96 protein-coding genes and 1 pseudogene (1 of these 97 running past the window's edge) are annotated in these 115,343 nt (G+C 65.5%); 51 read left to right on the forward strand and 46 right to left on the reverse strand.

Features of this window, described 5'->3' with window-relative positions; translation table 11 throughout:
* Window positions 1-259: 259 nt before the first annotated feature.
* Both BDW41_RS17965 and BDW41_RS17970 read right to left on the reverse strand, forming a co-directional pair.
* A complete protein-coding gene (locus tag BDW41_RS17965) occupies window positions 260-1,159 on the reverse strand; it encodes a DUF4435 domain-containing protein (RefSeq protein ID WP_158537012.1) in 900 nt (299 codons plus the stop codon).
* Entirely contained in the window at window positions 1,152-2,690 is a 1,539-nt protein-coding gene (locus tag BDW41_RS17970; protein ID WP_074550671.1) for an AAA family ATPase, read from the reverse strand. Before BDW41_RS17970 ends, BDW41_RS17965 begins: the two co-directional genes overlap by 8 nt.
* 146 nt (window positions 2,691-2,836) lie before the next feature.
* Here BDW41_RS17970 and BDW41_RS17975 point away from each other — a divergent pair, with 146 nt between their 5' ends.
* Complete coding sequence (locus tag BDW41_RS17975; RefSeq protein ID WP_074550670.1) at window positions 2,837-3,400, forward strand: recombinase family protein; 564 nt, start codon at window positions 2,837-2,839, stop codon at window positions 3,398-3,400.
* Window positions 3,401-3,404: 4 nt separating this feature from the next.
* Here the strand turns inward: BDW41_RS17975 and BDW41_RS17980 are convergent, their stop codons facing one another.
* The 4 genes from BDW41_RS17980 to BDW41_RS17995 form a co-directional block, all read right to left on the reverse strand.
* Window positions 3,405-3,767, reverse strand: coding sequence for a metalloregulator ArsR/SmtB family transcription factor (locus BDW41_RS17980; protein ID WP_074550668.1), 363 nt, complete (start codon window positions 3,765-3,767; stop codon window positions 3,405-3,407).
* 72 nt (window positions 3,768-3,839) lie between these two features.
* Window positions 3,840-4,352, reverse strand: a complete 513-nt coding sequence (locus BDW41_RS17985; RefSeq protein ID WP_074550667.1) for an arsenate reductase ArsC — start codon at window positions 4,350-4,352, stop codon at window positions 3,840-3,842.
* A gap of 12 nt (window positions 4,353-4,364) precedes the next feature.
* Window positions 4,365-5,447, reverse strand: coding sequence for an ACR3 family arsenite efflux transporter (gene arsB, locus BDW41_RS17990; protein WP_074550665.1), 1,083 nt, complete (start codon window positions 5,445-5,447; stop codon window positions 4,365-4,367).
* Window positions 5,444-5,962, reverse strand: a complete 519-nt coding sequence (locus BDW41_RS17995; RefSeq protein WP_074550664.1) for an arsenate reductase ArsC — start codon at window positions 5,960-5,962, stop codon at window positions 5,444-5,446. The genes arsB and BDW41_RS17995 overlap by 4 nt, the downstream gene beginning before the upstream one ends.
* Before the next feature lie 93 nt (window positions 5,963-6,055).
* Here BDW41_RS17995 and arsH point away from each other — a divergent pair.
* Both arsH and arsC read left to right on the forward strand, forming a co-directional pair.
* Window positions 6,056-6,859 (forward strand): annotated as a pseudogene (arsH, locus tag BDW41_RS18000) (arsenical resistance protein ArsH).
* A gap of 2 nt (window positions 6,860-6,861) precedes the next feature.
* A complete protein-coding gene (gene arsC / locus BDW41_RS18005; protein ID WP_199535369.1) occupies window positions 6,862-7,266 on the forward strand; it encodes an arsenate reductase (glutaredoxin) in 405 nt (134 codons plus the stop codon).
* Window positions 7,267-7,325: 59 nt separating this feature from the next.
* Here arsC and BDW41_RS18010 read toward each other — a convergent pair whose 3' ends face one another.
* Window positions 7,326-8,675 (reverse strand): tyrosine-type recombinase/integrase, encoded by a 1,350-nt coding sequence (locus BDW41_RS18010; RefSeq protein WP_083337733.1) that lies wholly within the window; start codon window positions 8,673-8,675, stop codon window positions 7,326-7,328.
* 867 nt (window positions 8,676-9,542) lie between these two features.
* Between BDW41_RS18010 and BDW41_RS18015 the strand changes: the two genes are divergently transcribed.
* On the forward strand, window positions 9,543-10,007 hold the full coding sequence (locus tag BDW41_RS18015) for a hypothetical protein (protein WP_233496926.1): 465 nt from the start codon (window positions 9,543-9,545) through the stop codon (window positions 10,005-10,007).
* A gap of 27 nt (window positions 10,008-10,034) precedes the next feature.
* Here BDW41_RS18015 and BDW41_RS18020 read toward each other — a convergent pair whose 3' ends face one another.
* The 3 genes from BDW41_RS18020 to BDW41_RS18030 all read right to left on the reverse strand — a co-directional run bounded on the left by BDW41_RS18020 (window position 10,035) and on the right by BDW41_RS18030 (window position 13,683).
* Complete coding sequence (locus BDW41_RS18020; protein WP_074550658.1) at window positions 10,035-11,636, reverse strand: MASE1 domain-containing protein; 1,602 nt, start codon at window positions 11,634-11,636, stop codon at window positions 10,035-10,037.
* A gap of 440 nt (window positions 11,637-12,076) precedes the next feature.
* Window positions 12,077-12,787 carry a DUF1045 domain-containing protein gene (locus BDW41_RS18025; protein ID WP_083337732.1) on the reverse strand — a complete coding sequence of 237 codons (711 nt, stop codon included), beginning with the start codon at window positions 12,785-12,787 and terminating at the stop codon, window positions 12,077-12,079.
* A 467-nt stretch (window positions 12,788-13,254) separates the two neighbouring features.
* Window positions 13,255-13,683 (reverse strand): phasin family protein, encoded by a 429-nt coding sequence (locus BDW41_RS18030; RefSeq protein WP_074550656.1) that lies wholly within the window; start codon window positions 13,681-13,683, stop codon window positions 13,255-13,257.
* A gap of 247 nt (window positions 13,684-13,930) precedes the next feature.
* Here BDW41_RS18030 and BDW41_RS18035 point away from each other — a divergent pair, with 247 nt between their 5' ends.
* Window positions 13,931-14,353 carry a PepSY domain-containing protein gene (locus BDW41_RS18035; RefSeq protein ID WP_074550654.1) on the forward strand — a complete coding sequence of 141 codons (423 nt, stop codon included), beginning with the start codon at window positions 13,931-13,933 and terminating at the stop codon, window positions 14,351-14,353.
* A 106-nt stretch (window positions 14,354-14,459) separates the two neighbouring features.
* Here BDW41_RS18035 and BDW41_RS18040 read toward each other — a convergent pair whose 3' ends face one another.
* Window positions 14,460-14,852: an HU family DNA-binding protein gene (locus BDW41_RS18040; RefSeq protein ID WP_074550653.1), complete on the reverse strand. Its 393-nt coding sequence runs from the start codon at window positions 14,850-14,852 to the stop codon at window positions 14,460-14,462.
* 292 nt (window positions 14,853-15,144) lie between these two features.
* On the opposite strand from BDW41_RS18040, the gene BDW41_RS18045 reads away from it, so the two are divergent.
* The 3 genes from BDW41_RS18045 (at window position 15,145) to BDW41_RS18055 (ending at window position 19,481) form a co-directional block, all read left to right on the forward strand.
* Complete coding sequence (locus BDW41_RS18045) at window positions 15,145-16,806, forward strand: M28 family metallopeptidase (RefSeq protein WP_074550651.1); 1,662 nt, start codon at window positions 15,145-15,147, stop codon at window positions 16,804-16,806.
* Window positions 16,807-16,890: 84 nt separating this feature from the next.
* A complete protein-coding gene (locus BDW41_RS18050) occupies window positions 16,891-19,041 on the forward strand; it encodes a hypothetical protein (protein WP_074550650.1) in 2,151 nt (716 codons plus the stop codon).
* 182 nt (window positions 19,042-19,223) lie between these two features.
* Window positions 19,224-19,481 carry a hypothetical protein gene (locus tag BDW41_RS18055; protein WP_074550648.1) on the forward strand — a complete coding sequence of 86 codons (258 nt, stop codon included), beginning with the start codon at window positions 19,224-19,226 and terminating at the stop codon, window positions 19,479-19,481.
* A 36-nt stretch (window positions 19,482-19,517) separates the two neighbouring features.
* Here the strand turns inward: BDW41_RS18055 and recQ are convergent, their stop codons facing one another.
* Complete coding sequence (gene recQ / locus BDW41_RS18060) at window positions 19,518-21,332, reverse strand: DNA helicase RecQ (protein ID WP_074550646.1); 1,815 nt, start codon at window positions 21,330-21,332, stop codon at window positions 19,518-19,520.
* A 321-nt stretch (window positions 21,333-21,653) separates the two neighbouring features.
* Between recQ and BDW41_RS18065 the strand changes: the two genes are divergently transcribed.
* Window positions 21,654-24,629: a TonB-dependent receptor gene (locus BDW41_RS18065; RefSeq protein WP_083337731.1), complete on the forward strand. Its 2,976-nt coding sequence runs from the start codon at window positions 21,654-21,656 to the stop codon at window positions 24,627-24,629.
* A gap of 72 nt (window positions 24,630-24,701) precedes the next feature.
* Here the strand turns inward: BDW41_RS18065 and BDW41_RS18070 are convergent, their stop codons facing one another.
* Window positions 24,702-25,040, reverse strand: a complete 339-nt coding sequence (locus tag BDW41_RS18070) for an MGMT family protein (RefSeq protein WP_074550645.1) — start codon at window positions 25,038-25,040, stop codon at window positions 24,702-24,704.
* A gap of 87 nt (window positions 25,041-25,127) precedes the next feature.
* Here BDW41_RS18070 and BDW41_RS18075 point away from each other — a divergent pair, with 87 nt between their 5' ends.
* Window positions 25,128-25,532 carry a hypothetical protein gene (locus tag BDW41_RS18075; RefSeq protein WP_074550643.1) on the forward strand — a complete coding sequence of 135 codons (405 nt, stop codon included), beginning with the start codon at window positions 25,128-25,130 and terminating at the stop codon, window positions 25,530-25,532.
* A 51-nt stretch (window positions 25,533-25,583) separates the two neighbouring features.
* Here the strand turns inward: BDW41_RS18075 and BDW41_RS18080 are convergent, their stop codons facing one another.
* A complete protein-coding gene (locus BDW41_RS18080; protein ID WP_199535370.1) occupies window positions 25,584-26,705 on the reverse strand; it encodes an inorganic phosphate transporter in 1,122 nt (373 codons plus the stop codon).
* 69 nt (window positions 26,706-26,774) lie between these two features.
* Window positions 26,775-27,404, reverse strand: a complete 630-nt coding sequence (locus BDW41_RS18085; protein WP_074550642.1) for a pit accessory protein — start codon at window positions 27,402-27,404, stop codon at window positions 26,775-26,777.
* A gap of 188 nt (window positions 27,405-27,592) precedes the next feature.
* Between BDW41_RS18085 and BDW41_RS18090 the strand changes: the two genes are divergently transcribed.
* Window positions 27,593-28,915: a hemolysin family protein gene (locus tag BDW41_RS18090; RefSeq protein ID WP_074550640.1), complete on the forward strand. Its 1,323-nt coding sequence runs from the start codon at window positions 27,593-27,595 to the stop codon at window positions 28,913-28,915.
* An 83-nt stretch (window positions 28,916-28,998) separates the two neighbouring features.
* On the opposite strand, the gene BDW41_RS18095 is transcribed toward BDW41_RS18090, so the two are convergent.
* Window positions 28,999-29,769 carry an RNA methyltransferase gene (locus BDW41_RS18095; RefSeq protein ID WP_074550638.1) on the reverse strand — a complete coding sequence of 257 codons (771 nt, stop codon included), beginning with the start codon at window positions 29,767-29,769 and terminating at the stop codon, window positions 28,999-29,001.
* A gap of 157 nt (window positions 29,770-29,926) precedes the next feature.
* On the opposite strand from BDW41_RS18095, the gene BDW41_RS18100 reads away from it, so the two are divergent.
* Window positions 29,927-30,730, forward strand: a complete 804-nt coding sequence (locus BDW41_RS18100; RefSeq protein WP_074550637.1) for an inositol monophosphatase family protein — start codon at window positions 29,927-29,929, stop codon at window positions 30,728-30,730.
* 67 nt (window positions 30,731-30,797) lie between these two features.
* Here the strand turns inward: BDW41_RS18100 and hda are convergent, their stop codons facing one another.
* From hda to BDW41_RS18115, 3 genes are all read right to left on the reverse strand, one after another.
* Window positions 30,798-31,502, reverse strand: a complete 705-nt coding sequence (hda, locus tag BDW41_RS18105; protein ID WP_074550636.1) for a DnaA regulatory inactivator Hda — start codon at window positions 31,500-31,502, stop codon at window positions 30,798-30,800.
* Window positions 31,499-32,680: an AI-2E family transporter gene (locus tag BDW41_RS18110; protein WP_110301658.1), complete on the reverse strand. Its 1,182-nt coding sequence runs from the start codon at window positions 32,678-32,680 to the stop codon at window positions 31,499-31,501. The genes hda and BDW41_RS18110 overlap by 4 nt, the downstream gene beginning before the upstream one ends.
* 87 nt (window positions 32,681-32,767) lie before the next feature.
* Entirely contained in the window at window positions 32,768-33,748 is a 981-nt protein-coding gene (locus BDW41_RS18115) for a DUF2066 domain-containing protein (protein WP_074550633.1), read from the reverse strand.
* A 148-nt stretch (window positions 33,749-33,896) separates the two neighbouring features.
* Here BDW41_RS18115 and purM point away from each other — a divergent pair, with 148 nt between their 5' ends.
* Genes purM through BDW41_RS18130 form a run of 3 tightly spaced genes read left to right on the forward strand, consistent with a single transcriptional unit; the run spans window position 33,897 to window position 36,376 of the window.
* Window positions 33,897-34,925, forward strand: a complete 1,029-nt coding sequence (gene purM, locus BDW41_RS18120; RefSeq protein ID WP_074550631.1) for a phosphoribosylformylglycinamidine cyclo-ligase — start codon at window positions 33,897-33,899, stop codon at window positions 34,923-34,925.
* 4 nt (window positions 34,926-34,929) lie between these two features.
* On the forward strand, window positions 34,930-35,598 hold the full coding sequence (purN, locus tag BDW41_RS18125; RefSeq protein ID WP_074550629.1) for a phosphoribosylglycinamide formyltransferase: 669 nt from the start codon (window positions 34,930-34,932) through the stop codon (window positions 35,596-35,598).
* Window positions 35,599-35,653: 55 nt separating this feature from the next.
* Window positions 35,654-36,376 carry a DUF3108 domain-containing protein gene (locus tag BDW41_RS18130; RefSeq protein WP_083337730.1) on the forward strand — a complete coding sequence of 241 codons (723 nt, stop codon included), beginning with the start codon at window positions 35,654-35,656 and terminating at the stop codon, window positions 36,374-36,376.
* 84 nt (window positions 36,377-36,460) lie between these two features.
* Here BDW41_RS18130 and murA read toward each other — a convergent pair whose 3' ends face one another.
* Both murA and BDW41_RS18140 read right to left on the reverse strand, forming a co-directional pair.
* Window positions 36,461-37,720 carry a UDP-N-acetylglucosamine 1-carboxyvinyltransferase gene (gene murA / locus BDW41_RS18135; protein ID WP_074550627.1) on the reverse strand — a complete coding sequence of 420 codons (1,260 nt, stop codon included), beginning with the start codon at window positions 37,718-37,720 and terminating at the stop codon, window positions 36,461-36,463.
* A gap of 42 nt (window positions 37,721-37,762) precedes the next feature.
* Window positions 37,763-38,002, reverse strand: coding sequence for a BolA/IbaG family iron-sulfur metabolism protein (locus BDW41_RS18140; RefSeq protein ID WP_074550626.1), 240 nt, complete (start codon window positions 38,000-38,002; stop codon window positions 37,763-37,765).
* A gap of 254 nt (window positions 38,003-38,256) precedes the next feature.
* Between BDW41_RS18140 and BDW41_RS18145 the strand changes: the two genes are divergently transcribed.
* From BDW41_RS18145 to ptsP, 12 genes are all read left to right on the forward strand, one after another.
* Entirely contained in the window at window positions 38,257-39,267 is a 1,011-nt protein-coding gene (locus BDW41_RS18145) for a KpsF/GutQ family sugar-phosphate isomerase (protein WP_074550624.1), read from the forward strand.
* 104 nt (window positions 39,268-39,371) lie between these two features.
* A complete protein-coding gene (locus BDW41_RS18150) occupies window positions 39,372-39,911 on the forward strand; it encodes an HAD-IIIA family hydrolase (RefSeq protein WP_199535371.1) in 540 nt (179 codons plus the stop codon).
* Entirely contained in the window at window positions 39,908-40,567 is a 660-nt protein-coding gene (lptC, locus tag BDW41_RS18155) for an LPS export ABC transporter periplasmic protein LptC (protein ID WP_083337729.1), read from the forward strand. The genes BDW41_RS18150 and lptC overlap by 4 nt, the downstream gene beginning before the upstream one ends.
* A complete protein-coding gene (gene lptA, locus BDW41_RS18160; RefSeq protein ID WP_074550620.1) occupies window positions 40,467-41,072 on the forward strand; it encodes a lipopolysaccharide transport periplasmic protein LptA in 606 nt (201 codons plus the stop codon). Before lptC ends, lptA begins: the two co-directional genes overlap by 101 nt.
* Window positions 41,073-41,075: 3 nt before the next feature.
* Window positions 41,076-41,795, forward strand: a complete 720-nt coding sequence (lptB, locus tag BDW41_RS18165) for an LPS export ABC transporter ATP-binding protein (RefSeq protein ID WP_074550618.1) — start codon at window positions 41,076-41,078, stop codon at window positions 41,793-41,795.
* Between the two features lie 136 nt (window positions 41,796-41,931).
* Window positions 41,932-43,398 carry an RNA polymerase factor sigma-54 gene (locus BDW41_RS18170; RefSeq protein ID WP_074550616.1) on the forward strand — a complete coding sequence of 489 codons (1,467 nt, stop codon included), beginning with the start codon at window positions 41,932-41,934 and terminating at the stop codon, window positions 43,396-43,398.
* 287 nt (window positions 43,399-43,685) lie between these two features.
* Window positions 43,686-44,009: a ribosome-associated translation inhibitor RaiA gene (raiA, locus tag BDW41_RS18175; RefSeq protein ID WP_074550614.1), complete on the forward strand. Its 324-nt coding sequence runs from the start codon at window positions 43,686-43,688 to the stop codon at window positions 44,007-44,009.
* A gap of 133 nt (window positions 44,010-44,142) precedes the next feature.
* Window positions 44,143-45,093, forward strand: coding sequence for an HPr(Ser) kinase/phosphatase (gene hprK, locus BDW41_RS18180; protein WP_074550612.1), 951 nt, complete (start codon window positions 44,143-44,145; stop codon window positions 45,091-45,093).
* A gap of 3 nt (window positions 45,094-45,096) precedes the next feature.
* Window positions 45,097-45,984, forward strand: coding sequence for an RNase adapter RapZ (rapZ, locus tag BDW41_RS18185; protein ID WP_074550610.1), 888 nt, complete (start codon window positions 45,097-45,099; stop codon window positions 45,982-45,984).
* Between the two features lie 43 nt (window positions 45,985-46,027).
* On the forward strand, window positions 46,028-46,420 hold the full coding sequence (locus BDW41_RS18190) for a PTS fructose IIA subunit family protein (RefSeq protein WP_074550608.1): 393 nt from the start codon (window positions 46,028-46,030) through the stop codon (window positions 46,418-46,420).
* Window positions 46,413-46,682 carry an HPr family phosphocarrier protein gene (locus BDW41_RS18195; protein ID WP_074550606.1) on the forward strand — a complete coding sequence of 90 codons (270 nt, stop codon included), beginning with the start codon at window positions 46,413-46,415 and terminating at the stop codon, window positions 46,680-46,682. The genes BDW41_RS18190 and BDW41_RS18195 overlap by 8 nt, the downstream gene beginning before the upstream one ends.
* Window positions 46,683-46,840: 158 nt before the next feature.
* A complete protein-coding gene (ptsP, locus tag BDW41_RS18200) occupies window positions 46,841-48,571 on the forward strand; it encodes a phosphoenolpyruvate--protein phosphotransferase (protein WP_074550604.1) in 1,731 nt (576 codons plus the stop codon).
* 12 nt (window positions 48,572-48,583) lie between these two features.
* Here ptsP and BDW41_RS18205 read toward each other — a convergent pair whose 3' ends face one another.
* Both BDW41_RS18205 and BDW41_RS18210 read right to left on the reverse strand, forming a co-directional pair.
* Window positions 48,584-48,763, reverse strand: coding sequence for a hypothetical protein (locus BDW41_RS18205; protein ID WP_074550602.1), 180 nt, complete (start codon window positions 48,761-48,763; stop codon window positions 48,584-48,586).
* A gap of 140 nt (window positions 48,764-48,903) precedes the next feature.
* The gene (locus BDW41_RS18210) at window positions 48,904-49,782 is read right to left on the reverse strand and encodes a LysR family transcriptional regulator (RefSeq protein ID WP_074550600.1); all 879 of its coding nucleotides are present in this window, start codon (window positions 49,780-49,782) and stop codon (window positions 48,904-48,906) included.
* A gap of 86 nt (window positions 49,783-49,868) precedes the next feature.
* Between BDW41_RS18210 and BDW41_RS18215 the strand changes: the two genes are divergently transcribed.
* Window positions 49,869-50,894, forward strand: a complete 1,026-nt coding sequence (locus BDW41_RS18215; RefSeq protein WP_074550598.1) for a YeiH family protein — start codon at window positions 49,869-49,871, stop codon at window positions 50,892-50,894.
* Window positions 50,895-50,949: 55 nt separating this feature from the next.
* Window positions 50,950-51,381, forward strand: coding sequence for a hypothetical protein (locus BDW41_RS18220; protein ID WP_074550596.1), 432 nt, complete (start codon window positions 50,950-50,952; stop codon window positions 51,379-51,381).
* Here BDW41_RS18220 and BDW41_RS18225 read toward each other — a convergent pair whose 3' ends face one another.
* Together BDW41_RS18225 and BDW41_RS18230 are read right to left on the reverse strand one after the other, a co-directional pair.
* Window positions 51,382-51,789 carry a DUF302 domain-containing protein gene (locus BDW41_RS18225; protein WP_074550594.1) on the reverse strand — a complete coding sequence of 136 codons (408 nt, stop codon included), beginning with the start codon at window positions 51,787-51,789 and terminating at the stop codon, window positions 51,382-51,384. It lies immediately after the preceding gene.
* Between the two features lie 122 nt (window positions 51,790-51,911).
* On the reverse strand, window positions 51,912-52,658 hold the full coding sequence (locus BDW41_RS18230; RefSeq protein WP_074550592.1) for a glucose 1-dehydrogenase: 747 nt from the start codon (window positions 52,656-52,658) through the stop codon (window positions 51,912-51,914).
* Between the two features lie 112 nt (window positions 52,659-52,770).
* Here BDW41_RS18230 and BDW41_RS18235 point away from each other — a divergent pair, with 112 nt between their 5' ends.
* Window positions 52,771-53,157, forward strand: coding sequence for a helix-turn-helix domain-containing protein (locus tag BDW41_RS18235; RefSeq protein ID WP_074550590.1), 387 nt, complete (start codon window positions 52,771-52,773; stop codon window positions 53,155-53,157).
* Between the two features lie 24 nt (window positions 53,158-53,181).
* On the opposite strand, the gene BDW41_RS18240 is transcribed toward BDW41_RS18235, so the two are convergent.
* The 3 genes from BDW41_RS18240 to creD all read right to left on the reverse strand — a co-directional run bounded on the left by BDW41_RS18240 (window position 53,182) and on the right by creD (window position 56,521).
* A complete protein-coding gene (locus tag BDW41_RS18240) occupies window positions 53,182-54,342 on the reverse strand; it encodes a membrane dipeptidase (RefSeq protein WP_233496927.1) in 1,161 nt (386 codons plus the stop codon).
* Between the two features lie 149 nt (window positions 54,343-54,491).
* Window positions 54,492-55,181: a tRNA (adenosine(37)-N6)-threonylcarbamoyltransferase complex dimerization subunit type 1 TsaB gene (gene tsaB / locus BDW41_RS18245; protein WP_074550588.1), complete on the reverse strand. Its 690-nt coding sequence runs from the start codon at window positions 55,179-55,181 to the stop codon at window positions 54,492-54,494.
* A complete protein-coding gene (gene creD, locus BDW41_RS18250; protein ID WP_074550586.1) occupies window positions 55,178-56,521 on the reverse strand; it encodes a cell envelope integrity protein CreD in 1,344 nt (447 codons plus the stop codon). The genes tsaB and creD overlap by 4 nt, the downstream gene beginning before the upstream one ends.
* 185 nt (window positions 56,522-56,706) lie before the next feature.
* Here creD and BDW41_RS18255 point away from each other — a divergent pair, with 185 nt between their 5' ends.
* Window positions 56,707-57,078: a nuclear transport factor 2 family protein gene (locus tag BDW41_RS18255; protein WP_074550584.1), complete on the forward strand. Its 372-nt coding sequence runs from the start codon at window positions 56,707-56,709 to the stop codon at window positions 57,076-57,078.
* 78 nt (window positions 57,079-57,156) lie between these two features.
* Window positions 57,157-57,966 carry a helix-turn-helix transcriptional regulator gene (locus BDW41_RS18260; RefSeq protein ID WP_074550582.1) on the forward strand — a complete coding sequence of 270 codons (810 nt, stop codon included), beginning with the start codon at window positions 57,157-57,159 and terminating at the stop codon, window positions 57,964-57,966.
* A gap of 3 nt (window positions 57,967-57,969) precedes the next feature.
* On the opposite strand, the gene BDW41_RS18265 is transcribed toward BDW41_RS18260, so the two are convergent.
* Window positions 57,970-58,338, reverse strand: coding sequence for a VOC family protein (locus BDW41_RS18265; protein ID WP_074550580.1), 369 nt, complete (start codon window positions 58,336-58,338; stop codon window positions 57,970-57,972).
* Window positions 58,339-58,409: 71 nt separating this feature from the next.
* Window positions 58,410-60,344 (reverse strand): ATP-dependent DNA helicase, encoded by a 1,935-nt coding sequence (locus tag BDW41_RS18270; RefSeq protein WP_074550578.1) that lies wholly within the window; start codon window positions 60,342-60,344, stop codon window positions 58,410-58,412.
* 75 nt (window positions 60,345-60,419) lie between these two features.
* On the opposite strand from BDW41_RS18270, the gene BDW41_RS18275 reads away from it, so the two are divergent.
* Window positions 60,420-60,797: a VOC family protein gene (locus BDW41_RS18275; protein WP_074550576.1), complete on the forward strand. Its 378-nt coding sequence runs from the start codon at window positions 60,420-60,422 to the stop codon at window positions 60,795-60,797.
* Window positions 60,798-60,848: 51 nt separating this feature from the next.
* Here the strand turns inward: BDW41_RS18275 and BDW41_RS18280 are convergent, their stop codons facing one another.
* From BDW41_RS18280 to BDW41_RS18300, 5 genes are all read right to left on the reverse strand, one after another.
* The gene (locus BDW41_RS18280; protein ID WP_110301654.1) at window positions 60,849-61,385 is read right to left on the reverse strand and encodes a tetratricopeptide repeat protein; all 537 of its coding nucleotides are present in this window, start codon (window positions 61,383-61,385) and stop codon (window positions 60,849-60,851) included.
* Window positions 61,382-63,700, reverse strand: coding sequence for a penicillin-binding protein 1B (gene mrcB, locus BDW41_RS18285; protein WP_110301659.1), 2,319 nt, complete (start codon window positions 63,698-63,700; stop codon window positions 61,382-61,384). The genes BDW41_RS18280 and mrcB overlap by 4 nt, the downstream gene beginning before the upstream one ends.
* Window positions 63,701-63,841: 141 nt before the next feature.
* Window positions 63,842-64,687: an NAD-dependent epimerase/dehydratase family protein gene (locus tag BDW41_RS18290; RefSeq protein WP_074550568.1), complete on the reverse strand. Its 846-nt coding sequence runs from the start codon at window positions 64,685-64,687 to the stop codon at window positions 63,842-63,844.
* A gap of 10 nt (window positions 64,688-64,697) precedes the next feature.
* A complete protein-coding gene (locus tag BDW41_RS18295; protein ID WP_074550565.1) occupies window positions 64,698-66,422 on the reverse strand; it encodes a hypothetical protein in 1,725 nt (574 codons plus the stop codon).
* 77 nt (window positions 66,423-66,499) lie between these two features.
* On the reverse strand, window positions 66,500-68,638 hold the full coding sequence (locus BDW41_RS18300) for a bifunctional (p)ppGpp synthetase/guanosine-3',5'-bis(diphosphate) 3'-pyrophosphohydrolase (RefSeq protein WP_074550562.1): 2,139 nt from the start codon (window positions 68,636-68,638) through the stop codon (window positions 66,500-66,502).
* A 119-nt stretch (window positions 68,639-68,757) separates the two neighbouring features.
* Here BDW41_RS18300 and BDW41_RS18305 point away from each other — a divergent pair, with 119 nt between their 5' ends.
* On the forward strand, window positions 68,758-69,234 hold the full coding sequence (locus BDW41_RS18305; protein ID WP_074550560.1) for a hypothetical protein: 477 nt from the start codon (window positions 68,758-68,760) through the stop codon (window positions 69,232-69,234).
* A gap of 48 nt (window positions 69,235-69,282) precedes the next feature.
* Here BDW41_RS18305 and hrpA read toward each other — a convergent pair whose 3' ends face one another.
* Window positions 69,283-73,344: an ATP-dependent RNA helicase HrpA gene (gene hrpA, locus BDW41_RS18310; protein WP_110301660.1), complete on the reverse strand. Its 4,062-nt coding sequence runs from the start codon at window positions 73,342-73,344 to the stop codon at window positions 69,283-69,285.
* 194 nt (window positions 73,345-73,538) lie between these two features.
* Between hrpA and BDW41_RS18315 the strand changes: the two genes are divergently transcribed.
* The 4 genes from BDW41_RS18315 (at window position 73,539) to BDW41_RS18330 (ending at window position 82,657) form a co-directional block, all read left to right on the forward strand.
* The gene (locus tag BDW41_RS18315) at window positions 73,539-74,006 is read left to right on the forward strand and encodes a Dps family protein (RefSeq protein ID WP_074550556.1); all 468 of its coding nucleotides are present in this window, start codon (window positions 73,539-73,541) and stop codon (window positions 74,004-74,006) included.
* 239 nt (window positions 74,007-74,245) lie between these two features.
* The gene (locus BDW41_RS18320) at window positions 74,246-76,867 is read left to right on the forward strand and encodes a glycosyltransferase (protein WP_074550554.1); all 2,622 of its coding nucleotides are present in this window, start codon (window positions 74,246-74,248) and stop codon (window positions 76,865-76,867) included.
* A gap of 223 nt (window positions 76,868-77,090) precedes the next feature.
* Window positions 77,091-78,851, forward strand: coding sequence for an outer membrane protein assembly factor (locus BDW41_RS18325; RefSeq protein ID WP_074550552.1), 1,761 nt, complete (start codon window positions 77,091-77,093; stop codon window positions 78,849-78,851).
* Between the two features lie 8 nt (window positions 78,852-78,859).
* On the forward strand, window positions 78,860-82,657 hold the full coding sequence (locus BDW41_RS18330) for a translocation/assembly module TamB domain-containing protein (protein ID WP_074550699.1): 3,798 nt from the start codon (window positions 78,860-78,862) through the stop codon (window positions 82,655-82,657).
* A gap of 38 nt (window positions 82,658-82,695) precedes the next feature.
* Here BDW41_RS18330 and BDW41_RS18335 read toward each other — a convergent pair whose 3' ends face one another.
* Window positions 82,696-83,616: a 2OG-Fe(II) oxygenase gene (locus BDW41_RS18335; protein WP_074550550.1), complete on the reverse strand. Its 921-nt coding sequence runs from the start codon at window positions 83,614-83,616 to the stop codon at window positions 82,696-82,698.
* A gap of 174 nt (window positions 83,617-83,790) precedes the next feature.
* Between BDW41_RS18335 and BDW41_RS18340 the strand changes: the two genes are divergently transcribed.
* Window positions 83,791-85,869: a M13 family metallopeptidase gene (locus tag BDW41_RS18340; protein WP_074550548.1), complete on the forward strand. Its 2,079-nt coding sequence runs from the start codon at window positions 83,791-83,793 to the stop codon at window positions 85,867-85,869.
* Between the two features lie 233 nt (window positions 85,870-86,102).
* Here the strand turns inward: BDW41_RS18340 and BDW41_RS18345 are convergent, their stop codons facing one another.
* The 6 genes from BDW41_RS18345 to BDW41_RS18370 form a co-directional block, all read right to left on the reverse strand.
* Window positions 86,103-86,567: a GNAT family N-acetyltransferase gene (locus BDW41_RS18345; protein WP_074550697.1), complete on the reverse strand. Its 465-nt coding sequence runs from the start codon at window positions 86,565-86,567 to the stop codon at window positions 86,103-86,105.
* Between the two features lie 57 nt (window positions 86,568-86,624).
* The gene (gene murD, locus BDW41_RS18350; RefSeq protein WP_074550546.1) at window positions 86,625-87,989 is read right to left on the reverse strand and encodes a UDP-N-acetylmuramoyl-L-alanine--D-glutamate ligase; all 1,365 of its coding nucleotides are present in this window, start codon (window positions 87,987-87,989) and stop codon (window positions 86,625-86,627) included.
* A gap of 2 nt (window positions 87,990-87,991) precedes the next feature.
* Complete coding sequence (murL, locus tag BDW41_RS18355) at window positions 87,992-89,335, reverse strand: UDP-N-acetyl-alpha-D-muramoyl-L-alanyl-L-glutamate epimerase (RefSeq protein WP_074550544.1); 1,344 nt, start codon at window positions 89,333-89,335, stop codon at window positions 87,992-87,994.
* Window positions 89,336-89,338: 3 nt separating this feature from the next.
* Entirely contained in the window at window positions 89,339-89,734 is a 396-nt protein-coding gene (locus BDW41_RS18360; RefSeq protein WP_083337727.1) for an endonuclease domain-containing protein, read from the reverse strand.
* A gap of 93 nt (window positions 89,735-89,827) precedes the next feature.
* On the reverse strand, window positions 89,828-92,446 hold the full coding sequence (locus BDW41_RS18365) for a bifunctional aspartate kinase/diaminopimelate decarboxylase (protein ID WP_255412982.1): 2,619 nt from the start codon (window positions 92,444-92,446) through the stop codon (window positions 89,828-89,830).
* A gap of 299 nt (window positions 92,447-92,745) precedes the next feature.
* Window positions 92,746-94,260 carry a fumarate hydratase gene (locus tag BDW41_RS18370; RefSeq protein WP_074550540.1) on the reverse strand — a complete coding sequence of 505 codons (1,515 nt, stop codon included), beginning with the start codon at window positions 94,258-94,260 and terminating at the stop codon, window positions 92,746-92,748.
* 417 nt (window positions 94,261-94,677) lie between these two features.
* On the opposite strand from BDW41_RS18370, the gene BDW41_RS18375 reads away from it, so the two are divergent.
* The 12 genes from BDW41_RS18375 (at window position 94,678) to BDW41_RS18430 (ending at window position 110,507) form a co-directional block, all read left to right on the forward strand.
* The gene (locus BDW41_RS18375) at window positions 94,678-96,603 is read left to right on the forward strand and encodes a S53 family peptidase (RefSeq protein ID WP_074550538.1); all 1,926 of its coding nucleotides are present in this window, start codon (window positions 94,678-94,680) and stop codon (window positions 96,601-96,603) included.
* 167 nt (window positions 96,604-96,770) lie between these two features.
* A complete protein-coding gene (locus BDW41_RS18380) occupies window positions 96,771-97,061 on the forward strand; it encodes a hypothetical protein (RefSeq protein ID WP_074550536.1) in 291 nt (96 codons plus the stop codon).
* 51 nt (window positions 97,062-97,112) lie between these two features.
* Window positions 97,113-97,610 (forward strand): spore coat U domain-containing protein, encoded by a 498-nt coding sequence (locus tag BDW41_RS18385; RefSeq protein ID WP_074550534.1) that lies wholly within the window; start codon window positions 97,113-97,115, stop codon window positions 97,608-97,610.
* Between the two features lie 83 nt (window positions 97,611-97,693).
* Complete coding sequence (locus BDW41_RS18390) at window positions 97,694-98,407, forward strand: fimbria/pilus periplasmic chaperone (RefSeq protein WP_074550532.1); 714 nt, start codon at window positions 97,694-97,696, stop codon at window positions 98,405-98,407.
* Between the two features lie 173 nt (window positions 98,408-98,580).
* Entirely contained in the window at window positions 98,581-100,974 is a 2,394-nt protein-coding gene (locus BDW41_RS18395) for a fimbria/pilus outer membrane usher protein (protein WP_074550530.1), read from the forward strand.
* Complete coding sequence (locus tag BDW41_RS18400) at window positions 100,971-101,915, forward strand: spore coat U domain-containing protein (protein WP_074550528.1); 945 nt, start codon at window positions 100,971-100,973, stop codon at window positions 101,913-101,915. The genes BDW41_RS18395 and BDW41_RS18400 overlap by 4 nt, the downstream gene beginning before the upstream one ends.
* Before the next feature lie 225 nt (window positions 101,916-102,140).
* Window positions 102,141-103,103: a spore coat protein U domain-containing protein gene (locus BDW41_RS18405; protein ID WP_083337724.1), complete on the forward strand. Its 963-nt coding sequence runs from the start codon at window positions 102,141-102,143 to the stop codon at window positions 103,101-103,103.
* A 73-nt stretch (window positions 103,104-103,176) separates the two neighbouring features.
* Window positions 103,177-104,502 carry an amino acid permease gene (locus BDW41_RS18410; protein ID WP_110301655.1) on the forward strand — a complete coding sequence of 442 codons (1,326 nt, stop codon included), beginning with the start codon at window positions 103,177-103,179 and terminating at the stop codon, window positions 104,500-104,502.
* Between the two features lie 51 nt (window positions 104,503-104,553).
* Window positions 104,554-105,087 carry a (2Fe-2S)-binding protein gene (locus BDW41_RS18415; RefSeq protein WP_074550523.1) on the forward strand — a complete coding sequence of 178 codons (534 nt, stop codon included), beginning with the start codon at window positions 104,554-104,556 and terminating at the stop codon, window positions 105,085-105,087.
* Window positions 105,084-107,348 carry a molybdopterin cofactor-binding domain-containing protein gene (locus BDW41_RS18420; RefSeq protein WP_083337723.1) on the forward strand — a complete coding sequence of 755 codons (2,265 nt, stop codon included), beginning with the start codon at window positions 105,084-105,086 and terminating at the stop codon, window positions 107,346-107,348. The genes BDW41_RS18415 and BDW41_RS18420 overlap by 4 nt, the downstream gene beginning before the upstream one ends.
* Window positions 107,349-107,586: 238 nt before the next feature.
* Window positions 107,587-109,827 carry a patatin-like phospholipase family protein gene (locus BDW41_RS18425; protein WP_074550521.1) on the forward strand — a complete coding sequence of 747 codons (2,241 nt, stop codon included), beginning with the start codon at window positions 107,587-107,589 and terminating at the stop codon, window positions 109,825-109,827.
* Between the two features lie 98 nt (window positions 109,828-109,925).
* Window positions 109,926-110,507, forward strand: a complete 582-nt coding sequence (locus BDW41_RS18430; protein ID WP_074550519.1) for a hypothetical protein — start codon at window positions 109,926-109,928, stop codon at window positions 110,505-110,507.
* 28 nt (window positions 110,508-110,535) lie between these two features.
* Here BDW41_RS18430 and BDW41_RS18435 read toward each other — a convergent pair whose 3' ends face one another.
* The 3 genes from BDW41_RS18435 to BDW41_RS18445 all read right to left on the reverse strand — a co-directional run.
* Window positions 110,536-113,082, reverse strand: coding sequence for a hypothetical protein (locus BDW41_RS18435; RefSeq protein ID WP_074550517.1), 2,547 nt, complete (start codon window positions 113,080-113,082; stop codon window positions 110,536-110,538).
* 128 nt (window positions 113,083-113,210) lie between these two features.
* The gene (locus BDW41_RS18440; RefSeq protein WP_074550515.1) at window positions 113,211-113,645 is read right to left on the reverse strand and encodes a hypothetical protein; all 435 of its coding nucleotides are present in this window, start codon (window positions 113,643-113,645) and stop codon (window positions 113,211-113,213) included.
* A gap of 112 nt (window positions 113,646-113,757) precedes the next feature.
* Window positions 113,758-115,343: the 3' portion of a hypothetical protein gene (locus BDW41_RS18445; RefSeq protein ID WP_233496928.1), read on the reverse strand. The gene runs 304 nt beyond the window's last position; 1,586 of the gene's 1,890 nt are visible here — the last part of the coding sequence; its start codon lies beyond the right edge, outside the window — the gene reads right to left on this strand; the stop codon is at window positions 113,758-113,760.

A 115,343-nucleotide genomic window follows, 5' to 3' on the forward strand; every position in this document is an offset into this window, starting at 1 on the left:
TCTGTTCGTCGGTAAAACGCTTCTTCATGTCCGTCCTCGTCGTTATGACGGACTCTACTTAGATCAGATTGGCACGGAAACCTGGGGGCAGGTCACGTACAGCACACCTTTCAGAGCGCCGCAAAATGATGGCTGCGTGGGCGGACTATCTCGATAAACTCAAACTGGGGGTTTCTCTGGGTAGCGGCAAGGACTGCCTATAAAAAAAGGGCCCGGAGGCCCTTCTCTATTTATCCACCCCCCTCGCCGTCGATGCCATCTAGACCAGGCGCTGGACGAACTCCCGCATTCCCTCAGGGATGGGGGAATGCAATGCAAACGTGCCAATCGACAGCACATTGCTGTCTACGTTCGGCCGGACTGGCTGCCTAAAAAGCTGCCCACTATTGGCCGAGCTGTCTTCAGCAAGCAAACGCAACCACTTCTTGAAGAACTCCATGAGAAATTTGCCTCGGTAGCGAAGTTGAGGCTGAAACGCCGCGAACTCTTCCGCGAGGCCGGCGATCTCTTCGGGCAGGGGCTCTCGTACTAGTGGAAGGATCTCTTTGCAGGTCTTTCCCGTCGCTGCGGTGCACGCTGAAAGCTGGACCCGGATGTGCGGTGACATTTCGGGAACGCCGGAAACCAAACGGATTCCCAGGCGCCTCGCATAAAACAGCCGCTCATTGACGTCTTTGCAAAGATTGTTGAAGTCCTGCAGCGAGCTTACAAAACCTGCAACGATCAACCTTCGCTGTTCGCGGTCACCATGACAATGAAAGTTATCGCACAAAATGTTGTCAACGACGCCTTGCTCGACCAAGTAGTTCTCAATGGCGTAACGATCGGTGCAAAACAGGCTCTCGCTAGGCTCCTCACCTTGCAAGTCATCGAAGTCCCGATCAACTACGAAATACACCTTCTCGAACATGCCAGTTAGATCCCGAACAAGCATCTGTCGGACTTCCAGCACGTTTCTCTTGCCTTCCGCCACTACCGGCTCATAGGACACAGTACCGCCGCACCTCTGGATCCACGCGCGATACGCAATTTTATCGTCCTTACCCTCAAATACGATGACCAACTGATCTGGTCGTTCGGCCCTAAGTTTAGATATCTCCAACTTTATGCGTGATGGCGAATTCCGACGCCGGCGAAGCTCCGTTGCAAGATCACTCATGGTCGACGTATACATCCTGTTCATCGTAGTCGGCAAACTGGCTTGCCTTCGCAATCAGAGGCCCAGCAAAGGGATCAAGCTCGTTTTCGAACACAAACGGCGAATGCGTGATGGCCACCATTTGAATGCACTTCGGGGCCGCCATAATGTCAGGCAGAATTTTTTGCTGCCACTCAAGTGACAAGGACAACTCGGGTTCGTCGATGAGGACAATCATCTCGCGCTCGTACAGATATAGGCGAGCGAACAGAGAGAGAATTTGCTTCTCACCGGAGGACAAGGCATCAAGCGGGACCTGATGGCCGTTGGCGCTACGAATCACATGAACCGCTAGATTTTGACGATCTAAGATCAAGCTCTTTGCATCGAATCCCGCGTCCTGCTGAGCGTCGTAATGGGAGAACAACCCACCATCCTCATCTGGGAGTCGCCCAGATAAATACGCATTACAGTGCTCTACAAAGTTCTCCACCATCACCTCGACGTCCCGAGTAGTTTCGATTACGGACGCCAACTTCGATAGGAAATAATCCAGGAACACTCGACCCGTTTCGGTGTTCGCTCCTTCGCCATAGACCTTATCCAAGTCTGGGACAACGATGTCCACGGGAGACCCAATTTGCCTTAGAAAACGCGGGGTTTGAAGTCGGTCGAAAAACAACTTCAGCGAAGCCTTATCCGGGAGGGCACCAGGGCTGTACTGCGCTCGTTCAAAGCTGCCATCAAGTAGCTCTTTGATGATGTTCGCGCTGATCGCCCGGTAGCCGTTATTGGAGGTTGATTGGATCTGAAGGTTTAGCGCTGCAAGGCGCTCCGAAATGTCAGAAAGGCCAAAATAGATATCCGGACTGTGCAAGCCGCCCTGATAGAACTCAAGTCGTTTGACAGGATTTCTTCGCTTGACGCCAATTGATTCCGTACTTTTTCGTTCCGCAAGGGGCAACTCAATGCGGCGATAGGTCGGCAGGTACACAATTTCAGCATCGCCCAGGCGCTCCTGCAGAAGACCCCTTAGGCCCATCAGCGACGGGGCTACAGAATCGAGTTCTTTAAAAACTCGGGTCAGCGAATTCTTCGCAACGTTCATATCCCAACGAAATGCCTGAAAAAGCTGCTCGTACAGCTCAGACGCTTGGACTGAGCGTATAGCATCACTGGGATCGTATTCGCTGAGGACGAAATCAAGCAGCTCTGGAACAGGTACCTTCGTGGACTCGATGAGCTGGGTAAATGCGGGCCCTGCAATCAGCTGCTTTATCGGGTCCAGCTCTTCTTTTCGCAGAACGATGGACGCATCCGCTATCTCGCATTCGATGCGCTGGAATTCCAGGTCGACCAAACGGTGAAACTGACGCTTGAGAAATACGTTGAGCGCAGCCAGCAACGTCGTTTTTCCCATGCCGTTTCTTGCGATCAGGATGGACGCGCAGTGTGGCGAATTCAGGTGAAGGTCTCGGTATCCATACAACCCATAGATCGAGAACTTCTTGATCAGGCCCTGGCGAGCTGCCTTATTGAAGGTGTCTGACATACCACTCCCTGTTGAAAACAGTCCACGTCTGCTGAGCGTACTGTAACGGCGGTATTCCCAAAAACTATACCTTCCGATAGCCTCCCAGCGGGCTATCAAAACTCCTATCAGAATGATACTCTCATATCCTCTTAGGAGATTTGGTAATGAGCGAAGTTGTGGGTTACGCACGTGTCAGCAGCTCTGGGCAGAGCTTGGATATCCAGCAGGACAAGCTGATAGCGTTCGGTTGCACAAGGGTCTTTGCCGAGAAGCGGTCCGGAACGCAGGCTGATAGTCGGCCAGAGCTTCAGGCTTGCCTCCAGTTCCTTCGGGACGGGGACACCTTAGTGATCACCAAGCTAGACCGTATGGCGCGATCTGTGCTCGATCTGGCGAAGATCGCCGAAACACTAAAGAAAAAGGGTGTGGCCCTGAAGGTGTTGGATCAGGCCATCGATACCAGCACCTCAGAAGGCCGACTCATGTTCAGTCTGCTGGGGGCTTTCGCCGCTTTTGAGAATGACATTCGCGCCGAGCGTCAGGCCGACGGGATTCGAAATGCTAGACAGAAAGGCGTGGCTTTCGGACGAAAGCGGGCCTTGACACCGGAGCAGTGCAATCGGATCAGGACGCTGCGGGAAGAGGAGAAATTTTCCGTCGCCCAGTTGGCAGAACGATTCAATGTAGGGCCTGCAACGATCTATCGGGCGCTTCAGCAGGCTGGCTGAGTCGTCATCCCGCCGTACGCTTCTGGGTGCGTGCTGGACGAACGGTGGCCGTGGTTACGGTAGAAGGTGCGCAAGACTTGCCCGTCGCAGCGCAGCAATTCTCCGTGAGATATCCGACCAACTCAGTCATGACCGCAAGAAGCGGTGAGTAGTAAATGAATCGCCCGTCCTGTCTGCTTGTGATTAAGCCAGCGTGGACGAGCTCCTTTAAATGGAATGACAACGTGGCGTTGGCCAGCCCCAACTGTTCGGCAATGGCGCTTGCAGCCAAGCCATCAGGTGCGTGCTCGACAAGCAAACGATACACGGCCAACCGCGATTCTTGCGCAAGCGCGGAGAGAACAGTGATGGCTTGTTTGGTCTGCATGAAAAAATAGGTACGCCGCTCGGGTCGTGCTCAGTGTAAAGGAATGCCAAAAAACAGATAGGTCTGGGCAATCTATCCGGGATTTGACGGTGCTGCGACCTGCCCAGTCGCTGCCAGCTGACTGGTCAGCGCCAGACGATCCAGCGCTTCCATTCGGAGATTCATCAGCAAGCTGATGCATTGCTGCAGCAGGTTGCGAGCAAGTAGAAAAGCCTTATAGATCACATCCGGCTCTCCCGTGGCCTTGGCAGGATCGGGAATGCTCCAGTGTGCAGTGATAGGGTCTCCCGGCCACGCTGGACAGACTTCGCCGGCAACTTGATCGCAAACGGTGATAACGAAATCCATCACCGGAGCTCCGGGGCGAGTAAATTCTTCCCAGCCCTTGCTGCGTAGCGTCTCCGTTGGCAGATCGACCGCGCGAAGAACCTCTAACGTTTGCGGATAGATGAAGCCCTTAGGCTGGCTTCCAGCACTGTATCCGTGGAACCGGCCTTGTCCAAAATGGTTCGTGACCGCCTCAGCGAGCAGGCTGCGCGCCGAATTGCCATTACAAACAAACAGAACGTTGTAGTGACCTTGCATGGCAGTCTCCGATCAGGCCGTATGGGCTTCGTACCAGCGCTTGCTCACGGTGACGATACGAACCACTGACAGCATCACCGGCACTTCAATCAGAACACCTACCACGGTGGCTAATGCGGCTCCCGAGTGCACGCCAAACAGGCCGACAGCCGTAGCCACGGCGAGTTCGAAGAAGTTGCTCGCGCCAATCAGAGCCGAGGGGGCGGCAACGCAATGAGGCACGCCGAGCTTCCGGTTCAGGAGATAAGCCAAGCCGGAGTTGAAATACACTTGGATCAGAATCGGCACTGCAAGCATCGCGATGATAAGCGGCTGAGCAAGGATCTGCTGACCCTGAAAGCCGAACAGCAACACCAAGGTCAACAGTAATGCGCCGAGCGATATCGGGCCGAGCCGAGCTAGCAAGCGCTGGAGTGCAGAATGACCGCCATGGGCCAAAACGAAGCGACGGACGACGGCGCTGATCAATACCGGTACGACGATATAGAGCAAGACCGAGAGGATCAGCGTGTTCCATGGAACCGTAATTGCTGAGATCCCAAGTAGCAGCCCCACGATCGGTGCGAAAGCCACCACCATGATGGCGTCATTTACGGCAACCTGACTCAGCGTGAAATTGGGTTCTCCACCGCACAGGTTGCTCCAGACGAAGACCATTGCCGTGCAGGGTGCGGCAGCAAGAAGGATAAGGCCGGCCACATAGGAATCGAGCTGATCGTACGGCAACCATGCCGCAAACACATGGCGAATGAAGATCCAGCCGAGAAAAGCCATGGAGAACGGCTTGACCGCCCAGTTGATGAAAAGCGTGACGCCGATACCTTTCCATTGACGGCGGACACCTGCCATAGCTCCGAAGTCGATCTTCAGCAGCATAGGGATGATCATCAGCCAGATCAGCACCGCCACCGGTAGGTTGACCTTGGCTACTTCCATTCGCCCCAGTGTTTCGAACGTGCTTGGCATTGCATGCCCTAGCAAGGTGCCGGCCACTATGCATAGCGCAACCCACAACGTCAGGTAGCGCTCAAAGAACCCGATACGAGTTACCTTTGGAGCCGATGCGCTGTCGGTGGCAATTATTGCGTTGTTCATGCCACATCCTCGTTATCATCTTCGCCAGTCAGTGCACCGATACCATCAAGTGCCCATTTGAGCTCTTCTGGGCTCATCGTCTCGACCGGAAGATTCAGTAGCGACATCAGGCGATAGGTAATCAGCATGTGCGCCTTGCGGAAGGCGTCATGGATGGCCGTGGGGCTACCCTTCACCGCAGCCGGATCTGGCAGGCCCCAGTGCGAGCGCACGAAGTCGCCAAAGAGCACCGGACAAGGTTCATTGGCTGCGCTGTCGCAGACCGTGATCACGATGTCCAGCGGCGGGGCCTCCTCCCCCACGAAACGATCCCACGACTTGCTACTAAGCCCATCGATGGCGATACCCGCTGTCGCCAGCTCTTCCAGAGCATAGGGATTTACTTGTCCAGTCGGTTTGCTGCCGGCACTGTAGGCCTCGAACCGCCCCTTACCCAAGTGATTGAGCGTGGCTTCCGACAAGATGCTGCGTGCGGAATTGCCCGTACAGATAAAGAGAACGCGACAAGGATGCATGACGTCGATAGTTTCGGGTGGCTGCCAAGTTGTAATTCTATATTTCCATAATGATAGAATCGTTACATCAACGCAACTGCTTGGAAACCCACCATGACGCTGCAAGACTTACCCCACGTCGCTGCCGATGTTCTCGACAAACCCAGTCTGGAGAAATTGGCACTGCCATAGGGTTCCGGGCATCCACCGCGGATATTGATCCTGTACGGCTCGCTGCGACCGCAGTCGTTTAGTCGGAAGCTGGCTCTGGAGGCGGAGCGGATTCTTCGCCAGTTTGGAGCAGAAACCCGCGTGTTCGATCCTCATGATTTGCCCATGTTGGACAGCGTGCCGGCGAGTCATCCCAAGGTGCAGGAACTGCGGCAGCTGTCCTTGTGGTCCGAGGGGCAAGTATGGGTCAGTCCTGAGCGCCATGGCTCCGTGACGGGGGCCTTCAAGAACCAGATTGATTGGCTTCCGTTGGAAGAAGGAAGCGTTCGACCCACGCAAGGCCGCACCTTGGCTGTCATGCAGGTCTGTGGTGGCTCGCAGTCGTTCAATGTCGTCAATGCGCTGCGCGTGCTCGGCCGCTGGATGCGCATGGTCACCATTCCAAACCAGTCATCCGTCGCCAAGGCATGGCAAGAGTTCGATGAGAACGGCAGGATGAAACCATCACCCTTCTATGATCGCGTTGTCGACGTGATGGAAGAGCTGTTTAAGTTCACGCTGATGGTACGTGACCGGAGCGACTATTTAGTTGACCGCTATAGCGAACGCAAGGGTGCCGCCGAAGCACGCGCACTCGCTGCCGCAGCACAGGTCGTCGAAGTGGCCGCCGAGCCAACACCCGCTCTTCAATCGGCTGACCAGTTGCCCAGAAAAACGCGCAGTTGCTGCGCCAGTGGAGCGCGCTGAATATGGATGTCACGATCTACCACAATTCCGACTGTGGCACGTCGCGGAACACGCTGGCATTGATCCGTCATGCTGGTATTGAACCCACGATCATCGAATATCTGAAGACCCCGCCAACACGAGAACAGCTGATCAAGCTCATTGATGAGGCGATGCTCAAGCCACGTGAAGCCTTGCGCGAAAAGGGAACACCTTTTGTTGCACTGGGCCTCGGTGGAGCAGGTGTTACCGATGATGCGATTATCGATGCCATGCTCCGGTACCCCATCCTCATCAATCGGCCATTTGTGGTAGCGCCGCTTGGGACTCGGCTGTGCCGTCCTTCGGAAGTCGTGCTGGATATTCTTCCCGCAGTTACCGCACCTTTTGCTAAAGAAGATGGTGAGGGGGATCGCCAGTGCCGCTGAGCAACTCGAATCACTCAAGCTGAATGCTTTTGAAACAGGCCGCTCGAAAGGTGCGCCGGCTAGGCCAGAATTTCTGCCTGCTTCTCATTGAATTCATCAGACCTCCTTTCAGTCGGGGGATTCAGAAGTCCGTATAAGGACTCAAGCAGTTTTCTCTTCTCCTGAAGGTAGTCATGCTTGTTGTAGTGACGCGCCTGCACGCCGCCCAAACCATGCGATTGAAGCTGAGCTAACTCAAAGGGCTGGTGCCCAGCTGCGGACAGCCGTGTTTCCACTGTGCGCCGAAGATCACCAACCGCGAAGTCACCCTTTTCTAGCTCCCGTGCCTCTTTCATCAGCTCTACGACCGACTGAAGTCGGTGCTGGACTGAATAGTACGAAGCACCACTCTCGCCAGCCGTAACAGTGAAGAGATAAGGCCCGAGCCCCTTGTTCATCGCTTCCATGGCTTCGATCGCAGCGGGAACTAGTGGAACATCATGGTTCCGGGGGACCTTCCTTCTCCCCTTGGTGTCACGAAGCCGAATCGTCTTGGTGTCGGCATCGAAATCATCGAGCGTCAGGCGGGCCAGTTGCTCCACGCGCTGGCCTCCAGTCAGAAGATGGAATCGAAGCAACGCTCCCGATTCGTCATCCATTTTTTGGATCCGTCGCCAGTATGCCCGCAACTCGTTCAATGACAGCGCTCGTTCCCGGGCCCGCGTGGCACCATCAATCGATATCAAGTTGGCCGCCGGGTTGCTAGTGATTTTGAGCTCTCGTAGTGCCTGAAGTCCCCGAGCGTCCTGACGAGCCCGCATCGCCGCGTTATACGCTGCAATCAAATAGCTCCTCAGCTTTGCTGCTTCTCGTATCTTTCCCGCGTTCACGACTAAAGCCACGACACCCAATAAATCGTCTTGGCTGACGCCCATAGCCGGACATTTCCATAGTTCAGGCCACGGCTTGCGAACGTGATTCTCAAACGTACGCTCGACTGCTCGGGCACTCGGCTTGCGATCGCGCTCGAGTTGCTGGACATACCCGATAAGCAGGGCCCCCAACGAAGCGGAAGCGAGTGCCGCTGCCGACTCCGCATCACGCTTTCTCTGCTCTTCCAGTCGTTGCCGTTCTCTTTCCTCTTGCTCCTGCAAGACATGAAGGTCCCGCGTGACGTTCCGATACTTGGTTGACCATTGATCCGCCAAGATCCGGGCATCATCCAGTGAGAACCCTTTCCCGCTGGAATCCCACTCACCCAGCGAGAGGACCGACCGGGTCCCGTCACTACCGGTGTACCTGAAGTAAAAAATGACCGGTCCGCTTTTTAGTTTGCGGGCGACCAAGACCCCTCCCCCTCTCGGCCCACCGTCGCTTACCCACTTCCCTGCCTTCAATGCAGCCAACTTTCTGTAGGTCAACGATGCCATCCGAGCTCCAAACGAGAACTTGAGTCTCTGTAATGGTAGCCGCTCGGTTGCCGTTTGTGATCGGCTCACACTGCACTACTGGAGACCTTGGTGAGCAATATGACCATTTAAATTCAAGCACTTAAGTTATATTGCAAGACATCGATGCACGACACTGGACTTCTGCTAGAGGGATTGAAAATCCCCGTGTCGGCGGTTCGATTCCGTCCCCGGCCACCACGTTTTCAAGAGCCCGCTTCGCAAGAAGCGGGCTTTTTTGTTTGGCGCGAATGAAAGGCGCAAAGCCTCGTGCCTGGATCGTCCGTAGCCCACGCTCGCGCCATGTCTATCGTTTGCGACGCGATTGTCGTTGCAATGCGCCCTTCTTATTACTGCAGCGGTCGAGATAATCGCCCGAAGTAAGCGACCCATTCGTGCGGCCAGACAAGTTCACACGGAAAAGGATGCGCGCTGCCATTCATGCATGATCGGCGCACGATAAAAATCGATCCAAAAGACGGGTTATTAATAATGAGCGCACGGCCCTGCGGTCGATATGGATATTCGGACGAATGGCACATGCACGCCCGAAAGTGCATAGTGGCGCGCCTGCGCTGCCACCACACCCGGGCACTTTCTTAATTGACCCCGAAGCGAATCCGTCCCTCCATAACCCCGATTGCCGAGAACAAATCGATAACCCAAACATTTTTTTCATTAGCAGCTTTTGTCAAAGCCAGTGCCTGGCATAAATGGCGGCTTTTGGTTACTCAATAACGGCAAATATGGCGATTTTTCGGCCGCCAGTCACAAGGTTTGTGACGGAGTTGGTGTTACATTCGGGCCGTTGCTCAATACCTGAGCACATCACCAGCAAAGGGGTCCGTTATGTTGAAAGCCCTCTCTTCCCGCGCATGCCTTTTTGGCGTGCTGGCTCTCGCTTTGTCGGGGGCCGCCTTCGCCGACCAGCCGCCCGCTTCCGGCCTTGGCCAATCCTGGCCCAATGCATCGGACGTCAGCAGCAGTCCCAACTTCCACGCCTATGTCTTTACGCTTGGCGGCATCCAGTTCGTCCAGATCAATGATCTGAACGGCAACGTGCTGGGCGCCGTAGGCTCGGCCAATGGGCAATTCATCACGCTGCCGGTGGGTCGTTTCTCGCAGCTGGTCGCCACCCCGCAGCAGGCTCCGGCGGTGTCGACCACGGCGACACCGACCAGCGCACCGACCACGGTCTATCAGGATAGTGCGACCACGCTGACGGCCACGCCGTTGAGTGATGGCACGATGCAGCTCAATGCGATGTCAGCCTGCTCGGGCGACCCCGCGCAGTGCAGCACGCACAACCGGTAAGCAGGGGAAACACCGGTCAGCGGCGTGTCAAACGCCGCTGATCGTGATGGGATCGAGTAGGAGCAGGCTCACGCGACGGCCATTGGCAAGCGCATGCTCGCGGGCGTCACCTTCAAAGGTCATTGCACGGTCGCGGATACCGGACCAACCCATGCCGCTGGTGGACCGCATGACGCGCGGGAGAAGTTCATCCCAGCGTACATGGGAGGCCGCTTCGGCCTGACCGCGCAGAATGATGCTGACCAGCGCCCAGCGCCGACCGCCTTTTTCGCCACAACGAATGCGCACGACGATCTCGCTGACGTTTCGCTTGGCGCAGGCGTCGGCCACCACTTCAACCACCAGGCGATAAATCGCCAGGTGCAGCGTTTGCGACAACCGGCTCAACGGACCGCGAAGATCGCACCAATAACCCACGCCGGTTTCATCGAGCGCACGAGGGATGGCGCCTTCGCGTAGCGCCGCGGGCAGGCCGCGTTCACGCCAGGACACGGGATAAAGGCTATCCGCCAGACGGAACAACTGATCCTGCGCGACAAGGGCTTGGCGGTGGTAGCTGCGATCCTCGATCGTCGGCTGCAGGTGGCGGATCCGCGACATCATCATCGCGAAGCTGGCCTGCACCGTCTCGCGAATCTGCTCCAGCGCCAGCGATGTCGTGCGCAGCTGCATCTCGCCAATGTGGACGTTGCGCTGGGCAAGCGCCAACGCCATGCGTACATCCATGCGCTCCTGTTCAGCGTGCTGGTTCAGCGCGCCTATGCGTGCGCCCAACAGCAGCATGGACGAAATGGCGAAAGCGACGATGGCCTCTGCCTGCATGGTCTGCTGGTCGTACGTGGCCGGCATCAGCGCCATCACGGCCAGGCTGGCCGCCGTGCCACCGATCGCCGCCCCTTGCCAGCCGTGACGCATGGCCAGCCAGACAATGGGAAGGAACATGGCGACCTGCGCGATCTGACGGACGTGGGCAGATTCCAACCCAATCCAGACCAGCAGCAACAACGCCGGAATTACCAGGAAAATGCTGTCGAGCACCACCCGATTATCGAGCAGCCGCCCGCCCAACTCGCGCCAGTAAGCGCCCTTGAACAACTGGTGAGCGAACAGGACGGTGGGCGTCACCGCAAGGATGCCCAGGTAATTGCCCAGCACCCATTCAACGCCCAGCTTGTCGAAATGCGCGACATAGCCCGGCGGCAAGTGCATGACCATCATGGACGCGATGTTGTATCCGGTCATGAGGAATGACAGCACCAGCGCGCAGCCGAGCAAGGCACCCATGTTCAAGCTGTAGCGCGAGGTCATGATTGGCCAGCGCTCGCGCACCAGCCACACCACCGGAGCCATGATCACGATGGCGGGAATGACGTTGAATATGCCCCAGGGAATGCCCCAGCCCCACTGGTCGATGCACTGGATGGTAATGGGGACCAGTACCGCCATTTCGCCGGCCACCAGCAGAGGCCAGTCGCGATAGCGCGTGAGCAGGAGCACGGTGAGATGCACGCCGGTCAACAGCACGAAATGCGTGATCGCAACCTGACGGACCAGATAGATCAGCAGCCCGTATGAGACGGCCAAGCCAATGCGTCGGAACCACGGATTAGCCCACGGTGCATCCAGCATGGCGTCCCCCTGTTTGAATAATCCCCTCGCCTGCGCCGGGCAGCTGGCGCAAGCGGCCAATGACATCGGGCGGAGCGTGAAAGCCACGTGAATACGCCCCGGCTAGGTACTTCCACTATCGTAGCGCAGCGCCTCGTTGCAAATGTGCACTAGGTCAAACATTTCGGCATCGCGTCGTGGATATGGCGGTTCGCCTCTTCGACAAATGCTATGCATGAAACATTCCACTGTTAGCAGCTCTGCCTCAGATTCGCGCGAGACGCAGGAATCACGCGCCTGTCGCTGATGGCTCCGAACGCGCCATCTCATCGACGCATTCGGAGTCGCACGCACGTCCGTGTTCCGCCGCTGACCTTCCTCGCCTTTCCGTCAAGCGCATGTGAGCCGTGCCTGGCCGCGCTATCGGAAATGAGCGGCCGAAGATGCCTCATGCTCGACCATCAGGCCGCAGAGACTTTTTGCAGTGCAATTCGCTCCAGCGGCTCGAATGCCGCCCCGGGTGAGGATTCGACGCAGAGCGTCAGTGCGTCGATGCGGGCCGTCGGCAACATCGATGCCCGAAGCGAGAGCCAGCGTTGCAGCGCGCGTTCTTCCTCCACGGAAGCCGGCGCCGAGAGCGTCATATGGAAACGATAGCGTTCAAACACGTAGGGATATCCGTAACGACCAAGATAGTGGGTTTCGATGGCGTCGAGGCCTGAGGCGCGACGCTGGAAATCGGTCTCCGCCAGCGGCAGCCGCAGCGGCTCGACCGCTTCGACACAGGCGGCGGCGAGGGCATTCACCGCCTTGCAGTCACCCAGTGGACGGAGCGCGGGGAACCCCGCCAGGCGAGCGCAACGCAAGGCAAGGTTGATGGGTGCATGCGCTCGCGCCACCGCTTGCAGGGTCCGGCGCAGGTCGCTCAGATCCACATCGGGCGACAGCGTGAAGGGCGAGCGCAGCGTGGCGTGCCAACCGTAACGGCGCACGTCCGCCAGCATGGCGTTCCAGCGGGCGAGCGCAATGCCGGGAATGCCGTTGGTGGCCAGCTCCCTGCTCAACCAGTCGCGCCCCAGGGCCGCCAGCGCGCTTGCCGGCGCGGGGCAGAAATAGACCGCGTAACGCATCAGCCGCCGACCATCGATGTTCGCGGTGCGCACGAAGGCCATTGGCCGATCCAGCAGCGCGCTGACGACTTGAAGCGCGGAGACACACTGGCCTGCGCGCTGATCGCGCCGCACGTATCCTGTCCGCCAATCACGTTGTCGACCGGCACGTTGCCGGCCTGCCCCCGCTGAGCCATGCCCAGTCCTCGTGTTCGCTGTCCCCTGCCCCGGCCCGCGACCATGGCGTGCGCATTCTCCTCGGGCCAAGTCCCCTAGCTAACTAAACCTGTGTGACAAGACGGGGAATCCATGGCGGCCCAAGGCCAGGCGTCCCGCCCGCGCTTCCGGCATCGCCGGCAACGCGTGTGCGGCAGACAGGAGGCGCAGTTGAGCATGGCCGCCGCGGGCGTAACGCGATGGAATGGGCAGAACGGAGTGAAGGCGAACCCGCATGGACACGGCGAGAAGACATTCACGAGAGCGACGTGATGCGACGCCCGGGACCGGTCACCGGGCGCCACGACGACGCATCAGGTCGTCGGATGGAACTTGCCCCAGGGAGAAAGGATGTCCTTCCAAGGCTCGGACAGGCCCATGTCGCCCACGCTGCCAAGCGCACGGGCGGTGTCCTTCTGCCAGGTCTGCACCGCGTCCTGTAGGCCCTGCGCGAAATGCGCCTGCACGTTGGCGGCGATCTGGTTGGTGACGTTGGCATCGCCCATGCGCTGCTGCAGCTGGCGCCAGAAGGCGTCGGCCGGCATCGATGCCAGCGCCGCCCAGTCCTGCGCCTTGATGAGGTGCTCGACGCGCGCCTGCTGTTCCGCGATGCCATCGTCCATGGCGCGGGTGGACAGCTCCAGCCACTTCTTCCAGTTCTCCATCACCAGCTTGTTCACGCGCAGCTGAAACTCGGTGTTGGCCTTGTACAGGCTCAACGGAAGATCGCTCGGGGTAGCCATGTCTTGCCCTCGTTGGGTGATCTCTTTCGATCGCGCCGCCGCGCCCTCCGGCGACGGCCTCGCTCAGGCGCCACCGCGGCGCCGGCAGCCACTATGAACCGGCCACACGACGGAAGCATGAACCCGCGCGCCTCAACGAAATGTGTGGCCCGCACTCACCGCGGTTCAGCCCGCGGTTCGAAAGTGTTCACCACGAGTTGTTTTTGTCGCCACAACACTCAAGGCTCCCCAGCAACGAGGCACTCCCATGAAGACCTTGGCTTCCTCGACCCTCATGATCGCCTTGGCTCTGTCCGGCACGGCCATGGCGCAGGAGGCACTGACCGAGCATCAGGTGCAGACGCAACTGGAGCAGCAGGGCTACCGCAAGGTGCACGACCTGGCGTTCCACGATGGTGTATGGACGGCCAAGGCACGCAGCGCCGACGACCGCAGCGTGGACCTGCGCATCGATCCGCGTACCGGTGAGGTATTTCCGGACAAGCAGGTGCCGCGCCTGAGCGAGGCGGATATCCGGGCGCAGCTGTCGACGCAGGGCTATACCCATGTGCGCGACGTGGACTACAGGAATGGCGTGTGGACGGCCAAGGCGGACAACCCGGCCGGCAAGGGCGTTGCCCTGCAGCTGGATCCGCAGACGGGCCGCATCATCGGCACCGACAGGCATTGACGCCTGGGGCGGGCATCACCGGAAAACCCACGGTTTCGCTTCCCCAAAAAAACAGGTGCGGCCCGGAGGCCGCACCTGATACGCATGCTCTAGTGCAACGTCACGCTCAGAGAGCGGCGTCCTTGAGCTTCTTCAGCGCGCGGATCTTCAGCTTCACCGTGGCCGGCTTGGCAGCGAACCACTGTTCTTCCTTGGTGAAGGGGTTGATGCCCTTGCGCTTCGGCTTGGCCGGAACGTTCACGGCGGTGATCTTCAGCAGGCCCGGCATGGTGAAGTGGCCGGCACCCTTCTTGTGCACCGAACCGGTCACGGCAGCCTCGAGGGAGGCCAGCACCGCGCGCACGTCCTTGGCGACCACGCCGCTGGTTTCAGCGATATGGGCGACCAGGCCGGACTTGCCCAGCGCTTCCTTGATCGGCTTGTGAACGACCGCCTTGGCGGCCTTCGGAGCTGCCTTCGGTGCGGCCTTCTTCTTTGCTGCTGTTTTTGCCTTCGCCATACATTTCCCCGTGGTAATCGGTATGAGGTGGTGTTTGATGCCTCTCGGCATGCGGAATGTATGGCATGCCAGCCCGTTACGCCAAGCTGCAAGACGGAAAAAATGCAGTTTTTTTTCGATATCGGCCTCCCCGGGGTGAAGAAAGTCACGCTCGAGCCCGGCGGAGGCCTGTTTTTCAGGGGTTTTCATGCGCCCGGCGAGCCCTGCGCCTCTTGCGCGCTGCGATCGGCTATGGACCGGCGGCGGCGGCCGTCTCTACTATCGAGGCTCGTTTCCACCCCAGGTGCTGTCCATGAAGCGATTGGCCTTATCCCTGCTCGCCCTGTCCGTGACGTCGGCGCTGTTCGCCGCCGATGCGCCGACCACCCCGACCATCGACCCGCACCGCCTGTCCGACGACGTCAAGACGCTTTCGTCCGACGCCTTCGAAGGGCGCGGCCCGGCCACGCCGGCCGAAACCAAGACCATCGATTACGTGGTCGCCCAGTTCAAGGCGGCCGGCGTGCAGCCCGGTGGCGACCTGAAGAACGGCAAGCGCGAATGGACGCAGGCGGTGCCGCTGCTGCAGTCGGACATCGCCGGCACGCCGTCGCTGTCCTTCACTGTCAACGGCAAGAACGAGCCGCTGACGCAGGGCAAGGAAATCGCCGTGCGCTCGGCGCTCGACGGCTCCAAGGCCGTGTCGATCAAGAACGCCCCGCTGGTGTTCGTGGGCTACGGCGTCAAGGCGCCGGAGCGCAACTGGGACGACTTCAAGGGCGTGGACCTGCACGGCAAGATCGCCGTGGTGCTGATCAACGACCCGGACTTCGAGACCGGCGTGGGCGACTTCGGCGGCAAGGCCATGACCTACTACGGCCGCTGGACCTACAAGTACGAAGAAGCCGCACGCCAGGGCGCGGCAGGCATGCTGATCGTCCACGAAACCGCGCCGGCCTCCTACGGCTGGGCGACCGTGGCCAACTCCAACACCAACACCCAGTTCGACGTGGTGCGCGACCATCCCGCCAGCGTGCACACGCCGGTGGAGGCGTGGATCCAGCGCGACGTGGCGGTCGACCTGTTCAAGTCCGCCGGCCTGGATTTCGAGGCGCTGAAGAAGCAGGCGCAGACGCGCGACTTCAAGCCGGTGGAACTGAAGGGCGAGACCTTCTCGGCCAACTACAAGATCAACGCCAAGGTCATCACCTCGCACAACATCGTGGGCCGCATCGAGGGCAGCAAGCGTCCGAACGAAACGGTGATCTACAGCGCGCACTGGGATCACCTGGGCGTCGGCGCGCCCGACGCGAAGGGCGACAAGATCTACAACGGCGCCGTGGACAACGCCACCGGCACCGCCGCGCTGATCGAGCTGGCCCGCGCCTTCGCCAGCCAGCCCAAGCCGGAGCGCTCGGTGGTGTTCCTCAACGTCACCGCCGAAGAGAAGGGCCTGCTCGGTTCGGAGTACTACGCCTCCAAGCCGCTCTACCCGCTCGCCACCACGGTGGCCGACATCAACATGGATGCGCTCGACCCGCACGGCCCGGCGCGCAACTTCACCATCTCCGGCAGCGCCAAGCTCGACCTGCTGGACGAGCTGACCACCACGGCCAAGCAGTGGAACCTGGTGTACTCGCCGGACCCGAAGCCGGAGGCCGGCCACTTCTTCCGCTCCGATCACTTCTCCTTCGCCAAGCGCGGCGTGCCGGCCATTTCGTTCGGCTCGGGCAATGACTGGGTGGATGGCGGCCTGGCCGCCGGCAAGGCGGCCGAGGACGAATACGTGGCCAAGCACTACCACCAGCCGTCGGACGAATGGCAGGCCGACTGGCCGTTCACCGGCATGGCGCGTGATCTGCAGATCCTCTACAAACTCGGCAGCGACCTGGCCAATTCCGACACCTGGCCGGACTGGAGCAAGGACTCCGAGTTCCGCGCCGCGCGCGACGCCACGGCCGCGCAGCGCAAGTAACATAGCCCGTCAGGAATGATCGCGACGGCCCGCAGCGATGCGGGCCGTTCGTGTTTCAGGACACCACGGAAAGGAGTCGGAGCGATGAAGCGCATGGCAAGGATGCTGGCCGGGCTGTTGGGCGTGGCCTGCGCACACGGGGCCGTGGCAGACACGCTGCCGCCAACCACAGCGAAAGGCCTGCGCTGGCGCATCGCCTCGGCGGCTGACTTTCCCGATGGCGCCAGGGTGGCCGCCGGGCGCAAGGAACGAGTCCTCGTGTGGGATGACGGCAAACACCCATGGGTCGCCGACGAGGTCCTGCTGCTGGTCGATGGTCCTTACGACAGCGTGCAACCCGCCGTGCAGCGCGCATTGAAGCCGTTCGGCACGTTCACCGCGGAGGCCGAGAACAGCTTTCTCGCCTATCTGCCCGAGGGCTGGGATCGCGTGCTGCTGTCGCGCCGCGCCGACCTGCGCGACGCCCTGGTGGATGGCTTCACGCTGCCCCGTCTGCAACGAGCGGTGAAGGAAGGAGCCATTACGCCGGCGGAAATGACGCAGCGACTTGCACAGGAACGCGCCCGCGTCGACTCCGTGCCACAGGACCGCGCGAGCCTCGACGCCTTTCGCGTGACCTACCCCAGCTGGTACGCCACGCAAAAGCGCAGCCGCCTCCTCTCCGACACGCACGACAGCACCCTGAGCGTCGCGGTCTTCGACGTCACGGCGATGTTCGGGCACCCGGCCACGGTCGTGGACATCTCGCGCGCCGACGACTTTCCCAACCCCGATGCCGGCCTGTGGAAACAGCTGTCCAACTTCAACGTGCTCGGCTCGTCGCCGGCGCGCATCCTCAGCAACGGCGTGGTGCCCGCACCGGTGTTTGAGGCCGTGCGCGATGCGCTGGCCGGCCTGCCCCATCGCGTGGACATCGCACGCACCCCGCTGGCCTGGGAACAGCCCGTCGCGCAGCCGGCCACGGCGCCGCCGCTGGTGCTCAGCGCGCCCGGCAGCGACGGCCCCGTGATCAAGGCGGAGTCGATGCGCTGGGACACGCTGGTCACAAGTTCGCGCGCCCTGCTCTATCCGCATGACCTGCTCGCGCTGCCCGATGGCGACATGCTCATGAGCGCGCAGGTGTCCGATGACAGCGGTTGGCTGCAGCACGTGTGGCGCTTCCATGAAACTGTCGACGGATGGAAGGCCGAGGAGATCTGGCGCGGCGCGGAAGGAGCCGACCGCCTTTCGCTGAGCGCCGATGGACGCACGGGCTGGTTCGACGGCACGACGGACAGCAAGGCGCCGCGTGCGCTGATCGCCTACGACGTCGACATGCGTCGGCTCGTCCGCCACACGCTGAACTGGGCCCCCACCGAGGAGCAGAACCCGCGCTGGGAACTAGCCGGCGATCAACAGCCGGTCTTTTTCCGCCATGACTACAACCTCCGCACCAACGATGCGGACAACGACAGGACCCGGCTCGGGCACGAGTACTTCACCGCGCTGCGGCCGGACTCGCCGCCATCGTCCGTCGACGACACCTGGCCCTTCCATGTCGCCTTCGCGTCGGCACGCCAATCCATGATGGGCGTGCGCATGAAGGGCAATACCTTGATCGCGCCGGTACGTTGGCGCGACGCCAAGGCCTTCTGGGTGGAGGATCAGCCGGGCATCGCCGAACTCGATGCATCCAGTGGCCGAGTCTTGCGCGCCATCGCGCTTCCGCAGCGTTTCGGTACGCCCGATCCCATGGATGCCACCGGCGTAGCGCAATGGGTTCCCACGCCGCTGGGCTCGCCGGAAGGACACTGGATCGCCACCGGCTTCGTCCTCACGCCGGACGATGACCGGCTTCTGCCGCCGTCGATGAAAGGCGCTTTCGTGCGCCACGGCCGCATCGTCGGCATGCACGTCGTCGATCTCGAGGATGGCCACGTGCTGTCGGCCGTGCTCGGCGCCATGGATGTTCTGCCCGCGGCCGCACGCTCCGCGCACGGACGCTATCTGGCCATGGGCTCCAACGGCCCCATGCACGGCGGGCCGCGCGTGGCCCTGTGGGATGTCGCGCGAGGGCGAACGCCCGTCCAGCTCGATGCATCGCCGTCGAAGAGCGACGTGCACGCACTGGCCTTCTCATGGCAAGGCGGCGATCTGTGGGCCCTGGGCGATCGCGAATTCTTTCGCTGGCGTCTGCCTGACGCGCTCCGCGATACCGCCTCGCCTGGCAGTTTTCCTGACCAGTCGCATCGGTAAGGCGACGCCCAAAGGCGCGGTTTCTCCTGGAAACAGCGGATTTTTCACGCGATGCAGATATAGGTGACAAGCGCCATGGAAACGCAGCACGGCCGCCACGGAATCGTCGCGTTGGAATCACAGAGGAGTCACGCGCGACAGGCAGGCTATGCAGCATCTGTCGAAGAAGACCGTCCGACCCCATGCTGGCGCAATACGTTCACCCGTCGAAATCCGGCCTGTTCCGCATCATCCGCCACGGGCGCCAGTGGCGCGCCCTGTGCGAAGAACGGGAAATTGGCCGCCACGAGACCGCCGAAGCCGCCCTGATCGCCACGCGCATGGCCTGCCCGCAGGCGCGCCTGCCAGGCGAACTGTCGCAATGGCGCTATATCCCCGAACAGGCCCTGGCGCACTCGCGGGTGTCCGCCGAAGGCACGCGCTGGCGGCTGGCCGGCTGATCGCCATACCTCGCGCACGAATCGCGAAGCACGCGCCTAGTCGTGCGCGTTGATCACCGCGAGGAAATCCTTGCCGTAGCGCTTGAGCTTGGCCTCGCCCACGCCGCTGATCGAGGCCAGTTCCGTTTCGTTCGACGGCAAGGCACGCAGCATCGCCAGCAAGGTGGCGTCGTGGAAAATCACATAGGGCGGCACGCCATGCTGCCTGGCCAGCTGGATGCGCAGCTTCTTCAGCTCTTCCCACAACGGCTGCTCGTAGGCTTCCACGCCCAGGCTGCTGCCCGTGACCAGCTTGCTGTCCCTGCGCTTGCGTGATCCCCGCACCGGCGCGGCGTCCTCGCGCAGCAGCACCTGGCGATTGCCCACCAGCACGTCGCGGCTGGTCTTGGTCAGGCGCAAGGTGCCGAAGCCTTCGGCGTCCGCCTCGAGCAGGCCCATCGCCAGCAACTGCCGGAACACCGAACGCCACTGCTTCTCGTCCATGTCGGCGCCGATGCCGAACGTGGACAGGCGGTCGTGTCCCAGCTCGCTCATGCGGCTGCTGTCATCGCCGCGAAGGATGCCGATGACATGTCCCGAGCCGAAGCGCTGGCCGCTGCGATACACCGCCGAAAGCGCCTTCTGCGCGGGCACCGTGGCATCCCATGTTCTGGGCGGTTCGACGCAGTTGTCGCATCGCCCGCACGGCCCGTGGAACGTTTCGCCGAACGCGGCAAGCAGCAGTTCGCGGCGGCACTGTGTGGTTTCCGCGTAGGCCAGCAGGGCTTCCAGCTTCTGGCGCTCGACGCGCTTGCGCTCGTCGGCCGATTCGGACTGGGCGATCATCTGGCTCATCGTCACCACGTCGGAGAGGCCGTAGATCATCCAGGCATCCGAGGGCAGGCCGTCACGGCCCGCGCGGCCGGTTTCCTGGTAATAGCCTTCCATGCTGCGTGGCAAATCGAGGTGCGCCACGAAACGCACGTCCGGCTTGTCGATGCCCATGCCGAACGCCACCGTCGCCACCATCACCACGCCATCCTCGCGCAGGAAGCGGCGCTGATTGGCGTTGCGCGTGGCCGCATCCAGGCCGGCGTGGTACGGCAGTGCTTCGATGCCGGCTTCCGTGAGCCACGCGGCCGTTTCGTCCACCTTGCGGCGGCTCAGCGCATAGACGATGCCGGTCTCGCCGCGGTGCCGCTCCAAAAACTCCATCAGTTGGCGCCGCGCGTTGTGGCGCTGCCCCACCTGGTAGCGGATGTTCGGCCGGTCGAAGCTGGAAACGAACTGCCTGGCCTGCTGCAGGGCCAGGCGTTCGACGATTTCATCGCGCGTGCGCTCGTCCGCCGTGGCAGTCAGCGCAATGCGCGGCACCTGTGGAAAACGCTGGTGCAACACCGCCAGCTCACGGTATTCCGGGCGAAAATCGTGTCCCCATTGGGAAACGCAATGCGCCTCGTCGATGGCGAACAGCGCTACTTCCGTGCGTTCGAGCAGGCTCAGAAAACGTGCGGTGAGCAGGCGCTCCGGCGCCACGTAGAGCAGGTTCAGCTCACCTTCCAGCAGGCGGCGCTCCACCTCGCGCTGGTCTTCCGCGTTCAGGCTGGAATTGAGATAAGCCGCGGCGACGCCGGCTTCGCGCAACGCGTCCACCTGATCCTGCATCAGCGCGATCAGGGGCGACACCACGATGCCCGTGCCTTGCCGCACCAGCGCCGGAATCTGATAGCAGAGCGACTTGCCGCCGCCGGTGGGCATGAGCACCAGCGCGTCCCCGCCTTCAATCAGCTGGTCGACGATGGCCTGTTGCTGGCCACGGAACTGCGTGTAGCCAAAAACGCTGTGGAGTATGTCTTGGGGCGAGGGAAGCATCGGCGAATGCTAGCAAATGTCCCTTGCCGCTTAGTCGCGGCCGAGTCGCGCAGAGCATTTCGTACAGAGGCGACGGATACGCCGACTCAATCGCAAGGCGTGCGCCCACACGCGCCGTAGCTCTCCGAGAGTGGGTCTCGCCAAGGTAAAGAAAACATTATTCGAGGACCCGCCTTTGGCGGGCGAGCGGTCGTCATCCGGGCTTCGATCGGCAGGCAAGCACTGCAGAAAAGTCGCAGGAAACGCCGCGCCGGCTCGTAGCGATCCCATCGCGACGGGCCGTGCCACCTCTCAATGACTACGATGTTGGGGAACAGCTAGATGAAATCGTTCAACCGCGGCGGACTGGCATGGGCCATCCGCATCGCACTCGCCGCCGGCCCGCTCGCGGCCTCCGGCCTGGCCATGGCACAGGACGCCACGCCGGCCAAGGCCGATGCCTCGTCGGCCAAGAGCCTGGAAACCGTCACCGTTACCGGTTCGCGCATCCGCAGCGTGGACGTGGAGACCTCCCAGCCGGTCTTCACCATGGACAAGGCCGCCATCGCGGCGACCGGCCTGACCAACGTCAACGACATCATTGCCCGCATGCCGTCCATGGGCACGCCGGACATCACGCCGCAGGACACGCTGTCCTCCGGTGCTGACGTCGGCGGCCGCTACGTCAACATCCGCAATCTCGGCTCGCAGCGCACCCTGGTGCTGGTCAACGGCCGCCGCTGGAGTTCGAGCCTGAGCGGCCTCACCGACGTGTCCACGATTCCCGTGTCGATGATCGAACGCATCGACATCCTCAAGGACGGCGCCTCCTCCATCTATGGTTCCGACGCCATCGGCGGCGTGGTGAACATCATCACCAAGGAGAAGTTCAACGGTGCCGAAGCCAACGTCTACTACGGCCAGAACGGCAAGGGCGACGGCCAGACGCAGAACTACGACTTCACCTGGGGCCACACCAGCGAGAAGAACTCCATCATCATCGGCGCGGCCTGGCAGCAGACCAAGCCGATGTGGAACAGCGAGCGGCCGGAGACGCGCTATATGAATGGCGCGCGCCATCCGGACGACAACTGGAGCAGCACGGGCCCGTATGGCCGCATCGTCGATCCCAATGAAGAAGGAACTGCGGGAGCCGGCCATTACAAGAAAAACAGCGACGGCACCCGCACCTGGGTTCCCAACCAGTACGTGATCAATCACGGCTCGCTGGACACCGGCAACCTCGCCAACTACCACCCGTACAATGGCAACAGCAACGCCGACAAATACAACACCACGTCGGACATGACCTTCCGCGCCGGCACCAAGCTGAAAAACCTGTTCCTGCAGGACAAGTATCAGCTGACCGACAACATCAGCCTGCATGGCATGGCGGACGCGAGCGTGCGTGATTCCTCGTCGCAGCTGGCCGGCTACCCGCTCTCGACCGGCGGCACCATGACCGACCTGCTGCCCGATGGCCTGCAGCTCAGTGGCAACAACGCCTATAACCCGTTCCCCGGGCAAGACGTCGCCTTCTACAGGCGTACGGTGGAACTGCCGCGCGTCACCGAAAGCCACTCCAAGATCTACAACGTCAACCTGGGTGCGCAGGGATATTTCCAGTTTCTCGGCCATGACTGGAGCTGGGACGCCGACTACACGTACTCGCAGAACAAGATCCACATCGCCACGACGGGCAATCTCGACCTGAACAAGGCGCAGGCCGCGCTTGGCCCCACCACCACCATCGACGGCCAGCTGGCCTGCGCCAATCCGGCGGACCGCGCCGCGGGCTGCGTGCCGTGGAACATTGTCGCCGGCCCCGGCGCCACGCCGCAGGCGGTGTGGAACTACGTGAACTATCACGAGTCCGCACGCCAGGTGAGCTCCACCGATGACTACACCGCCAATGTCTCGGGCGGCCTGTTCGACATGCCGGGCAATGCCGGCACGGCCAGCCTGGCGATGGGCATCGAGCATCGCGGCGTCAAGGGCAGCTTCCGTCCGGATGCCTATGTCGCCGCAGGCAACACCACCGACCTCGCGGCCAACGCCACCTCCGGCAAGTACAACACCAACGAGGTCTACGCCGAGCTGGACGTACCCTTGCTGCGCGACATGACCGCCGCGCAGGAGCTTGGCGTCAACGTCGCCACGCGCTATTCGCACTACAGCAACTTCGGCAGCACGACCAACAGCAAATACAGCATTCGCTATCGCCCGATCGAAGACCTGCTGCTTCGCGGCACCTATGCCCAGGGTTTCCGTGCGCCCACCCTCGATGATCTCTACGCCGGCGCCGGTCAGAGTTTCGAAACGTTCCTGGATCCCTGCGATTCGGTCTATGGATCGGCAGCCACCAATGCCACCGTGCGGGCGCGCTGCGCAGAGTCCGGCGTGCCGGCGGGCTATCGTCAGTACGGAGTCAAGAACAACACCGGCTACCAGACGCCTGTGGCCTTTATCTCTGCTTCCAATCCGAACCTCAAGCCGGAAAACTCCACCACGCGCACGTTCGGCCTGGTCTACAGCCCGCACTATGTCGAAGGCCTCGACTTCTCCGTCGACTACTACGACATCCGGGTCAAGAATCTCATCACTGGTGTCGATGCCAGTGATGTGCTGAACCTTTGCTACGTGCAGAACGATCCGACGTATTGCGGTCAGTTCACCCGCACAGCCACGCCTGATCCCACCACCGGGCTGGTGTCGGGTTCGGTCAACTGGCTTTACGAGATGCCCGCGAACATGGGTTCGCTCAAGACGTCCGGCTACGACATCGGCATTCACTACAAACTGCCGGAAACCTCGTTCGGCCGCTTCAGGATCGCATCGGACAGTACCTATCTGACCCAGTACGAAAAGGTCAGCGGCCCAGGCGCCACGGCCAAGGATCTGGTCGGCTTCTTCGACAACGGCAGCGATCCGATCTACCGCTTGCGTTCCAACCTGCAGGTGGATTGGGACTACAAGCAGTTCGGTGCCTCGTGGACCGTTCGCTACTACTCGGGCCTGAAGGACATTTGCTACAACAACGAGCCCGGCGATGTCGTGGAATGCAGCTCCCCCAACTACACCAACCCGTGGTGGGGCACCTACGGCATGAGCCAGAAGGGTGGCGTGGCGTTCAACGATGCCCAGTTCCGCTATACGGCACCGTGGAAAGGCGTGTTCAGCGTCGGCGTGAACAACATCTTCAACCGCAAGGGTCCGTACTACTACAGCGTGCCCACGGCCGGCACGGGTAGCCCAGCATACAACCCCAACTTCGACATCGACCGCTTCTGGTACGTGTCGTACAACCAGAAGTTCTGACGTTCGCTACATCGACATGTGAGCCTCGACGGGGCGGGTCTTCGGACCCGCCCTTCTTTCATTCGGGCACGTTCAATCGGGCATGCCCCACAGCGCGCGATCCAGGTCGGCGTCCAGTCCAAAGGTCGACAGCGGCACGCGACCGTTCCGCACGTCCACACCCTCGGCCTTCAGGCGTCGGCTCTGTTCCCGGAAGCCACGGCTACCGGGCGGAAAGGCGATCTGGCCGTTGGACCGGATGACGCGAAACCAGGGCAGCTCCATGCCGTCGGGCACCTCGCCCAGCGCCCGCCCTACCAGCCGGGCACGCCCCGGCAGGCCCGCGCGCGCGGCGATGGCGCCGTAGCTGGCCACCCGGCCGCGCGGAATGGCCGCGATGGCGGCGAAGATGCGCTCGTGTGCTTCGTTCATGGGTTTGTCCATGATCTTCAACAGGCTCTTTACAGGGTGTCGTGGCACAGTAGCGAGGCCGGATTCGCCTGCCAAGGAGACCGCACCATGCACCATTTCGAAGCCGTGCGTTCCCACATCGGCAGCATGCACGCGCTGCGCCACAACGACCCCTACCTGATCAGTTTCGACCTGACCTTGCCGCACGACCGGCACCAGGGGATCTATCTCGCCGAACTGGAAGACGAGTCGGGGCGGCGCTACCTGCGCATTTCCACACCGGTCGGCCCGTTGGCGGGCGCCGATCCGCGCCGCTGCCTGCGTTTCAACTGGGAGCAGCGCAAGGGGTTTCTGGCCGTCGCCGACCTGGACGGCTCGCCGTATCTGCACCTGTGCGAAAACCGGCCCTACGAGCTGCTGGACGCCGCGGAGCTGAAGCGGCTGATCGAGGAACTGGGCGAGCTGGGCGACCAGCTGGAGCGCATCGTCGCCGCCGGCGGCGACGCGCTGTAGATCGATTGCCGCATGCAGGAGCGCAGTACTGCGCTCCTGCCGTCGCCTGCATCAGAACAGCGCGGACAAGCGCACCAGGCCATAGGCCAGCAGCGCGGTGATCGGCAGCGTAAGGATCCACGCCCACACCATGCGCTCCACCACCGACCAGCGGATGGCGTTCCAACGTTTGGCCGCGCCCACGCCCATGATGGATGCCGACACGTTGTGCGTGGTCGACACTGGGATGCCGAACGCCGAGGCGGTGAGGATCACCGCCGCCGAGCTGCCTTCCGCCGCGAAGCCATTGATGGGATGCAGCTTCACCATCTTGTGGCCCAGCGTCTTGATGATGCGCCAGCCGCCGCCGGCCGTGCCGCCCGCCATGGTCAGCGCGCAGACCACCGCCACCCATGAGGGCACGTTGAAGCCGCCATCGCTGGAACCGTGGATGCGCAGGAAACCCAGCCATTCTGGCAGGCCATCAAACTGGCCGGCTGCGGTGGCGCCAGCCAGGGCCAGCGCGATGATGCCCATGCTCTTCTGCGCATCGTTCATGCCGTGGGCCAGGCCCATGGCGCTGGCCGACACGATCTGCGCCTTGCCGAAAAACGCGTTCACGAACGGGGTGCGCCCGAAACGCCGCAGGAAGCCCGTGCGGCTCGAGAACCAGCTGAGCAGCGCGTACAGCGCCCCCATCAGCAGGAAGCCGATGACGAAGCCCATGAGTGGCGACACCACCATCGGCACGATGACCTTGGGCACCACGCCCTTGCCGTCCCACCAGTGCGCGCCACCCTGCGACCAGATCACCGCGGCGAAATTGTTGCCGGAGGCCGCGATGGCCGCGCCCACCAGCGCGCCGACCAGGGCGTGGCTGGAGCTGGACGGCAGGCCCCACCACCAGGTGATCAGGTTCCACACCGTGGCGGCCAGCAGCGCGCAGATCAGCAGTTGCGGTCCCGCATCGATCACATGGGTGTCGATCAGCCCGGCCGCGATGGTCTTGGCCACCGCCGTGCCCCAGAGGGCGCCAATCAGGTTGGTGATGGCCGCCAGCATCACCGCCTGGCCCGGCGTGAGCACCTTGGTGGCGACCACGGTGGCGATGGAGTTGGCGGTGTCGTGGAAGCCGTTGATATAGGTGAATGCCAGCGCGATCAGCACCACGGCAATGGCCAGGCCGATACTCATGCGCACACTCCGGCAACGGCCCGGAACGACGCCGGGCGGCACGAAAGAAGGGAGGTCATCGTGCCCGCCTCAGGAGTTCTTCAGGACAATCGAATAGACGATGTTGCCGACGTCGCGGCACTTGTCGATCGCTTTTTCGATCAGCTCGAACAGGTCCTTCGCCAGCATGGCGCGCATGGCGTCGTTGCCTTCGACGTACAGCGTGCGGTACGGCGAGAGCAGCATGCGGTCGCCCTCCGACTCCAGCGTCTGCAGGCGATCCTGCAGCTTCTTCACCGGGTCGATGCGCAGGCCGCGGCGCAGTTCGCCGATCATCTCCGACACCACCGTGGTGGCCCGCTCCAGCACCAGCGCGCGGGCGGCGAAATCCACGTCGCTCACGCGGCCGACCACGATCTCGTAGCGCTCGGCGAATTTCTCGATGGTCTTGGGAATCTTGTACAAGGCGGAGTTGAGCGCCTCGATGTCCTCGCGATCGAGCGCGGTGACGAAGGTGTTCACCAGCTCTTCGCTGATCTGCCCCGCCAGCGCCTTCTCCCGGGCACGCGCGGCGGCAAAGGCGGCCATCACGGGCGCGTGGTCCTTGCGGGTGACCAGCTCATGCAGAGCCTTCGCGCTTTCGTGGGCAGCCTCGGCGCTCTGTTCGAGCAGGCCGTAGAACTTGTCGCCTTTGCCGAAAATCGTTTGCAGTGAAAACATGCGGTTATTGCCTGGGATGCGGGGCGGAAAATGACCGATATGTTACAGGAGCGCCCTGCCGCGCTGCATCAAGGCCTTGGCCTGGTCCTTGGAACAGCTGCAAGGCCGTTGTCACGGACCTGGCCCGGCTTAGGCCTTACACTGCGTCTCATGTCCATTCGCGACCTCCCTGCCGGCCGGCTGCCCCGATGCTGACCGAAATCCTCACCGTCATCCTGCTGTCCTTGTGCAACGGCTTCTTCGCGCTGTCGGAGATGGCCCTGGTCACCTCGCGCAAGACGCGCCTGAAGCAGATGGCCCGCGATAGCCGCCGGGCCCGCATGGCCTTGCGCAACGCCGAGGCGCCCGAACGCTTCCTGTCCACCGTTCAGGTGGGCATGACCCTGGTCATCCTGGTGACCGGCGCCTTGGCGGGCGACGCGCTGGGCGACCACATCGCCTCCGCCATCCACGGCGGCCGGGCGGCTTGGATGGAGCCCTACGCCCGGGTGATCGGCCTGGTGCTCGGCTTCGTGCTGATCTCCTTCATCCAGATCGTGATCGGCGAACTGGTGCCCAAGCGGCTGGCCCTGTCGGCGCCCGAGCGCATTTCCGGCTACGTGTCCATGCCGATGATGGTTCTCTCGCGCATCACGGCACCGTTCGTGTGGCTGCTCAACGTCACCAGTGGATTGCTGCTGCGGGTATTGAACGTGAAGGGGCGCGGCAGCGACGTCGCGACGGAAGAGGAAATCCGCCTGCTCGTCGCCGAAAGCGCCGAGCACGGTGTGCTGGACCGCGACGAGCACAACATGGTCAACCGCGTGCTGCGGCTGGGCGACCGCAGCGTGGACAGCGTGATGACGCCGCGCACGCGCATCGTGTGGCTGGACGCCGCCGCGAGCTACCAGGAGAACGCGGACATCCTGCGCACCACGCCCTATTCGCGCTACCCCGTGTACCGCGGCGACGAAAGCGACATCCTCGGCGTGGTGGAAGTGAAGCGCCTGCTGCGCGGCTTCGCCCAGGGCAAGGCGGACATCTTCGGGCAGCTGTCCAAGCCGCTGTACGTGCCCGGCACGGCCCGCGCGCTCGACCTGCTGGAAGAGTTCCGCGACGCGGAAACGCAACTGGCGCTGGTGGTCGACGAGTACGGCGACATCGTGGGCCTGGTCACGCTCAACGACCTGCTCGCCGCCATCGTGGGCGCCACGCAGCTGGGCAGCCACGACAAGACGGAAAGCCCGCTGATCACGCCCCGCGAGGACGGCAGCTGGCTGGTGGACGGTTCGCTGTCCACCGATGACCTGCGCGAACTGCTGAAGGTCGACGCCCTGCCCGGCGAGAAGGAACACGAGTACCGCACCGCCGCCGGCATGGTGATGGCGGTGCTCGGCCATATTCCGCAGGCCGGCGAAACCTTCGACTGGCGCGGCTTCCGCGTGGAAGTAGTGGACCTGGACGGCGCACGCATCGACAAGCTGCTGATCACTCAGCTGCCGAAGATCGATGTGGAAGAAGACGGGTTTTAAGAGCAGAAGTGAGTGAAGAGGAGTGAGAAACGAGAGCAGCCCCCACGAGCACTCGCTCTCTCTCACTACTCACTTCTCTTTACTCACTCCTCGCCTTTCAGCTTGCGGTTGGCGATCTGCGCCATGCGCTGCGCATCCGCAAAAATGCCATGCATCACCCGCAGTTCGCGCTCGTCCGGCTGCGCCCGCTGGAACAGCTTGCGCAGGCGCAACATGATGGTGGTGGGCGCGCGGCCCTTGTGGAAGTCTATGTCGTCGAGCATCTGCGCAAGGTGTTCGAAGAAGCGCTCCATCTGCGCGGCATCGGCCGGCGGCTCAGCATCGGCGCGCACCGGCGCGGCGACCTCGCCCAGCGATGCCACGCGTAGCTCATAGGCCATCACTTGCACGGCCTGCGAGAGGTTGAGCGAGCTGAAATCGTCCACGCTGGGGATGCGCACCATGGCGTGGCAGCGGGCCAGTTCCTCGTTTTCCAGACCGGTACGCTCGTTGCCGAACACCAGCGCCACCTGTTCCCCGCGCGCCGCGGCGGCCAGCGCCCGGGCGGCGGCCTCGCGCGGGGTGATTTCTTCCAGGTCCACGCCGCGGCGCCGCGCCGAGAGCCCCAGCGCCAGGCTGGTGCCCGCCAGCGCGTCGACTAGGCCGTCACTGACCGTGGCGTTCTCGAGCACGTCATCCGCGCCGGCGGCGAGGGCCGAGGCTTCCCGGTCGGGGAATCGATGCGGCGCCACCAGGGCCATCCGGTCGAAGCCCATGGTGCGGATGGCACGCGCCGCGCTGCCGATGTTGCCGGGGTGCGAGGTGCGCACCAGCACGTAACGGATGCGGGCGGCGAGGTCGGATTCAGCGCTCATGGGGCGGGGGAAACTCGTGCAAACGGGCGCAAAGCTTGGAAATGTCCGGCCGTCCTGTCAAACCCGGGCCCGCCCGGCGTCTCCCGGCCGCCTGACCCGGCCCGCCGTCTCTGCTAGACTTCGCGGCCGCAACCCCGTTCTTTTGAAAGCCGAAGCCATGCCAAGACCCGCCGTCAATGTCGCGGTGCGCGCCGCGCGCTCCGCAGGAAACATCATCCTGCGCTACATGAATCGCATCGACGGACTCAACGTCGTCGAAAAGCAACGCATGGACTTCGCTTCGGAAGTCGATCGCCTGGCCGAGGCCGAGATCGTCAAGGAACTCAAGCGCGCCTACCCGACGCACGGCTTCCTCGCCGAGGAAAGCGGCGCCATCGGCAAGGGTCCGCTGACCTGGGTAATCGATCCGCTCGACGGCACGCACAACTACCTGCGCGGCATCCCGCACTTCTCCGTCTCCATCGCCCTGCTCGACAAGGGCGAACCGGTGTATGCGGTGGTGTTCGATCCGCTGCGCGATGAGCTGTTCACCGCCAGCAAGGGCGACGGCGCCTACCTCAACGACCGCCGCATCCGCGTCGGCAAGCGCGAGAACCTCGGCGGGGCGATGATCGCCACCGGCTTCCCCTACCGCCAGCGCTCGCACCTGGATGCCCAGCTGGACATGACGCGCGCCCTGCTCGGCCAGGCCGAGGACATCCGCCGCTCCGGTTCCGCCGCGCTCGACCTGGCCTACGTGGCCGCCGGCCGCTACGACGGCTTCTTCGAGATCGGCCTGAAGCCGTGGGACATGGCCGCCGGCGTGCTGCTGGTGCGCGAAGCGGGCGGCCGCTACTGCGACTTCGCCGGCCGCGACGGCATCCCGGAAAGCGGCAACATCATCGCCGGCAACCTCAACGTGTCCCAGGCCATGGTCGACGCGATCAGCGCAAACGCCACGCCGCGGTTGCTGATGGCCTGACGCCAGTCCGTTGCCCAACAAGAAAAAGGCGCCCTTGCGGCGCCTTTTTCGTTGCGGTGGGAACGCCTCAGGCACCCGGATCCGTATCGCGCAGGAACTCACGCAAAAACGGCACCGTGATACGCCGCTTGGCCGCCAGCGACGCCTGGTCCAGGCGATCGAGCAGGTCGAGCAAGGCGCCCAGGTCGCGCTTGTAGCGGGTGAACAGCCAGTCCAGCACGGTGTCGTCCAGCTCGATGCCGCGCGTGGTCGCCTCCTGCCGCAGCACCGCGCGGCGTTCGGCATCGTCCAGCGGCTTGAGCAAGCCCTGCTGGCAGGCGCCCAGGCGCGAACGCAGGTCGGGAAGGCCCAGCCCCAGCTGGGACGGCAGGGCCTCGGCGGCGAACAGCAGCGCGGCGCCCTCGGCCTTGGCCCGGTTGTAGACGTCGAACAGCGCGTGCTCGGCTTCGCGGTTGCCGGCGATGGCGCCCAGGTCGTCCAGCGCCAGGAATTCGCTGCCGGCCACGCCGCGGATGGCGGCGGCCTTGTCGGCCATGCTGGCCAAGGGCAGGTATTGCACCGTCCGCCCGCCCTGCACAGCCGCCTGGCAGGCCGCCACCAGCAGATGGCTCTTGCCGCTGCCGGCCGGACCGGCCAAGTACAGCCACGGCGTGCCCGGCTCGTAGGCAACCTGCTCCACGGCCGTCAACGTCGCCACGTTGCTACCGGGGTGGAAATGTTCGAAGCGCTGGCGACGGGGCCAGCGCAGCACGAGCGGCAACTGCGGAATCATCGAGGGGGTACTGCGTCCTTCTTGCTGCCTTCTTGATCGACCGTGGTGCGGGTTTTCACTTCCCCGTCCGCGGTCTCGACCACCACATCCACTTCCGTGAGCAAGGGATCGCCCTCGCCCTCCTCCCGGTACAGATCGCTCTGCCGGTAACGCTCCGCCAGGTAGCGCAGCAGCACCAGGATCACCGAGGCTGCCGGCAGCGCCAGCAGCACGCCGAGGAAGCCGAACAGGTAACCGCCCGCCAGCACGGCAAAAATCACCGCCACCGGATGCAGGCCGATCTTGTCGCCCACCAGCTGGGGCACCAGCACGTAGCCTTCCAGCAGCTGCCCAACGGTGAAAATGCCCACTACGACCAGCACGTGGGTCCAGTCGCCGTACTGCACCATCGCGGCGATCAGCGCGGAACCAAAGCCCACGATAAAGCCCAGGTACGGCACGAAGCTGAGCAAGCCGGCGATCATACCGATCAGCGGGCCTACCGACAGCCCCATCAGCGTCAGGGCCCCGCCGTAGAAGATGCCCAAGGCCAGCATCACCAGCAGCTGGCCCCGCACGAAGGCGCCCAGCACGCTGTCCGACTCGCGGGCCAGGTGGGCGATGGTGGGCTCGATGGAGCGCGGCAGCATGCTGTCGATCCAGGCCACCAGGCGGTCCCAGTCGCGCAGCAGGTAGAACGCCACCACCGGGATCAGCACCACGTTGGTCAGCCACATCACCACGCCGACGCTGGAGCGGGAGATCTTGCCCAGCAACACGCTCGCGGCGTTGCCGATCGAACCCAGGTGATCCTTGATCTGCTGCACCAGCCGGTCGGTGTCGAACGCATTGGGGTCCAGGTGCAGCTTGGCCTGCAGCCAGGGCAGCGCGGTGTTCCGGGTCCAGTCGACGTAGTGCGGGATGTTCACCACCAGGTTTTCGATCTGGCGCGAAATCAGCGGGATCAGCAGCAGCAACGCGCCCACCGTGAGCAGCAGCAGCACGATGAACACGATGCTCACCGCCAGCGTGCGCCCCATGCCCAGGCGCTGCAGGCGATCGGCCAGCGGATCGCCCAGGTAGGCCAGCATGGCGGCAACGGCAAACGGCATCAGCACCGGCGCCAGCAGCCAGAACACGTACAGGATGACCGCGGCGATCGCGAGCATCTGCCAACGGCGGGAGCTGTCAGGCGTCATCGACATGGCTCATCCCTTGAGGTCGGAAAACAGGGCGCGCACCGAACGGCCGCGCACACGGGTGGCGCAGCGTTCGCCGCGCCGTGGTCAGTGGACCCAGCGCAGGCTGGCATCGGCATCGGCGTGCGCTTCGCCGCGCAGCAGGCGGCCGCCCGCCGCGAGGCTGTTGGCCAGCGCATCCATCGGCAGGCCGGCCTTCACCGCGAACAGCATGCCGTCGCCCTGCGCGCTCAGCGTGGTCACCTGGCGCACGTTCGGATCATCGCGAAGCGCGGCCACGAGGTTGGCGTAATCCATGGCCGAATTGACCTGGGACACCCACAGCTTGCCGTCGACCGTGGCCGAGCCGATCACGTTCAGCTGCTTGCCCAGGCGGTCGGCCAGCCCGTTGCCGGCGTCGGTAAGCACGGCCGAGGCGTTGGCGCCCTGGGTGCTCCACTTCTGCTGGGGACCGCCCGACACCAGCGCCCAGTCGGCGGCGTTGCCGTGCAGTTGGCCCAGCAGGATCAGGCCGGTCTTGTACTGGCGCGCCAGCGCGGCCACCTGGTCGGGCTCCGCGCTGGTCAGGTTCGGCGTATCGCCGGTCTTGGCCGGGTCGGCCAGTACGGCGCTGTAGCCCTTGGCGGCCAGGGTCTGCGTGAGGGCGGCCAGCGCCTCGCGGGTCAGCACGCTGCCGTCCTCGTCACGCACCACCAGCAACACCGGCGGATGCGAGCCGCCGCCGGACACGCCCATCTGGGCCACCGCCCGCTGCACGGCGGCCTGGTCGAAGGTGACCTGCAAGGCCATGCCTGTGGTGGCCCGCTGGTACTGGTACTGCTGCACGATGCCTGCGGCGCCCTTGAGCACATCGGCATAGCCGGGCTTGGTGCTCAGGTCCTGCCCGCCCGAGGTGCGGGCCAGCACCTGGGCCAGGGCGTCGCCGAAGGCGGCATTGCGGGCCGTGTCGCTGGTGTCGGCCACGGAAACCACCACGGTATACGGCGACACCTGCCCCTGCGCGTGCACGGACAGCAGCGGGGCCAGGCCCAGCAGGAAACAGACAAGCAGAAGGCGGGACAGGCGCATGGGGAGCGATATCCGGTGGGGGACGCGGAAAGTCTGCCCAATCCGGCCCGTAGCGTCCATCGAAGATGTCCCGATTTACCGCCGGCACTCAGGAAAGTAGAACCCTACGCTGCTACAATTCGACGTTTCCCATCGCCGGGTTGCCCCCATGTCCGACGCCCTCACCTACCGCGCCGCTGGCGTCGATATCGACGCAGGCAACGCCGTTGTCGAACGCATCAAGCCGCTGGTCAAGCGCACGTCCCGTCCTGAAGTGATGGGCGGCCTGGGCGGTTTCGGCGGCCTGTTCGACCTGTCCGGCAAGTACAAGGAGCCGGTGCTGGTCTCCGGCACCGACGGCGTGGGCACCAAGCTCAAGCTGGCGCAGCAACTGGGCCGCCACGACACCATCGGCATCGACCTGGTGGGCATGTGCGTCAACGACGTACTGGTGCAGGGCGCCGAGCCGCTGTTCTTCCTCGACTACTTCGCCACCGGCAAGCTGGACGTGGACACCACCGTGGCCGTGGTCGGCGGCATCGCCAAGGGCTGCGAGCTGGCCGGCTGCGCGCTGATCGGCGGCGAGACGGCCGAAATGCCCGACATGTATCCGCCGGGCGAATACGACCTGGGCGGCTTCACCGTGGGCGCCGTCGAGAAATCGCAGCTGCTGTCCGGCGAGAAGATCGTCGCCGGCGACGTGATCCTGGGCGTGGCTTCGTCCGGTCCGCATTCCAACGGCTACTCGCTGATCCGCAAGATCCTCGAACGCGCCGGCAATCCGCTGGACCTCGAGGTCGGCGGCGTGAAGCTGGCCGATGCGCTGATGGCGCCCACCACCATCTACGTGAAGCCCATGCTGGAGTTGATGAAAAGCCAGCCCGTCCACGGCATGGCCAACATCACCGGCGGCGGCCTGAAGGAAAACATCATCCGCGTGGTGCCGGAAAACCTCGGCATCCACATCGACGCGTCCGCCATCGTGCTGCCGCCGGTGTTCGAGTGGCTGATGCGCGAAGGCAATGTGGCGCGCGAGGAAATGTGGCGCACGTTCAACTGCGGCGTGGGCTTCACCGTGATCCTGCCGCGTGACGCCGTCAGCGCCGCCAGCGAGCTGCTGGCGCAGCATGGCCTGAAGAGTTCGGTGATCGGCGAGATCGTGCCCGCCCAGGGCGACGAGCGCGTCCACATCGGCTAAGCCCGTGAGTGCCCCGCGTCTTCGCGTTGCCGTGCTCGCATCCGGGCGCGGCAGCAACCTGCAATCCCTGATCGCCGCCCGCGACGCCGGACAGCTGCCGGTGGATTTCGTCGCCGTGGGCAGCGACAAGGCCGACGCGGGTGCGCTGCAGCTGGCGAAGGATGCCGGCATTCCCACTTTCACGCTGGACCCGAAGGGTTTTGCCAAGCGACGCGATTTCGACATCGAACTGTTCCGCCAGCTCGATGCCAGTGGCGCGCAGGTGCTCGTGCTGGCCGGTTTCATGCGCATCATCGACGGCCAGGCGCTGGCGCCGTGGGTCGGACGGATGATCAACATCCACCCCTCCCTGCTGCCGAAATACCGCGGCCTGCATACCCACCGCCGCGCGCTCGAAGCCGGCGACGTGGAACACGGCGCGAGCGTGCATTACGTCACCGCCGAACTCGACGGCGGCCCGGTGATCGCACAGGCACGCATCGCGGTCGAGCCCGGCGACGACGAAGCCCGGCTCGCCCAGCGCCTGCTCGCCTTTGAACATCAATTGCTGCCCGCCGTGCTGAAACTCATGGCCGAGCAGCGGCTGGACCTGATCGCGCCCGACCGCGTGGCGCTCGACGGCAAGCTGATCGCCGCGCCGCTGCAACTGCGCAACGGCGAACTGGTTGACTGAGGCCGCGCAGGCTCTCTACAAGTCGTTCAGGATGAACGCGTAGACTGCGGTCCTCATGACCGCACCCAACTCCCTCCGCATGTTCGCCGCCGGCCTTGCGCTGGCCTTCTCCGCCACGGCCGCGTTCGCCGCCACCGCGCCGGCACCGACTCCGTTCACGGCGACCTACCAGGTATCGCAAGGTGGCCAGGTGATCGGCGAAGCCGTGATCACGCTCAAATCCGCCAACGGCAACCAGTGGATCTACCGCAACCAGACCAAGGGCACCGCCGGCATCGCCGCCGCCCTGGGCGCCAATTCCACCGAGACCACCACGTTCCGCTGGAACAACAACGCCCCGGAAACCGTCAGCTACGACTACAACATGGACGCCGGCTTCAAGAAGAAGCAGCGCCATACCGAGGTGAACTGGACCAGCGGCCAGGTGACGGTGGATGAGGGCAAGGGACCGATGACGTATCCCAGCGCGCCCGGCATCGTCGATCGCAACACCACGCCCTACGCCATCGGCCTGGCGCTGCGCACGGGCAAACAGGACGTGTCGCTGCCCGTCGCCGTGAAGCGCAACGTGGAAACGCAGGAGTTCAAGGTGGCAGGCAAGGACGCCGTGAAAGTGCCCGCCGGCAGTTTCCAGGCCGAACGCGTGGTCCGCAGCGGCGACGAGAACGCCTTCAGCGCGTGGTACGCACCGCAGAAATACCCGGTGCCGGTGAAGCTGACGCAGAGCGACGGCGGCAATCTGGAGTTGCAGCTGGTGGACTACAAGAGCGAGAAGTGAGAATACAGAAGTGAGTAGTGAGAGAAGAGCATCGGAATAGCCGGCTCTCTCTCACTACTCACTTCTCGTTTCTCACTCCTGCCTTTACGACGGCAAGCGGCGAATCTTCGCGCCCAGCACGCCCAGCTTTTCTTCGATGTTCTCGTAGCCGCGATCGATGTGGTACACGCGATCGACGGTGGTATCGCCCTCGGCCACCAGGCCGGCGAGCACGAGGCACGCGGAGGCGCGCAGGTCGGTGGCCATGATCGGCGCGCCGCTCATCTTCTCCACGCCCTTGATGATGGCGGTGTTGCCTTCCAGGCGGATGTCCGCGCCCAGGCGCTGCAGTTCCAGCGCATGCATGAAGCGGTTCTCGAACACCGTCTCGGTGATCACGCCCACGCCTTCGGCCACGCAGTTGAGCGCGGTGAACTGCGCCTGCATGTCGGTCGGGAAGGCCGGGTACGGCGCGGTGGTGATGTTCACCGCCTTGGGGCGGCGGCCGCGCATGTCCAGCTCGATCCAGTCCGGGCCGGTGGAGATGTGCGCGCCGGCGTCTTCCAGCTTGGCCAGCACCGCGTCCAGCGTGTCGGCGCGCGCGTTGCGGGCGCGCACCTTGCCGCCGGTCATGGCGGCGCCGACGAGGAAGGTGCCGGTTTCGATGCGGTCCGGCAGCACTTCGTACTCGGCGCCATGCAGGCGCTCCACGCCGTGGATGGTGAGCGTGGAGGTGCCGGCGCCTTCGATCTGTGCACCCATGGCGATCAGGCAGTGCGCCAGGTCGACCACTTCCGGTTCCTGCGCCGCGTTCTCGATGACGGTGGTGCCCTGCGCGAGCGCGGCGGCCATCATGATGTTCTCGGTGCCGGTCACGGTGACCATGTCCATGGCGATGCGCGCGCCCTTCAAGCGCTTGGCCTTGGCGCGGATGTAGCCGTTCTCCACCGTCACCTCGGCGCCCAGCGCCTGCAGGCCGCGGATGTGCTGGTCGACCGGGCGCGAGCCGATGGCGCAGCCGCCGGGCAGCGACACTTCCGCCTCGCCGAAGCGCGCCACCAGCGGGCCGAGCACGAGGATGGACGCGCGCATGGTGCGCACCAGGTCGTACGGGGCGAAATACTTGTCGGTGGAGCGCGGGTCGACGTGCATCTTCATGCGGTCGTCCAGCACCAGCTGCGTGCCCATCTGGCCCAGCAGCTCGATGAAGGTGGTCACGTCGTGCAGGTGGGGCACGTTGCTGATCGCCACCGGCTCGTCGGCCAGCAGGCAGGAAGCAAGGATGGGCAGCACGGCGTTCTTGGCGCCGGAAATGCCCACCTCGCCGTGAAGCGGCTCGCCGCCACTGATCAGGATCTTGGCCATCGGAAGTCCTTACAAATCGATTGCACGGAGCGCTGCGTGGCCTCAATGGCGCGCAGCGACCTCCGCAGGAGTCAGCGTCTTCAGGGCCAGCGCGTGGATCGCGCCGCCCATGAGATCCCCCAGGGTGGCGTACACCAGGCGGTGACGGGCCAGCGGCAGCTTGCCCGCGAACTGTTCCGCCACCACTTCGGCCTCGAAATGCACGCCGTCGTCGCCGCTGACAGTCGCCTGCGCACCGGGCAGGCCTTGTTCGATCATTGCCTGGATGGTGGCAGCGTCCATGGGTTTTCCACTTGCAGGTAGGGGTCAGTGCCATCGATTCGGGGTGGAACCGAATCCAATGTCACCGACTATGACGTTAAAATGCGAATATGCCATGTTAATGGAAAACCTCTGTCGCAGAAACGACACGTGATGGCGGCGCCCGCTCCCCATGGGGCCGAAATTTCTCATAACATAATGATTCAGCGGATTTTTCGTCCTGCAGACACCTTGTTCAGGGTGATGACGGAAATCCGGCCGACCCCCGAGGACGCATGAACGCCCACGTCGCCACCGCCAAACAGCACGCGATCAACGCCGATGCCATCGTGCAGAGCGCCCGCACCGTGATCGCCACCGAGGCCGCGGCCATCCGGGCGCTGGAGCCGCGCATCGGCCCCGAATTCGTGGAAGCCTGCCGCCTGATCATGGGTTGCGCCGGACGCGTGGTCGTCACCGGCATGGGCAAGTCGGGCCATGTGGCCCGCAAGATCGCCGCCACGCTGGCCTCGACCGGCACGCCGGCGTTCTTCGTCCACCCGGGTGAAGCCAGCCACGGCGACCTTGGCATGATCCTGCCGCAGGACGTGGTGCTGGCCCTGTCCAACTCGGGCGAAACCGACGAGGTTCTTTTCATCCTGCCGGTGATCAAGCGCCAGGGCATTCCCCTGATCGCCATCACAGGCAATGCCAACTCCTCGCTCGCCGAGCAGGCCAACGTCCATCTGGACGCCAGCATCGCCGCCGAAGCCTGCCCGCTGGGCCTGGCCCCGACCGCCAGCACCACGGCTGCGCTGGTGATGGGCGACGCGCTCGCCATCGCCCTGCTGGAAGCCCGCGGCTTCACCTCGGAAGACTTCGCCCGCTCGCACCCGGCCGGCAGCCTGGGCCGCCGCCTGCTGCTGCACATCAGCGACGTGATGCACACCGGCGACGGCATTCCGGCCGTGCCGCCCAATGCCTCGCTCACCCAGGCGCTGGTGGAGATGACCCGCAAGCATCTGGGCATGACCGCGGTGGTGGACGCCGACCGCCGCCTGCTGGGCGTCTTCACCGACGGCGACCTGCGCCGCGCGCTGGACGATGACGATGTCGACCTGCGCGGCGCCACCGTGGCCGAGCTGATGACGCGCGGCCCCAAGACCATCGGCGCCGACAAGCTGGCCATCGAGGCCGCGCAACTGATGGAAAAGCACCAGATCCACGCGCTGCTGGTGGTGAACGAAAAGCAGCAGGTGGTGGGCGCCCTCAACATTCACGATCTGCTCCGCGCCCGTGTGGTCTGATCGAAAGGTTCGGCTGCTCTCCTTGACCGCCAACGCGTCCACCGTCCGGGCCGCCCGGCGTTTGACGGTAGCGCCCTTCCCTCGCCCCCTTGCCGATCCCGCCCATGTATCTGGCTGATATTCCCGCAGACGTCCTTGCCCGTGCCGCCAAGATCCGCCTCGTCGTGTTCGACGTGGACGGCACCTTGACCGACGGCCGCCTGTGGTACGCCGAAGACGGCCACGAGACCAAGGTTTTCCACGTGCACGACGGCCTGGGCCTGAAGCGGCTGATGGCCAACGGCGTGCAGGTGGCGATCATCTCCGCGCGCATCAGCCACCCGGTGGCGCTGCGCGCCGAGGAGCTGGACATCGCCCACGTCTACCAAGGCCAGGCCGACAAGCACGCCTGCCTGCAGCAATTGCTGGAAGCGCTGGACCTGCGCCCCGACGAGGTGGCCTTCGTCGGCGACGATCTGCCCGACCTGCCGCCAATGCGCGTCGTCGGGCTGGCCGTGGCCGTCGCGAACGCCCACCCGTGGGTGGCCGAGCAGTCGCACTGGCGCACGCGCCTGGGCGGCGGCCTAGGCGCGGCCCGCGAGGTCTGCGACATGATCCTGCATGCCCAGGGCAAGGCAGGCGCCGAGCGGGAGCGCTGGCAGTGAGCCTGCGTACCTACCTGCGCGACCGCAGCCTGCCGGTGGCCACCGTGGTGATGGCCGTTGCTACGGGCCTTGCCTACCTGCTGCAGCAGTGGATCGCGCCCGCGCCCAAGGTCAGCGAATTCGTGGGGCCGCCGCGCTCGGGCTATACGCTCACCAACTTCAAGCTGTGGTCGTACGACGTCGACGGCCTGCCCAGCTTCCAGATGGTGGCCCCGCACCTGGAGCGCCGCGAGAACGACGACTCGCTCTACATCAACACCCCCGATTTCACCCTGCCCTCCAACGAGCCCGGCGTGCCGCCGTGGCTGGGCAACTCGCTCTACGCCTGGGTCGACAAGAGCGGCACGCTGCTGAAGCTGCAGGGCCCGGTCTACATGCACCGGGCCGCCTTCGCGACCACCGACGCGGCGGAAATGCACACCACCGACGCGACCGTCTGGCCCAAGGAAAACCGCATGGTCACGGACGCCCCAGCGCATATGAAGCAAGGCGCACGTACACTTAACGGGGTCGGCATGCGTGCCAACCTCAACACCAATCATCTGGAGCTGTTCGATGAAGTCACCGGCTCGTTTCCGCCGCGACCCAAGAAGTCTCAAGCTGCACCTCGCCCTGCTGGGCCTGGGACTGCTCATCCTGCAGCCGGCGCTGGCTAAGCAGGACGACCGCAACCAGCCGATGAACTTCTCGTCCAAGTCCATGGACGGGTTCAACGCGCCCAACACGGTCACCACGCTGACCGGCAGCGTCGTGGCCACGCAGGGCACGATGAAGATGACCGGCGACGTCGCCAAGCTGTATCTCGACGCGGACACGCAAGTGTCGCGCGCCGTGGTCAACGGCAAGCCCGCGCACATCGAACAGCTGGACGATAACAACAACCTGATGCAGGGCGACGCGGCCCAGCTCGACTACGACAACATCAACGGCATCGCCGTGCTCACCGGCAATGCCGTGGTGCGCCAGCAGGGCCGCGGCGAATTCCACGGCGACAAGCTCACCTACAACACGCAGACCTCGCTGATCACCGGCGAAGCCGGTGGCGATGGCCTGGTGCACGGCACGATCCTGCCCAAGCAGAAGCCGGCAACGCCGACGTCCACGCCGCCCAAGCCGGCGACGCCGCCGCAGCAGCCGCCCAAGCCGGCCGAGGGCCACTGATCGATGCTTTCCGCTGAAGGTCTGCAAAAAAGCTTCAAGGCACGCCAGGTCGTGCGCGACTTCGCCTTCTCCATCCGCGAGGGCGAAGTGGTGGGCCTGCTCGGCCCCAACGGCGCGGGCAAGACCACCTGCTTCTACATGGTGGTGGGCCTGATCGAAGCCGACGCCGGCGTGATCAAGCTCGACAAGCAGGACATCACCGGCCTGCCCATGCACCAGCGCGCCAAGCTCGGCATCGGCTACCTGCCGCAGGAAGCCTCGGTGTTCCGCCGCCTCACGGTCGCCGACAACATCATGGCCGTGCTCGAGCTGCGCGAAGGCTGGGACGACAAGCGTCGCGCCAACGAGCTGGAAAGCCTGCTGGACGAACTGAAGATTTCGCACATCGCCGACCAGAAGGGCATCAGCCTTTCCGGTGGCGAACGCCGCCGCGTGGAAATCGCGCGCGCACTGGCCGCGCATCCGCGCTACATGCTGCTGGACGAGCCGTTCGCGGGCGTGGACCCGATCTCGGTGGGCGAAATCCAGCGCATCGTGCGTCACCTCAAGGAGCGCGGCATCGGCGTGCTCATCACCGACCACAATGTGCGCGAAACGCTGGGCATCTGCGACCGCGCGTACATCCTCAACGACGGCGAAGTGCTCTCGCGCGGCACGCCCGCGCACATCCTCGCCGACGAGAAGGTCCGCGAGGTCTACCTCGGCCGCGAGTTCCGCCTGTAAACGCCCCGGAACAACTCCGCTCCCCGGCACTACCTCAGGGATAAACCTGAGGTAGTAAGCGATTCCGCCTTCGACCTATGGCCGACCCCGGGGTCAGGAGTTAGGATGACCTTCACGTTCATTCCCATCGCCAGGCATGAAACCCGGACTGCAGTTTCGCCTCAATCAGCAGCTCACGCTGACGCCCCAGTTGCAGCAGGCCATCCGCCTCCTGCAACTGTCGCAGCTTGAGCTGGAGGCTGAGCTGCGTCAGATCGCCGAAAGCAATCCCTTGCTGGAGTTCTCGGACGACAACCCGGACGAACTCGACGGCGAGGAACGCGAAGCGCTGGAGCCGATCCCGACGAGTTCGGCCAGTTCGTCCAGCAGCGATACCGTCGACGATGCCGAAGCCCCCGAATGGGGCGACGCCGATGTCGACGGCAGCAGCGACGACCCCATCGATTTTTCCGCGGGAAGCGGCGCCTCGCGCAACAGCAATGGCGACGAGGACGGTTTCGAGCCGCAGAGCGCCGCCGCGGAAACGCTGCAGGAACACCTGCTCTGGCAGCTCAACCTCACGCACATGAGCGTGCGCGACCGCACCATCGCCGCGGTGCTGATCGATGCGCTCAATCCGGACGGCTATCTCACCGAAAGCATGGAGTCGCTCATCGCGGCCCTGCCCGCCGACCTCAAGGCCTTGCCGGCGGAAGTGGAATACGTGCGGCACATGCTGCAGCGTTTCGACCCCACTGGCGTGGCCAGCGTCGACCTGCGCGACTGCCTCACCGTGCAGCTGCAACAGTTCGCCCCCGATACGCCGCAACGCGATCTCGCGCTGCGCATCGTAGATACCGAACTGGAGCTGCTCGCGCGCAACGACATCGCGCGCCTGGCCCGCAAGCTGCGCGCAAACGAGGACGACACCGCCGCCGCCGCGGTGCTGATCCGCAGCCTCGATCCGCGCCCCGGCGCGGCGCTCGACGTGACGCCGGTCGAGTACGTCGCCCCGGATGTCTACGCGCGCAAGGATGGCGGCCGCTGGCGCGTCAGTCTCAACCCGGACTGCCAGCCGCGCCTGGGCCTGAACCAGCATTACTGCGGGCTGATCGCACAGGCACGCGGCACCGATGCCAGCTGGATGCGCGGGCAACTGCAGGAAGCGCGCTGGCTCATCAAGAGCCTGGAATCGCGCGCCGAAACCCTGCTCAAGGTGGCCGAGGCCATCGTGCGCCGGCAGAGCGCCTTCCTCGACTACGGCCCCGAAGCCATGCACCCGCTGGTGCTGCGCGAGGTGGCCGAGGAAGTGGGCATGCACGAATCGACGATTTCACGTGTAACCACCCGCAAGTACATCCATACGCCGCGGGGCACGTTCGAGCTCAAGCATTTCTTCTCCAGCGGCGTGTCCACCGAAGACGGTGGCAGCGCCTCGGCCACCGCCATCCAGGCCATGCTGCGCAAGCTGGTCGATGCCGAGGACCCGCGCAAGCCGCTGTCCGACCAGGCCATCGCGGAGGAACTGCACCGCAAGGGCATTCAGGTTGCCCGACGCACCGTCGCCAAATACCGCGAAGCCATGCGCATTCCCAGCTCCAGCGAGCGCCAGCGCGCTGGCTGAACGAGCCTGCCCTTCACTGTGGCAAAGCGTCCCGGGAACTTGGCGGCGAAAAAGGCGTCCCCATACTCAAGGTGAGACGGCCATGAAGGGCCGCTGCCATGCAGCCCCGTGAAGGTCTTTCTAACGCGAGGAAAATCTCATAGGCGCATAGTGACTCTCCGACTTGGCGAGGAGGCCGGAAAACCCATCCGCAAAACTACTGCTTTCAAAGGTGTGTCGGCCACGACATAAGCGACCGGCGCATCGACCCCAGCCGCGTCAGCGGCAAGTACTGAAGGAGGCGCAACATGCAAGTTCAGCTCAGCGGTCAGCAGATTGAAGTCACCCCGGCGCTGCGGGACCACGTGAACAGCCGGCTCGACCGCCTCACCCGCCTCGACGAACGCATTCTCAGCCTGAGCATCGTTCTTTCCGTGAACAAACTGCAGCAGCGCGCCGAAGGCACGCTCGCCGTCACGGGCAGCACCCTGCACGCCGAAGCGCTTGAGAACGACATGTACGTCTCCATCGATGTGCTGTTCGACAAGCTGGTGACCCAGCTGCGCAAGCACCGCGAGAAGATCTGCGACAAACACCAGCGCGCCGCCCGCGAGGAGCGCCTGTACGGCTGATCGCCCCGGCCCGCCCGCGCTGCCGGGCGGGCCTTCCCACGCTCGAGATACCTCGGTCCAAGGCACCCTTCGGTGCGAACTGGCACAATGTGCCCCGTGGCCGCCCTATTCCTGGTGGCTGAAAGGACTAGGTTTGGACCGGCTCACCGCCCGACAACTGTATGACAGCGTTCACGAGCGCATGGCCTTGCGCTGGGTTTCCGGCATGCGCGGCGAGTCGCGGGTGCTGGAGCAGGCGGCGACCACCACGCGCCGGCCCTCGCTGATCGGCTATCTCAACGTCATCTATCCGAACAAGATCCAGATCATCGGCACCGAGGAACTGAACTTCCTCGACAGCCTGGATTCGCGCCAGCGCTGGGAGGCGATCAACAAGATCGCCGCCTACCAGCCGGTGGCGATGATCGTGACCAAGGACCAGCCCATCCCCACCGACCTGCGCGAGGTGGCGGAAGAAACCAATACGCCGCTGTGGATAAGCTCCAAGCGTGGCCACGAGCTGCTGACCTGGATGCAGTACCACCTGGCGCGCATGCTGGCGCCGAAGATCACGCTGCACGGTGTGTTCCTGGAGGTGTTCTCCATCGGCGTGCTGATCACCGGCGAATCCGGTTCGGGCAAGAGCGAACTGGCGCTGGAACTGATCAGCCGCGGCCATCGGCTGGTGGCGGACGACGCCACCGAATTCACCCTGATCGCGCCGGACGTGATCGACGGCACCTGCCCCGAGCTGCTGCAGGACCTGCTGGAAGTGCGCGGCCTAGGCGTGCTGAACGTGCGCGAGATGTTCGGTCACACCGCGGTCAAGCCATCCAAATACCTTCGCCTGGTCGTGCACCTGAAACCGCTGCGCGAGGGGGAAGACACCGATGGACTCACGCGCCTTACCGGCGACATTGGCCACCGCGAGATTTTCGAGGTGCCGGTGCCGATGATCACCATTCCCGTGGCGCCGGGCCGAAACCTCGCCGTGCTGGTCGAGGCCGCGGTGCGCAACCACGTGCTCAAGAGCAAGGGCATCGATCCGGCCCAGACCTTCATCGACCGCCAGGCGCACCAGATGCGTCGACTGCCTCCCTGGTGACCCATGAGCGAAACGACGATCCGGCATCCTGACGCCATCCACCTGATCGTGCTCACCGGCATGTCCGGTGGCGGCAAGACCGTGGCGCTGCGCGCGCTGGAAGATCTGGACTTCTACTGCGTCGACAACCTGCCCACCGCCCTGCTGCCGCAGCTGGTGGCGGCGGTGAGCCGCAACGTGGAAGGCAAGCGCCGCAACGTGGCGGTGGGCGTGGACGTGCGCAACCCTGGCGAAGACCTGCAGCGCATGCCCGCCATGCTGTCGGAACTGGCTTCCGTGGGCGTGCACACGCACCTGATCTTTCTCGATTGCCGCGACGACGTGCTGATCAAGCGCTACTCGGAAACGCGCCGCCGCCATCCGCTGTCCTGGCGCGGCCTGTCGCTGGCCGACGCCATTGCCGAAGAACGCCGCCTGCTGCGCCCGCTCTCGGCCATTGCCGACAAGGTGATCGATTCCAGCGATCTGAACGTGCATCAGCTGCGCCGCCTCATCGCCACCGGCTACGCGGAAGCCACCGAGGGGCTGACGCTGATGTTCCAATCGTTCGCCTTCCGCCGCGGCCTGCCGCTGGATGCGGATTTCGTGTTCGACGCGCGCTGCCTGCCGAACCCTCACTGGGATCCCACGCTGCGCCCGCTGTCGGGCAAGGACGCCGGCGTGCGCGACTACCTGGACGCCCAGCCGCTGGTGGCGGAGTACTTCGCCGACACTGCGCGCTGGCTCGACACCTGGTTGCCGCGCTTCGAGGCGGACGACCGCAGCTACGTCACCATCGCCATCGGCTGCACTGGCGGCCGCCACCGCTCGGTCTACCTGGTGGAAAAACTGGCGGCCCATTACCGCGCGCTGCGCAACGGCGTGCTTACCTTCCATCGTGAACTCGAGTGATAGCCATGCTGTCCAAAGCACTTCATCGGACCGGCACGCCGTCATGAGCGTCGGCGTGCTGTTGATGACGCACGAGGCGGTCGGCCAGGCCCTGATTTCGGCCGCCCACCACGTGCTGCCCAAGCTGCCCCTGCGGGTGGAAGCCGTCGAAGTTCCGCCGCAGGCCGATCCGGACGTGATGCGCACGCTCACGGCCAAACACGCACGCGAGCTCGACGAGGGCAACGGTGTGCTGGTGCTCGCCGACCTGTACGGCGCCACGCCCTGCAACATCGGGCTGTCGCTGGGCTCACTCGGGGTGCGGTTGCGCTGCGTATCGGGACTCAACCTCCCGATGCTGCTGCGTGTGCTCAATTACGCGGAAAAACCCCTGGACGAACTGGCGGAGATCGCCGCCAGCGGGGGCCGCGGAGGAATCTTCATCGACCATGCTTGAGAAAGACATCGTTGTTTCGAACAAACTGGGCCTGCACGCCCGCGCCTCGGCCAAGCTGGTGCAGCTCGTGCAGGGCTTCAAGTCCACCGTGTGGCTTGTGAGCAAGGGCCGGGAAGTCAACGCGCAGAGCATCATGGGCGTCATGATGCTGGCGGCCGGCATCGGTACGCCGCTGACGATTCGCGCGGAGGGGCCGGACGAACAATCCGCCATCGACGCGGTGGCCGCGCTGTTCGATCGCAAGTTCGACGAAGGAGCCTGAGTGCGCGCAGGAAACGTGACACCCATGCGTCACCCCGAGGCCGTATTCACGGCCCGGTGGGGCATGCCGTGCCATCGTTTCCCATCGGGAATCCACGCGTTGGCGGGATGCCGGCGTCACGCGCGGCCGCAGCGGCCGTTTCACCACGGAAGGCCGACATGAGACAGATACTGGCAGGCACCACCGCAGCGAAAGGCATGGCCCTGGGCCGTGCCCGCCTGGTGCAGCCCAGCCGTTATCTGGTCGACACCCGTCCGCTCAACGAGGACGAGGTGGATGTCGAGCTGGAACGCCTGCATCGCGCGCTCGATACCGCACGCCAGGAATTGCGCGAACTCCGCGGCAAACTGCACGGCGCACTCGCGCGCGAGGTGAACGAGTTCATCGACGCGCACAGTCTGCTGCTGGACGACCCGGAACTGCTGCGCGGACTGGACGACCTGGTGCGCATCGGCCACTACCGTCCCGGCGCCGCGTTGAAGAAGCAGCGCGACCGGCTCGCCGCCGTGTTCGAAGCGATGGACGATCCCTACCTGCGTTCGCGCAAGGAGGATGTCGACCAGGTGATCAGCCGCGTCATCTCCGCCCTGCAGCGCCAGACCAGCCGCGAAGAGCGCAAGCTGGCCGCGCGCGTGGGCGAGATCCTGATCGCCGACACCATCGCGCCCGCCGACATGGCCCACCTTGCGGGCAGCGGACTGCTCGGCGTGGTCGCCAGTTCCGGCAGCCCGTATTCGCACAGCGCCATCCTTGCGCGCAGCCTTGACCTGCCGATGCTGGTCGGCGCGCGCGATGCACTCTCCACCATTCACGACGACGACCTGATCCTGCTTGATGCCGAGCGCGGCGAAGCCGTGGTGCATCCCACCGCGCAGGATCTCGCCCGCTATCGCGCGTGGCAGCGCGAGGCCGCGCAGGAAGGCCGTCGCCTCGCGACGCTGGCCAACGCCCCCACGCGCACGCGCGACGGCGTGGACATCCGCCTGTACGCCAACGCGGAAATGCCGCCCGACATCGCCATGGCGCGTGCGCGCGGCGCGGACGGTGTGGGCCTGTACCGCACGGAATTCCTGTTCCTGCGCCAGAAGGGGCTGCCCACCGAGGACGAGCAGTTCATCGCCTATCGCGATCTTGTGCTCGGCATGGGCGGACTGCCCGTCACCATCCGCACGCTGGATCTGGGCGCCGACAAGGCCGATGCGGCGGGCCTGGTAATCCGCGGCGAAGACAACCCCGCACTGGGCGTGCGCGGCGTGCGGCTGTCGCTGCGCTATCCCGCCGTGTTCACCACGCAGATCCGCGCCATCCTGCGCGCCGCCTGCTACGGACCGGTGCGCGTGTTGGTGCCCATGGTCACGCAGCCGGACGAACTGATCGCCGTGCGCACGCTGTTCAAGCTCGCGCGACAGGAACTGAAGCGCGAGAACGTCGACCTGCCGGAGAAGCTGCAGCTCGGCGCGATGATCGAAGTGCCCGCCGCCGCCATCAACGTGCGCGCCTTGCTGGAGCACGCCGATTTCCTCGCCATCGGCACCAACGACCTGGCGCAGTACGTGCTGGCCGCCGACCGCGGCAACGACGCGCTGGACAACATCTACAACCCTCTTCAGCCGGCGCTGCTGCGCCTGCTCGCCTACGTGATCACGGAAGGCCGGCGCGCGAAGAAGCCGGTGAGCCTGTGCGGCGAGATCGGCGGCGATACCAACTTCACGGCGCTGCTGCTTGCGTTGGGCTTGTGCGAGTTCAGCATGCACCCCAGCCAGCTGCTGCATGTGCGCGATCGCCTCACGGCGCTCGATCATGCGGCGCTGCGTGCGCAGGCGCCGCGCATTCTCCGTTCGCGCACGCACGAAGAAGCGGAAGCACTGCTAGCCAGCATTACCTGCTGACAACGCAGCTCGTCAGGTCTGCGTGTCGCCCGGCCAGCGCCGGAACGCCAGCACCCACCACAGCACCACTGCCCCAAACGGAATAAGGCCGACCAGGGCCAGCGCGGCGGGCAGACCGGCCCGTGGCAACACCTTCCACAAGGGAACAACGAGTGCGGCGAAAAATAGCAGCGCGACGAGCCAGTGGAGCATGCCCGGACCCTCAAGCAGTCATCGACGGATTAAAGCCACGACGATGCTAGAGGGGGGCGGATACACCCTCCATCGGAAGCATCCGATTTCCAGGGGCTACCACGTCGGGCAGGCAGCTCACGCGAATCACGACACACGCACTAACCCGCCGAAGCCAGAAACGCCTCGATCAACGCCCCGCGGTAACGCTGCCGATGCAGCAGCAACGACAGCTTGCGATGCAGGTCGAGGAAGGGTGTGCGCAGCACCTTCAGTCGACCGGCGGCGACGGCGTCGATCACGGCCACCTCGGGCACGCAGGCAATGCCCAGGCCGGCGATCACCGCCTGCTTGATCGCCTCGGCCTGGTCCAGTTCCAGCACGGTTTCGCCCGCCGGCAGGATGGATAGCGCACGCTCGCTCAGGCTGCGCGTGGCCGAGCCAGGCTCGCGCAGCACCCAGCGCGCGCCGGCGAAATCCTCCGGCGCCAGATGCCGCTTGCGCGCGAGCGGATGATCGGGCGAGGTGCACACCACCAGCGCATCGTCGCGCCAGGGACGCACCTCCAGCGAAGGATGCGCCACCGGCCCCTCCACGCAGCCGAGTTCCAGCGCGTGATCAAGCATGGCCGCCACGATTTCGGAGGTGTTGGACACGCGAAGACGCACCGACACATGCGGATGCGCGCGCACGAACTCCCCCAGCAATTCGCCGACACGGTAGTTGCCGACCGTATTGCTCGCCCCCACGCGCAATTCGCCGCCCAGTTCGTCGCCACCGCCGCTGCCCACGCGGCCGAACTCGGCGTAGCGCTCCAGCAGTTCCTGCGCCAGCGGCAGCAATTCCCGGCCCCGCGTGTTGAGGCGCAGGCGGCCCCGTTCGCGGGCGAACACCGGCGCATCCAGCTGCCGCTCCATTTCCGCCAGGGCCATGCTGGCCGCAGGCTGGGTGAGGTGCAGCGCTTCCGCCGCCGCACGCACGCTGCCGAGGCGCGCGATCTGCACGAACACCTCCAGCTGGCGCGGGCTGATGTTGATCATCAGCTGATCTTATAACAATCATCAATAATTCAAAATTTTCTTGATGGATAGCCAAGCGGACAACGGCGGCATTGCAGGAGAACGCCATGAATGCCACCGCCATCGCCCACCCCGCCTCGCCTGGCCTGTCCCAGCGCCTTCCCGGCCTGCTACTTGCAACGCTGATCGCCCTGGTGGCGCTGGGCCTGGGCAAGATCGCGCCGCTGATCGGCGGGCCGGTGTTCGGCATCGTGCTGGGCATCCTGGTGCGCAACACGGTGTCGCCGGGCGCCACCTTCACGCCCGGCATCCAGTTCGCCGGCAAGCAGGTATTGCAGTGGTCGATCATTGCGCTGGGCTTCGGCCTGAGCCTGGACCAGGTGGCCAAGACGGGCCTGGAGTCGCTCTCGGTCACGCTGGTGACCATGACGGTGGCCTTCCTCGCCGCCTGGCTGCTGGGCCGCGTACTGAAGGTGCACGACAAGCTGAAGATCCTGATCGGCGTGGGCACGGCCATCTGCGGCGGCTCGGCCATTGCCGCGGTGACGCCCATCATCAAGCCGGACGAGCACGACACGGCCTTCGCGATCTCCACCATCTTCCTGTTCAACCTGGTCGCGGTGCTGCTGTTCCCCCTGCTCGGCCACGTGCTGCACCTTTCCGACCTCGGCTTCGGCCTGTGGGCCGGCACGGCGATCAACGACACCTCGTCGGTCGTGGCCGCGGGCTACAGCTTCAGCAAGCAGGCGGGCGACTACGCCACCATCGTCAAGCTCACCCGCGCCACGCTGATCATCCCGATCTGCCTGATCCTCGCCTTCGCCACCGCGTGGAAGCAGAAGAAGCAGGGCGCCAGCGATTTCAGCCTGGCCCGTATCTTCCCCTGGTTCATCCTGTGGTTCCTGGTGGCCTCCGGCGTGCGCACGGCGGGCCTCGTGCCGGCGACGATCCAGCCTGCCCTGCACATGGCCGCGGAGTTCCTGATCATCGTGGCGCTGACCGCCATCGGCCTGTCCGCCAACCTGCGCAAGATGGCCTCGACCGGCGCCCGCCCGATCCTGCTTGGCCTGGGCGTATGGGCCGCGGTGTCGGTGAGCAGCCTGCTGGTGCAGCTGGTGATCGGGCAGCTGTAAGTCGCGCGATCGATTACGCTTGCCGTCTCCCGCGCCATCGAGGAAGGAAGCCGACATGCAACTCCACGGACAGTGCCACTGCGGAAACATCGCCTATACGCTCGACTGGGCGCCCGATCCCACGGAGATTCCGGCCCGCGCCTGCGATTGCTCATTCTGCACTCGGCATGGTGCGGTCTGGACGTCCAATCCCGATGGGCACCTGCGCATCCAGCTGCGCGACCCGGCGGCGGTGAGCCATTACGCGTTCGGCACGAGCACCGCGAACTTCCATGTCTGCAGCCGGTGCGGCGTGGTTCCGCTGGTGACCTGCGCGGTGGACGATGGCCTGTATGCCGTGGTCAACGTCAACACGCTGGACAACGTCGATCCTGCCCTGCTGCGTCATCGGTCGGCGAGTTTCAGCGAAGAGGACGTCAGCTCCAAACTCGCGCGGCGACAGGCGAACTGGATCGCCAGGGTGAGCTTTGCCGAGCGGCTCGACTGACTACACGGACCCACCTGCCACCGCCTGCTTCAGCAGCGGCAACGGCCCCGCCAAGTTCGCTGCCATCGATTCCGGCAAGCCATGCCGGGCGATGATGTATTCCGGCGCGTTGCAGGCCACGCATGTCGCGCCCTGGCCGTCGTCCCATACCAGCACTTTCAGCGGCAGGTCCAATCCGGCAAGCGGTACTTGCTGCATGAGCGGCGTGCCAGCTTTGGGGTTGCCGAAGATCAGCATCTGCTCGCCCTGCATGGTCAATCCTGCGCGTGCCGCGTCGGCGCTGAAATCGATGTGCGCGAACACGGTGATGCCATGGGATTCGAGCGCCTGCCGGATCCTCTCGATGGTTTCCGCCACGCCGTAGGAGGAGCGGTACTGGATGATGCCGTTGGCAGGCTGGTCGGCCATCGACGATGCCTCGTACACGAAAAGTGGCGCCGATCATCCGCCCGGCATCGTCAAACCCGCGCATGCAAAAAAGCGCACCCCGGCCCACACCGGGGTGCGCAACAAGGTCCAGCGTTATCCGATCAGCGCATGCCGCCGCCGGCGTAGAGCTGCTCGCCGGTCAGCCAGTAGGAATCGTTGGAAGCGAGGAAGGTCACGATGGAGGCGATGTCGTCCGGCTGGCCGATGCGACCCAGCGGGGTCTGCGCGATGGCGCCCTGGTGGAAGTCCGAACCGATGAAACCGGCCGCATGCGTGCCTTCGGTTTCGACCATGCCCGGGTTCACCGCGTTGACGCGGATCTTGCGCGGGCCCAGCTCGCGGGCCAGCACGCCGGTGATCGCGTCCACCGCGCCCTTGGTGCCGGTGTATACCGCACTTTCCGCCGGCACGATGCGCGTCACCAGCGAGCCGATGTTGATCACGCTGCCGCCGTCGTGCATGTGGCGCGCGGCCGCCTGCGTGGTCAGCAGCAGGCCGAGCACGTTGACGTTGAACTGCTTGTGGAAATGTTCCTCGGTGATGGCGTCGAGCGCGCCGAATTCATAGACGCCCGAGTTGTTCACCAGGATGTCGAGACGACCGAAGTTGGATACCGCGGCGTCGGCGAGCGCCTTGGCGTCCGCCGCCTTGGAGACGTCGCCGCCCACGGCGACGGCCTTGCCGCCGGCCTTGGTGATCTCGGCGACCACGGCATCCGCGCCGGCCTTGCTGGAGGCGTAATTGACGACCACGGAGGCGCCTTCGGCGGCCAGCGCCTTGGCGATGGCGGCGCCAATGCCCTTGGATGCGCCGGTAACGACAGCCACTTTACCTTTGAGCTTGCTCATGACGGGAACCTGTTCAGTTATGGAAGGGAGGGACTTGGGTACGGCCAGAACTTCTATAGTTCGCAACATACGAACTTATGAACTAGTTTTCAAGTGCTGCTAAAATGACCACATGAGGCCCCTGACCCACCCCTCCCTCGACGACGTGACCGTGGAAGGCATCCTGCATGCCCTTTCCGACCCCGTGCGCGCGGCCATCTACTGGCAATTGTCCTGCGCGGAAAGCGCCAACACCTGCTCGGCCTTCCTGAAGATGGAAGACCGCTGCATTCCCAAGTCCACCCTGTCGCAGCACTTCCGTGCGCTGCGCGAGGCCGGACTGATCCGCAGCGAACGCCGCGGCGTGGAAATGCTCAACACCACGCGTTGCGCCGAGATCGAACAACGCTTCCCCGGGCTGCTGCCCGCGATCAAGCACGCGCAGAGCATCCAGTGCGAAGCGCGCAGGCAGAGCGCGCCACCCGCGCCCGCCACGAAGAAAACCGCCCGCGCCGGCTGACGGTGTCATTCGGGCGGCCTCGTCTCAGGCTGTCCAGATTTCCTTGAAGACGCGCTGGAAGTTCTGCCCCAGCACCTTTTCCGTCACGCGTTCGCTGATGCCCTGGCGCAGCATGGCGTCGGCGACCAGCTCCAGCTTGAGCGGCGTGTTCACGTCCGGAATGAAGTACGGACGGTTTTCGCCAGGTGCGGCCATGCCCTGCTTGACGCGCTCCATCGTGTACTTCTGCTGCTGGCGGATGTCCTCGTCGGTATAGGGGAAAAATGGCGCATCGGTGCCGATGCCGACGTGATCCTCGCCCAGCACGTTGATCGCATGCGTCATGTGCCGCATGTAGTCGGCCAGCATGGGTTGCCGCGTGTCTTCGGTGAGGAAGGGCAGCATATAGATGCCCATGACGCCGCCCTTGTCCGACAGCGCCTTCATGACGCGATCGCTCTTGTTGCGCGGATGTTCGAACACGTCGCGGCAACCGGCATGGGAAATGATCACCGGCTTGGTCGACAGCGCGATGCCATCCGCGGTGGTCTTGGCGTTGGCGTGACTGAGATCCAGCGCCACGCCCAGCGTGTTCATCTTAGCGATGGCCTCGCGGCCCAATGGCGTCACGCCATCCGCATCGCCGTCCAGGCAGCCGCAACCGAAAGGCGTCTTGCGGTTATAGGTCAGCTGCATCACCAGCACGTCGAGCTCGCGGAACAGCTCGATGCGATCGAGCTTGTCCTCCAGCATGGAGGCGGCTTCGAACGACTGGATCAGCGCCATCTTGTGCTCGCGCCGCGCGCGCTCCAGGTCGTCGTGGCGCGTGACCTTGATGAACAGTTCCGGGTGCCGGTTCACCAGATTCTGCACGTCGGCGATGTCGAACACCGCATCTTCGAAGCTGCCGTTGAAGCTGCCCAGCGTGGTCTTCACCGCGTTGATGCCGCTGTCCCGCACGATGGCCAGCAGGCCATCGGTCTTCTCGTTGCAACACAACCTACCGAAAGCCGGCATGCTGTTGCCATCCAGCACGAGCGCCTGCCGATAGAGTTGGCCCGACGGGCTCGCCGCCTCGGGCAGCGGCAGCACCGGCACCTTTTCCGGTATGCGGAACTGCGCCATGGCGGAGGGAGCGAGCAACACCGCTGCCAGCGCCTTGCCCGAAGCCGAGAGAAACCCGCGACGCGTCCGCAGCTCACCCATGACTCACCTCGCGCGAGGATGCCTGCGAAGCGCAGGCACGCTTCGCACGGTAATGGTCAGGACTCCCCAAAACGGCGCCCACCTTACGCCCAAGCCGATGCATCAGGACATCGGTAGCAAGTGCTAGGCCTTCGGTGACATCGCGCGGCTCAGGCTTTGCCCTGCTCCGCCAAGGTCAGGGCCACCTTGTCGCGCAGGTACACCGGCAAGGCCTGCTCCGGCGCATGGGAGCGGCCCGCGGCGAATTCGCGCGCGGCGAGTTCGGCCACGTGCCTTGCCTGCGGGTAGCGCGCGCCCTCGGCGGAACGCAGCGTTCCGGTGAGATGCGGACGCAGCACGTCCGCATAGGTCGTCCAGCCGGTGCCCATCACATGCCATGCGGTGGACGGCGACAGGCGCAGTTGCTCCGGCGTGCACACGCGCTCCTCGTCGAGCGCGATGAGGCCGCCGTTGTCGTCGCGGCGATAGCTGGCGGCGTAGATCTCGCCCATGCGGGCATCGATCACGGCCAGGATGGCGGCGTCATCCTCGGGTGCTTCCAGCGCCAGCGCGGCCAGCGACGATACCGTCACCACCGGCACGTCCAGCGCCAGCGCCATGCCCTGCGCCAGCGAAATGCCCAGGCGCACGCCGGTGAACGCGCCGGGGCCGCGCCCCACGGCGATCACGTCGAGCGCGTGGCGCCCCAGCCCGGCCTCCGCCAGCAGGGCATCGGCCATGGGCAGCACCAGCTCGGCGTGGCGGCGGGGCGCGATCTCGCTGCGGGCGATCACTTCGTCGCCGTGGATCAGGGCGACGGAGCAGGCTTCGGTGGAGGTTTCGATGGCGAGCAGGTTCATGGCTGCTCCATGATAGCGGGCCCGGCCGCCGCGGGCATGCTGGCGTACCAGTCGATGCGGCGGGTCAGGTACATCAGCAGCGCCACGGTGATCACCAGCACGATGGCGCCGATCAGCAAGGCATAGGCTTCCGCCGCCAGCACCACGTACAGCATGGCGTAGACCAGCGCCAGGGCACCGGCAAGCAACACGCCGGCCCGCCGCGCGCCCAGCACCGCGCCCGCATAGCCGCCGATGATGACGACCACCGAAGCCGCCGCCACCGCGTACGCCAGTCCGAAACCGATCTGCTCGGAAAGGGCGAGCAGCAGCACGTAGAACGAAGCGAGCGCCGCGCCCACCAGCAGGTATTGCACGGGATGCACGCGCAAGCGCTTGAGTACCTCGAACAGGAAGAACGCCACGAAGGTCAGCGTGACGAACAGCAGGCCGTACTTGCCGGCGCGCACGTTGCGCTGATACACGTCGACAGGCTGAAACAGCGCCACGCCGAAGGCGGCATCGTGCACGGCCGCGTCGACGCGCCCGTCGCTCGCATGCCACGACTGGCCGAACTTGCGATTGAGATCGAGCATGTGCCAGCGCGCGGAGAATCCATCCGCCTTCACGGTTCTTTCCACCGGCAGCGCCGCGCCGATAAAGCTCGGGTCCGGCCACGGCGCATGCAGCTTCACGTCGGTGCTGCGCGCCAAGGGCAGCCACTGCAACGACTGCGTGCCGGCAAGGCGCAGCTTCACCGAGAACGCCACCGGCTGATCACCCAGGGTGGCCAGATCGATCGGCACGACCACCATGGACGACGAACCGCCAAAGCTCGCCGCCGACGACTGGAAACGCTGTGCCTTGCCGTTGATGCGCAACTCGGTGACTTCCTGCAGCCCGCGCAGATCGCCGACGGCAAGGCGAAGCTCGGCGTTGCCGTCGTCCCAGCGCGAGCCGTCCATCTGCCGCGCCTGCGCGATGTCCTCGGCGGTGAAGCGACCGTCGAGCTGCACCGTCGAGGCGAAGACCGGCGCGTCGTAGATGCCGTAGCGCCGCTTGTCCACCGTCATGCCGGCATCCACGCTCAGCGTATCCGGCAGCACGTAGGTGATGTCCCCGGCGTCATGCGTTTCGCCATTGGAAAGCGTGACGGCCTGATGCGATGGCACCGCGAGCACCAGCCCTCCCAGCACCTGCTCGCCACCCCAGCCCTGCGAGATCTGATCGATGGCGGCTTGGCGCATGCCCTGCCGCTCTTCGACCAGCGACTGCACTTTCCACAGCGGAAACAGCATCAGCAGCGCCAGCAGGCCCACGCCAAGCACCTTGGCGGTCCAGCCCTTCATCCAATGTCCCATGAGTCATGTCCCTTTGTCGGAATCTGCATGAGAACCGTCACGCAGGCGAACCGCGCGACCACGCGCGGCCAAACCGGCCATGAGTTGTGGCGAAACCGGGGCGCATGTCATTACCTCTCAGGTAATCGCTTCCGCGCGTGGCGGGCCGCAAGCTGTGCCCACACCAACCCACGGAGCACATCACCATGACCACGAATGCCCATGCCCTCGCCGAGCGCTACATCGCCAGCTGGAACGAAACCGATGCGCTGCGCCGCCGCAGCCTGATCGAAGACACCTACGCCGAGCACGCGCGCTACACCGACCCGATGGTGGACGCGAAAGGCTGGGAAGCCATCGACGCCACCGTCGCCGCCGTGCAGCAGATGTTCCCGGGCCATCGCTTCGCGCTCGCAGGCGCTGTCGACGCCCATCACGACACGCTGCGCTTCCAGTGGCATCTCGCCTTGCCCGACGCGGCCGAACCGCTGGTGATCGGCTTCGACGTGGCCTCGCTGGAAGAGGGCCGCATCCGCCAGGTGTTCGGCTTCCTCGACAAGGTGCCGCAGGCAGCCTGAGCCGCACGTCCTCTGGCAGGGGCCAGCGATGTTCCTGCGTGGGAACATCGCTGGCGACGAGCACACACGGACTTGCCCATGAGCGCCACCGCTTCCGCCGTTTCCAAAAGCCGCCCGATCGGCGACCTGCTGCGCGAATGGCGGCGACATCGCCGGCTGAGCCAGCTCGATCTCGCCAATGGCGCGGAGATCTCCACACGGCATCTCAGTTTCATGGAATCGGGGCGCGCACAGCCGAGCCGCGACATGATCCTGAAGCTGTGCGAATACCTGGACATTCCCTTGCGCGAACGCAACCAACTGCTCGTTGCCGCGGGCTTCGCACCGGTCTATCGCGAACGCGGGTTCGACGACCCTGCGCTGTCGAGCGCGCTCGCATCGGTTCGTCTATTGCTCAAGGGCCTGGAGCCTTACCCTGCCCTCGCCGTGGACCGGCACTGGAACCTGGTCGAAAGCAATCTGGCCACGCAGCGCCTGCTGGCAGGGCTCGCGCCGGCATGGCTGAAGCCGCCCATCAATGTGCTGCGCGTGAGCCTGCATCCGGGCGCGCTGGCGCCGCATATCCGCAACCTGCCGGCATGGCGCGCGCATCTGCTGGACCGGCTGCGCCGGCAGGTCGATGCCACGAACGATCCCGCGTTGATCGCCTTGCTGCAGGAACTGCGCGGCTATCCCGGCGACGACGCATCCGTGCACGACCTCAGCGGCAGTCATATCGCCGTGCCCATGGAACTGGTCGTGGGCGGCACGGTGCTGTCGATGCTGAGCACCACCACCGTGTTCGGCACGCCGATGGATGTGACGCTGGCCGAGCTTGCGCTGGAAGCCTTCGTGCCGGCCGACGAGCAAACGGCGCAGGCGTTGCGCGACATGGCCGCCCCAGCGTGAAACTCAGGATGGCGGCTGCCAAAGCTCGATGCGGTTGCCTTCCGGATCCATGACCCAGCCAAAACGACCGAACTCGCTTTCCTGCACGCTGTCGTCCTCGGTCACGCCGGCATCCTTCAATCGCGTGAGCAGGCCCTGCAGGTCGTCCACGCGAAAATTGACCATGAAGGGCTGCGTGCTCGGCGCGAAGTACGTGGTGTCCGCGGCGAAGGGCGACCACACGGTGTAGGCGGGATGCTTGGGATCGTCATCGAAACGCACGCCGCCCCATGCCTCGACCTGCAGCCCCAGGTGTTGCGCGTACCACTCAGCCAACGCGCCAGGATCGCGCGCCTTGAAGAAGATGCCACCGAGTCCGATGACCTTGGCCATGTTCGCCTCCCCGCCGTGATGGAAGCCCTATCGTCCGCCCGGCGAATGACAAAGACCAGTGCCCGCACGGTCTAGGCGGGCGCCGACACCTCGTCATCAAAGAACGCCTGCACCTGCCCCAGCTCACGGGTGCGCGGCATGGCCGGCAGGCTGTTGAGGAACAGGCGTCCGTAGCCCTTGCTGGTCAGGCGCGGATCGCACAGCACCAGCACGCCGCGATCGTGCACGTCGCGGATCAGGCGTCCCGCGCCTTGTTTCAGTGCAATGACAGCGCTGGGCACCTGCCAGCCCATGAATGGATTGATGCCCGACTGCTCCAGCGCTTCCAGGCGCGCCTGCAGCACGGGATCGTCCGGCGAGGCGAACGGCAGCTTGTCGATCACCACCACGCTGAGCGCTTCGCCCGCCACGTCCACGCCTTCCCAGAAACTGGCCGCGCCAAGCAGCACGCCATGGCCGCTCTGGCGAAATTCCTCCAGCAGGCGATGGCGCGGCGCGCTGCCCTGCACGAACAACGGCCAGGGCACGCGCTCGCGCAGCAAGTCGGCGGCGCGGCGCAACGCGCGATGCGAGGTGAACAGCAGGAAGGCCCGGCCATGCGAGGCATGCAGCACCGGCAGCACGGATTCGATGACGCGATCGGTGTAGTCGCGCGCGGATGGATCCGGCAACCCGGCAGGCAGGTAGCACAGCGCCTGCGTTTCGTAATCGAACGGGCTTTCCACCTGCAGTGTCTGCGGATCGTCCAGGCCAAGCTGGCGCGCGAAGTGATCGAAGCTGGACGACACCGACAGCGTGGCCGAGGTGTAGACCCACGCGGCCTGCGTCTGTTCGCGCATGGCGCGCAGGGGCGCGGCCAGATCCAGCGGCGTGGCATGCAACGCGAAACCGCGCGGGAACAGTTCGTACCAGCGCACGTCGCGTTCGCTGTCGCGCTCGGCGATGCGGTCGAGCCGTTCGCTGAGCAAGGCGGCACGCTCGTGCGCATTGGCAAAACCACGCGAGCGCTCGGCCTGCGAGGCGAGCACGTCGGTCAGCGCGGCCAGCACGTCGCGAAGCTCGTGCAGCGCGTCGCCGATGTCGCGCTTGCTTTCCAGTTGATGGAAGGGGCCGCGCTCGGGCAGCGCGTCCATCGCCAAACGCAATTTGCGCACGGCCTCCTGCATGGCTTCGACCGGTTCCAGCACCAGGCCGATCGCACCAGTGACGCCGTTGCATTCGGTCAGGCTGTCCTGCGCCAATTCGGTGAGCTGGCGCGCGCTGATGCTCTGCGAGAAAAACTGCCCCGCCAGCTCGGGAATCTGGTGCGCCTCGTCCAGGATGAACGCGCTGGCGCCCGGCAGGATTTCGCCGAAGCCCTCCTGCTTGAGTGCGAGGTCGGCAAACAGCAGGTGGTGATTCACCACCACCAGGTCGGCTTCCTGCGCTTCGCGCCGCGCCTTGATCACGTGGCAGTCGTCGTAGAAGGGGCATTCCACGCCCAGGCAGTTTTCCGGCGTGGAGGTGACGCGCGGCCATAGCGGCGACTCTTCGGGCACCTCGGCCAGTTCCATGCGATCGCCGCGACGCGTGCGCGCGGACCATGCACGAACGGCGGCGAGCTGCGAGGCCTGCATGCGATCGAAGGTGGCGCCCTCGCGCACGGTCTGGTCCAGGCGATACAGGCAGAGGTAGTTGGAACGCCCCTTGAGCAAGGCGGTCTTCAGGCGCGCATCCAGCACCGAGCGCACGCGCGGCAGGTCGCGAAAATACAGCTGGTCCTGCAGCGCCTTGGTGCCGGTGGAAACGATCACGCGCTCGCCCGACAGCAGCGCCGGCACCAGATAGGCAAAGGTCTTGCCGGTGCCGGTGCCGGCTTCGGCAATCAGCGTCTCGCGCTCGGCAATGGCGTGCTGTACCGCTCGCGCCATCGCCTGCTGGGCGGCGCGGGGCGCGAAATTGGGCAGCTCGCGGGCAAACGGGCCTTCCGTGCCCAGCAGCGCGGCGACGTCCTCGTGATCGATCATCCGTGAAGTATGGCCGACCCAGCGCCCGGCCGCGAATGCCCTAGACTCGGCACACCTGCACCGTGGAGTCCCGCCATGTCCTCACGGATCACCGGCATCGGCCAGATCGCCGTCACCGTCAGCGACGTCGATGCCGCGCTCGCGTTCTACCGCGACATTCTCGAACTGCCCTTTCTGTTCCGGCCCGCGACGAACCTGGCGTTCCTCGACGCCGGCGGCGTGCGCCTGATGCTGTCCACGCCGCAGGGCGCCGGCCAGGTGGGCGGCAATTCCGTGCTGTATTTCAAGGTGGGCGACATCGAGCACCAGTTCCGCCACCTGCTGGATCGCGGCGCCGTGGGCGAGCGCGAACCGCAGGCGACGGCGGAACTGTCCGACCACACGCTGTGGCTCGCCTTCCTGCGCGATCCGGATGGCAACCTGGTGGGCTTGATGGAAGAGCGGCGGCGCTGATCCGCGCCCGTTTCCGCGCAGGCGCTCATGCGCGCCTGCGCGATGCAGCGCTCAGTAACGCTGCATGCCTTCCTTGTGGCACTCCGCCACGCCCTTGGCGGCCGTGGCCGCGCCGGCTTCATCGCCGGCATGCTGGCGCAGCTCGGCGATGGTCTGCCAGTTGCGCGCGCACAAAGGCCCCAGCTTGGGGCCGAGCTCCCACGAGCGATGCGCGAATTTCTCGGCGCCGGCGTAATCCTTCAGGCGGATGGCCAGCTCGGCACGGTCCTGCAACAGGTCCGGCGAGTCGGGACTGATCTTCAGCGCCTGGTCCAGCTTGGTGGCGGCGTCGTTGTACTTGCCCACGCGCAGGTCGCCTTCGGCGGCGTCCTGCAATGCGGCCACGCCAGGATCGCGCAGCGGGTTCACGTCGATCACCGACTTCTCCTTGTCGCCGGCCGCATGGATGGCCGCCAGCATCTGGTCGTCGGACACGGTAGGACGCGTGGCCTGCGACGGTACGGTGGGCTGGCTGCACGCCGCGAGCAGGAGCACGGCGAGCGATGCGGGAGCGGCGGACAGGCGAAGGCGACGACGAAGCATGATCAATCCCGGATGGGGGCGGAGGACGCAGGCGCGGGAGCGGCGCCACCGCCACTGAAGAAATTGCCGACGTGCTGCCAGAAGCAGCCCTCGGCGTCCTGAGACAGTGTACCGGCCACGACCGGCACTTGCCGCGCTCCCTCGCAACCCTCTTCCGAACGCTTGCCGTCGGAGGTGTTGATCCAGGCCATTTCCAGGCCCTCGCCCGGGGCCGCCGAGAGCGGACGCGTCGGCAGCTTCTTGAACAGCTCCTGCCACGCGCGCAGGCTGCCCGTGGCGCCGTACAGGCCGCTGGGCTTGTTGTCGTCGCGGCCCATCCAGAACACCGCCAGGTGGTCGCCGGTGAAGCCCGCGAACCAGCTGTCGCGCATGTCGTTGCTGGTGCCGGTCTTGCCCGCCGCATTGAGATACGCGAGGCCGGAGTTGCCGATGGATGCCGCCGTGCCCGAGCGTGCCACCTGCTGCATCGCCCACGTCACCAGCCGCACCGCGGACTGGTATTCGCCGGTGCCGGTCTTCACCTCATAGCGCTTGATGGTCTGCCCATTGGCGTCCACCACGCCGCGCACGGCCAGCAGCGGCAGCGCGTGGCCGTCGGCGGCGATGTACTGGTAGAGCTGCGTGGCCTGCAGCGGCGACATGTCCACCGCGCCGATCAGCAGCGAGGGGCTGGAGTTCACGCCGGTCAGCCCGAACGATTCGAGGAAGGCCTTGATGCGCGACACGCCAACGCTCATGCCGAGGTTGATCGTCGCCAGGTTCCACGAATGCACCAGCGCGTCGACCATCGGCACAGCACCGTGCACGTCGCCCTCGTCGTTCTTGGGCGTCCAGAAGCTGCCGTCGGCCTGGCGCAGGCTGATCGGCGAATCCTCCACAGGACTGCCGAGGTTCCAGCGCCCGGGGTTGGTCAGCGCCACCAGATACACCAGCGGCTTCACCAGCGAACCAATCTGGCGGCGCGCATCGAGCGCGCGGTTGAAGCCCTGGTCGCCCGGCACCTTGCTGCCGACGATGGCGAGCACCGAACCGGTCTGCGCTTCGGTCACCACCGCGGCGGCCTGCGCCGCCTCACCGCGCTTGCCCAGGCCATTGGTGGTCGTGGTGATCGCCTGCTCGGCGTAGATCTGCGCGGCGGGGTCCAGCGTGGTGAAGATGCTCAGGTTGCCCTTGGACAGGGTTTCGTCGTCGAAATCGCTGGTGATCTGCGCACGCACCAGCTCCATGAAAGCGGGGAAGCGGTTGTGCGGCAGCTGGCCGTTGCTGACGATGCCCAGCGGCGTGGTCTTGAGCGCCGTTGCCTGCTCCGGCGTGACCAGGCCGGTTTCCGCGAACTGGTCGATGACCAGGTTGCGGCGCGACAGTGCGCGGTCCGGATAGCGGCGCGGGTCGTAGTAGCTCGGCCCCTTCACCATGCCGATCAGCAGCGCCATTTCCTGCGGCTTGAGGTCTTCCATGCGGCGGCCGAAGTAGAACTCCGCCGCCGCGGCAAAACCGTGCACCGCCTGGCTGCCCTGCTGGCCGAGGAACACTTCGTTGACGTAGGCCTCCAGGATGCGGCTCTTGTCGTAGTGCGCCTCGATCAGGATCGACATCAGCGCTTCGTTGAACTTGCGCGAGTAATGCTGCTCGCGATCCAGGAACAGGTTGCGCACCAGCTGCTGGGTGAGCGTGGAGCCGCCCTGCACCGTATGGCCCGCGCGCAGGTTGGCGAACGAGGCTCGGAGGATGGCCGACAGGTCGATGCCGAAGTGATGCTTGAAGTCGCGGTCTTCCACCGCCTGCAGGCCGGACAGCAACAGCGGCGGCACGTCGGTGAGGCGCACGATGCGGCGCTCTTCCTGCTGCGAGCCGTACACGGTGGCGATGCGCGCGGGATCCAGGTGCGCCAGCGCGACTGGCTTGTCGTTGGCCAGGTCCTTCACGCTGGCGACCTGCCCCTTGCCCAGCACGATGCGGATGCGCTTGGGTAGTTCACCGCCGTCGGGGCCGGCATAGCCGCGCGAGGAAACGGTGTAGGTGCTGCCCTGCTTGGCCCAGGTGCCGGCGACTTCGGCGCGGCCATCGTTGCTGTAGCCAGCGAAGGTCAGTTCCAGTTCCAGCGCGGCGGGCGTCATCGGCGTGCCGGCCGCCAGCGGCAGCGGCCGCGCGTAGACGCGCGTGGGCACGGCGAACACCAGATCGTTGAAGCGGTCCTGCACACGCTTGTTGAGCACCAGCGTGTACGGCAGCACGAAGCCGAACAGCACTCCCATGCAGACCCAGAACGGAATGCGGACCCAGGGCCAGACGGCACTGAAGATCGAGCGGAGGCGGGTCATGAAGTCCAAGTAGGGAGGATCCTGAATGGGAAGCCCTCGGGATCATAGGGCTTGCTTCCCGGCGGGCATCTGAACGCCGGCCGGGGTTTGTGGCGTGCATCGGGCGTGAAAGAGGCGCGCTTGGGGTCGTCGCGCCGCGGCCTACAACGGCGGCTGCGGCGTCCAGCAATTGGCGTCGGGCCTGAACGGGCGCTGCGTGACGCCCAGCAGGCGTTGCAGCTCGCTGTTGTCGGCGATCAGGTCGGCTTCCAGCCGGGTCAGCGGACCGCGCAGGCGCGGCACCAGGCTCCGCCCCAGTCGCAGCAACGTAGCGGGGATCGGCACGGGCACCGTGGGCGTCGCCAGGCTGCGGCGCACGCGCGAAAACATCTCACCCGCCGTGAGTCGCTCGCCTCCGCCCAAGGGCAGGATGCGCCCGGCCGATGCGGGACAATCCAACGCCGCCACCACGGCGGCGGCGATGTCGTCCGCGTGCACGGGCTGGCGCAGGCCGCGACCCGCCGGCAGCGGGAATACGTGCAGGCGGCTCGCGCGCTGCGCGATGGGCGTCAGGCTCTTGTCGATGCCGGCGCCGTAGATGATGGTCGGCCGGAAGATGGTCCATGCCATGCCTTGCCGCTCACAGGCCGCCGCGATGCTTGCCTCGCCTTCGCGCAACGTCTGCGACAGCACGCGTTCGGCCGGCACGTCTGACGCCTGCTTGGATTCGGCGCTCATTGAGCTGGTGGCGATGATGCGCGTCGACGGCGGCAAGCCCGCCGAGGCCAGCCACTCGCCAAAGGGCTTGAGCGGACCGAAGCTGATCACCGCCGTCGGCTGCCCCACATTAGGAACGGCCCCGGGAAAGGCGCCCTGCAACCACTGCACGCCTTGCTGCGGCTCGCGCACCTTGCGGCTCAGCGCCAGCACGGACTCGCCGCGCGCGCGCAGGCGGGGCAGCAGGAAATGGCCAATCTGACTGCTGGCCCCGAACACCACGACCGTCATGCGCGCGCCCTCAGCCGCCTGACTGCAGTCGCGCCATCAAGGCCGCCAACCGCGGGTTGCCCGGCGCCAGCTTGCGCGCGCTGTCCAGCGCCTGCGCGGCGTTCGCGCGGTCACCGTTCTGCAACTGCTGCTCGGCCTGATCCATCCACGCACCGGCCAGGCGTTCGCGCAGCACGCCCTGGTTCGTGTTGCCGGGCGACAGGTCGGCAAGGTCCGCCAGGCGATTGCCCGCCGCCGACAGGTTGCCGCTGGAAAGCGCCTGGTTGAACTGGGTGATGGCGAGGCCGGGCAGCGATTCCAGGCCCTGGCGCGCCACCGGGTTGTTGCCGTCCATCGCCAGCGCCTGGCGGTAGAGATCGTAGGCGCTGTCGCCCGGCGGCAGCATCAGGTTGCCCTGGCGGGCGGCGGTATCGGCGCGCTGGATGATGCGTGCCAGCTCGGCGCCCTGCTGCGGCGTGAGCGGAGGATGCTGCAGGTCGTCGCCGCCATTGTCGGCGGCCGCGTCGCTCGCGACGTCGTTGGCCACCTGCGCGGCATTGGATTTACGTCCCTCGCCCAGGCGCGCGCGCGCCGCGGCCAGATCGGCCGAGTGCGGCGCGATGCCGGCCGCCTGATCGAGCAATTCGCGGGCATGCGCGCTGTCGCCATGATCGAGCGCCGCATTGGCCTGCACGATCAATGCCTGCGCCACCTGCCCCATGCCGGCCTTGGCATCGCCGTTGTCCGGATCGATCGCCAGCGCCGCCTTGAAATGCGCCTGCGCCGTGTCATCGCCGGGGCCGACCACGCGGCCCTCGCGCAGCGCATCCTGACCCTGCTTGACCGCATCGGCGAGCGCGCCATTGTCCTGCTGGCTCACCTGCACCAGCGCGGCGCGCAGCGCGGGCAGCTCGCCGTAGTTCGGCAGCAGCACGGCGAGGCGATCGACCAGCGACGAGGCCGTGGCGCGGTCGCCCGCGTCCAGCGCCTTGTGCACCTGCGCGGCAAGCGCATCGCCCACCTTGTCCAGGCCATGCTTGGCAACAGCGTTGTTCGGATCGGCCGACAGCACACGGCGATACAGGTCGCCCGCGCCACCGTCGCCATCGAGCTTGCCGGCGTCGAAGGCCTGCTGCGCCTGCTCGATCAGGTGATCGGTCTGCACCGAACCGTTGCGCGCGGCGGCCACCGCCTGGGTGAGACGGTCCACGTCGCTGCCGCCACCCAGCAGTTCGCGGGCGGAAGTCAGTGCCTGGTCGGCCTCGTCGAGCTTGTGCGCCTGCAAGGCGGCATCGGCGCGGGCGATCTCGGCCTGCCCCACGTTGCGCAGGCCGTCGCGGGCTCGGTCGTTGTCCGGCTGCAAGGCGCGCGCGGCTTCGAACAGTTCGCGCGCGCTGGTGCCGTCGGTGCCGTCCAGATGCCCCTGCTGCAAGGCGGTTTCAGCGCGGCCCAGGATGCCGTCCAGCTCGGTGTTGGGCACCAGGCCGCGCAGCTTGTCCTGCCCGACCCACAGCGACGTGCCCACGCCGATGGCCACCAGCAGGGCCACCGGCACCAGCCATCCGCGGCGCCTGAACCGGCGCTGCTTCGGCGGCGGCGGGGTCGGCCGGACCATGTCCGGATCGATCGAGAACTTGGGCAAACCGTCGTCCTGCCTGGACGTGGGCTCCTTGCCATCCAGGTTGTCGAGGTTCCCGAGGGTAGGCTCGGTGCGGCCGGCCGACCCGCGGTCGTTGTGATCGTTGCGTCCGTTCATGGGTTCACGAAGGTGAGAACTAACATCGCCAGCTTAACATCGCGCCGGCTCGCCACCCGGGCGATGACGCACGGTGTTCAGGCACCGCTGACGCGGCGCGCGTCGACCACGTTGGGCAATGCCACCAGCCGGCTGAGCAGCCCGGACAGCTGCTCGAAGTCGCGTACGCGCAAGGTGAAGCGCATTTCCACCTCGCCGGTCTGCGCGAACACGCGGCTGGACGAGGCGATGATGTGCGTGCCCATGTTGCTGATCAGGCTGGTGACGTCCTTCTGCAAGCCCTTGCGGTCGTAGCCGCGCAGCTCGATGTCCACTTCATAGGCCTGCGCCGCGGCCTTGCCCCACTCCACCTCGATCACGCGGTCCGGATCGCGCCGCGCCAGCCGCGCGAGGCTCGCGCAATCGGCGCGATGCACGGACACGCCGCGTCCGCGCGTGACGAAGCCGCGCACCGGGTCGCCCGGCAAGGGCTGGCAGCAGCGCGCCAGCGTGGTGAGCAGGTTGCCGATGCCTTCGATGCTGAGCGCGCTCTGGTCCCGCACCGCCTGGCGTGGCTGCGCGGCGCCGGTGGGCGGCGGTGGCGCGGCGGGCGCCGGCGCCGCGGCCTCCTGCAGCACACGGGCAATCTGCCCCGGCGCGACTTCGCCCAGCGCGAGCGCGACCAGCAGTTCGTCGTGCGTCTTCAGATGGAAATGCGCAGGCAGCTTGCCGATGTCGGCGGCCGGCAGGGCGAGCCGCTTAATCTCCTTTTCGAAGATCGCGCGGCCCGCCGCGAGATTCGCGTCGTGCGCGATGCGGCGGAACCACGTGCGCACCTTCTCCTTCGCGCGCGAGGTGTGCAGGTAGCCGTGGTGCGACGAGAGCCAGTCGCGGCTGGGTTCCGCCACTTTCGCGGTGAGCACTTCCACGCGGTCGCCGCTGGTCGGCTGGAAAGTCAGCGGCACGATGCGCCCGTTGACCTTCGCCCCGCGGCAGCGATGCCCCACTTCGGTATGCACGTGATAGGCGAAATCCAGCACCGTCGCGCCGCGCGGCAGGTCCACCACCTCGCCCTTGGGGGTGAGCACGTAGACGCGGTCTTCCAGCAGCTCGGTCTGCAGCTCGGCGGCGAGGTCGCCGTCGCTGTCGGGGCGCGGCTCCAGCAGGCGGCGCATCCAGGCGATCTTCGCCTCGAACTCGCTGTCGCCTGCGCCGCCTTCCTTGTAGCGCCAGTGCGCGGCGACGCCCAGTTCGTTGATGCGGTGCATCTGGTGCGTGCGGATCTGCACTTCCAGCGTCTTGCCGCGCGGGCCGATCACCGCCGTGTGCAGCGAGCGGTAGTCGTTGCCCTTGGGCCGCGCGATGTAGTCGTCGAACTCGCCCGGCAGGTGCGGCCACAAGGTATGCACCACGCCCAGCGCGCCGTAGCAGTCGCCGATGGAGTCGACCAGCACGCGCACGGCGCGGATGTCGTAGAGATCGGAGAACTCCAGCGCCTTGCGCTGCATCTTCTTCCAGATCGAATAGATGTGCTTGGGCCGCCCGGCCAGTTCTGCGCGAATGCCTGCGGCCTCCAGCGCGCCATGCAAGGTCGCCAGCGATTCGCGGATGAACTCCTCGCGGTCCACGCGGCGCTCGTCGAGCAGGCGCGCGATGCGCTTGTAGGTATCCGGTTGCAGGTAGCGGAAGCTCAGGTCTTCCAGCTCCCACTTCAGCTGCCAGATGCCCAGGCGATTGGCCAGCGGCGCGTGGATGTCGCGCGTGAGCCGCGCGAGCGGCTGGCGCTCGGCATCAGGCAGGCTGCTGGCCGCGCGCATGCGTGCCAACTGCCGTGCGAGCAGGATGAACACCACACGCAGGTCGCGGATGATCGCCAGCAGCAGGCGGCGCAGGCCCTCCGCGCCGTGGTCGGCGCCGTGTTGCGCATGCAGCGCCCACACGCGCTCGGCCGCCACCTGGCCGCCGACGAGCCGCTGCAATTCCGCGGGAAGCTGCGGCTCGCGCAGCGCCCACAGCGCGGGATCGATGCGCGACACCTCGAACCACAGCGCGGCCGCCTGCGTCTGGCTGTCGCAACCGAGCATGGCCAACAGCTCCAGCACGTCGACACACTCAACCTGGCTGATCGGCAGCAGCGCGCAGGTATCCAGCGCCTCGCCCAGCACGGGCGGCACGCTGCCGGCGCGTTCGCGCCACTCGGCCAGACCCGAGCTTGCGTTGAGGGCGGCTTGAACCATACGCCTATTCTAGGGCCTGTTAACGCTATTCGCGTGGCACGCGTATGAACCCGCGGTTCATGCCGTGTATGCTGCGCCCGCGATGTTCCATTCCCGTTGATCCCCAAGAGGATTGCCCCATGCGTCTGGCCCGCCTGTTGCCGTTGCTGATGAGTGTCGCCCTTGCCGTTCCCGCGCTTTCCTTCGCCGCCGATCAGTACGTGCCGCTGCAGCAGCGCATGACGCCCGAGGAATTCAAGGCGGCGGGCCTGGACAAGCTGTCGCCGGACGAGCTGAAGAACCTCGACGCCTGGCTGAGCGGCCACGGCAAGGTGGTCACCAAGATGGTCGACGAGAGCGGCAAGCCGGTGTTCTATCCCAGCAGCGAGAAGGCCGGCCCGGTGAGCGGCCACGTGCAGGGCCACTTCAATGGCTTCAACGGCAACGGCCAGTTCACCCTCGACAATGGCCAGGTGTGGCAGCAGGCCGACTCCACCAAGATCGCCTGCCTGAGCGCCGACAATCCGAAGGTGACCATCCGTCGCTCGCTGATGGGCAACTGGATGATGGCCGTGGACGGTTGCAGCGACAACGCCACCGTCAAGCGCGTGAAGTAACGCGCGAGTTGTCACCGCGGGAGCGCACGGCTGCGCTCCCGCGGAAGATCAGGCGAGGTTCTCCAGCGCGCGGGTCAGGCGCTTGGCCGATACCGGCTCCGGCGTCTTCAGTTCCTGCGCGAACAGGGACACACGCCATTCCTCGATCAACCAGCGCAATTCGTCAAGGTCGGCGGTTCCCGCCGCGCGATGCTTGAGGTAGTCGCGCCAGAACGGCAGCACCTGCAACATGCGCTGCTGGTCCTTGGCCGGGTCCTGCCGCAGGCGCTCGGCGCGCAGGCGCATGGCCTTCAGGTAGCGCGGATAGTGCGCCAGCCGTGACGTCGGCAACTCGCGCAGAAAACCCGGCGTGAGCAGAGAATCCAGCTGCTCGCGCAGATCGTCGTAGCTGGCCCGCGCGAATCCCATCAGGGGCGGTTGCAGCCACGGCTTGAGCTCCGCCTGCGCCTCGATGATGGGCTCGGCCAGCTTCAGGCGTTCCACCGCCGCGCCGAACAGCTCGCGCGCCGCCTGCGTGTGCAAGGCCTCGAACGCACCAGCGGTACGCACGTCTAGCGCGTGGCGTTCGAGCAGATCCTGGAAGCCGCCTTCCACCAGGTCCTCGCGCAGGCCGTCCACGCCACCCAGCGGCGCGTACTTCAGCGCCAGGGGATTGCCCACGGGCACGCGCCGACGCGCCTGCTTCATGTCGCTGGCCAGCGCATTGCGCAGCAGGCGGATCACGCCCTGCACGTGCGCCTCGCGCGCCTCGTCGCTGCGCTCGAACACGCGCAACGCCACCGCGTCGCCCAGGTCGACCAGCGCGGGGAAGGCCTGCAGCCCGCCAGCGGAGCGGACCTGGGCGGGAATGGCTTCGAAATCCCAGTTGGCGACGTCTTCGCGGGTCAGCTCGATGTCGGTCTTGCGCGAGAAGGCTTCGCGCGCCTGCCCTTCCCACTGCGCGCGCATCGCGGCCAGGTCGCGGCCGGTGGCCAGCGTCTTGCCGTTCTCGTCGTGCAAGCGATAGCGCATGCGGAAATGCGCCGGCAACTCCACGGTATCGAACTCGGCCGCCGAGATGTCGACGCCCGTGGTGCGCTTGAGGAACAAGGCCAGTGCCTTCGCCAACGGCTCGTCACGCGGCGCTTCGGCTTCGACGAACGCACGCGCGAAATCCGGTGCGGGCACGAAATTGCGGCGCAGCGCCTTGGGCAGGCCGCGGATCAGCTCAGCCACCTTCTCCGCCAGCAGGCCCGGCACCAGCCACTCGCAGCGCGACGCGGGCAGCGCGTTCAACATGGCGAGCGGCAGATGGAGCGTGACACCGTCTGCGTCATCGCCAGGCACGAAGCGGTATTCAAGCCGGTACTTCTGCGATGGCATCTCCAACGAAGCGGGGAACGCCTTGGGATCAAGCCCGGCGCCACCGCTCATCACGTCGTCGAGCGACCAGCGCAGCGCGGCCTGCTCCGCCGGGCGCGCCTTGCGATACCACGCGTCGAGCGCGCGGCTGTCCGCGACGTCCTGCGGCAGCTTGCCCTCGAAGAAGGCGACCAGCTCATCCTCGCTGCGCAACAGGCCTTCTCGGCGCTGCTTGGCCTCGATGCCGCGCGCGTCTTCCAGCACGCGCTGGTTGGCGCGCACGAAATCGGTGCGCGCGTCGATATCGCAGCGCGCGAGAGCCTCGCGCAGGAAGATCTCGTGCGCGAGCGGCGGATCCTGCTTCTGGAACGTCACCGGTCGACGCTCCACCAGCGTGAGGCCGAACAGGCTCACCTGTTCGTACGCCACCACGTGCCCGCGCTTGCGCGACCAGTGCGCATCGCGACAGGAGGAACGCAACAGGTGGGCCGCCTGCTGTTCGATCCACAGCGGCTCCACGCGGGCGCACATCATGCCCCACACGCGTCCGCCGACATCGAGAATCTGCGCGGCGAAGATCCAGTTGGGCGGCACCTTGGACAACGCCGAGCCCGGAAACACCTGAAAACGGCGTTCGCGCGTGCTGCGGTAGACGCCCTTTTCGTCTTTGTGGCCGACCTGCGTCGGCAGGCCGGCGAGCAGGCTGCGGTGGAGGGCCTCGTACTGCTGCGCCGCTTCGTCACCTTCACTCCCTCTCCCCGCTGGGGAGAGGGCTGGGGTGAGGGGCGGGTGCTCGCGGGAAGGTTGCCTATCTCGTTTATTCGGGACAGCAACCGCCTTTTTCTTTGCAGACTGCGGCGAGGCTGCCCCCTCTCCCCGACCCTCTCCCACAGGGGGAGAGGGAGAAGTGCCGGCGTCGAGCTTCCACCCCAACTCCTGCACCACCAGCAACAACTGCCGGTGCAGTTCGCGCCATTCGCGCATGCGCATGAAGCTGAGGAAATGGCGCGAGCACCAGTCTCGCAGTTTCGACTGCGTCAGTTCCTCGTGCGCGTTGCCGTATTCGCGCCAGAGATTCAGCACGCCAACGAAGTCGGATTTCGGATCGGCAAACGCCGCATGCGCCGCATCGGCCTGCTGCCGCGCATCCGCCGGGCGCTCGCGCGGATCCTGGATGCTGAGGAAGGACACGATGGCGAGCAGCTCGCGCAGGCTGCGCCGCTCGTTGGCCTCCACCAGCATGCGCGCCAGCTGCACATCGATGGGCAACCGGGCGACGGTGCGGCCGATGGCCGTGAGCTTGCGTGCATCGTCGATGGCGGAGATTTCCGCCAGGCGGCGATAGCCGTCCGCCACCACGCGCGGGTCGGGCGCATCGAGGAACGGGAACTCGTCCACCTCGCCCAGCTGCAACGACAGCATGCGCAGGATGACGTTGGCCAGCGACGAGCGCAGCAGTTCGGGATCGGTGTAGGCCGCGCGGCTTTCGTAATCCGCCTCGTCGTACAGGCGATAGCAAATGCCCGGGCCGACGCGGCCGCAGCGGCCCTTGCGCTGGTCCGCCGCCGCCTTGGACACGGGCTCGATATGCAGGCGCTCGAGCTGGCTGCGCTGGCTGTAGCGCTTGACGCGGGCCTGGCCGGAATCGACCACATAGCGGATGCGCGGCACCGTCAGCGAGGTTTCCGCCACATTGGTGGCGAGCACGATGCGCCGCTTGGGTCCGGGCTTGAACACGCGATCCTGGTCGCCGGCGGAAAGCCGCGCATACAGCGGCAGCACTTCGGTTTCGCGGTATTGGCGGCGCGACAGCACCAGATGCGCGTCGCGGATCTCGCGTTCGCCGGGAAGGAAGATCAGCACGTCGCCGCGCGGATCATCATGAGTGATCTCATCCAGCACCGCGGCCACATGATCGGCACCGCCCTGCTGCAGATCGCCGGCCCGCTGGCCGCGCCGCGCGGCCACCTCGTCCACGGAACGCCAACGCACTTCCACGGGATAGGTGCGCCCTTCCACCGACACGATGGGCGCGTTGCCGAAATGCTCGGCGAAGCGCGCGGTATCGATGGTGGCGGAGGTGACGATGATCTTCAGCGACGGCCGCTTCGCCGCCAGCCGCTTGAGATAGCCGAGCAGGAAGTCGATGTTGAGGCTGCGCTCGTGCGCCTCGTCGATGATGATGGTGTCGTACGCGCTCAGCCACGGATCGCCCTGCGTTTCGGCGAGCAGGATGCCGTCGGTCATGAACTTGACCAGGGTGCGCTCGGACACCTGGTCGTTGAAGCGCACCTGGAAACCGACCTGATCGCCCAGCGGCGTGGCCAGCTCCTCGGCCACGCGTCGCGCGACGGAGCGCGCGGCCAGCCGGCGCGGCTGGGTGCAGCCGATCATGCCGGCCTCGCCACGGCCCGCAGCCAGGCACAGCTTGGGCAACTGGGTGGTCTTGCCCGAGCCGGTTTCGCCGGCGATCACCACCACCTGGTGCTTGCGGATCAGTTCGACGATCTCGTCGGCGCGCGCCGTGATGGGCAGCGACTCGTCCAGGCGTATCGCCGGCTTCGCCTCGGCGCGCGCCTTGCGCCGGGCCACGGAGGCATCGATGTCCGCGCTCAGCGCGGCCAGCTTCTTTTCGTCGAAACGGCGCGTGAGTTCGCGCCACCGGCCAAGCAAACGGCCATAGTCGCGGCTGGAAACATCGTCGAGCGCCTGGCGCAACGGACGCAGACGCGCGTCGGTGGAGGCGGCGTGGGGTGCAGTCGGGGTCATCGGACCGCACATGATAGCCGGTGTGGGGCTTTGCAAGCGCTGGCTTCACTCGCGCCCGCACATCGACCGGAATGACCGCATCGCGCCGGGCCATAGCTCCCGGCTATCGCCGGCATCGGAAGGATTCATTTCACCGAACGCAACCCGCTCACTACCCTGACCGCATGTTTCCCCACGATTCCAAGGAGTACGTCATGGCCATTTCCATCGGCATCGCCAAGAAGGACCGGGAGCAGATCGGCGAGCACCTGTCCAAGCTGCTGGCGGACACCTATTCGCTGTACCTCAAGACCCACAGCTTCCACTGGAACATCACCGGGCCGCATTTCAACAGCCTGCACACCATGTTCGAGACCCAGTACAACGAGCTTTGGCTGGCCGCCGACGAGGTGGCCGAGCGCATCCGCACGCTGGACGTGTTCGCCCCGGGCTCCTACAGCCAGTTCGGCAAGCTCACCTCGATCAAGGAGGAAGCCGGCGTGCCCGACTGGAAGGACATGGTCGGGCAACTGGTCGAAGGCCATGAAATCGCCGCCCATACCGCCCGCCAGGCCATCAAGGTGGCCGACGGCGCCGGCGACGAGGGCACGGTGGACATGGTGACCGGCCGCCTGAAGGAGCACGAGAAGACCGCCTGGATGCTGCGCTCGCTGCTCAAATAAGCATCAGTCGGCACGCGCGGCCCGCCCGTTTCCGGGGCGGGCCACGATACCGACGCCCGCCATCCTCACGGCTTTTGAACAACTTCGCCTTTCCGGCGCGAAACCGCCGAAGGGCTGACCTCGGGCTGACCATCGGCCGGCCTCTTTATTGAGCGAAAAGCGCTCCGTGGTTAAGCTCAGCGGGCTTTTCGGCCTCGTGTGAGGCAGCCACGGGGATCGTTTTGAGCACGTCAAAGAGTGTGTCTTCATCTTCCAGCCACGACAGCCGGCACCCGCTGCTCGCCGCCGTGCTGCTCGCCCTGATCGTGGCGGCCATGAACATCGGCCTCTGGTGGTGGAGCAATCTGCCGAACGGCCCCGAGGACTGGAAGGGACCCATTGGCGGCTTCGCGCTTTCCGCGTTCCAGCGCTACCAGAACCCGCTGAAGAACGATTTCCCCTCCGACGACGAGATCGACGGCGACCTGAAGCTGCTCAAGCGCTACACCTCGCGCATCCGCACCTACTCCACGCTGGAGAATCCGCAGGTCTACCGACTGGCCGAGAACGAAGGCCTGCAGGTGATGGCCGGTGCGTGGATCGACCGCCGCCTGGACAACAACGAGAAGGAAATCGAGACGCTGATCGCGCAGGCGCGGCGCTACCCCAATTCGATCAACCGCGTGATCGTGGGCAACGAGGTGCTGTTCCGCAACGACATCCCGCCCGAGCAGCTGATGGCCTATGCCGACCGCGTGCGCGCGGCCATCCATCAGCCGGTGTCCATCGCCGAGCCGTGGCACATCTGGGCGAAATACCCGGAACTGGTCGACCACGTGGACTTCATCACGGTGCACCTGTTCCCCTACTGGAACGGCATCGCCGCCGTGGGCACCGGCAAGGACGGCGACCGCTTCCCCGCCATCCAGGATGCGCTCAACAGCTACAAGGAACTTCGCCGGCTGTATCCGAACAAACCGATCGTGATCGGTGAGATCGGCTGGCCGTCCAACGGTGACCGCTTCAAGTACGCCGACCCGTCCGTGTCGAACGAGGCGATCTTCCTGCGCACGTGGTTCAACGTGGCCAAGCGCGAGAACATCGACTACTACGTGATGGAAGCGTTCGACCAACCCTGGAAGGAAGCGCTGTCGGGCCGCACCGAAGCGTACTGGGGCATGTTCAACGCCGATCGCCAGCCGAAGTTCCCGTTCACCGGCCCGGTGACCGAGGACACCGCTTGGCCGTGGAAGGCGCTGGCCGCCAGCCTGCTCGCCCTGCTGCCGATGGTGTGGTTCGCCAGCCGCTACAGCCGCTTCAAGCTGATGGGCCGCTTCTTCTTCTGCGCGCTGATCCAGCTGGCCTGCGGCCTGATCGTGTGGTCGGCCACGCTGCCGTTCAACTTCTACCTGAGCTGGATCGACTGGACGATGCTGGTGCTGCTGTTCCCGGCACAGATCGCCATTCTCGCCATCCTGCTGATCAACGGCTTCGAGTTCACCGAAGTGCTGTGGCGCCGCAACTGGGTGCGCCATGCCGGCATGCTCACGCCGGACCCGGTGGAGAAGCAGCCGTTCGTGTCCATCCACCTGGCCTGCTACAACGAGCCCCCGGAGATGGTGATCATCACGCTCGACTCGCTGGCCGCGCTCGACTACGAGAACTACGAAGTCCTGGTGATCGACAACAACACCAAGGATCCGGCCATCTGGAAGCCGGTGCAGGAATACTGCGAGAAGCTGGGCCCGAAGTTCCGCTTCTTCCATCTGGAACCCTGGCCGGGCTTCAAGGCCGGCGCGCTCAACTTCGGCCTGAAGGAAACCGACCCGCGCGCCGACGTGGTGGCGGTGATCGACGCCGACTACGTGGTGCGCAAGGACTGGCTGGCCTCGCTGACGGGCTACTTCCACGACCCGAAGGTGGCCGTGGTGCAGTGCCCGCAGGCGCACCGCGACTTCGAGCACAACCGCTTCCGCCGCATGACCGCGTGGGAGTACGACGGCTTCTTCCGCATCGGCATGCACCACCGCAACGAGCGCAACGCGATCATCCAGCACGGCACCATGACCATGGTGCGCCGCTCGGCGCTGGAAGGCACCGGCGGCTGGTCTGAATGGACCATCTGCGAAGACGCCGAGCTCGGCCTGCGCCTGATGCACGCCGGCTATGAGCTGGTGTACGTGGATGAGCTGATGGGCGTGGGCCTGACGCCCGCCGACTTCAAGGCATACAAGAGCCAGCGCTACCGCTGGGCCTTCGGCGCCATGCAGATCCTCAAGGGCCGCTGGAACTGGATGACGCAGAAGGGCCCGCTGTCCGCCGGCCAGCGCTTCCACTTCCTCACCGGCTGGTTCAGCTGGTTCGCGGACGCGCTGCACCTGATCTTCACCATGATGGCGATCTTCTGGACCGCCGGCATGGTGGCCTTCCCCACCGTGTTCAGCCTGCCGATGCAGCTGTTCCTGATTCCGGTGATCGGCTTCTTCTTCGCCAAGGCCATCTTCGGCATCGTGCTGTATCGCGCGCGCGTCCCCTGCGGCTGGTACGACACGCTGATGGCCTCGCTGGCCAGCATGGGCCTGTCGCACGCCATCGCGCGCGGCATCCTGCACGGCCTGACGCGCGAGAAGACCTCGTTCGTGGTCACGGCCAAGAGCCGGCGCCTGGGCGGCAGCAATTTCGCCGCGTTCGCCCCGGTGCGCGAGGAACTGCTCATGGCCGTCGCGCTGGTGTGCTGCATCGTCGGCATGGGCCTGCGCTTCGGCACGCACTACGTGGAAGGCACGCTGTGGATGTTCATCCTGGGCGCGCAGTCCATTCCGTACGTGTCGGCCGTCATCGGCGCGTGGATCGCGCACCGGGCGGGCGACAAGGCGGGCTGATCCAGCCCGCCGGAAAGCTCCGGAGCCCGCAGATGCGCAGCACACGCCGCGCATCTGCGGGCTTTGTGCTTTTGGCGCCCTGGCGCCGTTCCATCTCACGCAGAGTGCATCAGACCATCCTCAAGTGGGCGCCACATTCATGAGCCGGCCTCGACCCATGCGCTAAGCTTGGATGGCACGTGTCCACGGCGCGTGCACGCCGTTTTTTCCAGGATGGAACCGCATGCGCCGACTCCGACGCCTGATACTGCTGCCCTTGCTGCTGGCCCCGTGGCTGGCGCACGCGGGCGTGCAACTGGTGGTGGATGGCGTGGAGGATCCGCTCAAGCTTGCCGTCAGCTCCGGCGTGGACATCGCGCAGTACGCCAATCGCGACGTGACCGAGGCGCAGGTGCGTCGCCTGTACGAGCAGTCGCTGGACCAGGCGAAGACAGCCCTTGAGCCGTACGGCTACTACGAAGCGAAGGTGCAGGGCCAGCTCGATCCCGTGGGCGAGAACTGGCGCGTCACCCTGCACGTCACGCCGGGCGCGCCGGTGACGGTGAGCGCGGTGGACATCAAGCTCGACGCCACGGCCGCGAAGATCCCGGCGATCCGCCGCGCGCAGCGCGCCATCGAGAACCTCAAGGGGCAGACGCTCAACCACGGCGAGTACGACTCCGCGCGCGACGCGCTCAGCGGAGCGCTCACCGCCAACGGCTTCCTCGACGCCAAGCTCGTCACGCATCGCGTGGACGTGAATCGCGGCGAGCGCAGCGCGGTGATCCATCTCGCCTGGGAAGCCGGCCCGCGCTACAAGTTCGGCGAGGTGCATTTCGACGGCTCGCAGTTCAAGGACGGCTTCCTGGAACGCTACGTGCCGTTCAAGTCCGGCGACTACTTCGCGCAGGACAAGCTGCTGCAGCTCCAGCAGGCGTTGAATGGGGCAGATTACTTTTCCGTGGTGAACGTGCTGCCTGATGTCGATACCAAGAAGAGCGGCGTGGTCGACGTGAAGGTGCAGCTGTCGCCGGCCAAGCGCACCATCTACACCGGCGGCCCGTTCATCGGCACGGATACCGGCTTTGGCGTGCGCGCCTCGATGGAACGTCGCTGGGTGAACCGCAGCGGCCACAAGTGGAAGAACGAGATCATCCTCGCGCAGAAGCTCAAGACGCTCTCGACGCTGTACACCGTGCCCATGCCCGGCTCCAACCAGCGCAGCTTCAACTACGGCGCCACCTATCGCGATTCGAACACCGACACCTCCAAGTCCAAGACGCTGGAACTGGTGGCCAACGAAACGCGCCAATGGCACGGCTGGGTGCGCACCATCGGCGTGCATGCGCTGGACGGCACCTTCACCGTGGGCCAGAAGGCGGGCGAGTCCGACAACACGCCGGGCCTGGAACACGGCCGCAGCAACCTGTTCTATCCGGAGGCCACGCTGTCGCGCAAATCGGGAGACAACCCGATCTTCGTGCGCAACGGCTGGTCGCTGACCTTCACCGCGCGCAGCACCGTCGGCTCGCTGCTTTCCGATGCAAGCTTCAGCCAGGTCACGGCCGACGGCAAATGGATCAATTCCTTCTGGGGCAACAACCGCCTGATCCTGCGCGCCTCGGCCGGCGCCACCTGGACCAACAACTTCGACGACCTGCCGCCGCAATTGCGCTTCTTCGCCGGCGGCGACCGCTCGGTGCGCGGCTACAGCTACCAGAGCATCGGTCCCGAGAACGCCTACGGCCGCGTGATCGGCGGCAAGAACCTGCTGGTGGGCAGCACCGAGGTCGAGCACTACTTCACGCGCCAATGGGGCATGGCGGCCTTCGTCGATGCGGGCAACGCGTTCGATGGCACCGATTACCGCCCGAAGATCGGCGCCGGCCTGGGCGTTCGATGGCTGTCGCCGGTGGGTATGATCCGGGTAGACCTGGGCACGCCGGTGCACAACCCGGACAAGCACGGCGTCGAGCTGCACGTCGTGATCGGCCCGGATCTGTGAGCAGCGCCATGACCGATACGACCGCACCTTCCACTCACGCACCGCGTCCACGCCGCCGCTGGCTGCGCTGGACATTGCTGTCGCTGCTCGCGCTGCTGCTGGCGCTGCTCGCCTTCGTCGCGTGGCTGCTGGGTACGCCTTCGGGCCTGCGCTTTGCGCTGGCGCGCGCGGAAGGTTTCACGCAGGGCCAGCTCAGCGTGCAATCGGCGGATGGGCGACTGGTGGGCCCGCTCGATCTCACCGGCCTGCGCTACGCCGATGGCAAGGGGTTGGATGTCAAGGTGGCGAAGGCGCACCTGGACCTGCGCGTACCCGCCCTGCTGCGCAAGCGGCTGCACGTGCTCGATCTGAACGTCGATAGCGTGGACGTCACCCTGCCGCCGAGCGAACCGGAGCAACGCGAAAGCGAAAGCAGCTTCTCCTGGCAACCTCCGCTGGACATGGTGCTCGATCGCGCGCACGTGGGCACGGTGAAGATCACGCAGGCCGAGCAATCCGTCTTCGCTTCCGATTCACTGGACGTCGCCGGCAGCTGGACAGGCGCTCGCGGCATCGAGTTGCGGCAACTCGCGCTGCGTGCGCCGGACGGCCATGCCGACCTCACCGGCAACATCGTGGTCGGCAGCACGTACAAGGGCGAGAGCAAGGCCAGCTTCGCCTGGACGGCCAGCGGCACCGAGTACGCCGGCGAGCTCGCCGCGCGCGGCGACGGCAAGCAGGCGCACCTCGACCTGCAACTCACGCTGCCCATGCCTGCGCGCCTGCAGTTGGACATGGCCCAGGGCGGGGATTACGCATGGCAGGCCACGCTGGATGCGCCACGCTTCGATCCCAAGCCATTTCTCGGCGAGAGCTCGCTCACTGGCCTGTCAGTCGCCATCACCGGCAAGGGCGATCGCCGCAGCGGCGTCGTCACCGGGCAGCTGGGCCTCAACGACTACCAGGTACAACTGCAGCCGCTGAGCGCACGCTTCAGCGACGACCTCAACACGCTGACGCTGGAACAGCTCGGCATCGCGTCGCCGCAGTTCAAGGGCAGCGTCAACGCGCATGGTGTGGTACAGCTCGCCGCCAAGCCCTTGAGCGCCGACCTCACGCTGGACTGGAAGGACGTGGTGCTGCCGCAAGAGCTGGCCGGCCAGCTGCTGATGAGCCACGGCACGCTCACCGCCAAGGGCTCCGCCGAACAGTTCCACGCGCAGGGCACACTCGCGCTCGGCCCGGAAAGCAAGCTCGCCGACGTCATGCTCGATCTGGACGGCACGCAGAAGCTCATCGACCTGCACGCACTGACCATCAAGCAACCGCAGGGCGATCTGCAGGCCAAGGGCACGTTGACCCTGCAGCCGGCGCTGGGCTGGCAGCTCGAAGCCACCGCCAACAAGTTCGATCCCGGGCATCTGCTGGCGAAATGGAATGGCTCGCTGGACTTTGACCTCGCCTCGCAAGGCAGCTTGCCGAAGGATCATCCGGACGTCACGGTGGAAATCCGCAAGTTCGACGGCCATCTGCGCGATCGCACCGTGCATGGCGATGGCAAGCTGCACCTGCCGCCCGAGGGCGTGGTGGACGGCAAGCTGCATCTGGTCTCCGGCGGCAGCGACGCGACCATCGACGCGAAGCCCGGCAAGGCCAACGACGTCAGCATCAAGCTCGCCATCGCCTCGCTGGGCGACTGGCTGCCGGAAGCCGCGGGCAAGCTGCAAGGCACCATCCAGGTGCGCGGCCTGTATCCCAAGCTCGCCGTCGACGCCAATCTGCAAGGCAACGCGCTGAGCTATGCCGGCCAGCATGTGGACACGCTGCACCTGCTCGCGAACGTGCCCGACATCGCCCATCCCGGCGGCAAGCTGGATCTGCAGGCCGGTGGCGTGAATGCGGGCGGCCTCGCTTTCACGCAGGTCAATGTGCGCGGCGACGGCACGGCGGAACGGCACAATGTCATGCTTTCCGCGCACGGCTCACCGCTGTCCACCGAGCTGGCCTTGAGTGGCGGCCTCAAGGGCTCGGCATGGAACGGGGCGCTCTCCACGCTCAATATCGACTTCGCCGGACTGCCGCGCTGGCGGCTGCAGCAGTCCACGCAGGTCTCGTACAACGATGGCGCGCTCAACCTGTCCGAGCTGTGCCTGACGGCCGGCGAACCACTGCTGTGCGCCGCCGCGAAGCAGGACAAGGCCGGCAACCTCGATGCCAGCTATCGCCTGCACAGCCTGCCCATCGCCTTGATCATGAGCGCGGTGAGCACGAGCAAGCAGCCCATGCGCGTGGAAGGTTCGCTCGACGGCAGCGGCAGCGTCCGCCGCAATACCGCGGGTGCGCTCACGGGCAACGCCTCCATCACCTCAGCGCGCGGCTCCATCGCCTATGCCGATCGCGCCGACCAGCCGCTGGTCACCTACGACAACCTCGCGCTCACGGCCCAGCTCAACCCGTCCAGCCAACAGCTCGAACTGCATGCGGGCCTGACCAACAGCGGCCGCGTGGATGGCCAGGTGACCATCAGCGGTGCACAGCAATCGCTGGGCGGCCACGTCGGCATCCACGTGAGCAACCTGCGCCTGCTGGAAGTCTTCACCACCGAAGTGGTGAACCCCAAGGGCGCCATGAACGGCGACTTCAACCTGGCCGGCACCGTGTCGCAACCGGCCATCAGCGGCCAGGCCAACCTCACCGATTTCTCGGCGGAAATTCCCGCCATGGGGTTGAAGCTCAACCAGGGGCAGGTAAGCATCGGCACCACGGACGCGCAGCATTTCCGCATCGACGGCACGCTGCATTCCGGCGACGGCAGCATTACCCTGGCGGGCACGGCGGCGCTGGGCGCGGACGCGCAAAGCGTGTTGACAGTGAAGGGCAGCAACTTCCGCGCGGTCGACATCCCCGCCGCGAAGGTGGCGATTTCGCCAGATCTGGCGGTGACGCACAACGACAAGGGCCTGGACATCACCGGCAGCGTCGCGCTCGACAGCGCCGACGTGAACCTCGACAAGCTACCCGGCGCGGGCGCCACCAAGGCGTCCTCCGACGTGGTCGTGGTGGACGAACAACAGCCGCAGGAAGCCGCCAGCCAGATGCCGCTCGCCGCCACGGTCACGGTGAAGCTGGGCGACAAGACCCATCTGGTGGGCATGGGCCTGGACGGACGGCTGCACGGCCAACTGGTGGTCAGCGAGCGCCCCGGCCGCGCGACCACGGGCCAGGGGCAGATCGATGTCAGCGGCACCTACAAGGCCTATGGCCAGAACCTGCAGATCGACCGCGGCCAGCTGCTGTTCGCCAGCACGCCCATCGACAACCCCGGCCTGAACATTCGCGCCATCCGCAAGCTCAACCCCAACGCCACCATCGACGACGGCCAGCAGGTGGGCCTCAACATCGCCGGCACCGCGCAACGTCCGGTGCTCACCGTGTTCTCGCAGCCGCCGATGGAACAGTCGGACGCCCTCTCCTACCTCATCACCGGCAAGCCGCTGTCGCAGGTCAAGGGCGGCGAAGGCAACATGGTCGGCGCCGCCGCGCAGGCGCTGGGTTCGGCCACCGGCAACCTGCTCGCCAAGAGCATCGGCTCGCGCCTGGGCCTGGACGACGTCGGCGTCAGCAGCAGCGACGCGCTCAACGGCAGCTCCGCCTTCACCGTAGGCAAATACCTGTCGCCGCGCCTGTACATCAGCTATGGCGTGGGCCTGTTCGATCCCGGCCAGGTCATCACCCTGCGCTACCACTTCAACGCGCGCTGGAACTTCGAGGCGCAGAGCGCGACGGACTTCAACCGCGCGTCGCTCAATTACCGCATCGAGCGTTAGGCCGGCGTAGCAGTCGACCCGCCAGGGCAGACCGCCTGTCAGCGCCGATAGCGCACGTACAGGCGCTTGAGCAGGTACAGCATGTGGCCAGCGATGCCCTTGTCCTGGGCCTGCAGCAACCGCGAATTTTCTTCGTACAAGCTCCGCAGCTGCGCATCGCGCTGGGCAATCAGCTGCCGCAGTTGCGCCACGTCAACCTCTGACAACGTGTATCCCGGCTGCACGCGCTCCGGCAGCTGGCCGTTGACGTAGTGCGTGGTGTGGCGGCCTGCCGTTTCCTGCTCAGGCCGTTCGGCACTGTAGAAATACAACGCCACCGATTTACGGCTGAGATGACGCTTGTCCTCGGGCTGGTCGATCGGATCGAATCCATGCCAGCTCTTTTCGTTGGTTTCGAAGATCACGCAACGGTTGAACAGCGGCGGCACCCGCACCTGCGGCGACGCATCGGCGTAGGGGTCCCGATACAGATCGAACATGCCGCCCCATGCCGGATCCCACTCATGGTTGAGGTAGACGATCAGGTTCAACCGCCGGTGCCAGCGCTCGCTGGGGTGGTAGTTGAAATCGATGTGCGCCTGCAGGCCTTGCCCGTGGCGGTTCTCATGCGTGCCGCCACCCAGATAGAACGGATCGTAGATAAGCTGCTCGATGCCAGTGATGCGCCCGACGAAGTCGAGGAATTCCCGGGTCTTGATCACATCGTCCAGCTGCCGGTAGACCTCGCCCAGGCCTCGCACGCGATCCACCGTCGACTTGCCGCCCGGCCGGCCATCGTCGCCGATGAAGTTGCCGCTTTCGAAGGACGGAAACGATGCCAGCAGCGCATCCGCCACTTCCGGAACCAGGAAGTCGTCAATGATGACGTGCCGAAAGGGCTGGGCGGACGCGAAACGGGTTTGCCAGTCGTGCTCGCGGGCAAGCACGTCGCTGTTGACGAGAGAGCGGAGACCTTGCACTTTTTTCCTTCCCTGGCTGCGCGCGTATTCAAATTCCAGTCCGCAAGCCTACCGCATCCACCGCAAGTTTCAGCACACCGGACGCCGACGTCGCACCCATAGGCCATAGGTCATACCCGCGACAGGTGGCGGTGAGACTATCGTTACTGCTTTCCCCTACCTGGAGACCCGCCCATGCGGAAACTTCGTTGGATCCTTACGGCGGCGGCGATGACCACCACCTGCACGCTGGCGGCCGCGGCGACCCAGCCCGCGCCGGCCCACACCTCGGCACGCAGCCCCAGCGGCATCGACCTGGCTGGCATCGACCACTGCGTGTTGCCGGGCAACGACTTCGACAACTACGCCAACGGCAACTGGAAGAAAACCGCCGAGATCCCGGCCGACCGCTCCAGCACCGGCATCTTCCTGGAAGTGTTCCAGAAGGCCGAGAAGCGCAATGCCGACCTGATCCAGGCGGCAGGCAAGAGCAAGCCGGCGGCAGGCACCAACGAACGCAAGATCGCCGACTACTACGCGGCGTTCATGGACGAGGCCACCATCGAGAAGCGCGGCCTGGAACCGCTGCAGCCCGAGCTGAAGGCGATCGACGGCATCAGCAGCAAGGCCGACCTGGCCCGCGTGCTGGGCGAGGGCCTACGCGCCGATGTGGACCCGGTGAACGCCACCAACTTCCACACCGAGCACCTGTTCGGCCTGTTCGTATCGCACGGCCTGCAGGATGCCTCGCGCAACATCCCTTATCTGCTGCAGGGCGGCCTGGGCATGCCCACGCGCGACTACTACCTGTCCAGCGACAAGGCCATGGTGGACACGCGCGGCAAGTACCAGGCGTATATCGCCGCCTTGCTGAAGCAGGCCGGCGTGGCCGATGCGGATGCAAAGGCCAAGGGCGTGCTCGATCTGGAAACCAAGATCGCCAAGGCGCAGGTCGACATCGTCGACAGCCAGGACATCCACAAGGCGAACAACCCGTGGGCGCTGGATGCGTTTGCCAAGAACGCGCCTGGCCTGGACTGGAACACCTACTTCAAGGCCGCCAGCCTGGACCAGCAGAAAGTCGTCGACGTGTGGCAGGTGCCGGCCATCAAGGCGCTCTCCGCACTGACCGCCAGCGAGCCGCTGCAAGCATGGAAGGACTACCTCACCTTCCACGCGCTCAACGAAAGCGCATCGCTGCTGCCCAAGGCCTATGCCGATCTCAACTTCGGCTTCTATGGCCAGACGCTCTCCGGCACGCCCAAGCAGCGCGACCGCTGGAAGCGCGCCGTGGCCAGCACCAATGTCGCCCTGGGCGACGCGGTCGGCCAGATCTACGTGAAGGAATACTTCCCCGCCTCGTCCAAGCAGCAGGTCGAGCAGATGGTGAAGAACATCCTCGCCGCGTTCGATGAGCGCGTGGACCACCTCGACTGGATGACTCCCGCCACGCGCCAGAAGGCCAAGGCCAAGATCGCCAGCATCCGCGTCAGCGTGGGCTATCCGGAAACCTGGCGCGATTACGCCAAGCTCGACATCCGTGCCGACGACGCGCTGGGCAACCAGCAGCGCGCCGAGAAGTACGAATACGAACACCAGCTCGCCAAGCTCGGCCAGCCGGTGGATCGCGGCGAATGGTGGATGACGCCTCAGACCGTCAACGCGGTGAACCTGCCGCTGCAGAACGCGCTGAACTTCCCCGCCGCCATTCTCGAAGCGCCGTTCTTCGATCCGAAGGCGGATCCTGCCGCCAACTACGGCTCGATCGGCGCGGTGATCGGCCACGAGATCAGCCACAGCTTCGACAACCTCGGCGCCGAGTTCGACGCGCAGGGCAACCTGGCCAACTGGTGGACGCCGGAGGACCAGGCGCATTTCAAGGCGGCGGGCCAGAAACTGGTCGAGCAGTACAACGCCTATGAGGCGCTGCCGGGCCTGCACGTGAACGGCCAGCAGACGCTGGGCGAGAACATCGCCGACGTGTCGGGCCTGACCATCGCCTACATCGCGTATCACAAGTCGCTCGGCGGCAAGCCGGCACCGGTGATCGATGGCCTGACCGGCGACCAGCGCTTCTTCCTCGCCTTCGGCCAGAGCTGGCGCGAGAAGATCCGCGATGCGGCCATGCGCCAGCGCGTGATCGGCAACGAGCACGCACCGGGCCGCTTCCGCGCGCAGACCGTGCGCAACCTCGATGGCTGGTACGACGCGTTCCAGCCCAAGGCAGGGGAAACGCTGTATCTGGCGCCGGCGGATCGCGTGAAGATCTGGTAACGGATTGCCGATGCGTTGAAACGAAAAGCCACGCCTTGAGGGGCGTGGCTTTTCATGCGACCGGCCATGGCATCTATTTGGGCAAGCCCAGCACCGTCATCCCTGCGAAAGCAGGGATCCAGTGCCTTTAATACGTAGGGCTAGAACGAAAGACGCTGGATCCCTGCTTTCGCAGGGATGACGGTGAGGAAGGCCACAGCGCGCGGAGAATGTAAGCACGCAATCAAGACGCTCTAACCGCTCTGGATCACCCGCGTCATGAACACACTGAACGGGTCATCCACGTAGTCTCCGAACGGTCCGCAATACGTGAAACCGAAGCGCGCATACAGCTGCCGGGCCGGCTCGAATGCGGCGGGCGCGCCGGTTTCCAGGCTCAGGCGCTGATAGCCGCGGCGTGCGGCCTCGTCGAGCAGGTGCTGCAGCATCCGCGCAGCCACGCCTTTGCGGCGATGCCGGTTCGACGTGCGCATGGACTTGATCTCGCCGTGCGTGGCGTCGAGTTGACGGATCGCGCCGCACCCCAGCAGTTCGCCGTTCTCCCACACGGTCCAGAAGGTGATCTCGGGCTGGCGCAGGCGTTCCAGGTCGAGTGCGTGGATGCTCTCCGGCGGCGACCATTGCGCCATGTCGTCGAGATGCTCCTGCAGCAGTGCAGCGACCGCGTCGCTGCGAAGGTCATCGACACGAATATCCATGAGCTTGCCGCCTCCGATCATCCGCTAGAGTTAAACCCGCCCCACGACGGGCGCGCGTCAGGCGATGCCAAGACCTTCGATGCCGACGATGTCGTGCGCATCGAAACCGGCCATCTCCGCAAAGCGTTGGCCGCGATCGGCATAGTCGTGGAACTGGTCGAAACTCGGCGCGCCCGGCGACAACAGGATGGTGCCGCCCGGCGGCGTCAGCGCGCGCGCGCGCGCCACGGCGGTGGCCAGGTCCGTCGTTTCTTCCACCGTCACGCCCGCCTCGCGCAGCGCGCGCGCGATGCGTGGGCCGTTGGAGCCCTGCGCCACGATGGCATGCGGCGCATGCGCCTTCATGGCAGCGACGAAGTCATGCCAGTCCAGGCCGCGATCATGGCCACCGACGATGACCGTGACCGCCTGCCCCACCAGGCTGCCCAGCGCGGCCAGCGTCGCCTGCGGCGTGGTGCTGATGGAGTCGTTGATCCAATGGAAACCGTCGTGCTCGCCCAATGGCTGCAGGCGATGCGGTAGCGGGCGGAACGTGGCGAGTGCCGGAGCGGCCTTCACCGCGTCGAAGCCCATGGCCTCCAGTGCCGCGAGTGCCGCGCAGGCGTTGAGCGCATTGTGCTCGCCCGGTGCGCGCAATGCGCTGGCGTCGAAGACCGGTCGCGTACCACGGCCGATGAAACCGCCGGCCACATGCCAGCCATCCTCGCTGCCGAACACGATGCGATGGGGATGGCCGGCCGTGCGTTCCAGCAAGGATGCCTGCGTGGCGTTGACCAGCAACTGCGTCGACACGCTCGCCAGCTTCAGCTTGTCCTCGATGTAGCGTTCGCGCGAACCGTGCCAGTCGAGGTGTTCTTCGTAGAGGCTGGTGATGACGCCAAGCTCCACCGGCCCCGCCTCGCCCGTCTGGAAGCTCGACAGCTCGATCGCCCATAGTTCGGCGGATTGGCCCAGCAGTTCCAGCAAGGGCATGCCGATATTGCCGGCCAGCGCCGTGCGCACGCCCAGGCTGCGCGCCAGGTGCGCGAGCAAGGCGGTGGTCGTGCTCTTGCCCTTGGTGCCGGTCACGGCGACCACGCGCGCGTGCGGGTTCTCGGCAAACCACAACGCCGTGCCCGATGTGACGTGAATGCCCGACTCGCGCGCCGCGAGCAGGGCGGGCTTGTAGGCGGAGATGCCGGGCGATTTCACCACCACGTCGAACGGTGCGAAAGCGACGGCATCGGGCTCCTCGCCGCGCACCGTCAGCGTCGCGTCGAAGGTCCTGGCTGCGTCCGCTTCTCCCACACTGCAGAACAGCGTGAGCGGCAATGCAGGCAGGCGCGAGCGGATGGCCGCAATGGCCGCCTTGCCTTCGCGCCCGAAACCCCAGATCGCCACCCGCTTGCCGGCGAAGTCGGCGATGCGCAGTGGCGAGTTCATGCTCACGCGAAGAACGCCAGCGCCGGCAGCAGACGCTTGGGAATGCGCTGTTCCTCGGACGGCTGCAGCCACGGCTCCAGCGCCAGCTCGTTCGCGTCGAGCTGCGGCAGGATCTCGCGGATAAAGCGCGCGACCAGCGTGTCTTCCTGCCATTCCGAGCGCTGGCTCAGCGCGTACATCGCGGCGCGCGCTTCCGCACCCTCGCCCACGCATTCGAACGGCTTGTGGTCCTGGTATTCCAGCAGCGCGTCGAAGCCCGGCGCGAGGTTTTCGTCATCGAGCAGGTTGCGCCCGAAGATGGACAACAAGCGCGGCTTGGCCAGGAACGGCGCCAGCGCCAGGAACACGAAATGGCACTTGGGGCACTGCCCGCACCAGCGATCCGCCGGCTTGGGACCGAGGATCTTGAAGTTGCGGTTGCAGCTGGAAAACACGTCGAAGTACGGCGTGAGCTTGGAGAACGCGCGCGTCACCGCCAGTTCGGAGAATGGACGCAGCAGCGAGCAGTAGTCCAGGTCCGCCGCGACGTGCTGGTGCAGCCAGTCGCTGAGCAACTGCTCGAAGGCGTAGCCCTTGCTCCATTGGTGGTTCACCTGCTGGCCTTCGTACTCCAGCGTGGCCGCTGAGGCAGAACGCTCGTTGGCGAAGGCCACGCTGTCGAAGCCGTAGAGAATCGCCGCCACGGCGAGGATGGCGGAGTTCACCGCCGTCACTGGGATATGGCCGTTCCACGCGCCAAGACGATTGAGCTCGAACAGCCCTGGCGCAAGTTCGCGCTGGATGTTGAGCATGGGCAGGCCGGTGCGCTCCGCGCACGCGGCGATCAGCGGCGAATTGCCGACCCACACGGCCGTGGCGTCGCCGCCGATGGACTTGATGGCTTCCACCGCCACCAGTGAATCCTTGCCGCCGCCGATGGGCACGAGGGTACGGTGCGGCAGGCCAAGCGCCTTCGCTTCCTGCAGCGTGGCGCCACCCCGAGGGAAGTTGATGCGACCACGCAGGTCCAACCCGTTGCGATAGGCGAACTCGGCCAGGCCGTGCAGGTACAGCGCATCCAGCAGGTCGGCGGTGCTGTCGTCCAGCGGGCCACCCGCCACCTCGATGCGTGGCGGCACGCCGGCCTTGTAGTAGCTCACGCCGGCGATCAGGTGCAGCAGTTTCAGCGCCTGGTCGAAGGCCGCCTGGTGACCGGCCGGCAGCGCCGGCGCGTTCGGAAAGCGCACGCGCTCGATCAGCTCCTCGCCATGATCGAAGGCGTACACCAGCTCCGCCACGCCATCGGCATAGCTGCAGCGCACGAAGCGGAATACCTGGGTCAGGCGGGGGTTGATGTTGGTGGTCACGCCTCAGTCTCCATTGCCTGCTCCCTCTCCCCTCCATGGAGAGGGTCGGGGTGAGGGGTCGGGGCTGGCCAAAGCCTCCAGAATCGCCTCTAGCACGCTGTCAGTGTTCTTCAGTACGTCATTGTTCCAGAAACGCAGGAGCTTGTAGCCGGTGGCTTGCAGCTCCAACGTCCGGTGTTCGTCATAGATCACCTGGTCGCCATGCTGGCCGCCGTCCAACTCCACGATCAGGCCAGCATCAGGACAGACAAAATCGACGATGTAATGGCCAATTTGATGTTGGCGGCGGAACTTCCAGCCCTGTAGCCGACGATCACGCAGGCGGTGCCAGAGCAACTGTTCTGCATCCGTTTGACCGGCCCGCAGGCTGCGGGCGCGATCTACATGCATGCGCTTCATCCAGAGCGCTCCTTCTGATACGTCATCGCGAGCACCCGCCCCTCACCCCGGCCCTCTCCCCGGAGGGGAGAGGGAGAAGTGAGGGACTGAGGTTTACTCCAGGATGATCTCTTCCGCCTCATCCCTGAGGTTGTACGGCGAGGACATCACCTTGCCGTAGGCGCCCGCCTGGGCCACCAGCATCACGTCGCCCTCCTGCGGCTCCGGCAGGCGGCGGTCGGTGCCGAGCACGTCGCCGCTTTCGCAGATCGGGCCCACCACCTGGAACAGCGCCGTGGCGGGCTCGTCCAGCCGCGTGAGGTTCACAATCTCGTGCCAGGCCTCGTACAGCGCGGGGCGGATCAGGCTGTTCATGCCCGTGTCCACGCCGAGGTAGCGGATCTGGCCGTTGCCCTTGCCCTTGGTCTGCGTGACCTTGGTGACGAGCACGCCCGCGTCGGCCACCAGATAGCGGCCCGGCTCCATCCACAGCTTGTAGTGCGGATAGGCTGCCTTGACCTCGCGCAGCACCTTGTCGAGCGCGGCGATGTCCAGCCGCGCCTCGCCCGGGTGCGAGGGCACGCCGAGTCCGCCGCCGATGTCCAGGAAGGTGACGCTGCCGATGCGCTCGGCCAGGCTGGCCAACTGGCCGTAGACCTCGCCCCAATGCGCGTCATCGAGAATGCCCGAGCCCAGATGCGCGTGCAGGCCACGCACGGTGACGCCATGCGTGTCGGCCAGGCGCAGGAAGGCATCCAGCTGTTCCACCGGCAGGCCGAACTTGCTGCCGCTGCCGCCGGTGCGCACTTTTTCGTGATGGCCGAGGCCGCGACCGAGGTCGAGGCGCAGCACCACTTCCTTGCCGCGGAACAGCTCACCCCAATTTTCCAGCTGGTAGAGCGAATCCAGCGACAGCGTGACGCGCGTGGTAAGCGCCCATGCGTAGTCCTCGCGTGGTGCGAAGTTGGGCGTGAACAGCAGTGGCGCGGAATCCGGTACCACCGCCATCACCGCCTTCAGTTCGCCCGGCGACACGCACTCGAAACCGAAGCCCTCTTCCGCCAGCGCCTTGAGGATGGCCGGATGCGTGTTGGCCTTCACCGCGTAGTGCAAGCGATCCACCGCCGCCAGCGTTTTCAGCTCGCGCGCCTGCTGGCGCACCGTGGGCAGGTGGTAGACGTAGCGCGGCGTGGCGCCCGCACCGATCTTGAGCAGATCCGCGCGACGCTCCTCGCGCCACCACGACGCGGCCGGCGGCAGTACCTCGCCGGTGCCGTACAGCGCCTGCCAGCTGGGACCGAACAGCGCGCTGTCGTCGGTGCGCAGCGCACCCGCCGTGATCAGCAGCTCGTGCAGATGAGGCAGCAGTTCGTCCACCACGTTCTCATCCACTACGAAGGTGAGGTTGAGGTTGTTGGACGACTGCGAAATCATGTGCACGCGCAGCTGGCCGAACTCCGCCAGCACGGTGGACAGCGTGTGCAGCATGGAGCGCATGCCGCGACCCACCAGGGTGATCGCCGCGCACGGCGCGATCACCTTCACGCGGCACACCTTGGCCAGGTCGCTGGCCAGCGCGGCGAGCGCGTCGGAGTCGAGCAGGTTTTCGGTGGGGTCCAGCGACACGGTCACGTTGGTCTCGGCCGAGCCGATCATGTCCACCGACAGGCCGTGCTGCTTGAACTGCGCGAACACGTCGGCGAGGAAGCCGACCTGCTGCCACATGCCCACCGATTCCATCGACACCAGGGTGATGCCCTTGCGCGCGCTGATGGCCTTGACGCTGGGCGCATGCTCGCGCACTTCCGGGCCGATCAGCGTGCCTTCCAGCTCAGGCCGGTTGGTGTCCTTGATCAGCAGGGGAACGCGCGGCTCGCGCAGCGGCGAGAGGCAGCGCGGATGCAGCACCTTGGCGCCGGTGGAGGCTATTTCCTGGGCTTCCTCGTAATCCAGTCGCTGCAGCAGGCGGGCACTGGGCACCTGGCGCGGGTTGGCGGTGAACATGCCCGCCACGTCGGTCCAGATTTCCACGCGCTGCGCCTTGAGCAACGCACCGAAGTACGAGGCGGAGGTATCCGAACCGCCGCGGCCGAGCAGCACCGTGCGGCCCTGCGATTCGCGCGCGATAAAGCCCTGGGTGATGAACACCTCGCCCAGCGCGGCGAGGCGCGCGTTCAGTGCCGGATCCGGCTTGGCCTCGACCATCGCCGAGAGCAGCTTGGTGCGCTCGTTCTGGTTGGGCAGCGCGATCGCCGAAAGGCAATCGCGCGCGTCCACCCACTGCGTGCTCAGGCCGCTGTGGGAAAGAAACGCCGCGCCCAGCGCGCTGGACATCAGCTCGCCGTGCGCCTGCACCAGCGCCGACCACGCCAGCTCGCCCAACTGCGACGGGCCTTCGTCGGCCAGCTTCGCCAGCTCGGAGAGCCGCGCGCCGAGGGTGTCCGGAACCGCCAGCTGCATGTGATCGAGCAGGTCGTAATGACGCTGGGCGATCGCCTTGGCAGCCTCGATGCGTTTGCCCTTGTCTTCCTGCGCGCACAGTTGTTTGAGTGCGTCGGTGATGCCGGTGAGCGCGGACACGACCACCAGCACGCGGGCGCCTTCGGCGCGGCGGCTGGCAACGAGCTCACGGATGTTCTGCCAGCGCGGCAGGGTAGCGACACTGGTGCCGCCAAACTTCATCACGATCCAGGATGCGTCGACAGGAAGCGACGCGGGGCTTTGCGGGTTCACGGGTACCTACGTGGGTGGTTGGGGAAAACAATCCCGGCAGTGTTGCGCCGCAGCAGGCGGAATGCAACCGCTGCGCGGGGATAAGCGTTTGGATGGCTAAATGCGGGGGCGTATGGGCTTGCCGCAGAGACTCCCTCTCTCCGCTGGGGAGAGGGAGCAACCTAGCCCCGCCGCTTATACCCCCTCACCGTCATTCCCGCCTTCGCGGGAATGACGGTGAGGGATGGCAGGCTTGTCGCGAGCACCCGCCCCTCACCCTACCCTCTCCCCAACGGGGAGAGGGAAAAAGCGTGTGGTGCTTACGCAACCACCACGGGAATCTTGCCAATGCGCGCCTGCCATTCCTTCGGACCTGTCTGGTGCACCGACGTACCCGCGGAATCCACGGCCACCGTCACCGGCATGTCCTTCACTTCGAACTCGTAGATGGCTTCCATGCCCAGGTCGGCGAAACCGACGACGCGCGAGGCCTTGATCGCCTTGGATACCAGGTAGGCGGCGCCGCCCACGGCCATCAGGTACACCGACTGGTGCTTCTTGATCGCCTCGATGGCGGCCGGGCCGCGCTCGGCCTTGCCGACCATGCCCAGCAGGCCGGTCTGCGCCAGCACCTGTTCGGTAAACTTGTCCATGCGGGTGGCCGTGGTGGGGCCGGCGGGGCCCACCACTTCGTCGCGCACGGGGTCGACCGGGCCCACGTAATAGATGAAGCGGTTCTTGAAATCGACCGGCAGCGGCTCGCCCTTGTTGAGCATGTCCACCATGCGCTTGTGCGCGGCGTCGCGGCCGGTGAGCAACTTGCCGTTGAGCAGCAGCACTTCGCCCGGCTTCCAGCTCGCCACTTCTTCGCGGGTGACGGTGTCGAGGTTCACGCGGCGGCCCTTGCTGGCGTCGTAGGTGAGCTTGGGCCAGTGTTCCAGCGACGGCGGATCGAGCGCGACCGGGCCCGAACCATCCAGCGTGAAATGCGCATGGCGCGTGGCGGCGCAGTTGGGAATCATCGCCACCGGCAGGTTGGCCGCGTGGGTCGGGTAATCCTTGACCTTCACGTCGAGCACGGTGGTCAGGCCGCCCAGGCCCTGCGCGCCGATGCCCAGCGCGTTGACCTTCTCGTACAGCTCGATGCGCAGCTCTTCGGCGCGGTTCTGCGGGCCGCGGGCGATCAGTTCCTGGATGTCGATGTGCTCCATCAACGATTCCTTGGCCAGCAGCATCGCCTTCTCGGCGGTGCCGCCGATGCCGATGCCCAGCATGCCCGGCGGGCACCAGCCGGCGCCCATGGTCGGCACGGTCTTGAGCACCCAGTCCACGATGGAGTCGGACGGGTTGAGCATGGCGAACTTGGACTTGGCCTCCGAACCGCCGCCCTTGGCGGCCACGATCACCTCGACGGTGTCGCCCGGCACGATGGACATGTTGATGACCGCCGGCGTGTTGTCCTTGGTGTTGCTGCGCTTGCCGGCCGGGTCGGCCAGCACGCTGGCGCGCAGCTTGTTGTCCGGGTCGTTGTAGGCGCGGCGCACGCCCTCGTTGACCATGTCTTCCAGCGACATCGTGGCGTCCCAGCGCACGTTCATGCCGACCTTGAGGAAGACGGTGACGATGCCGGTGTCCTGGCACAGCGGGCGATGGCCTTCGGCGGCCATGCGCGAGTTGATCAGGATCTGCGCCATCGCGTCCTTCGCGGCCGGCGACTCCTCGCGCTCATAGGCGGCGGCAAGGTTGGTGATGTAGTCGACGGGGTGGTAGTAGCTGATGTACTGCAGGGCGTCGGCGACGGACTGAATCAGATCGTCTTGCTTGATGGTGGTCATGGCGATGGCTTCGACTCCGGGGGCTACGGGCGTCGAAAACGGGGCTGTTGACGACGCATAACCCTTTTATTGTGCCGCAAATGGGCCTCGGGCCCGGAAATCGCCGCCAAGTCCTTATTTATGCGTCGGAAAAACGGCGCGGCGCCTGGCCCGTAGGCCAGAGGTTGTAGGCGCAATATATTGCGCATGCAAGGCAAGCGATGGCGCCATTTTCGCAATTTCTTTCGCAAAACAGCCACTTCCGGGATTTGACCGCCGGAGTTAGCTTTGACGGACCAGCGCGGGTTGTTGATCCAGGGGGCGGGCTGGCGTTTGGGGAGTGCGCACATCCGTCTGTGGCCATGCCGAAAAGCGTGCCGACGCGCAGGGGCGTCGTCATCAGCGCGGCCAGGGCCATATCTACCCTGGAGAAACCACATGCTCTCGACGTTGCATCGCAAGTCGCTCGCAGTCTCACTCGGCCTCCTGCTCTTCGGCGGCGCCACATCGGCGGCCATGGCGGCAGGCAGTTCGTCACCGGCAGACCTTGGACCCAGCAACACGAACGAGACCGTCAACGTCACGCTCGTGCTGGGGCTTCGCAATCAGGAAGCGTTGGAGAACTTCGTCTACAGCACGGTCACCCAGGGCAATCCCTCGTATCACCGCTTCCTGACGACGGCGCAGTTCGCCGACCGCTTCGGCGCATCGGCCAGCGACATCGCCAACGTGCAGGCCTTCATCAAGCAGCAGGGCCTCAAGCAGGTGGAACTGTTGCCCAATCACCTCGCGATCAAGGTCAGCGGCACGATCGGGCAGTTCAACAAGGCCTTCCAGACGTCCATTCATGATTACCGAGATGCTGACGGCAGCACGTTCCATCGGCCGAGTGCGACGCCGACGCTGCCCTCCTCCCTGTCGGGCACGCTGATCGTCGCCTCCGGCCTGAGCACGCAGGCGCGCTATCGCTCGCGCCGCGTGTCGGCCTTCCAGCCGAGCACGCCGGCTTCGGCTTCCACCATGAGCCCCATGGCGAAAACCGCCGCGGCGGCCGCACCCGCGACCACGCCCTGCACCGGCAACCCGACGGCAACTTGCACGCCGGGCTCGTTCACCGTGGGCGACGTGGCCAATCGCTACAACGTCAACCCGCTCTACAAGGCGGGCGTGAACGGCAAGGGTTCCACCATCGGCATCGCGACACTCGCCAACTTCGTGCCCGCCGATGCGTACACGTACTGGAGCACGATCGGTCTGGCGGTCAAACCCAACCGCATCACTCAGGTGCACGTGGACGGCGGCGGCGTGCTCAGCGGCCCTGCCGGCTCCGGCGAAACTTCGCTTGACGTCGAGCAGTCAGGCGGTCTGGCGCCGTGGGCGGACATCATCGTGTACGACGCGCCGAACACCGACGCCGGCTTCTTCGATGTGTTCAACCAGGCGGTGTCCGACAACAAGGTCGACAGCCTCTCGGTAAGCTGGGGTTCGCCGGAAATCTTCTACTTCCCGCAGTTGAATGGCGGCGTGGACTTCACCGACGAGCTGCGCGCCTTCCACCAGGTGTTCCTGGAAGCGGCCGCGCAGGGCATCTCGATGTTCGCCACGGCCGGCGACTCCGGCGCCTACGACACCGTGCGCGGATTGGGCGGCCTGCTGACCGACCCGGTACCGCCGCCGCTGACCGCGGATGCGCCAGGTTCCGATCCGCTCATCACCACCGCCGGCGGCACCACCGTGCCGTTTACCTACAGCTTCAGCGGCGGTCCCAAGGCCACGCTGGACAAGGAGCGCATCTGGGGCTGGGATTACATCGCCAGCTACTTCCAGAGCAATTTCGGCGTGGACCTCACGCCCGAGGTGTTCGCCACCGGAGGCGGCGGCGGGGTGAGCGTGTTCTGGCCACTGCCACGCTATCAGGCATTCACCTCCGGCATTCGCAAGAGCGAGAAGAAGCAGACGCTGTCCCTGCCGGCCTATGGCATCAACTACACGCTGCCGGCGAACTACAAGGGCCGCAACGTGCCGGACATCTCGCTCAATGCCGACCCGGAAACCGGCTACAGCTTCGTATCGTCCACCGATGGCAGCGGCCTGTTGACCTTCGAAGGCGGCACCAGCTTCGTGGCGCCGCAGCTCAACGGCATCAGCGCGCTGCTGAAGCAGGCCACGTATGGACGCATCGGTCTGTGGAATCCACAGATCTACGCCTTCCAGAATGTCTTCAGCTACGGGCCGTACTCGCCCTTCAACGACATCAGGGCCGGCGACAACTGGTTCTACCAGGGCGTGCCGGGATATGAACCCGGCGCGGGCATCGGCACGCTCAACGTGACCAACCTCGCGTTGTTCCTCTCGGTGTTCTAACGTAGTTCTACGCAACCACGATTCGCCACGCGCGAATGACTCAAAAATCCCGGCGAAAGCCGGGATTTTTTTCACGGGTCGTGCACCGCACAGCGCCTATGTTCCGCGCACAAAAATCGTCGACATACCAGCTACTTAAGTAGCCATCGGCCGACGTGTGGGGACACATGAAACGACGCACGCACGCCTGGTGGATCACCTGCTTCGCGCAGCTGTTGTGCATGGCGACGTGCACTGCTTCGGTGCGAACCACCACGCTGCAGTTGTCGGCGACCGTCGTCGACGAATGCAGCACGTCCCTTCCAACGCATATCGACGCGAACATCCACGAGCGCGCGCGTCCGGACGTCCATTGCAGCGCCCACACGCCGCACGCGATCGACATCGAAAGCGAGCACGGCGAGCCTGCCACCCAGGCGAGGCAACCCGACACCGCCATAGCAACGGTCACCTTCTAGCCGCACGCGGACAACGCGTGCCATCGCCACGTGGATCAAGGAGTCATCGCCATGCCCAGTCCGCGACACCTCACCACTCTTGCTGCCGCATCACTTGCCCTGGCCATGCCGCACAGCGGCTGGTGCGCCACCAAGACGGCGACATTCACCGTGCAGGCCACGGTGATCAGCGACTGCTCGATCATCAGCGCGCCCAATATCAATTTCGGCAACGTCGGCGTGATGGCCGCCAACCTCGACATCACCAGCACGTTGACGGTCAGCTGCACGCCGGGAACCACCTATACCTTGTCGCTGGATGGCGGTTCCGCGTCAGGTTCGACCGTGGCCAACCGCCTGATGGCCCAGGGCGCCAATACCCTGCAATACCAGCTCTACAGCGATAGCGGACGTACGCAGGTGTGGGGCATGACGCCGGGTACCGACACCACGGGAGGCACCGGCACCGGCAGCAACAGCGTCTACACGATCTATGCGCGCATGCCGCCGCAATCCACGCCACCCGTGGGCGTCTACACCAGCACCGTCACGGCGACCATCAGCTACTGATGCCGCGGCGCGCCATTGCGACCGCACGAACCTGATCGCAAACCTTCGACATCCACCTTCAGGGACAGCCCATGAAAGCCTCCATGCTTCCCCTTGCCGTCGCCATCGCCGCGATTTGCGTAGCCGGTCACGTCATCGCCGCGGATACGGTCAGCCTTCACGTCAAGCCCACCACCGTCACCCTGGCGCCCGGCCAGAACGCCGCGGTGATCACCATCACCAACGAGGGCGGCACGCCAGTCAATGCGCAGATCCGCGTGCTGGGCTGGGACCAGTCGCAGGACAAGGACCAGCTGAGCGAAACCAACAAGCTCGTCGCGAGCCCACCAGCCATCAACTTCGCGGCAGGACAAAGCCAGTCCATCCGCATCGTGCGCACGGACAAGTCGCCCGCCACGCATGAAGAGGCCTATCGCGTGCTGGTGGACGAAATCCCCGACAAGACCAGTGCGCCGCAGGTGGGCGTGCAACTGCGCATGCGCTATTCGCTGCCCGTGTTCGTGCAACCGAAGTCCGAATCGGCGCAGGGCAAGGTCGACATCAATGCACAGGTTCAAGGAAGCAACCTCGTGTTGACCGCGCAGAACAACGGCGCGGCCCACGCGCAGGCCGCCGATGTGATGCTCGATTACGGCGGCCAGGCGTCGACGCCTGTCGTCAAGGGCCTGCTGGGTTATGTGCTGCCGGGCAAGCGTATGCAATGGACGCTGCCCATTCCATCGAATGCCGCCGCACAGGGCAAGGCCACGCGCGTCACGGCCAGCCTCAACGGGCAGCCCGTGGAAGTGGCGCTGTAACGTCCGCCGTCCGGCTACGCAGGAGGCTGTATCGCCAACACGGAGCCCCAACGGGCTCCGCAGGTGCCGCGTAAAGGGATCGACCATCTATGGGATTTGTGTCGCGGACCGCATTTCGTCGCTGGGGAGCGCTATGCGGGCTATGCGGCCTCAGCCCGGTGAGCTGGGCGGCCATGGCGCAATCGGCACCAGACACGTCGCCCGCACCGGAACCCGCCAACGGCTCGTACTACCTCGCGGCATCCATCAATGGTCTCGACAAGCAGCTGATCGTCCGGCTGGATCGCATCGACGGTGCCTTCTACATCGGCGCCGACGAACTGCGTGAGCTTGGCGTGCTGACGGCGGGGCTTTCCTTCGACGACAACCAGCGCATCGCCCTGAGCGCCATCCCCGACCTTCGGTACACCTATCACGCCGATAGCCAGCGCATCGACTTCTCGCTTCCCGCTGATCGATTGCAGGCGGAGATGATCGGCTATCGAAACCCGCCGCCGCCCACGCCCACATCGGGCACCGGCCTCGAACTCAATTACGCCGCCAACCTGCAAGGCACGCGCGTGAGCTACACGCAGCGCAATCAGGCACAACGCCTGCTCGCGCCCGCCCTTGGCGCGGGTTATTACGGCAGCGCGCCGCCTCTGAGCGAAAGCGAAGCCGCGGCCGCCTATGACGCGCTCAACCGCACGCTGGACGTCGGCACGCAACTGACGTTCTTCTCGCCGCTCGGCCAGGTAAGCAATGCCGGATACACGACCGTGGAGAGCGGGCAGGTTCGCTATCTTCGCCAGGACACCTACTGGAGCTATGCATCGACCGACTCCCTGCTGACCTACACGGCTGGCGACCAGGTATCTTCCTCGCTGTCGTGGTCGCGCTCGGTGCGCCTTGGCGGCTTCAGCGTCGCGCACAATTTTTCCGTGCGCCCCGACCTGGTCACGTTCCCGGTGCCTGCCCTCGGGGGCAGTGCCGTCGTGCCGACCACGGTGGATCTGTACATCAACGGGCTACGGCAATTCTCCGGCGAAGCCAACGGCGGGCCGTTCCTGGTCAGCACGCCGCCTGCGCTCACCGGTGCCGGCCAGGCCTCGCTGGTCTATCGCGACGAACTGGGTCGCGAACTGCGTATCAATGAATCCCTGTACGTGGATTCGCGCCTGCTCGCGCGGGGCCTGTCGGAATGGTCGTTCGAGGCCGGATATCCGCGCCTCCATTATGGCGCGCGTTCGTTCGACTACGCGTCTCGCCCGGCGGCCAACGGCACCTGGCGATACGGCGCCAATGACCAGTTCACGCTGGAGGGTCATCTGGAACTCTCCAGCGGCCTGCACAATGTTGGCGCGGGCGGCCTGTTCTCGCTGGGCCGCTTTGGCGTGCTGAATGGCTCCGTCACCTTCAATCGCGGCAATACGTCGGGTGAGCAGGCCAGCGCGGGATATCAGTACGTCTCTCCTCGCTTCAGCATCGACCTGCAAGGCATCCGTACCTACGGAGACTACCGCGACCTCGGCAGCATGAGCGGCGTCAATGTGCCCCGGCGACAACTGCATGCCTCCGTGAGTGTGGCCATCACGCCCCGGCAGAACCTGTCGCTGACCTATGCGCGCCAGGACGCCTCGATTCTGGGCGGCTCACGCATCCTTTCCCTGGGCTACAACGCCACGGTGGGATCCCGCGTGAACGTCTTCGCCAATGCCTTCCGCGATCGCGACCAGCCGCACTCGGGAGGAATCTATGCGGGGCTTATCATCAACCTCGACCACCGCATCAGTGCGTCCGTCAGCGCCAGCCACTATGGCAGCGCCAGCACCCTGTCGACGTCCGCCAACCAGCCGATCGACTACGACAAGGGCGGCTTCGGATGGAACGTGCTGGGCGAAGGCGGCAACGGCGGCTATCGCCATGCGCTGGGCCGGCTGGACTACCAGAGCGACATCGGCAACCTGTCGGCCCAGGTCGAGCACTCGTCGTTCGCCAATTCCAGCTTCACCACGAGCTCGCTCTACGCGACCGGCTCGCTGGTATGGATGGACGGCGCCGTGCTGGCCTCGCGCCCGATCAGCGATGCGTTCGCCGTGGTCAGCACGGACGGCGTACCGGGCGTGCCGGTGCTGCGGGAGAACCGCGTGGTGGGCACGACCAACAGCGGCGGGCATCTGCTCATTCCCGACCTGCTTTCCTACAACAACAATCACATCTCCATCGACACCCTGGATTTGCCCGCCGACGCCGAGGTCAAAACCGATCAGCTCGAAGTGGCTCCCCGCACCCGTTCGGGGGTATTGGCGCGCTTTCCTATCAGCCGCTACCAAGGCGCTGTCGTGGTGCTTACGGACGAACAAGGTCAAGCGCTGCCCGTGGGCACGCTGGTCGACGTGAAGGACGAAACGGCACCACTGCCCGTAGGTTACGACGGCAAAGTGTTCATTCCGCACTTGCAACCGGGCGGCAACGAGATATCGGCCCGCGTCGGAGACGTCATGTGCAGCGCGCAGATCGCTTTCAGGCCCAGCGATGCCATGCACACCATCGGTCCATTCCCCTGCAGAAGGAACGCGACGCCATGAACAACGCGTGGCTTAACGGCTTGTTGTTGCTCATCCTGTTGGCATGGGGTTCGCCAAAGGCGTACGCACAGACATGTACGGCGACGTTTTCCAACGTCAACTTTGGTGCGATCAGCGTCGTCTCCCCCAATGCGAACGACGTTAACGCCAGCGCCGTGGTGAACTGCTCGGGTTTTGCAACAGCCTATGCGTATGTGTGCCTCAGCATCGCCCAGGAGGCTTTGCCAGGGCCCACGTCCACCAAGCTGGTGAATACGATGTACGTGGATTCCGCGCGCACCCAGGTCTGGGGAAGCGTGTGGGGCGGCCCCACGCAGACGTGGCTCACCGCCACCATTCCGCTGTCGGGCGGAAAAGGTAGCGCCACCATTCCCTACTACCCTCGCGTTCCGGGCAATCAGGCCAATGCTCCCGCGGGTAGCTATTCCTATACGTACAGCGGAGGTTGGACGGGTGTCCAAGGGTTTGGCTTCAATTCGGGCACGCCCGCGCCCTGCACATCCTCGACGCAGCAGTACGGCGTATTCACTCTCACTGTCAGTGCCGTCGTGACCACCGACTGCCTGATTTCGGTGACCAATATCGACTTTGGACAAGTGGGCCTCATCAACAACCCTGTCAACAGCACTGGCACCATCAACACAACGTGCACCGTGAATGCACCGTACAGCATCTCGCTGAGCGCAGGCCAAGGAGCGGGCGCCACTGTCAGCGCACGCAAAATGACACGCAGCGGCGGCAGCGATGTCCTGGCGTATGCCCTTTATACCAATGCAGCTCGCAACAGTCTCTGGGGCGATGGGACCAATGGCACGAGCACGCTGTCCTCCACGGGCACGGGCGCGACGCAGAGCAACACCATCTATGCCAGCGTGCTCGCGCCAGCCTCCGTTCCACCCGGAACCTACGTGGACACGGTGATTGCCACGATCACTTATTGAGCTCCGTTCACGGGCCCACCAGGGTGCCACTGACAAACCGCTTGGCCAAAGCGATAGTCATCTGGTGGGCTATGACGGAAAGGTGTTCCTTCCGCGCCTGCAGTTGGCCGGCAACCAGATATCAGCCCTCGTGGGAGACACCATGTGCAGCGCGGACATTCCATTCGGCAGCCATGACGTGATGCACACCATCGGCCCATTCACCTGCAAAAGGAATACCGCGCCATGATTCGTCCATGGTGGATTGCCGTTCTGGTGTTATCGCTTTGCATGATGGCGCCCGCTGCATGGGCACAGAGCTGCAGCGGAAGCATGGCCAACATGAACTTCGGATCATTCAGCTCGATATCGCCAGCCGGTGCAACCGCGACCGGCAACGTCAATATCAACTGCTCGGGCTTTGCCACGCCTTACGCCCGGGTCTGCGTCAGCATGGGGTTGCCCGCGAATTCCGGCACATGGTCCGCCCGCACACTACCCGGCCCTTCGGGGGCCACGCTGTCCTGGACGATCTATCAGGATGCCGATTTCACCAAGCCGTGGACCAGCGTCTACGACCAGAACGGTATATACGCCAACTACGTCGATATCCCGCTTTCCTCGGGCACCGGCGCGGCAGTCCTGCCCTATTACGCCAAGGTGCCCGGAAATCAGGGCGTGCCCGCAGGAGGCTACGCAGTCACCTTCGGCACCAACGACGCCATGCTGTCGTACGCGGGGTTCAGCTCCAATCCACCGGCATGTACGACGGCTCTCTCTTCCGCCGGCCGTTTCACTTTCACTGTCAACGCCACGGTGATCTCCGACTGCCTCATCTCCGCCACCAACATCGACTTCGGGCAAGTCGGCCTTATTACCATCCCGGCCAACAGCACCGGTACGATCACCACGACCTGCAACAAGACAACGGCGTACAGCGTCTCGTTGGACGCCGGCGCAGGTGCCGGCAGCAGCGTGAGCTCGCGCAAGCTCACGCGCAATGGCGGCAATGAGACCCTTGCTTACGCGCTTTACACCGACGCCGCGCGCACCCGCCCCTGGGGAGACGGCAGTAGCGGCACCACCACTGTCTCGGGCACCGGCAACGGCGCGGCGCAAACGAGCACCATCTACGCCAGCCTGCTCGCCCCCGCCGCCGTGCCGGCGGGCGTTTACGTGGATACCGTGATCGCGACGGTGACGTACTGAACCGTGCCGCCGGGCTTGCCCTGGGCCCGCCCCAACCGCCATGCTCGCCGCAATTTCACGCAGCGGCGCATCCATGAGCGACACCTCGACTTCCGGCGGCTACGTCCGTCGTCTCCGTCCGTGGGACGCGGCCCTTATCGTGGTCGGCGGATTGATCGGCGGCGGCATCTTCCTGAACCCCTATATCGCCGCGGGACGCACGGAATCGGGGCTGGCCCTGCTGTTGGTGTGGGTGGGCGCGGGCGTGCTGACCCTCATTGGCGCGCTGTGCTACGCCGAGCTGGGCGCCCGCCGGCCCCATGCGGGCGGCAGCTACGTGTATCTGCGCGATGCCTTCGGGCCGCTGGCCGGGTTCCTGTTCGGCTGGACCATGCTGCTGGTGATCTATTCGGGCTCCAGCGCGGCGGTGGCCACCATCTTCGCCAGCTATGCCGCGGCGGTATTCGGCTTGCCGGCCACCATGATCACGCCGCTGGCCGCCGGTGCGCTGGCTTTCGTGGCGCTGATCAACCTGTTTGGCCTGAAGCTCGGCGCGCAGGTCCACAACCTGTTCACCCTGCTGAAGCTGCTGGCGGTGGCGGTGCTGGTGGTGTGCGGCCTGTTCCTCGCCGGCGCCGGCGGCAAGGATGTGCTCGCCCCCGACCCGGCCTTCGCGGGCGTGGGCTTCATGGGGGCGGCGCTGCCGGTGCTGTTCGCGTATTCCGGCTTCACCTACCTCAACAACCTCGCGGGCGAAGTGGCCGAACCGCAGCGCACCCTGCCCCGGGCGCTCTTCATCGGCATGGTGCTGGTGATCGCCGCCTATGCGCTGGTGAATCTCGCCTACCTGGCCGTGCTGGGCCACGACGGCCTAGCCGCCAGCCATACCCCGGCGGCGGACGTGATGCAGCGCGTGTTCGGCGGTGCGGGCGCCAAGGTCATGGCCATCGGCATCGCGATTTCCACGCTCGGCTTCTGCAACATCACCCTGGTATCGGGGGCGCGCGTGCTGCAGGTGATGGGCGACGACGGCCTGTTCTTCCGCAGCGTGGCGCGCCTGCACCCGGTGCACCGCACGCCCAACGTCGCCCTGCTGCTGCTTTCGGGCTGGGCCATCGTGCTGGTGCTGTCCGGCAGCTACGGGCAGTTGCTCGATTACGCCACCTTTGGCGACTGGCTGGCCTGCGCGGTGGGCGTGGGCACGCTGTTCTGGTATCGCCGCCACGAGGGCGCGCAGGCCAGTTTCCGCGTGCCGGGGTACCCCGTGCTGCCCCTGGTGTTCATCGCCACGGTGGGCCTGGTGGTGGTGCAAAGCCTGCAGAACAGCCCCAAAAACACCGGCATCGGCCTGCTGATCATGGCCGCCGGCATCCCGGTCTACCTGGTGTGGCGTCGCCTGTTCAGCCGGGTTGCCTCCTAAGAACCACGCTGCAATGCCACAATGAGCGGATTCCGAAGGAGCTTCGAACCGATGGCGAACGCGCAAGACCAGATGCCGACACCCGGTACTAGCAACACCATCACGCCCGAGAAGGTGCGCGAAGGTGTCGATCTGGAGATCAACGGCAAGAGCTATCGCCACACTGGCGACGACCAGATGCCCCTGCTGTGGTACCTGCGCGACGTGCTGCGCCTGACCGGCACCAAGTACAGCGGCGAGCATGGCGAAGGCGGCTACGACCTGGTGCTGGTCGACGGCAAGCTCGCCTCGGCCACCAACCTGCCGGTCGTCAAGCTGGCCGGCAAGAAAGTGACCACGGTCGAAGGCCTTGCCGCCACCGACGGCAAGCTGCATCCGCTGCAGCAGGCGTTCGTCGACGAAGACGCCATCGGCTGTGGCTACTGCACGCCGGGCTGGCTGATGGCCGCGCTCGACCTGCTCAATCGCCATCCGCAACCGAGCGACAACGACATCGACCAGTTGCCCAATCTCTGCCGCTGCGGCTGCCAGACCCGCGTGCGCCGCGCCATCAAGCGCGCCGCCGCCAAGGGAGGCCGCGCATGAGCCGCGCCACCGAATCCACCATGCAGCTTTCGCGTCGTCATTTTCTGAAAGTGCTCGCCGGCACGGCCGGTGCGCTGATCGTCGGCATTCCGTTCGCCGAGGCCGTCGATGCACCGGTTCCACCCTCGATGCTGGGCGATACGCTCTATGGCCTGGGCGCCTACGTGCGCATCGACGCCGACGGCAACGTGGTCATCGGCATCCGCGACCCGGACACGGGCACCGGCACGTCCACCTCGCTCGCCCGCATCATCGCCGACGAACTCGATGCCGACTGGACCCGCGTCAGCGTGGTGCCGCTAGGCCTGGGCGTGGAGGACAACAACGGCCAGCCGCGCTGGGTATACGGCCACCAGACCAGCGGCCTGGGCGATTCCATTCCGGCGGCATGGGCCGACCTGCGCGGCGCCGGTGCGCTGGCGCGCTGGCTGCTGATGCAGGCGGCCGCGCGCCGCCTGGGCGTTCCCGCCGATCGCCTGCGTTGCGAGGAAGGCCACGTCGTCGCGCCCGATGGCCGCCGCTTCGATTACGGCGCGCTGGCCGAGGCCGCGGCGAAAATCGCGCCGCCCGACGCGCCGGTGCCGACCAAGACGCCGGACCGCTACACCCTGATCGGCCAGCCCGCCGGCGAGATCGACGCGCGCGCCATCGTCACGGGACAGACCGCCTACGCGCTCGACACCTACGTGGCCGAGGCGCTGGTCGCCGTGCTCTCGCACTGCCCGTGGCCCGACGGCAGCGTGGACAGCCTGGACACCACCGAGACGCTCGCCGTGAAGGGCGTGGTGAAGGTGGTGCAGATCAAGCCCGAAGCGGGCGTACCGCTGGGCCAGACCGTGCGTTCGCCCGCCGTGGCCGTGCTCGCCGAAAACACCTGGGCCGCCCTGCAGGGACGCGCCAAGCTCAAGCTGCATTGGAAGGCCGGCGCGCAGAGCGAAAGCAGCGCCTGGTTCGAGCAGCAGGCCACCGACGTCATCAACGACAAGAGCGCCCAGCCGACGACGCGCGTGCGCAACGACGGCGATGTCGACGCCGCCGGCAAGAAGGCCAGCCGCCGCATCGAGGCGACTTACGTGCAACCGTGGCTCGCCCATGCCACGGCCGAACCCATGAACTGCGTGGTGAAGCTCGACAAGGACCGCGCCGTGCTCGTGGTGCCGACCCAGGCGCCGCAGCAGGCATGGAAGGTCGTGCAGCGCCTCACCGGCCTGTCGCCCGCGCAGATCGACATCCGCGTGCCGCGCGTCGGCGGTGGCTATGGCCGCCGCCTGGATCACGACTACGTCGCCGAAGCCGTCATGCTCGCCAAGGCGGTGGAGCGGCCCGTCAAGCTCCTGTGGACGCGCGACGAAGACCTCACGCAGGACTACTACCGCTCCGCCAGCGTGCACAAGTTCAGCGCCACGCTGGACGGCAAGCGCCAGATCGTCGGCTGGAACCAGCGCATGGCCAGCGCCTCCGCACTGGCGCAGCGCGGCGTCCCCGACGATCGCCTGTGGACGTCCGAAATTGACGCCCACCAGCTGCCCGCAGGACTCGTGCCCAACCTGCGCAGCGACTGGTACTCCCTGCCCTCCGCCATGCTTCGCGGGCCCTCGCGCGGCATGCCGCACGTGAGCAACGCCTTCGCCGTCGAAAGCTTCGTCGACGAGATCGCCTACGCGCTCAAGGAAGATCCGCTGGTCACGCGGCTGCGCCTGATCGGCGAGCCGCGCATGATTCCGCTGGGCGATGGCCGCACGCTCGACACCGGCCGCCTGATCAACGTGCTGAAGCTGGTCGCCGACCGCATCGAATGGAAGAACTGGCTGCGCACCGTGAACGGCCTTGGCATCGCCTGCTGGCATGTCGATGGCGCCTACGTGGCGCACGCGGTGGAAGCCTCCCTGCAAGGCAACAAGCTCAACATCGAGCGCGTGGTGTGCGCCGTCGACGTCGGCCGCGCGATCAACCCCATGGGGCTCGGGGGCCAGGTGGCCGGCGCCACGCTCGATGCGCTGTCCGCCGCGCTCAACCTGTCGGTGAGCTACAAGGACAGCCAGGTGCAGCAGCACAACTGGAAGGACTACCCGCTGGCAAGCATGGCGCAGCTGCCCGATACCACCGACGTGATCATCGTGCCGGGGGATCGCGATCCCACCGGCGCCAGCTTCCTCGGCATGCCAACGGCAGCGCCGGCCCTCGCCAACGCGGTGTTCCGCGTGAGCGCCGTGCGCGTGCGCCGTTTGCCATTGCTGAAGGAAATGCTGCGCATGCTGTAAACGACGGCGCCGCATCGGCCCCGTTTTTCTTTTCGGGCGCCGATGCCTTGCGTGTTGGCGCGGCACTCGCGCAGACAGCTTTGTGACGAATGCGTAGAGACGTTTCGGGGCTCGTCACGCCACCGCGTCTAAGCAATTTTACCAACGCGCGAATCCGTTTTCTGACTTACGATGCCCTGACTTCGGCGTTGCCTGCGCGGTGTCGCCGTTCTCTAGGATGGGGGTGGTGATGCGTTGTATGTTCGCGTTGGTGGTCCTGCTGTGCCTGTGTGTCGCCATGCCCGTGCTCGGGCAATCCGCACCTGCTGAATCGCCCCGTTGCATCGGTCTCGTGCTTGGCGGCGGCGGCGCGCGGGGCGCGGCGCACATCGGCGTACTCGAGGTACTCGAACGCGAGCACATCCCCATCTGCCGCGTTTCCGGCACCAGCATGGGCTCCATCGTGGGTGGCATGTATGCGGCCGGCTACACGCCGGAGGAAATGGACCACATCATCACCACGCTGGACTGGAACGATCTGTTCTCGGACAACCCCGCGCGCATCGAATTGCCCATGCGGCGCAAGGACGCCGATTACCGCTACCTGCTCAATTTCGAAGTCGGCTACAAGAACGGCCACATCATCACGCCCGCCGGCGTGGTGCAGGGACAGAAGCTGCTGTTGCTCCTGCGCCGACTGCTGATCTCCACCTGGAACGTGCACGATTTCGATCAGCTGTCGATTCCGTTCCGCGCGGTGGCCACGGATATCGTGGCCGGCAAGCCGGTGGTGTTCGGCTCGGGCGACCTGGCGTTGTCGATCCGTTCCAGCATGTCCGTGCCGGGCGCGTTCGCGCCCACCAATGTCGACGACCAACTGCTGGTCGACGGCGGCCTGATGGACAACGTGCCCATCGACATCGCGCGCAACATGGGTGCCCAGCAGCTCATCGTGGTCAACGTCGGCTCGCCGCTGGCGACGAAGGCGGAACTGAGCAACCCCGTCGCCGTGCTCAACCAGATGGTCAGCGCGCTGATGGAGGAGAAGACGCAACGGCAGCTGGATACGCTGGGCCCCGACGACATCCTGATCACGCCCGCGCTGGGCAACATGAGCGCGGCGGAATTCAACCGCGGCGCGGAAGCCATCGCCATCGGCAAGGCCGCCGCCGAGGCCGCGTTGCCGCGCCTGAAGGCGTTGTCGGTGGGCCCGGAGCAATGGGAGGCGTTCGTGGCGCACCATCGGCAGCGCGTCTTCGATCCGGCGCTGGTGGCGTTCCTCAAGGTCGACGGCGCGCACACCGACACCGCCAAGTACGTGGCCGAACGCCTGGCGAAGGACGTGGACAAGCCGTTCGATCCGACCAAGCTGGAATCACAGATCGGCAGCATCTACGGCCAGGGCAATTACCAGCAGATCGACTACCGCCTGCAGGAGGACAACGGCAATCGCGGGCTGCTGATCATTCCACGCGACAAGCCGTGGGGGCCGGTCTACGGCAAGCTGGGCTTCGAGCTGGACGACGATTTTGCCGGGCGCAGCGAATACCTGATCTCGGGCGAAGTTCGCGCCACCAACATCAACAAGCTCGGCGCCGAATGGCGCAGCACAGCGTGGATGGGTCGCATCGGCGGCCTGGCCACGGAGTTCTACCAGCCCTTCGGCCAGGGCGCTTCCACCTATGTGATGCCCTACGGCCTGCTGCGCAACGAAGACTTTCCTGTCTTCACCTCGGACGGCGAAAAGCAGCTGGCCGAGTACCGCGTCAAACGCAGCTACATGGGCTTCGAGACTGGCTGGTCGCCCCTGCCCTATTTGCGCATCCTCGGTTCCTATACGCGCGGCCGCGACAAGGGCGACCTGCGCATCGGCAATCCCGAAGACTTCTTCAGCGAAAAACAGGAATACAGCCTTACCAAGGTCGGCGCGGACTGGGACACCCTGGACGATGCCCAATTCCCTTCCAAGGGCGCGCGCGTCTCCTTCAACTACAACATGTACCGGCCGTGGCTGGGCGGCAGCCAGACGGGCGACGTGGCGCAACTGAAGGCCGACTGGGTGCCGGATTTCGGCCTGGCCGAAACCCGCTATCACGTGCTGCTCGGCATGTGGGCCAGCAGCGCGCTGGACCATGACAAGCAGATGGACAAGTTCTTCGAGGCGCAGAGTTTCCTGGGCGGGTTCCTGAACCTGTCGGGTTATCCCGAACGCTCGCTGCACGGCGATCAGTCCATCCTGGGCCGGGCCGTGGTGTACCGGCGCACCGGAAAGATGGATGCCATCTTCTCCACGCCGGTCTACGTCGGCGCCAGCCTGGAGGCGGGCAATACCTGGCAGAGCAGGAGCGACGTGCGGCTCGACTCGCTGATCTACGCCGGCAGCCTGTTCCTGGGCGTCCAGACCCCGCTCGGCCCGCTGTTCCTGGGCTATGGCTATGCGCAGGGCGGCCACAATTCGGTCTACCTGACCTTCGGCTCGCTGCTGCGACCCACGCCCTGAGGCGGTGCGGCGGCTATCGCGAAGTCTCCACGATCCCCGCCGCACAATCACCTGGCCGCCCACCCGTCGGGGTGGGCCTTCACCAGGGAGCCATCGCCATGAAAGCGTTGCGTCTGTTCGCCATTGCGGCCGGTCTTGTGCTGTGCGCGTGTTCCAGTGTCAGCATCACCAACCAGTGGCGCGATCCGTCATGGCCAGGACCGCCGGCCAGCCGCGTGGTGGTCGTGGGCATCTCGCGCAGCGACACGATGCGCCACGTCTTCGAAGACACCTTCTCGCAGCAGTTGCAGGCGGCCGGCATCCAGGCCGCACCGAGCTACACGCAGATTCCCGCCGGGACCACGGGCGCCATCGGGCTGCGTGACCTGGTGAAGTCCAGCGGTGGGCAGGTCGTGCTGGTCACCCGCGTGCAGAGGGTGGAACAGAAGACCAGCGTGACGCCGAGCGGCCCGATGTACGGCGGCTTCTATGGCTGGTACGGCGGCGCCTGGGCCTCCGTGCCCGACGTGCAGCAGTACGACGTGGTGACGCTGGAAACCAGCGTGTGGGATCCGCGTTCGGAGAAGCTGGTGTGGACAGTGACCACGCAGGGCATCGGCAACAAGGACATCCCCAAGGCCACCACGCAGCTGGCGCAGACGCTGATTCCCAAGCTCAAGACCGACGGCATCCTGCGCTGAGCGCAGGTGCCGTCATCAGGGTTCCGGCCTAGCGCCGGAACCCTCCGTGAAAGCCGCCGAAGTGGCCGCCACCGAATGAGGGGCGGAAGCCACCCATCTGTCCGCGGAAGTGGTTGTCGTAATTGCCGCGGTCGAACTGCTGGCGCTGGGGTCGATCGAACGACTGCCCGTCACCGCCGCGGTCGCGCGCCATGCGGTCCTGTTCCGTATTGACGCTGTCGGGCGAGGCCACGCGGTTGAAGTTGCCGCCGGTATCAGCCTTCTGCCAGCCCTGGCCTGGGTCGTAACGGTAGACGTTGCCATCGCGACCGGCATACACGTGGTCGTCCACGTTGACGACACCGCCGTGGTTCACCTGGCCGGTCTCGCGGTTGTAGTTCACGTAGCCCGCACCGCGCGCATCGCCACCGATGCCCTGGGTGTTGAACGTACCGGCAGCGCCCGCGCCCTCGTTGGTGCGGCCGGCCACGCCAGCTTCGTGGGTCACGCGGCCCGTGTTCGTGTTCACCACCGTGCGCTCGCCAGCAGCGGCGGCGTTGCCGGTGTAGGGATTCACCGCGGCGCCACCGTGGCCCGCCACCACGCGGCCGGTCTGCGGGTTGTAGCGGATGCCGCCGGCCTGGCCGGTGGTCACGCCCGTGTAGGCATTGGTGTTGTGCCCCGCGTAGCCGTAGCCGTGGCCGCCGGTGACGGTGTTGTAGTAGCTGCCGCGACCGGCGGCGCCGTAGTTGCCCGTCCAGGGGTTGGACCATGCCACGCCGCGGCCCGAGACCACGCTGTTGCCCCAGCGGCCATAGACGTTCGCCGCCGAGATGGCGCCACCCCAGTAGCCAGGATAGTAGCCGCCGCCCCAATAACCCCACGGCCCCCACCACGGGCCGTACCAGGCCGACGCCCACGCCGCGCCCCAGGCGAAACCGAAGCCCCAGCCAGCCCACGGCGTCCAGCCGAACGACACGTCGAAGCCGTAGGTGGCCGGACAGCCGTACCACTCATTGCCCACCCACGAGTCGCAGGCATAACCGGTGCCGTAGACCACCACGCCGTCGCTGCTCACCGTGCCGTAGTAGCCCGGCGAATAGCCCACGTAGACCTGATCGTCGGCATGGCCGTAGACGTACATGTAGGTGACGTAATGCAGCGGCGAGCTCGGCGGAATGGTGTAGATCACCGATGGCACGTCCAGGGCCACCGACCATGGGCCGTTCGCCGTCACCGCGGTGAACCACACGCCGTTCTGCACGGCGTAGTAAGCATCGGCATTCACGCGGATCACCGGCACCGGCGTGTTCCACGCATAGGAAAGCGCGGTACCGTCGATGGGCTTGAACTGCGCGGGGCCGTCATACGACAGGTGCAGTTGCGTGGTTCGCATGTTCACCGTCGCCGTCTGCGGAATGCTGTTGGCGATCAGCGATTCGCGCGCTTCGGGCGTGCCCGGCACCGAGGCGAGCACCGCGCTCTTGGGGCTGTCCGAAGGGATCTTCGCGAAGTCGGCGGGAAGATCCTTGCCGGCCACATAGCGCCACGGCCCCTGCGTGGAACTGGCGGTGAACCAGCGTCCGGAGATCAGCACGTACCACGTCGAGTCCTGGGTCTGGTCGACGAACACGTCCTCGGACGTGTTGGCGACGTAGGCCAGCTGGGTGCCGGGAATGGCTTCGAACTGCGGATCGCCGTCCACCATGATCAATTCGGACGGCTGCGTGCGCACCACGATGTCCGGCAGCTTGCCCGAGGCCAGCACCTGCTTGAGCGCGTCGGACGGTGTATCCAGCGGATCGACCTGCTTGGCCTTCTCCGCCGCTTCAGCCGCCTGCAGCACGGAGGATGGCGGCTGCTTCACCGCCGACCACGGGCCATCCAGCGTCGATGATTTCACCCAATGGCTGGCGAACAGCAGGTAGTACTGGCCACCGTCCTGCAGCAGCAGCGAGCGCGTGTTGACGATGCGGCTCACGCTGCCCTTGCCGGTGGGATGCGCCACGGGCGTGCCGTCGATGAGCACCAGCAAGGCGGGCTTGAAGGAAAAGACGATCTGCGGCGGATCGTTGCGCACGGCGACGTTCTTCACCTCGCCCTGCGCCTGGCTGATCGCCAGCGAGGCTTCTATGGTGTCGAGGTCGGCCACCTGGCTGCCGCGACCGGCAGCGTTCTGCAGCAGGGTTTGATAGCGCGCCTGCTGCGCGGTGGCGGTGGGAAACGACACCTTGTCGATGGTGACGTTGGACAGCGTGACCTGCCGCAGGGTCTTGTCGGTCACCGTGCGTGCGGTGAACCACGCCACGCCGTAATCCAGCACATCGTGCGGCTTGCCATCGGCACCCACCTGCGTGCCGGTCTTCACCGAAACGGCGAGGCGGCCCTTGAGCAGGTGGCCGTCCCAGCTTTCGAGCTGCGGATGGTGAAGCACCAGTTGCGTGCCATCGACGTCGAAACTGTGCGGCCAGGCACGGGAGTCGATGTTGGCCTGCGACGACGCGGCAAAGGTGGGAGTGTTCTGCTGGGCGCGGCCCGGGTCGTTCATGACCAGGCCGAGCGCCAGTACCAGACAGGACCAGCGAACTGCTTGCATAGATACCTCGAAGGGGAAGTGCTCTTCGTCAACGCTGCGCGATGCCCCGCGAGCATGCGGCTCGATAGGCGGGCCCGGTAGCGCAAATTGTCGAACGACACCTAGGTAGATTTACCTAGCGCTCGCGCCTATTCGTCCTTGCTGATGGTCAGCTCGCCGACGGTGATGCCCATTTCCACGCCATGTCCCACGCCGGCGATGGCCAGCGACACCGGCCCCTTGGTGAGCACCTGCGCGTCGCCGGCCTTGAGCACTGTGTGCGCGTTGAGATCGGCATACGTGCCGGGCACGTCGGCAATCGAGCGCAAGGCGGTGAAGTCGCCATGGCCGTCGTCGACCTGCGAGCTGCCGATGGACAGGCCGCCGCCACGGGCCTCCAGCTTCACCTTCATCGACTGTCCGTTGTTGCAGGTGACCACGCCGTGGCCGCTGACGTGCTTGTAGATCAGCGACCAGCTGCTCAGGTCGAAACGAAGCTTGCAGCTCAGGTCCTCGCTGGCGTGCGCGCTGGTGGCCGCGAGCGGTGCCGCCAAGAGCAGGAAGGCGATCAGATAGTTCTTCACGTGTCACGTCCTCGATCAAAACGTGGAAGCGTGACTATGAGAGCCTCTGTTCCGCCAGCGCACTTCTACGGCGCCGATGGCTGATGAACTACGTAAGAGGATGCCTAGGGCATCAATGGAACTGGTCGCTCGCCGGAATCCACGTGGTGGCGCTGCGCGCGGGGCCTGTGGGCACCGTGGTGGTATCGGCAGGGCAGCCCGGCGGTGGCGGACCGCCGGCAACGCGGGCCGCCGCGCACTGGGCGCTATTGTCCAGCTTGACTGTCGCCATCGTGGGCGTCGCGCTGACAGGTGCCGGCGGCGGCACCAGCGGGTTGGTGGGCGCGAGCTTCATCTTGTCGTACACGACATCGTCCACCGGCTGCGGCGGGGGATTGCCGTCGCCGCAACCGAACAGCGCCATCGGGAACAACGGCATCACCACGCATTCCACGCGCACGCCGCGCGGCAGGTGAAAGGTGTGCCGCATGGTGGTCTTTTCCACGGCATGGCGCAGCGCGGTGTCGATAGAGCTCTCGCCTTCCGGCGTCCAGTCCTTCTCGAAGCGCGTCGCCTGATAACCGATGTTGGGCGTGCCGTGGGACATGATCTCCGTGTTGCCATGCGGCTTGAGCTGCACATAGGTGCCCACCGCGCCCTCCTGCTCGCCCTGCCCCTTGCCGCCCTGGCTGCTGCCGTTGCCCTGGCCGGGCGGCAGCGACAGGTTGAGTCCCTTGCCGCCCGTGGTGCTGGGCGATTGCGCCACGCCGTTCGGCTGCCCCGGCGTGCCGGCGCGGCTGCCCTGCGGCGTCGCATTGGGCGCGCTGCTCTCGCCGCTTTCACGGGATGGCGCACTCGACTCGCTGCTGGCCGTGCTCGCCTGCGCACTCGATGCGCTTTGGGATGAGGCCTGCGACGCCGATGGCGTGGCCGCACTCTGCGTCGGCGAGGCTTCCGCCGGTGTTTCGGACAACTGCGGGCGCTCGATGGACGGTTTGTTGTCCAGGGCGATGGCCTTGGGCGCGGCCACTTCCACGTGCGGCGCCTGCGGGTGTTCGACCGTCGGCTGCGGATTGGGCGGCAACGGCACCGCTTCGAGCTGCGGCTTTTCCGCTACGCGAATGGCGGGCGACTCGATCCTGGGCTGCTCGCGTGGCACCACCGGGGCCACCGTCGTCGGCTGCGGCTGCAGGTTCACTGTCGGCGCGGCCTGCGCCGGCATGGGCACTTCCTGCAGTTCGGGTTCGGGTGGCGACGCGGGCGTTTCCGGACGCGATACCGGCGCAATGCTGGGGCGCGCTTCCGTGGGCACGGCCTTTTCCATGGCGACCGTCGGCGGCGTCACGACCGGAGCGGACTGCGCGGGTACTTCCGGCAGCGCCAGCGAGGCCGGCGGCGGCATGGGCTGGGTGCCTTCCACCTGTGGCTTGCGCACGGGCTCGGGCTGGAACGTGGGAGGCACCGGTTTCTCGACCGCCGGAGTCTCCACCGCCACCTGCGGCGGTTCCGGCGCCACGGGCACCGGCTGCACCTGTTCGGCGGGCGCGGGCTTGGGCACCGTCACCGGCGGCAGCGGCGCGGCGGTGACTTCCGGCTTGGGCGCCGTCGCCTTGGGTACGTCAGTCACCACCGGCGTCTGCATTGCCGGCACAGGCACCGGCGCCAGGTCGCTGCTGGTGCGGGTGGACGAGCTGCTCTGGCGCGCCGTGTGCGGCGCGT

This window comes from Dyella sp. AtDHG13, assembly GCF_003201105.1.
GTDB lineage: Bacteria > Pseudomonadota > Gammaproteobacteria > Xanthomonadales > Rhodanobacteraceae > Dyella > Dyella jiangningensis_B.

Coding starts and splice junctions, on each gene's coding strand:
- BDW41_RS17965 (WP_158537012.1), bottom strand. CDS start 1,159: ATGAGTGATCTTGCAACGGAGCTTCGCCGGCGTCGGAATTCGCCATCA.
- BDW41_RS17970 (WP_074550671.1), bottom strand. CDS start 2,690: ATGTCAGACACCTTCAATAAGGCAGCTCGCCAGGGCCTGATCAAGAAG.
- BDW41_RS17975 (WP_074550670.1), top strand. CDS start 2,837: ATGAGCGAAGTTGTGGGTTACGCACGTGTCAGCAGCTCTGGGCAGAGC.
- BDW41_RS17980 (WP_074550668.1), bottom strand. CDS start 3,767: ATGCAGACCAAACAAGCCATCACTGTTCTCTCCGCGCTTGCGCAAGAA.
- BDW41_RS17985 (WP_074550667.1), bottom strand. CDS start 4,352: ATGCAAGGTCACTACAACGTTCTGTTTGTTTGTAATGGCAATTCGGCG.
- arsB (WP_074550665.1), bottom strand. CDS start 5,447: ATGAACAACGCAATAATTGCCACCGACAGCGCATCGGCTCCAAAGGTA.
- BDW41_RS17995 (WP_074550664.1), bottom strand. CDS start 5,962: ATGCATCCTTGTCGCGTTCTCTTTATCTGTACGGGCAATTCCGCACGC.
- arsC (WP_199535369.1), top strand. CDS start 6,862: ATGGATGTCACGATCTACCACAATTCCGACTGTGGCACGTCGCGGAAC.
- BDW41_RS18010 (WP_083337733.1), bottom strand. CDS start 8,675: ATGGCATCGTTGACCTACAGAAAGTTGGCTGCATTGAAGGCAGGGAAG.
- BDW41_RS18015 (WP_233496926.1), top strand. CDS start 9,543: ATGTTGAAAGCCCTCTCTTCCCGCGCATGCCTTTTTGGCGTGCTGGCT.
- BDW41_RS18020 (WP_074550658.1), bottom strand. CDS start 11,636: ATGCTGGATGCACCGTGGGCTAATCCGTGGTTCCGACGCATTGGCTTG.
- BDW41_RS18025 (WP_083337732.1), bottom strand. CDS start 12,787: ATGGCCTTCGTGCGCACCGCGAACATCGATGGTCGGCGGCTGATGCGT.
- BDW41_RS18030 (WP_074550656.1), bottom strand. CDS start 13,683: ATGGCTACCCCGAGCGATCTTCCGTTGAGCCTGTACAAGGCCAACACC.
- BDW41_RS18035 (WP_074550654.1), top strand. CDS start 13,931: ATGAAGACCTTGGCTTCCTCGACCCTCATGATCGCCTTGGCTCTGTCC.
- BDW41_RS18040 (WP_074550653.1), bottom strand. CDS start 14,852: ATGGCGAAGGCAAAAACAGCAGCAAAGAAGAAGGCCGCACCGAAGGCA.
- BDW41_RS18045 (WP_074550651.1), top strand. CDS start 15,145: ATGAAGCGATTGGCCTTATCCCTGCTCGCCCTGTCCGTGACGTCGGCG.
- BDW41_RS18050 (WP_074550650.1), top strand. CDS start 16,891: ATGAAGCGCATGGCAAGGATGCTGGCCGGGCTGTTGGGCGTGGCCTGC.
- BDW41_RS18055 (WP_074550648.1), top strand. CDS start 19,224: ATGCTGGCGCAATACGTTCACCCGTCGAAATCCGGCCTGTTCCGCATC.
- recQ (WP_074550646.1), bottom strand. CDS start 21,332: ATGCTTCCCTCGCCCCAAGACATACTCCACAGCGTTTTTGGCTACACG.
- BDW41_RS18065 (WP_083337731.1), top strand. CDS start 21,654: ATGAAATCGTTCAACCGCGGCGGACTGGCATGGGCCATCCGCATCGCA.
- BDW41_RS18070 (WP_074550645.1), bottom strand. CDS start 25,040: ATGAACGAAGCACACGAGCGCATCTTCGCCGCCATCGCGGCCATTCCG.
- BDW41_RS18075 (WP_074550643.1), top strand. CDS start 25,128: ATGCACCATTTCGAAGCCGTGCGTTCCCACATCGGCAGCATGCACGCG.
- BDW41_RS18080 (WP_199535370.1), bottom strand. CDS start 26,705: ATGAGTATCGGCCTGGCCATTGCCGTGGTGCTGATCGCGCTGGCATTC.
- BDW41_RS18085 (WP_074550642.1), bottom strand. CDS start 27,404: ATGTTTTCACTGCAAACGATTTTCGGCAAAGGCGACAAGTTCTACGGC.
- BDW41_RS18090 (WP_074550640.1), top strand. CDS start 27,593: ATGCTGACCGAAATCCTCACCGTCATCCTGCTGTCCTTGTGCAACGGC.
- BDW41_RS18095 (WP_074550638.1), bottom strand. CDS start 29,769: ATGAGCGCTGAATCCGACCTCGCCGCCCGCATCCGTTACGTGCTGGTG.
- BDW41_RS18100 (WP_074550637.1), top strand. CDS start 29,927: ATGCCAAGACCCGCCGTCAATGTCGCGGTGCGCGCCGCGCGCTCCGCA.
- hda (WP_074550636.1), bottom strand. CDS start 31,502: ATGATTCCGCAGTTGCCGCTCGTGCTGCGCTGGCCCCGTCGCCAGCGC.
- BDW41_RS18110 (WP_110301658.1), bottom strand. CDS start 32,680: ATGACGCCTGACAGCTCCCGCCGTTGGCAGATGCTCGCGATCGCCGCG.
- BDW41_RS18115 (WP_074550633.1), bottom strand. CDS start 33,748: ATGCGCCTGTCCCGCCTTCTGCTTGTCTGTTTCCTGCTGGGCCTGGCC.
- purM (WP_074550631.1), top strand. CDS start 33,897: ATGTCCGACGCCCTCACCTACCGCGCCGCTGGCGTCGATATCGACGCA.
- BDW41_RS18130 (WP_083337730.1), top strand. CDS start 35,654: ATGACCGCACCCAACTCCCTCCGCATGTTCGCCGCCGGCCTTGCGCTG.
- murA (WP_074550627.1), bottom strand. CDS start 37,720: ATGGCCAAGATCCTGATCAGTGGCGGCGAGCCGCTTCACGGCGAGGTG.
- BDW41_RS18140 (WP_074550626.1), bottom strand. CDS start 38,002: ATGGACGCTGCCACCATCCAGGCAATGATCGAACAAGGCCTGCCCGGT.
- BDW41_RS18145 (WP_074550624.1), top strand. CDS start 38,257: ATGAACGCCCACGTCGCCACCGCCAAACAGCACGCGATCAACGCCGAT.
- BDW41_RS18150 (WP_199535371.1), top strand. CDS start 39,372: ATGTATCTGGCTGATATTCCCGCAGACGTCCTTGCCCGTGCCGCCAAG.
- lptA (WP_074550620.1), top strand. CDS start 40,467: ATGAAGTCACCGGCTCGTTTCCGCCGCGACCCAAGAAGTCTCAAGCTG.
- lptB (WP_074550618.1), top strand. CDS start 41,076: ATGCTTTCCGCTGAAGGTCTGCAAAAAAGCTTCAAGGCACGCCAGGTC.
- BDW41_RS18170 (WP_074550616.1), top strand. CDS start 41,932: ATGAAACCCGGACTGCAGTTTCGCCTCAATCAGCAGCTCACGCTGACG.
- raiA (WP_074550614.1), top strand. CDS start 43,686: ATGCAAGTTCAGCTCAGCGGTCAGCAGATTGAAGTCACCCCGGCGCTG.
- rapZ (WP_074550610.1), top strand. CDS start 45,097: ATGAGCGAAACGACGATCCGGCATCCTGACGCCATCCACCTGATCGTG.
- BDW41_RS18190 (WP_074550608.1), top strand. CDS start 46,028: ATGAGCGTCGGCGTGCTGTTGATGACGCACGAGGCGGTCGGCCAGGCC.
- BDW41_RS18195 (WP_074550606.1), top strand. CDS start 46,413: ATGCTTGAGAAAGACATCGTTGTTTCGAACAAACTGGGCCTGCACGCC.
- ptsP (WP_074550604.1), top strand. CDS start 46,841: ATGAGACAGATACTGGCAGGCACCACCGCAGCGAAAGGCATGGCCCTG.
- BDW41_RS18205 (WP_074550602.1), bottom strand. CDS start 48,763: ATGCTCCACTGGCTCGTCGCGCTGCTATTTTTCGCCGCACTCGTTGTT.
- BDW41_RS18210 (WP_074550600.1), bottom strand. CDS start 49,782: ATGATCAACATCAGCCCGCGCCAGCTGGAGGTGTTCGTGCAGATCGCG.
- BDW41_RS18215 (WP_074550598.1), top strand. CDS start 49,869: ATGAATGCCACCGCCATCGCCCACCCCGCCTCGCCTGGCCTGTCCCAG.
- BDW41_RS18220 (WP_074550596.1), top strand. CDS start 50,950: ATGCAACTCCACGGACAGTGCCACTGCGGAAACATCGCCTATACGCTC.
- BDW41_RS18225 (WP_074550594.1), bottom strand. CDS start 51,789: ATGGCCGACCAGCCTGCCAACGGCATCATCCAGTACCGCTCCTCCTAC.
- BDW41_RS18230 (WP_074550592.1), bottom strand. CDS start 52,658: ATGAGCAAGCTCAAAGGTAAAGTGGCTGTCGTTACCGGCGCATCCAAG.
- BDW41_RS18235 (WP_074550590.1), top strand. CDS start 52,771: ATGAGGCCCCTGACCCACCCCTCCCTCGACGACGTGACCGTGGAAGGC.
- BDW41_RS18240 (WP_233496927.1), bottom strand. CDS start 54,342: ATGGGTGAGCTGCGGACGCGTCGCGGGTTTCTCTCGGCTTCGGGCAAG.
- tsaB (WP_074550588.1), bottom strand. CDS start 55,181: ATGAACCTGCTCGCCATCGAAACCTCCACCGAAGCCTGCTCCGTCGCC.
- creD (WP_074550586.1), bottom strand. CDS start 56,521: ATGGGACATTGGATGAAGGGCTGGACCGCCAAGGTGCTTGGCGTGGGC.
- BDW41_RS18255 (WP_074550584.1), top strand. CDS start 56,707: ATGACCACGAATGCCCATGCCCTCGCCGAGCGCTACATCGCCAGCTGG.
- BDW41_RS18260 (WP_074550582.1), top strand. CDS start 57,157: ATGAGCGCCACCGCTTCCGCCGTTTCCAAAAGCCGCCCGATCGGCGAC.
- BDW41_RS18265 (WP_074550580.1), bottom strand. CDS start 58,338: ATGGCCAAGGTCATCGGACTCGGTGGCATCTTCTTCAAGGCGCGCGAT.
- BDW41_RS18270 (WP_074550578.1), bottom strand. CDS start 60,344: ATGATCGATCACGAGGACGTCGCCGCGCTGCTGGGCACGGAAGGCCCG.
- BDW41_RS18275 (WP_074550576.1), top strand. CDS start 60,420: ATGTCCTCACGGATCACCGGCATCGGCCAGATCGCCGTCACCGTCAGC.
- mrcB (WP_110301659.1), bottom strand. CDS start 63,700: ATGACCCGCCTCCGCTCGATCTTCAGTGCCGTCTGGCCCTGGGTCCGC.
- BDW41_RS18290 (WP_074550568.1), bottom strand. CDS start 64,687: ATGACGGTCGTGGTGTTCGGGGCCAGCAGTCAGATTGGCCATTTCCTG.
- BDW41_RS18295 (WP_074550565.1), bottom strand. CDS start 66,422: ATGAACGGACGCAACGATCACAACGACCGCGGGTCGGCCGGCCGCACC.
- BDW41_RS18300 (WP_074550562.1), bottom strand. CDS start 68,638: ATGGTTCAAGCCGCCCTCAACGCAAGCTCGGGTCTGGCCGAGTGGCGC.
- BDW41_RS18305 (WP_074550560.1), top strand. CDS start 68,758: ATGCGTCTGGCCCGCCTGTTGCCGTTGCTGATGAGTGTCGCCCTTGCC.
- hrpA (WP_110301660.1), bottom strand. CDS start 73,344: ATGACCCCGACTGCACCCCACGCCGCCTCCACCGACGCGCGTCTGCGT.
- BDW41_RS18315 (WP_074550556.1), top strand. CDS start 73,539: ATGGCCATTTCCATCGGCATCGCCAAGAAGGACCGGGAGCAGATCGGC.
- BDW41_RS18325 (WP_074550552.1), top strand. CDS start 77,091: ATGCGCCGACTCCGACGCCTGATACTGCTGCCCTTGCTGCTGGCCCCG.
- BDW41_RS18330 (WP_074550699.1), top strand. CDS start 78,860: ATGACCGATACGACCGCACCTTCCACTCACGCACCGCGTCCACGCCGC.
- BDW41_RS18340 (WP_074550548.1), top strand. CDS start 83,791: ATGCGGAAACTTCGTTGGATCCTTACGGCGGCGGCGATGACCACCACC.
- BDW41_RS18345 (WP_074550697.1), bottom strand. CDS start 86,567: ATGGATATTCGTGTCGATGACCTTCGCAGCGACGCGGTCGCTGCACTG.
- murD (WP_074550546.1), bottom strand. CDS start 87,989: ATGAACTCGCCACTGCGCATCGCCGACTTCGCCGGCAAGCGGGTGGCG.
- BDW41_RS18360 (WP_083337727.1), bottom strand. CDS start 89,734: ATGAAGCGCATGCATGTAGATCGCGCCCGCAGCCTGCGGGCCGGTCAA.
- BDW41_RS18370 (WP_074550540.1), bottom strand. CDS start 94,260: ATGACCACCATCAAGCAAGACGATCTGATTCAGTCCGTCGCCGACGCC.
- BDW41_RS18375 (WP_074550538.1), top strand. CDS start 94,678: ATGCTCTCGACGTTGCATCGCAAGTCGCTCGCAGTCTCACTCGGCCTC.
- BDW41_RS18380 (WP_074550536.1), top strand. CDS start 96,771: ATGAAACGACGCACGCACGCCTGGTGGATCACCTGCTTCGCGCAGCTG.
- BDW41_RS18385 (WP_074550534.1), top strand. CDS start 97,113: ATGCCCAGTCCGCGACACCTCACCACTCTTGCTGCCGCATCACTTGCC.
- BDW41_RS18390 (WP_074550532.1), top strand. CDS start 97,694: ATGCTTCCCCTTGCCGTCGCCATCGCCGCGATTTGCGTAGCCGGTCAC.
- BDW41_RS18395 (WP_074550530.1), top strand. CDS start 98,581: ATGGCGCAATCGGCACCAGACACGTCGCCCGCACCGGAACCCGCCAAC.
- BDW41_RS18400 (WP_074550528.1), top strand. CDS start 100,971: ATGAACAACGCGTGGCTTAACGGCTTGTTGTTGCTCATCCTGTTGGCA.
- BDW41_RS18405 (WP_083337724.1), top strand. CDS start 102,141: ATGATTCGTCCATGGTGGATTGCCGTTCTGGTGTTATCGCTTTGCATG.
- BDW41_RS18410 (WP_110301655.1), top strand. CDS start 103,177: ATGAGCGACACCTCGACTTCCGGCGGCTACGTCCGTCGTCTCCGTCCG.
- BDW41_RS18415 (WP_074550523.1), top strand. CDS start 104,554: ATGGCGAACGCGCAAGACCAGATGCCGACACCCGGTACTAGCAACACC.
- BDW41_RS18420 (WP_083337723.1), top strand. CDS start 105,084: ATGAGCCGCGCCACCGAATCCACCATGCAGCTTTCGCGTCGTCATTTT.
- BDW41_RS18425 (WP_074550521.1), top strand. CDS start 107,587: ATGTTCGCGTTGGTGGTCCTGCTGTGCCTGTGTGTCGCCATGCCCGTG.
- BDW41_RS18430 (WP_074550519.1), top strand. CDS start 109,926: ATGAAAGCGTTGCGTCTGTTCGCCATTGCGGCCGGTCTTGTGCTGTGC.
- BDW41_RS18435 (WP_074550517.1), bottom strand. CDS start 113,082: ATGCAAGCAGTTCGCTGGTCCTGTCTGGTACTGGCGCTCGGCCTGGTC.